The organism is Rhodoplanes azumiensis, from assembly GCF_042682915.1.
Classification (GTDB): domain Bacteria; phylum Pseudomonadota; class Alphaproteobacteria; order Rhizobiales; family Xanthobacteraceae; genus Rhodoplanes; species Rhodoplanes azumiensis.
In genome coordinates this window covers 1-115,343 of record NZ_JBHUIW010000002.1, presented here as the reverse complement: position 1 = coordinate 115,343, position 115,343 = coordinate 1, and the positions used below count along the sequence as shown (strand labels likewise).

The window sequence follows — 115,343 nt, the reverse complement described above, 5'->3', positions numbered from 1 at the left end:
CGCCTGCTCGATCGGCACGCCCGGCTCCTTGGCGACGCTCAAGAGCGCCCGCGTGTAGGGGCTGTTCGACCCCTCCCCGTCCTCGGCCTCGGAGCCCGGTGCGGTCGAGTAGGAGACGATCGAGCCGGCCGGCGCGTCGACGATGGCGAGCCCGCGGCCGACCACTTTGTTGATCTCGGAGAACGGGTTGTTGCGGCAGGCGTCGAGGATGACGATACGGGTGCGGCTCGGCACCGCGGCGAGCGCGTTCATCACGTCGGCGAGCCGCACGGTCTGCAGCGGCACGTCGGCCTCGCGGGCGATCCTCGCGTCGACCGGCACCAGAAAGTTCTCGCCGTCGACCTGGAGGCCGTGGCCCGCGTAGAACACCAGCGAGACGGCGTCCGGGCCCTTGCTCGCCACCTTGGCGGCGAAATCACCGACGGCCTTGCGCATCTCGGCCTGGCCGAGATCGGGCGCCGTCGTCACCTCGAACCCGGCCGAGGAGAGCAGCTCGGCCATCGCCTTGGCGTCGTTCGCCGGGTTGGGAAGCTCGGTGACGGCCTGATAGGCCGAGTTTCCGATCACCAGAGCCAATCTGGGCTCCGCCTGGGCGGCACCGAAGGCGCCGAGCGCCCCGAGTGTCGCGACGATCGTCAGCACACGCCACGCCATGACCGCACCTCCAGGGGTTCACGGTGTCTTGTCGGGGCAACGCGACTTTCGGTTCGAACCGTTCCAGGCAAAATCGACACCCGGGTTGATGGCCGTCAACAAATCCGCACTTTCGTGCCGCACCTGGAGACGGTCCCTCGTCCTGGAGTTCTTCGCGATGTGTCGCCCACGCCGCCGGCCGCTCCTGTTCCGGCGCGATGACCTGTCCGCCCTTTCGCGCGTGCCCGGTGCCACGCAAACCGCCATCCGTCGCGTTTGGCGCCGCGTCACGGGCGTGCTGACGGCCATCTGTGCGACCGTCCTGCTGCTCGGCCCACCGGATGACGCACGCGCCGCCGGGCCGCTGCGGCTCCACACCAATCAGGGCTATAACGAGGAGCTGAGAGCCGCGACACGGCTGCCGGTCGACGACCCGGTCGCCATGTTCGGCAGCGTGTTCGAGGCCCTTCCCGATCGCGTGGCCGTCTACCCGACCGAGAACTACTACTACTTCACCTTCCTGGCCGACGGCGCGCCGTGGAACGGCAACATCCGGCTCGATGCCAGCGACCGCGACAAGGGCAAGCTGCACTTCGCCTATTCGGAGGATCTCGCCGACTGGCGCGAGGAGACCGACGTGATTCACGTCGTGCTCGACCAGACCAACGACGTCACGGTGGAGAAGGTCGAGCGGTTCCTCTACCGCGTGACCTATCGGGGCAAGAGCGTGCTGTTCGCCCTCAACGACCTCTCCGGCGTGACGCCGCCGGACGGCACGCTGGCGCCGGACGAGAAGTTCGTCGGGCCGATCTTCGACGAGTCGGGGCTGCGCTTCTTCCTGGTGTTCAACCCGCGGCTGAAGCTCTTCCACTACGTGCTCGACGAGACCGTGCCGGTGCCGGAGCAGTTCGTGCCGGAGAAGTCCGGCCGCATCGTCGTCGGCAAGCGCACCGGCTACGGCTTCTTCGTCGACGACCGGCGCCCGCGGAAGATTCTGGTCGGCGTCGCCTTCGCCAACTCGCGGGTGAACAACTATTTCGACGGACCGTTCGATCAGCTCCCGGACAACTTCATCACGGACGACAGCTTCCGCGACATGATCCTGCAGGTCGCGCCCGCGCTGAAGGGCAAGATCGACCGCTTCGGCGGCTGGGGCGACGGCGCCCAGCGCTTCATGATCGCGCCCTATTACTACTATCAGAGCCCGAAGGAGCTCGCCGCGTTCGATCGCTGCGCCACCGACAAGCGGGTGCCGGAGGCGAACCATCCCGCCTGCTTCGTCGTCGACGAGGAGAGCCAGCAGCGCTTCGATCCGGTGCCCCGCGCCATCAAGGAGCTGCGCCGCAAGGGCCGGAAGAAGGGGTAACGGGTCGGCTCCGGCTCTCTCATCGAGAGCGCGGCGCCGGCACGCCGTGGTCATCCCGGGCCAGACAACAAAGCCGGCCCGCGAACGGGCCGGCCATCGTCGTCATGATCGTTCCGTCATGATCGTTCCGTCAGCATCGGTCCGTCAGCATCGGTCCGTCAGCGCCGCATGTCGCTCAGCACGGCCCCCAAACGCTGCGACCGCGCCAGTGGCAGCGCGGGCGGCTGCCCCACCGCCAATGGCTGCGGTTGGGGCCGTGGACATAGCCGCGGCTGCCCCAGCGCCAGTGGCTGCGGCGGGCATAGTGCCACTGCGCCTGAATGACCGCTTCCTGGACCTCGGCCGCCGACAGAAGGCCGGCAGCCCCGGTGGCAGGCGCCGCGGAGGCGGGCGCCATTCCGAACAGCCCGATACCGACGGCAGCAGCCGCGGCCAGGATCGTTCCACGCATGTCGATCTCCTCTCCGACCGTCGACGAAACGTCCGGCCGTGCAGGCCGGCGACGGTCCATGACTGGGACAGATTCGGTGTCGACGTCGGCTCCCCGACGCCGTCGATGCCGTCAAGGGTGGCGTACCCAGGTCGCGCCGATCCTCCGTCGCTTGGTCCCGTATGATCCCCGAGGCCCGGCAGCGGGCGCCGCCGATCGGGATAAGACCTTCCAAACACAGCAATATTATGGAGATGCCATTCATCCGGCGTTCATCCGACGGCCGCGGCCTACGGTTCCTCCCCAACGCGGCCGCGGCGATATTGTTCGCGTCCGGCCCGCGGGCTATTCGATCGCCCCATGACCAAGACCCTGATTCCCTCCGATCCGTCGGACGTGCACGACGTCGCGCTGCGCGAGGCCCTGGAGGAGCGCTATCTCGCCTATGCGCTCTCGACCATCATGCACCGTGCGCTCCCCGACGCGCGCGACGGCCTCAAGCCGGTGCATCGGCGCCTGCTCTACGCGATGCGCGAGCTGCGCCTCGATCCCGGCGCGGCGTTCAAGAAATGCGCCCGCGTGGTCGGCGACGTGATCGGCAAGTTCCACCCGCACGGCGACCAGGCCGTCTACGACGCGCTGGTGCGCCTCGCGCAGGACTTCTCGGTCCGCTTCCCGATGGTCGACGGCCAGGGCAATTTCGGCAACATCGACGGCGACAACGCCGCCGCCATGCGATACACCGAGGCGCGCCTCACCGAAGTCGCGCGGCTGATGCTCGACGGCCTCGACGAGGACGCGGTCGACTTCCGCCCGACCTATGACGGCTCCGAGCAGGAGCCCGTGGTGCTGCCCGGCGCGTTCCCCAATCTGCTCGCCAACGGCGCGCAAGGCATCGCGGTCGGCATGGCGACCGCCATCCCGCCCCACAACGCCGCCGAGCTGTGCGACGCCGCCCTGCATCTGATCGAGCATCCCGACGCCAAGCCGAAGGCGCTGATGAAACACGTCCCCGGTCCGGACTTCCCGACCGGCGGCCTGATCATCGACAGCCGCGCGACGATCGCCGAGGCCTACGAGACGGGCCGCGGCTCGTTCCGGGTGCGGGCGCGCTGGCACAAGGAGGACGGCGCGCGCGGCACCTGGCTGATCGTGATCACCGAGATCCCGTGGCTCGTCCAGAAGTCGCGCCTCGTCGAGCGCATCGCCGAGCTGCTGAACGAGAAGAAGCTGCCGCTGGTCGGCGACGTGCGCGACGAGTCGGCCGAGGACATAAGGCTCGTGATCGAGCCCCGCGCGAAAACGGTCGACGCCGAGCTCCTGATGGAGTCGCTGTTCAAGCTGACCGATCTCGAGTCGCGCATCCCGCTCAACATGAACGTGCTGGTCGGCGGCCGCATCCCCAAGGTGATCGGCCTGCACGAGGCGCTGCGCGAGTGGCTCGACCACCGCCGCGACGTGCTGGTGCGACGCTCCAACCACCGGCTCGGCGTCATCGCCCACCGGCTCGAGATTCTGGGCGGCTATCTGGTCGCCTATCTGAACCTCGACAAGGTGATCAAGATCATCCGCACCGAGGACGAGCCCAAGCCCGTCCTGATGAAGACGTTCAAGCTCACCGAGGTGCAGGCGGAAGCGATCCTCAACATGCGGCTGCGCAACCTGCGCAAGCTGGAGGAGATGGAGATCCGCTCCGAGGACAAGGCGCTGCGCGCCGAGCAGCGCGAGCTGCAGGGCCTGGTCGATTCCGAGCCCAAGCAGTGGGCCAAGATCGCCGAGCAGATCCGCGACGTGAGGACCAAGTTCGGCCCCAAGACGCCGCTCGGCAAGCGCCGCACCGGCTTCGCCGAGGCGCCCGCCCACGACGAGGCGGCGATCGAGGAGGCGATGGTGATCCGCGAGCCGATCACCGTCGTGGTCTCGGACAAGGGCTGGATCCGGGCTCTCAAGGGCACCGTGACGGACCTGTCCGGCGTCCAGTTCAAGGCCGACGACAAGCTCAAGTTCGCGTTCCCGGCGGAGACGACCTCGAAGCTTCTGGTGCTCGCCACCAACGGCCGCTTCTACACGCTCGAGGCCGGCAAGCTGCCGGGCGGGCGCGGCCACGGCGAGCCGGTGCGCCTCTACATCGACATGGAGCAGGAGGCCGACCTCGTCGCCGTCTTCCCGTTCGTCGGCGGCCGCAAGTTCCTGGTGGCGAGCCGCGGCGGCCACGGCTTCGTGGTCGCCGAGGACGAGTGCCTCGCCAACACGCGGCGCGGCAAGCAGGTGCTCAATGTCGAGATGCCGGACGAGGCGCGGCTGGTGACGACCGTCACGGGCGATCAGGTCGCGGTGATCGGCGAGAACCGCAAGCTCCTGATCTTCCCGCTCGACCAGGTGCCGGAGATGAACCGCGGCAAGGGCGTGCGGCTGCAGAGGTACAAGGACGGCGGCCTCTCCGACCTGAAGACCTTCACGGGCGCCGAAGGCCTGAGCTGGACCGACTCGGCGGGGCGCGTGTTCACTCAGACGCTCAAGGAGCTCGCCGAGTGGCGCGGCAACCGCGCCGACGCCGGCCGCCTGCCGCCCAAGGGCTTCCCGCGCAGCGGCAAGTTCGAGAACGCGATCTGATCGGACGGTCTCCGGCACGGCCCCTCACCGTCACCCTGAGAGCTTGTGACTCTGTCCGGTTTTCGGCGTTTTCGGCCCGGCTAAGTCGTTGATTCGACACAGGTCGAAAAGTGCAGAAATCGAACCGTTCACAGCCTCCGAGGTGGCTGCGCGAGCGCGGCCCTCGAAGGGCGACGGCATCGATCTCGGGCCTGCCCGAGATCGACACCATCGAAGCCCAAGTCGGCGACGCCGACTCGGGTGGCCGCATCCTTCGAGGCCCGGCGGCGCCGGGCGCCTCAGGATGACGGGTCAGGGCTCAGGGCCATGGGCATGAGCCCGAAGCTCCGTCGGCTCTCGACGGTCGCTCACCTCACGTCGTCATGGCCGGGCTCGCCAGGCCATCCACGCTCTTGATCCTGCACCGTTGCCAGATCGTGGATGCCCGCGACGAGCGCGGGCATGACGACGCGGCAGATCTGAAGGGGGAAGGCTGAAGCTTGGTATAAGCGACGGCGGCGTCGGCCGCTCGCGGCCCGGCGGCGGGGCCCGAAACGCGAAGACCCGCCACGGGGTGCCGTGGCGGGCCAGGAGCCCCTGAGGCAGGACGTCGTGCGGCCGCCTCCGGCGCGTTCGTCACGCGCCAGGGGCGCCGAATGGCCGGTCGCGCGCTACGCCCGGGCGATGCGCCATGCGTTCCGCAGAGCGTCCACGCGCGCGAGCGGGTAGCGGCGATAGATGCCGTAATGCATGACAAAACGTCGAACGAATGCGTTCATGGTGACCCTCTGACGTCTCGATCCCTTCTGCAACGGTCGGGAGCCGGTTTTGTTCCGGCGGCTCTCCTTTTCAGCCATCATATGGCCAAAGACCGCCTCGATTCCAGCGGTACCACAGTCTTGTTAAAATAATTTGACGCTGCGTTGCAGCGTTGCTTGCGCGCTTGCGAGAAAGACTCCGAAGTATTTGCGCCGGACGCGAATTATCTGACGCTCGACAGTCTAGACGGTGGCAGCGCAGCACGTCGGCGCGGCCGGAGGCGCGCTCGCCCGCACCACCGCGGCCAGGAAAGCCGTGCGGGCATCCGGCAGCGGCAGACCGCGCGGCTCGAAAACGTGACGGGCGAGGAAGAAGCCGGTCATCCGGAAGGCGTCGGCGAGACTTTCGGGGGGCGCCGCGTCATGGTCGGCGGCGAGGAACAGGGGCAGCGGCAGCATCCGGTCGTGCCACGGCGCACCGACGGCGCGCGACACCGCTCGGCCCGACTTCGGCGACACATAGGCGAGGTCGTCGGCCGTGCCGGAGACGGCGCAGCGGTCGAGATCGAGGCCGAAGCCGAGCTCGGCGAGGAGCTGCAGCTCGAACCGCACGACCAGCGCGCCGGCGAGCGCCGGCTCGGCGATATGGTCGAGGATCGCCTCCAAGGCGTCGTGGACGAGCGGATGCGGGTCGCGCTCCGGCAAGAGGCGGGTCAGCGCGGCGAGATGGACGATGCCGTAGAGCGCGTGCGGACGGGCCAAGAGCGCGCCGGCGCGCAGCCGCACCCCTTCGACCGAATAGGTGCCGAGATGCTCCTCGAGCCGCGCCCGCCAGATCGCGGCGACCCGGTTGCCGGGCTGCAGCACCGGCTGCAGGCGCGGCCCCGCGCCGCCCCGCACCAGCCCGAGATGGCGCCCGTGGTCGCGCGTCATCAGCTCGACGATGGCGCTCGTCTCGCCGTGCCGCCGCACCCCGAGCACGATGCCTTCCTCGGACCACTGCATGCGAGAGATGTAGACCGGGATTCGGTGGGGTGGAAGCGCTTCGGCCACGCCATCGAAACCGGTCATTCCGGGGCGCGACCCGAAGGTTCGCGAGCCCGGACTCCATACACCCAGCCCGGACGGCTCACGAAAGACCGGGGTTACGGGTTCCGGGCTCGGCGCTTTCGCGCCGCCCCGGACCGACAGAGGCTACCCCTTCGGGAACTCCAGCCCCATCTCGCGATAGCGCTCGGGGTCGTCGGACCAGTTTTCGCGGACCTTCACGAACAGGAACAGGTGGACCTTCTGCTCGAGCAGGCCGGCGAGCTCGGCGCGCGCGTCGGAGCCGATCGACTTGATGGTGTGGCCGCCCTTGCCCAGCACGATCTTCCGCTGGCTTTCGCGCTCGACGAAGATGGTCTGCTCGATGCGCACCGAGCCGTCGGGCTGCTCGGTCCACGAGTCGGTCTCGACGGTCGAACGGTAAGGCAGTTCCTGGTGCAGCTTGAGGAACAGCTTCTCCCGGGTGATCTCGGCCGCGAGGCTGCGCATCGGCGCGTCCGACATCTGGTCCTCCGGATAGAGCCACGGCCCCTCCGGCACCTGTGCCGCGAGCGTCTCGGCGACGCGCGCCACGCCGTCGCCGGTCGTCGCCGAGATCATGAAGGTCGCGGCGAAGGCGACCCGCTCGTTCAGCGCCTGCGCCAGCGCCAGCAGGGCGGGCTTCGCCACCAGGTCGACCTTGTTGAGCACCAGCACCTTGGGCTGGCGAACCTCGCGCAGCTTGTCGACGATGGCGCCGGTCTCGTCGTCGAGGCCGCGCTTGGCGTCGACCACCAGCAGGGCGAGGTCGGCGTCCTGGGCGCCCGACCAGGCGGTCGTCACCATGGCGCGCTCCAGCCGCCGGCGCGGCGCGAAGATGCCGGGCGTGTCGACGAAGATCAGCTGCGAGGCCCCGACGATAGTAATGCCGCGCACCAGCGTGCGGGTCGTCTGCACCTTCGGGCTGACGATCGTCACCTTGCTGCCGACCAGCGCATTCACCAGCGTCGACTTGCCCACATTGGGCGCGCCGATCACGGCGATGAAGCCGCACCGGGTGTTTTCGGGCGCCACGTCGGAGGCGGGTGAAGTGTCGGGGTCGGTCATCGGGGCTCGCGGTGGGAGGTCGGGAAACCGGCTCGGGAAACGGGATCAGGCGTCGGCGGGGGCGTTCGCGACGCCCTCGCGGCCCAGGAAGGCGGCGGCCGCGGCCTGCTCGGCGGCGCGCTTGGAGCGGCCGATGCCTTCGGCCGGCGGCAGGTCGGGCAGTTCGACCAGAACCTTGAACTCGGGGTCGTGGTGGGGGCCGGTGCGTTCGATCTCGCGATAGCTGGGCGTCGGCAGCCCGCGTCCCTGCGCCCACTCCTGCAGAATCGTCTTCGAATCGCGCAGCGGCCGGGTCGGCGTGCGCATCCGCTCGCCCCACAGCGCCTCGATCATGGCGGCGGCGGCCGGGTAGCCGCCGTCGACGAACACGGCGCCGATCACGGCTTCGCAGATGTCGGCAAGGATCGCGGTGTTGCGCCGCCCGCCGCCGTTCGCCTCCGAGACACCGAGCTTGATGGCCGGCCCGAGATCGAGCGTGCGGGCGACGTCGGCGCAGGTCTCGCGGCGGACCAGGTCGGCGAGCCGGCGCGACAGCTCGCCCTCCTCGGCCTTCGGGAAGCCGCGGAACAGCATGTCGGAGACGACGAGGCCGAGGACGTGATCGCCGAGGAACTCGAGGCGCTGATAGCTGCCGGCGCGGCTCTTGCCGGAGAGCGCCGAGATGTGGGTCAGCGCCGTCTCCAGCAGCTTCGGGTCGGAGAACGTGTAGCCGATGCGGGCCTCCAGCTCGCGCCGGCCCGGCTTGGTCCGTGTGCTCATCTCACCAGCGTCAGCAGTCGCCCCCAACGCACCGCGTAAGGCCACGCCCAGACGTGCCAGGCCGGCACGCCGTCGCCGACCGAGAAGAAGATCACCTGGGCCTTGCCGATGATGTTGTCGAGCGGCACGTAGCCGACCTGGCTCAGCACCCGGCTGTCGGTCGAGTTGTCGCGGTTGTCGCCCATCATGAAGAAGTTGCCGGGCGGCACCTCGTAGACCGGGGTGTTGTCGAGGAAGCCGTTGTCCTGCAGGTCGAGCGTCTCGTAGGAGACGCCGTTCGGCAGGGTCTCCTTCCAGCGCCGGACCCGCACGGTGCGGCCGCCCTCCTCGTCGACATAGTCGGAGACGCGCTCGCGCTTCACCGGCTGGCCGTTGATGTGCAGGAGGCCTCCGACCATCTGGATGCGGTCGCCGGGCAGCCCGATCACCCGCTTGATGTAGTCGGTCGAGTCGTCCTTGGGCAGGCGGAAGACGACGACGTCGCCGCGCTGTGGCTCCGAGCCCCAGATGCGGCCGTTGAACAGCGGCAGCGACAGCGGGAAGGAGTAGCGGCTGTAGCCGTAGGAATATTTGGAGACGAACAGGTAGTCGCCGATCAGCAGCGTCGCCATCATCGAGCCGGACGGGATGTTGAACGGCTGGAACAGGAAGGTCCGGATGACGAGCGCGATGATCAGCGCGTGAAAGATGACGCGCGCGGTCTCGAGCAGCCCGCCTTCCTTCTTCTTCTCCTGCGGCTTCTCCTGGCTGTCGTACACGCTCATCGGCCTCTCGTTGTTCGCCTGTCCGGATCACCTGCCCGGATCGCCGGCGCGGTTCGCCTGCACGCGGTGTCGTGCCGAAGCGGCGGGCCGGACCGATCGTCGCCCCGACGATCGGACCGGGACAGAGGTTCGGCGGTGAACCGTCGCGGCGGGCCCGCAGGACACACGCGGGCGAGACCAGCGGACGAGACGGCGACGACGCGATCGGCGCAGCGGCGTCCTGGTTCTAGCGGCTCGGCGAGACCGGCGCAATTGACGCGCGCGGGTCGTCCCCGGCGGACCGTGGTACCGCCGAGATCACCACGAAGGCCTGGGCGAGCGGATACTCGTCGGTCAGCGCGAGATCGATCCTCGCCTCGCAACCGGGCGGCGTCATGGCGGCGAGGCGTTCGGCGGCGGCACCGGTCAGCCGCAGCGTCGGCTTGCCGGAGGGCAGGTTGACCACCCCGAGGTCGCGGAAGAACACACCGCGGCGGAAGCCGGTGCCGAGCGCCTTGGCGCAGGCCTCCTTGGCGGCGAACCGCTTGGCGTAGGTCTCGGCCCGGTTCTTGCGGCGCTCGGCCAGCGCCCGCTCGACCGGGGTGAAGCAGCGTGCGACGAAGCGCTCGCCGTGCCGTTCGAGGGTCTTCTCGATGCGGCGGATGTCGCAGAGGTCGGTGCCGATGCCGATGATCATGCGCGGCGCCTCGGGCTCAGCGCCCGGCCGCCGCGCGCCCGGCCGCCTCGCGACCCCGCTGCATGGCCGCGCGCATGCGCCGGATCGCCGCGTCGAGGCCGTCGAACACCGCCTCGGCCACCAGCCAGTGCCCGATGTTGAGCTCGACCACCTCGGGCAGCGCCGAAATCGCCTCCGCCGTCACCGGGTCGAGGCCGTGCCCGGCATGCACCTCGAGGCCGCGCGCCGTCGCCTCGCGGGCGGCCCGCACGATCCGCTCGAACTCGGCCTGAGCGGCGAGGCGCTCACCGGCCGTCACGGCGTCGCACCAGGTGCCGGTGTGCAGCTCGACGACCGGCGCCCCGGCCGCCACGGCCGCGTCGAGCTGCCGCACATCGGGGGCGACGAACAGCGACACCCGGATCCCGGCGGCGCCGAGCGCGTCCACACGCGGGGTCAGATCGGGAAGCTGGGCGGCAACGTCGAGGCCGCCTTCGGTCGTGCGCTCCTCGCGCCGCTCCGGCACCAGGCAGGCGGCGTGTGGCTTCAGCCGCAGCGCGATCTCCACCATCTCGGACGTCGCCGCCATCTCCATGTTGAGCGGCACGGTCAGATGCGACTTGAGTCGCGCCATGTCGTCGTCGCGAATGTGGCGGCGATCCTCGCGCAGATGCGCCGTGATGCCGTCGGCGCCGGCCGCGACGGCGAGCTCGGCGGCGCGCAGCGGATCGGGATGGCGCCCGCCGCGCGCGTTCCGCAACGTGGCGACATGGTCGACATTGACGCCGAGGCGGATCTTGGGAGCGGTCACGGGCGGGCTCCGAGAGGCACGAGCGAGGCCGCCGGTGTGCCGCAGAACCGGGACGGGTTCAAGGGTGGGCGACGGCTGCGGCCCTCGGAAGGCACGGCGCCCGCTCGTTCTCCCCTCGGACGGGGAGAAGGTGGCTCGCCGCACAGCGGCGAAACGGACGGGGGGCGTATCCCGGGCGCAGAGACTCGCGGCGACGCCCCCTCACCCGGAATTGGCGCCCTGTCGCGCCGACGCCGACCTCTCCCCGCGTGCGGGGAGACGTCCCGGAGCGCGGGAAGAGCTTCAGGACGAGCCTCGTCGCCGGAGAGGTGACGCGTTGCGGCGAGCCCCTACCCCACCACCCGGTCGGCCTTGGCGACCACCGTCTTGGCGCGGAGCTGCGAGATGATCGCGGTGAGGTGCTTGAGGTCGTAGACCTCGAGGTCGATGGTGAGCTGGCTGAAGTCGGGTGCGTTGCGGCTCATCCGCAGGTTGTCGATGTTGCCGTCGTGGTCGGCGATCACCTGGCAGACCTGGGCGAGCGAGCCGGGCTCGTTGACCGACTGGACGAAGACACGGGCCGGGAAGCGCTGCGGCGTCTTCTCGTCGATGTCCCAGCGCACGTCGAGCCAGCGCTCCGGCTGATCCTCGAAGGCGGTGAGGGCCGGCGACTGGATCGGGTAGATGGTGATACCCTCGCCGGGCGTGAGGATGCCGACGATGCGGTCGCCCGGAACGGCGCCGCCCTCCGGCGCGAAGCGCACCGGCAGATCCGAGTTGATGCCGCGGATCGGGATCGCGTCGTCGGTCGCGCCCGGCACCTTGAACTTCACCGACTGCCCGGTCTTCAGACCGAACCAGCTCTTGTCGGGCTTCGGCACCGCGGTCGCCCGCTCCTCCTTGTAGTCGGGATACATGGCGCGCACGACGTCGGACGCCTTGATCTCGCTGCGGCCGACCGCGGCGAACACGTCCTCGATGGTCGCGCGGGCGAGGCGCGGCAGCGCGCCGGCGAGCTTCTCGTTCGAGTATTCGCGCTTCGCCCGCTGGCACATGCGCTCGACGATGCGCTTGCCGAGCTCGGCATACTGGTTGCGCACCGCGACCCGCGTGGCGCGCCGGATCGCGGCCCGCGCCTTGCCGGTGACGACGACCGACTCCCAGGCCGCCGGCAGCGCGTTCGGTCCGCGCGCGGTGAGGATCTCGACCTCGTCGCCGTTGTGCAGCTCGGAGATCAGCGGCGCGATCTTGCCGTTGATCTTGCACCCGACCGCGCGGTTGCCGACATCGGTATGGACCGCATAGGCGAAGTCGATCGGGGTCGCCGAGCGCGGCAGCGCGATCAGCTTGCCCTTGGGGGTGAAGCAGAACACCTGGTCGTGGAACAGCTCGAGCTTGGTGTGCTCGAGGAACTCCTCCGGATTGGATCCGACCGCCAGCAGCTCGATGGTGCGGCGCAGCCACGCATAGGCGTTCGATTCGCGCGTCAGCGTCTCGTTGGGCGTGCCGAGATCGTCCTTGTAGAGCGAATGCGCCGCGATGCCGTATTCGGCGATCTCGTCCATCTCGTGGGTGCGGATCTGCAGCTCGACGCGCTGGTTGCGCGGCCCGATCACGGTCGTGTGGATCGACCGGTAGTCGTTCTGCTTGGGCGTCGAGATGTAGTCCTTGAAGCGGCCCGGCACCACCGGCCAGGTGGTGTGGACGACGCCGAGCGCCTGGTAGCAATCGGCGAGCGAGCCGACGATCGCCCGGAACGCGTAGATGTCGGAGAGCTGCTCGAAGCCGAGCGCCTTGCGCTCCATCTTGCGCCACACCGAATAGGCGTGCTTGCGGCGGCCGAACACCTCGGCCTGGATGCCGCGGGCGGCGAGCTTCACGGTGAGCTGCTGCTCGATTTCCGCGATGAGGTCGCTGTTGCGGGCGGCGAGACGCTCGAGCCGCGCGTCGATCACCTTGAAGGCGTCGGGATGCAGCTCGCGGAATGCCAGATCCTCGAGCTCGCTGCGCATCTCGTGCATGCCCATGCGCCCGGCGAGCGGCGCATAGATGTCGATCGTCTCCTCGGCGATGCGGCCGCGCTTCTCGACCGGCATGTAGACGAGGGTGCGCATGTTGTGCAGGCGGTCGGCGAGCTTGACCAACAGCACCCGCACGTCCTCGGCGATGGCGAGCAGCAGCTTGCGCAGGTTCTCGGCCTGCTTGGCCTCGCGCGAGACCAGCTCGAGCTTCTTCAGCTTGGTCAGCCCCTCGACCAGATGGCCGATGTCGGCGCCGAAGATCTGGTCGATGTCGGTGCGGGTGGCGTCGGTGTCCTCGATGGTGTCGTGCAGCAGCGCCGCCACGATGGTCGCATCGTCGAGCTTGAGGTCGGTGAGGATCGCCGCGACCTCGAGCGGATGCGAGAAATAGGGGTCGCCCGAGGCGCGCCGCTGCTCGCCGTGCGCCTTCATGGCGTAGACATAGGCGCGGTTGAGCAGATCCTCGTTGGTGTTCGGGTTGTACTTGCGGACGCGCTCGACCAGCTCGTACTGCCGCATCATCCGCTTGGCGGGCGGCGGCGGGGGCGCCGGCGTGGTCCCGGGGGGCGCGGCGCCGCGCGGCGCCTGGATCGGCGCCTGCACCTGCATCCGCGGCAAGTTCGTCACCGGGGAACCCACCCTCACCTCCTCGGCCGGCCTCGACCGGCGTTTCGCGCTGTCCGCGTCCGACGTGCCCGACCGCGGCTGAAAGACGGTACCGCGACGGAGCGTGACTCGGCTCCTCGCGAACCGCCGTTCAGGATAACATGGCGCCGAGTTCCTACCGCAACAACAACATGGTGGAGCAAAAGAACCAGATCGCGCGCCGGACCATCGAAAAGCAGAAAACCGGCGGGCCGAGGGCACCGCCGGTCCAACTCGCGATCACGATAACGGATCACCGGCGGGACGGATCACCGATGGAACGGAGCACCGGCGGACCGTGCGCCCGCATGGGCGCCCGGCACCGCCGAGCCCGATCACTCCTCGTCGTCGGCCTCGACCGGCTCGGGCCGCTCCTCGGGCGGGGCCAGGCCCTCGAGTCCCTTGAGCAGCTCCTCCTCGGTCATCCGCTCCAGCACGACCTCGGTGTCGTCGGCATCGACGCCCTCGCCGCCGGCGCCGATCAGCGGGATCGACTCGGGCTCGGGCTCGTCGACCTCGACATACTTCTGGAGCGAGTGGACGAGCTCTTCCTTGAGATCCTCGGGCGAGATCGTCTCTTCGGCGATCTCGCGCAGCGCGACCACCGGGTTCTTGTCGTTGTCACGGTCGACCGTGATCTGGGCGCCGGACGAGATCATGCGGGCCCGGTGGCCGGCCAGCAGAACGAGCTCGAACCGGTTGCTGACCTTGTCGATGCAGTCTTCGACGGTGACGCGTGCCATGCGAGGGCGGACTCCTGGATCGAATTCCTGTGGGGTTTGCTCTCTCGTAATCGTCCCGGTGTCAAAGTGCAACGGTCGACGGGCGGCATTGCAATTTTTTATGAGGTATTTCGATCGTGAATTGACTAGAACAAAGAGCGCAGACCGGATATGTGATTGACTGACACGGATTTTGGATGCAGCCCTTGCTTCTGCGTGGCAAGCACGTGACGACCCATTTCGGTCGCGACCATCCGAACAGTCCGTACACAGAGCGTCGACGCAGCGAGCCCGGATGCGCGGCCATTCACGGCATGCATCCGCTATACTAAGATGCCAAATAACGAGAGACCCATGGCAGTGCCAAGTGAGAAAATCGCTCTGTTCATCGATGGAGCAAATCTCTATGCGACCGCGAAGTCGCTTGGATTTGACATCGACTACAAGCGATTACTGCGCGAGTTCCAGGGCCGAGGTTATCTTCTGCGCGCCTTCTATTACACGGCGGTTGTCGAAGATCAAGAGTACTCGTCGATTCGCCCCCTGATCGACTGGCTGGACTACAACGGATACACGGTGGTGACGAAGGCCACCAAGGAGTTCGTCGACCAGACCGGCCGGCGCAAGGTGAAGGGCAACATGGACATCGAGCTCGCCGTCGATGCCATGGAGATCGCCGGCAACATCGATCACATGGTTTTGTTCTCGGGCGACGGCGATTTCCGCTCGCTGGTCGAGGCCGTGCAGCGCCGCGGCGTTCGCGTCACCGTGGTGTCGACCATCTCGACGCAGCCCCCGATGGTGGCCGACGAGCTGCGCCGCCAAGCCGACGTGTTCCTCGACATCGTCGAGCTGCAGCCGAAGATCGGCCGTGATCCGGGCGAGCGCGCCGAGCGGGCCGCCCGCGAGCCGCGGCACACGCCGCAATTCCTCACCCGCAGCACCACCCCGCGCTCGTCGACGCCGGCCCCGGCGCCGGCCAACGGCGACACCTTCGACGAAGACTGACGGGTCCGGCCCGTGCCCCGACCGTCCGCCGCCGCATCCCGGCGGGCCGAGCCTGCGCTCGGCCCGGGCGAAACGGCGCGCCCGGCGGAGCTGGTGGTTCGCCCGGCGGAGCCGGTGGTTCGCCCGGCGGAGCCGGACCGAGACTGCCCGCGCTGCCCGCGACTGGTCGAATTCCGCGAATCCTGGCGGGCCAAGAAGCCCGACTGGCAGAACGCGCCGGTGCCGTCCTTCGGCGAGCCCTCGGCCCGCCTCCTGATCGTCGGGCTGGCCCCCGGCCTGCACGGCGCCAACCGCACCGGCCGGCCGTTCACCGGCGACTATGCCGGCGACCTCCTCTACCAGACGCTGATCGACTTCGGCTTCGCCCGCGGCACCTACGCGGCGCGACCCGACGACGGCTTGGAGCTCGTCGACGCCCGGATCACCAATGCGGTGCGCTGCGTGCCGCCGGAGAACAAGCCGACCGGGCCGGAGATCACCGCCTGCCGACCGTTCCTGGTCGCGACCATGGCCGAGATGCCGAACCTCGCCGCCATCGTGGCGCTCGGCCGCATCGCCCACGACACGCTGATGGGCACGCTCGGCTGGAAGAAGTCCGCCCACCCGTTCGGGCACGGGGCCGTGCACGCGGGGCCGAACGGCAGCGCCGCCGTCTTCGACAGCTATCACTGCTCCCGCTACAACACGAACACGGGCGTGCTGACGCCGGCGATGTTCCGGGCCGTCTTCGCCAAGGTCCGGGCGCATCTGGACGGACCGCCGCGGCCGCGTTGAACGTCCGCCCGCGGGCTCTCGAACCTTGTTTCAGCCCTTCACGCTGGCGCGCAGCAGGCGGCCCTTCTCGCGATCCCAGTCACGCTTCTTCTCGGTCTCGCGCTTGTCGTGCAGCTTCTTGCCGCGGGCGATCGCCAGCTCGATCTTGGCGCGGCCGCGGTCGTTGAAATACATCCGCAGCGGCACGATGGTCATGCCCTCGCGGTCGATGCCCTGGGCGAGCCTCGCGATCTGCCGCTTGTGGAGCAGCAGCTTCCGCCGCCGCTTCGGCTCGTGGTTGAAGAACGGCCCGGCCTGCAGGTATTCGGGAATGTTGGCGTTGACCAGCCAGATCTCCCCGCCCTTCGCCTCGGCATAGGATTCCGCAATCGTCGCGCGCCCTTGGCGTAACGACTTCACCTCGGATCCGAGCAACGCGATGCCCGCCTCGAAGGTCTCGCCGATCTCGTAGTTGAAGCGCGCCTTGCGGTTGTCCGCGACGATCTTGCGCGCCGGCTCCTTCTTCTCGGCCACGGCCTTACCCTTCAACGGATGTCGACAGTGGTCGTCATGGCCGGGCTCGTCCCGGCCATCCACGCGTGTCGCTGCGGTGACTTATGATCGCGAATGCCCGCGACAAGCGCGGGCGCCGCGAGGCCGCCCCGCCCTAGTTGATCAGCCCGGCATGCACCATGGCGTCACGCACCGCCTGCTTGGTCTTGTCCGAGCACGGCACCATCGGCAGCCGTACCGTGTCGGCGCAACGGCCGAGCACCGAGACGGCGTACTTGACCGGCGACGGGTTGGTCTCGATGAACAGCGCCTGGTGGAGCGGCAGCAGCTTGTCCTGGAGGGTGAGCGCGGTGCCGTAGTCGCCCTTCAGGCAGGCGGCCTGGAACGCGGCGCACAGGCGCGGGGCGACGTTCGAGGTCACCGAGATGCAGCCGTGGCCGCCATGCGCCATGAAGCCGAGCGCGGTGCCGTCCTCGCCGGAGAGCTGGTTGAAGTCCGCGCCGAGCACGGCGCGCTGCTGCGAGACGCGCAGCACGTTGGCGGTCGCGTCCTTCACGCCGGCGATGTTCGGGAGCTCGAACAGGCGCTTCATCGTGTCGACCGACATGTCGATCACGGAGCGGGCCGGGATGTTGTAGATGATGATCGGGATGCCGATCGCGTCGTTGATCGCCTTGAAGTGCTGGTAAAGGCCGTCCTGGGTCGGCTTGTTGTAGTAGGGCGTGACCACGAGGACGCCCGACGCGCCGGCCTTCTCGGCGTGCCGCGACAGCGCCACCGCCTCGGCGGTCGAGTTCGAGCCGGCGCCGGCGATCACCGGCACGCGGCCCTTCGCCTGGTCGATGCACCACTCGACGACGCGGTGATGCTCCTCGTGCGACAGGGTCGGGCTCTCGCCCGTGGTGCCGACCGGCACCAGGCCGTTGGTGCCCTCTTCGATCTGCCAGTCGACCAGCGCCCGGAACGCCGCCTCGTCGACCGCACCGTTCTTGAACGGGGTCACCAGCGCCGTGAAGGATCCTCGGAAATTGCTCTTGGCGGCCATTGGAAATCACTCCTGCGTCGCGGCTTCGCCCCGGATCGGCGCGGCGACGAAGGTTTGGTTTTATCGGGTCGGATCGGCCGACGAAAGCCCTGTTCGCAGGGCGTCGTGGCGAGGTCCGGCCGGTCGCCGGAGCGGAGCGCGATCGCCGCGCGGGTTCATCCTCGCGCCCCGATTGCGCCGAAACATGGCCATGTTCGACCTTGATTAGGGACTTGTTAACGAGAGCGGCCGGAAGGTCGCCGGGGGCGGGTCTGGTGCTGACCAGGGGGGATGGTCCGTGGTCGCTTTTCTTCGTGTCCGGCAACTCCGTATCCGACAGGTGGGGCTCCGACAGACCGTTTCGGCGCTGGCGATCGCCGCGCTGATCGGCGCCGCCGCGATCGGCCTCGCTGCGGCCGCACAGGCCGCGCCGTCCGCCGACAAGACCGCGACCGAGAAGACCGCCGCCAAGCCGGCAGCGGCGAAGCCGACCGACAAGGCCAAGGCCGGCAAGGACGCGAAGACCACCGCCAAATCGGACTCCAAGAAGCCGGACGCCAAGAAACCGGACGCCAAGAAGGCGGACGCCAAGAAGCCGGAGTCGAAGAAGGCGGAAACGAAGAAGGTCGACGCCAAGAGGACCGACGGCAAGGCCGCCGCCAAGAAGCCCGACCCGAAGACATCCGCCGCCAAGACACAAGCGAGCGCCAAGCCCGCGGCGGGCCCGGGCGCCCCGCCCCGCCCGCTCGCGCCACCGAGCCGCTCCGCCTCCGCCGACCCGAGCGCGCCGATGGGGCTCACCGGCACCGGGGCCGTCGACGGCATCGAGACGACCGCGGCGACCGCGTCCCTGACGCCGGTCTCCTACACGCCCGCCCCGAGCGCCGGCGAGGCGCTGGCCTACGCGCCGACCCGCTCGACCTCGAGCAGCGACCTGTCGATCGTCAAGCAGGCGCTCGCCGCCGCGCGGCGCGGCCGCACCAGCGACGCGACCGAGCTGCAGGCGAGCCTGTCCGACCCGCTCGCCCAGAAGCTGGTCGAGTGGATGATCCTGCGCGCCAACGACAACGGCGTCTCGTTTTCCCGCTACGCCCGCTTCGTCGAGGCGAACCCGACCTGGCCGAGCAACGGCATGCTGCGCCGGCGCGCCGAGAACATGCTGTGGGCCGAGAAGGCCGACCCGGCGACCGTCAAGGCCTTCTTCTCCGGCCGCGAGCCGCTGGGCACCCGCGGCAAGCTCGTCTACGCCCGCGCTCTCCTCGCCGACGGGGATCGGGCCAAGGCCGCGGCCTATGTCCGCTCGGTGTGGCGCACCGACTCGTTCGGCCGCGATCTCGAGGAGGAGATCCAGGAGACCTTCCCGGGCATGATCACGCGTGCCGACGACAAGGCGCGCATGGACCGCCGGCTCTACGACGCGGACGACTACGAGATCGCCCTGCGGGCCGCCGCCCGGCTCGGCGGGTCGGAGCCCGCGATCGCCAAGGCGCGCCACGCCGTCAACCAGAAGGCCGGCAACGCCAAGGCGCTGCTCGACGGGCTCGGCGCGAGGAACGACATCGGCCTCGCCTTCAGCCGCATCCAATGGCTGCGCCGCGCCGAGCAGTATCAGGAGGCGGCGCGCATCATGCTGGCGATCCCGCGCCGGCTCGACGATGCGCACGACGCCGACGAGTGGTGGATCGAGCGTCGCCTGCTCGCCCGCAAGCTGATCGAGCTCGGCGACGCCAAGTCGGCCTACCTCGTGTGCCGCGACGCGACGCCGCCCGCGAAGGAGAACTACCAGGTCGAGCACGAGTTCATGGCGGGCTGGATCGCGCTGCGCTTCCTCGACGATCCGGCGACCGCCGCGAAGCACTTCGCCCGCATCCCGGCGACCGGCGTGAAGAACCCGATCTCGCTGTCGCGTGCCGGCTACTGGCTCGGCCGCGCCGCCGAGGCGGCCGGCCGGCGCGCCGAGGCGCGCGCCCATTACGAGCAGGCGGCGCGGTGGAGCACCGCCTATTACGGCCAGCTCGCCCGCGCCCGCCTCGGCCTCGGCGAGATCGTGCTCCGCAGTCCGCCTGCCCTGTCGGCCGACAAGCGCGCCGCGATGGGCCGGCTCGAGGTCGTCCGCGCGGTCGAGATTCTCTACGCCATCGGCGAGCGCGACCTCGTCATCCCGTTCGTCGCCGACCTCGCCGACCGCACGAGCGACGCCGCCGCCCTGACCCTGATCGCCGAGATCGCGGCCAAGAACGACGACGCCCGCGCCGTGCTGCTCACCGGCAAGACCGCCCTCGGCAACGGCCTGCCGCTCGATCACGCCGCCTTCCCGACCATCGGGCTGCCGCGCTATTCGCCGATCGGCCCCGAGGTCGAGCCGGCGATCGTCTACGCGATCGCCCGCCAAGAGAGCGCCTTCAACCCGAAGACCGTGTCGACCGCCAACGCGCTCGGCCTGATGCAGGTGACGCCGGCGGCCGGCCGCTTCATCGCCAAGACGCACGGCGTGCCGTTCGACCAGAAGCGGCTCTTGCACGACAAGGTCTACAACGTGCAGATGGGCGCCGCCGAGCTCGGCGGCAACATCGCCGCCTACAACGGCTCCTACATCCTCGCCTTCGCCGCCTACAACGCCGGCCGCGGCCGGGTGAAGGAGTGGATCGAGCGCTTCGGCGATCCGCGCGATCCCAATGTCGACGCGGTCGACTGGGTCGAGCGCATCCCCTTCTCCGAGACGCGCAACTACGTCCAGCGCATCATGGAGAACGTGCAGGCCTACCGGGTCCGCTTCGGCGGCGGCACCCGGCTGCTGATCGAGGCCGACCTCAAGCGCGGCAGCAGCGTGAACTGAGCGGCGTTCGGGCCGACGCTCTTTTTCCCTTTCCCCTGACGAAGCCTTTGCAGAACTGTCATTCCGGGGCGCGCGCCCCGGATCGGCGCTTCGCGCCGTCCGGGCGCAGGCTCCGGCGCGAACCCGGAATCCAACCGCATATTCAGAGGTCCGGGCCGGATTCCGGGTTCGGCGCTGCGCGCCGCCCCGGAATGACTGGACTACAAAGATCGCCCCACGCGGCGAGCGAACCGAAGCCCCTCCCCTCCTGCCTTGACCGCGCTGCGCCGCACCCGAAAAATCTCGGGGAACCAGGCTGGGGCGACACCATGACCGACGATGGATTTCGGAGCCATTTCGTCACCGCGACGGACGGGCTGACGCTGCATGCGCGCGAATACGGCGATCCCGGCCGTCCCGGGCCGCCGGTCGTCTGCCTGCCGGGACTGACCCGCACGGCGGCCGACTTCCATCCGCTCGCCAGCGCACTCGCGCGCGATCCCCTCCACCCCCGCCGGGTGCTCTCGCTCGACTACCGCGGCCGCGGGCTGTCCGACTACGACCAGAACCCCGACAACTACTCGGTCGCGGTCGAGCTGCGCGACGTGCTGACCGTGATGACGGCCCTGAACGCCACGCCGGCCGTGATCGTCGGCACCTCGCGGGGCGGGCTGATCACCCTGGCGATGGCCGCGGTGAAGCCGGACGCGATCGCCGGCGCGGTGCTCAACGACATCGGCCCGGTGATCGAGATCGCCGGCATCGCCCGCATCAAGACCTATGTGGGCCGCGCCGGCTCGCCGCCCGGATTCGCCGAAGGCGCCGCCGCGCTGAAGGCCAAGTTCGCGGGCGAGTTCCCGGACTGGACCGACGAGGACTGGCTCGCCATGGCGCACCGAACCTGGCGGCAGGAGAACGGCCATCTGGTCCCGACCTACGACCAGGCGATCGCGCGGGCGCTCGCCGCCTTCGACATCTCCAAGCCGCTCCCGGAGCTGTGGCCGCAATTCGATGCGCTGGGAAACGTGCCCGTGATGGTCATCCGCGGCGGCCTCTCGGATCTTTTGTCGGCCGCGACCGTGGAGAAGATGCGCGAGCATCATCCGGGACTGGAGGCGATCGAGGTGCCGCGCCAGGGCCACGCCCCCGATCTCGCGAGCGACGACGTGATCGCCCGCATCGCCGATTTCGTCACCCGCTGCGTCGCGGCGCGGGGCTGACGGTTCTCGCGGACCGCCGCCAAGTCCTCCGACTGTCACGCCCGCGCTCGTCGCAGGCCAGCTTGCTTCACCTCTCCCCAGCGGGGAGAGGTCGGAGGTCGCGCCGAAGGCGCGAACTCCGGGTGAGGGGGTGCCGCCCTCTCGATGAACCAATCGGCGTCGGGCCCCCCTCACCCCAACCCTCTCCCCGCTGGGGAGAGGGAGTCACGCCGCATTCGCCGCTTCGTCACCGTCCCCCGCAACGAAAAACCCCCGGCGGAGACCGCCGGGGGCTTCGACCCGAAGAAGGGTCAGATCGTCAAACGATCGTCGTGATCAAGCGATCACGGAACGATGTCGCGATGCACGCGGAACGTGACCGCCAGAGCATCCTGGTCGCCGAACACGCCCGTGCCGGTGCGGCCGACGAGGTTCTGAGCGCCCACGTTGTTGATCGCGGCGACGTTCGCACCCTCGAACGCGGTGTTCAGGTGCGTGTAGAGAACGTCCACGCCCATGTAGAAGTCGGGCCGGATGTTCCACTGGGTGCGCGAGCCAAGTTGCCAGAACGAGTAGTCCGGATCGCAACCGACCGCCGAGGCGAGACGGACGCCGGAGGCGGCGGTCGTCATGAAGTTGCAAATCGACGCGGCAGCGCCGTCGCTGTAGCGAACGTCGATGTAGGCGCCGTAGACCGAGGTCTTGAGGGCTGGGGTCCAGACGTGCTCGTACGACGCATTGATGCCGAGCACCTTCACCAGATCGACAGCGCCGGTCACGCTGACGATGCCATCGGTAAAGAAGCCGGCGCCGATGCTGTCGCCGCTGATCCGGAGCGGAGAGCCCGCACCCGGCTGGGTCGTCACCGCGTAGCGGGTCGCGCCTTCGGTGTAGTTCACCTGGAACTGGAAGCTGTCGCCGCGCGAAATGAAGTCGGTCTTCACGCGAGCGCCGACGCCGACCGCGAAGCCGAGCTTGTCGTCCGCCTCGCCAGCCGTCGTGAGCGGGGTGGTGATGTTGCCGGCCGTGTAGTTATATGCACCCGACGCATCGTGGATGGCGCCCATGACCTGGAAGGAGCCCCAGGCCTGATCGACGCGGATGTTCGCCACCACGTCGGGCCAACGAACGTTGCCGTAGTCGTTGTTCAGGTTCTGGCCGAGGAGCAGGCCGTTCGTCGTGGTGACCACCGCGGTGCTCACCAGGCTGGTCGCGAAAATGCCGGCGCGGCGCGGGGTTTCGGCCGAGATCGTGGCCGACACGCCGTTGCCGAGCTGCGCCGTATAGGCAGCAAGGTTGGTGCCGGCGTCGCCAGTGTCCGACGACGCGAAGCCGAAGTACGACACGGCCGGGTTCGAGAACAGGTCGTAGAACGACTGCGCCTTACCGAAGGTGAAGCCGGCGAACTGGATGAAGCCGCGGGTCGCGTAGAGCGACGTCGAGCCGTTGTCGTCGGTGAAGCCGAGCAGGTAGTAGGTGCGCAGCGTGCCCCACTCGGTCTGCGTCCGCGTGTCCATGGTCATGACGGCGCGGGTGCGGAGCGTGGCGTCGTCCGGGTTGCGACGGCTCTGCTCGCCCGCGGCGGCGCCGAAGATCGCGCCGGACGAGACGTTCGCGCCGTTGCCGTAGTAGTACTGGCCACGGACGTAACCGCCGATCTTCACGCAGGTGTCGGTGCCCGGGATGTAGTAGAAGCCGGCGCCGTACAGCGAGCAGACCTTCACGTACTCGACCGGCTTCGCCTTGACCGGCAGATCGGCCGCCTGAGCCCCGGCAATCGCCACGAGACCAGCCGCGGAGCCGAGGAGAAGGGTTTTCACCATCTTCATCTGAAACCTCCATTCGTTTGCCTTGGGAGGGTTCCGTCTCCGGCGGGTGGCATGCACCCTGGAAGGTCCCCTTACTCCCGACGATCCACCCAGTATTCCGTGCCGTTCGTGTCACCGATCCGGCCTGGAACCCTAGACGGGGCGACCCCGGGAATGCCCCCCTGCGTCGCGAGGTCAGATTAGCTGAGAGCCCCCTGCAGGCAATAAAGAACCGCCGCCAAACCGGCTCCAAGCCTCTGAATCCGGGGCGGTGTTGCCCAAACGACACGAACACGAGGGTCGCCCGAAGGTGCTGGGCAGCTCAAATTCGTTAATGAAAGCATTCGCTTGGCGAGAGGCGCTGCGGCCGGGGCCGAACCGGCGCTGCACGCCTGCCACGGTGCCTCCCGGACCGCCTCCCGGCCCGTAAAACCGTCGAATCGAGTCGATTTCGGCAGCGGATCGCGGTGGCGGAACCGGGCCGGTGCCGCCCGGACGATGGCACCGCCCGCCGGTGGCGCTACGAAGCCGAATTGTCGCCCACGGAAAAATCTGCCGGTCTTCCACCGGCTTGCCAGCGCCGCCACATCTCCGCGAAGGCCGTCTCGACGCCACGGGTGAAGCGCGCCGTGTCGAACAGCGGCGCTGTCGTGCGATTCTCGGCGAGTCTCGTGCGCAAGGCGGCGAGCCGCGCCGGGTCGCGGGCGAGCGCCGACGCGGCCGCCTCGTAGTCGGCGAGCGAGGAAGTCACCAGCTCGGGAAGGCCGACCGCTTGAAGCAGGCTCGCCGCCATCCTGGAGGCGAACGCTTCGCCGGAGCATGTCAGAACCGGCAGGCCGGCCCAGAGGGAATCGCTCGCCGTCGTCCCGGCATTGAACGGGATCGTGTCCAAGAAGAGATCTGCCGCGGGATAGCGCGCCAGGTAGTCCGCGTATGGCACCCGGCCCGCGAAGACCAATCGGGCCGGATCGACCCCGCGGCGGCCTGCCTCGCGGCGGAGGTTCGATTCGACGCCGGGATGCTCGCCTAGCAGCCAGAGAACGCTGCCCTCGACGCAGGCGAGCAGTCGCATCCAGATGTCGAACACCCCGGGCCCGATCTTGTAGCTGTTATTGAAACAGCAGAACACGAACCCCTCGTCCGGCAGCCCGAGCGCGGCACGGGCCGGCGGCCGATCCACGCCCGGGCGCCGGTCGTCGTTCACCTGGAAGCTTTGCGGGAGCCGAACGATGCTTTCCGCATAATGGCCGCGCTGCTCATCCGGGACGACGATCTCGTCGGCCAGGATGTAATCGATGAGGTCGGTTCCCATGGTTCCGGGAAAGCCGAGATAGTTCACCTGGATCGGCGCCGGACGGCGGGCCAGAACCGGGAATCGGCAGTTCTGTGTGAACCCCATGAGGTCGACCAGGATGTCGACTTCCAGTTGGCGAATTAAATCTGCAACTTCAGCATCGGTCTTCTCGCTGACGTCCAGCACTTGATTCACGGCGGCGTCGATCCGGCGGGCCATCGCCGAGCCGCTGCGCTCTCCCCACACAATCGCGAAAATATCGAAACGCGATCGGTCGTGATGCTCGAACAATCCCGCGGTGAGATAGGCGGCGGGATGGTCGCGTAGGTCGGCAGATAAGTAAGCTATCCTGATGCGTTCGCGCAGTGGCCGCGTCGGCGCCGGCATCGGGCGGACCGCCCCTGCCCCATCGTCGGCGAACATCTCGGCGCATCGGCGCTGATCGGCCGCGGAGGCCGAGAGCGCCAGCAAATTCAACGGCTGCGCCGCTGGCCGCCCGTCCCGGACCGCAGCGATCAACGCCGCGACGTCTTCGTCGAAGTCGGTCCAGTCGCAAATCTGCAGCTTGTTGTGGAGTCGCGCCCCGAGCACGAACTTCAGTTCCGGATCAAACCCCAGAGCCTTCTCGTAGGCCCGGACCGCCTCCGCATGTTCCTTGTTGGCGGACAGAATGCCGCCCCGCAGCACCCAGGCCTCACCGCTTTCCGAGAGCGCCAGGGCGCGGTCACAGGTGGTGGCGGCCTCGCCGAGCCTACCGAGGGCGTACAAAGCCTTGGCGCGATGCAACAACGCCCGAGCAGAAGCCGGATCCCGCATCAAGGCGCCATCATAAGCAATTATCGCACGCTCTTGAAATTGTTGGGTAAGAAATACATCACCTATTCCGATCCAGGCTTCGACCCGGTCGGGGTCGAGAGCCAGCGCCTGATCGTAAGCGGCGAGCGCCTCGGCGAAGCGGCCGAGCGTCGCGAGCGTCGCGCCGCGCCCCTGCAGCGCCTCCGGCAGGCCGGGCCGCACGGCGAGCGCCCGATCGAACGCGGCGAGCGCCGCCTCCGGGCGCTTCAGCGAGACGAGCGTCTTGCCGCAACCGACCCACGGCTCGGGACGCTCGGGCGTCTGGGCGGCAGCGCGCTCGTAGGCGGCCAGTGCCTCGTCGAAGCGGCGCAGCGCGCCGAGGACCGAGGCGCGAATGATCAGCGGATCGATGTTGGTCGGATCGAGCGCGAGCGCGGCGTCGGCATCGGCCAGCGCCTCGTCGTGCCGGCCGAGATCGCGCAGCACGCCGGCCCGGGTGATCAGCGTGTCGGGCACCCGTGGATTCAGGGCGAGCGCTTTTCCGAGCGGCTCCAGCGCCTCGGCCGGCTTGCCGACCTGCTTCAGGATCAGGCCGAAATTGTAGAGCGTGACGTCCGAGCCCGCGGTCTCGCGCGCCGCCCGACGCGCATAGGGTTCCGCTTCGGCCCAGCGCCCGAGCCGCATCAGCAGCACCGTGTAGAGATTGAGGGCGCCCGGGTGGCGGGGTGCCGCCTCCAGGACTTTCCGGAAAGCGCGCTCGGCCTCGCTCGCCCGGCCAGCCTGTAGCGCCTCGACGGCGCGCCGGAACGTGTCGTCGACGGAACGAGCCATGTGAGCGATGCCCTCTGACGCCACGGCCGAGACCTTTTGCCCGGCTCCCACGCGCAGAAATCTCAGCCGAGCCATCGGCGTCAAGCGCCGTCGACCTGTCGCGAGACGACGAGGGCGATAAACACAGCGGAAGATCTGGGCGGGCAAGACTGGCGGAGCCGGAGGGATTCGAACCCTCGATACGGCTTTAAGGCCGTATAACGGTTTAGCAAACCGCCGCCTTCAGCCACTCGGCCACAGCTCCGACGCGGTTGTCGTATGCGGTTCGGTCAGGCCGGTCAAGCCGGCACCCCGGACGCGACCGTCGGACGACCGGCGTGGGTCCGCCCGCTTCGGCAGCGCTCGGCGGCACCGCGTGGCGCCGGGTGGCGAACCGCCCTGCCCTCAGCGGCCGAGCCAGGCACGGGCGGCGCGCTGCGCCGTCGCGATCTCGACCTCGCTCATCATCTCGGCGACCTCGCGGCGCAGCCGGATGGCGTCGCGGTTGCCGTTCAGGGCGGCGAGATTGAACCACTTGTGCGCCGACACGTAGTCGGCCTCCACGCTCGCGCCGGTCGAGTACATCATGCCGAGCTGGAAGAACATGTCGGCGTCCGTGGTGGCCGCACCGAGGGCCGCCGTCTCCAATGCCGCAGTGTCGAACCGTCCCATGTCTGGCCTCCCCAGGCCGTGGCCGTCGTGCCGGCCGTTTGCTTTGATCGCAGCGTCCGGAGCATCCCCGCCCGAACACCCCGATCTTCCGGGAGGCGTCTGAAAGTGCACTTAAAAGGTGCGATGAATCCCCCCTTAACGGCGCCGCGGGGCAACCCCGGAAACACCCGCCCGACAAGGCGAAACCCGCTGATTCTCGGGCACTTTCCGAAATTGCGCGGAATCCCGGTAACCACGCCGCGCAAGGCCGTGTTCACCACGCCGAAAAGCCGCGTGAAATAGGGTTTTGGTAATATGGGTCGCCGACCGGCGATCCGGCCCGGCTCCGGCGCGGCACGGCGCGCGCCGGATCCAGGACGACGTTCAGCGGGCGCGCTGACCGAACAGCAGCGCCTGGACGGCCGGATCCGTCATGTCGACGGCGGTCGCCGCCTCCGCGGCCAGCGCCATGCCGCGCGCCACCGCGGGCCGCGCCAGCAGCGTGTCGAGCCAGCGCTTCACGTGCGGAAAGTCGGCGAGATCCTGGCCCTGGCGCTCGTGGCGGCTCGTCCACCCGATGCAGGCGATGTCGGCGATCGAATAGGCGCCGGCCAGGAACGGCCGGTCGGCGAGCCGCCGGTTCATCACGCCGTAGAGCCGGTTGACCTCGTCGGTGTACCGCTTGATCGCATAAGGCACCTGCTCGCGCGCGTATTGCCGGAAGTGATGCGCCTGGCCGGCCATCGGTCCGAGCCCGCCCATCTGCCACATCAGCCACTGCTCGACCTCGACGCGCTTGCGCTCGTCGGTCGGATAGAGCTTGCCGGTCTTGCGGCCGAGATACTGGAGGATCGCGCCCGACTCGAAGATCGAGATCGGCCTGCCGCCCGGCCCGTCCGGATCGACGATCGCCGGGATGCGGTTGTTGGGCGCGATCGCCAGGAAGGCCGGGTCGAACTGCTCGCCCTTGCCGATGTTGATGGGCCGCACGACGTAAGGCAGCCGGCACTCCTCCAGCATGATGGAGATCTTCCAGCCGTTCGGCGTCGACCAGTAGAACAGCTCGATCGGCGCCGGCTTCACGCCGCCCCGCGCCCCGGCGCGCGCCGTCACGGGGGCGCTGCCCTTCGCGACCGGCTTCGCCGACGAGGACGAACGCTTCGTGGCCGGCGCGGGAGCGGCCTTCGGGGCCGACGACGCCGGCGTGGTCTTGCTGGCCTTCGAAGCACCCTTGCCGGTCGCGCTCTTGCCGGGCGCGCTGTTGGCGGGCGCGCTCTTGGCGGTCGCGGCTTTGCGCGACTTCGCCTTGCCGGCATTCTTCCCGGGGGTTCGGGCCATCACTCTCTCCTGTCGTGGTCCGATCGGATCGTCGGACGAACCGCTCGAACGAGATGTCGTCGGCGGGGTGCCGGCGCAAGGCGCGAAGAAGCGACCGCCGACAGTTCTCGCGATCCGAACCGCGCGACCGCGGGCCTCGTCTCCGATCGAGCAGATCGCGCGACCGGATGGCGCCGCCGTGGAGCCGCTTGTATCCTGACACTCCGTATCCACGGGAGAGGACACCATGAGCAGGTTCGTGACGACGAAAGACTGCTGCTGGACCCGGCGTGGCTGGGCGGCGGTGCTCGCGGCCGGATGGCTCGCGCTCGCCGCGCTGCCGGTCGCCGCCCAGGACGCCAAGCCCACGACCGAAAAGCCCACGACCGACAAGCCCGCCGACACGCCGGCGGCCGCGAAGACGACGGCCGACAAGCCCACCGCCGCGAAAAAGACGAGCGCGCAGCAGCAACGCATGAAGGACTGCGCCGGGAAGTGGAAGGAGGAGAAGGCGGCCAAGAACGTCAAGGGCCGCGAGGCCTACCGGACCTTCATGAGCGGCTGCCTGAAGGGCTGAGCGGCCGACGCGGCGGATCGCGCGCCGGCCCGTTGGTCGGCGCATCGCCGACCCGGGGCATATCGCGCCGTCGATCAGACAAGCCTGGACGTATCCACGCGAGGATCGCCCGCCGCAGGCAGCGTCGCGACGACGGCGCGGCGACGGTCGGATCGAAGACGCGAGATCGAGACGCGGAACGGGACCGGAGGGCCGAGACGGGAACCGGAACAGCAGTGCTGTGCCGCGTCGGATCACCCCCGCGGTCGTGGGCTCCGAGCTTCGGGTGATCCCTTGATCACCCGGCGACGGCCTCGAGGCCTGCGGGCCGTCGCACGATGAGGGGGGCGTCGGCGAGAGGTCCGATGATCGGGCTGCTCCGGCGGCGATCGCCGCTCGCGAGCAGAGCGAGACGCTTGCGTCCACCCGGTGCTCCACCCGCGGTCCGGCCGTCGCGGCCGGTGGAGTGGATGCCGGGCTCGGTCTCGCCGACGCCCTCTTTCGTCGTTCGTGACCGGCGGCGGTCGGAAGGCGCGCTTCGCATCTGAGAAAGCTTCGCTGGAAGCCGACGCCGGATGGAAGCTCGTTCGCGCCGCTGTCGCCGGTCCCCGACGAACGCCACGGCTTGCCCGGAGCGTGTGGCTCCGAGAGGCCGCGGTTTCACTTCTTCTTCGCGGGAGCCTTCTTGGCCGCCGCCGGCTTCTTCGCCGCGGTGGTCGTCTTCTTCGCCGTCGCCGTCTTCTTGGCGGCCGGCTTCGCGGCGGCCTTCGTGGTGGTCTTCTTCGCGGCGGCGGTCGTGGTCTTCTTCGCCGTCGTCGTCTTCTTGGCGGCCGGCTTCGCGGTCGTCGCTTTCTTCGGCATGCTGCCCTCCTAGCCGTGGTGGGATGGCTATCAGAAACGTGCCCACGCGAATCGAGGGCACTACACTTCGATTACTACAGCACAACGGAAAAATCAGCGGCTCCGCTTGGCGTTCCGTGTCGATCGCGACCATCGATACAGGTGTGCGAAGCGTGTCGTCGCCGCTCGCACGGCGTCGCGCATCGTCGCGGGCGATCGCGAAGACGACGGCACGGGTTCCAGCGACGATGAAAGTTGTGCCGATGAAACGGGCGTTTCTCGCACGTCTCCGGAATCCGGCACGACGCCGGCGAAGCGACGTCGCGCGGTCGCGGAGCAGCGGCGGCGCGCCGCGCTAACGCTTCGTTCACGTCGAAAAAAATTCTGCGGATTTCCTCCGCCACGACGTGCCGAGGAGCGCATCGCGTCGTCTCGCGCGCGTCGAATCGAGCAGCGACTGATTCGACGAGGCACCGGAACGCCTGCCGCAGAGGGGGTTCGGACGCCTCTCGCAGGATCGTCGGCGAGCGGTCGAGACCATCGACGCCGAGCTGAGAGCGCGCTCGGTGCTCGGTCGGGCGGCACAGGGAACGACCGCCTGCCGACGCCCGCACGCGGCGACGATGCGGCGAGACGACGACGAAGCGGCGGCGAGGACGAGACGAGAGGAGATGCGGCGGACGGAGAACAGCGGCGACGGGATGCCGGGTGGCCGCCGCATCGCGACGGCCGCGCCGCGGCGGCGGCGCCGCGGCACGGCATCGGCTCGTTCGTTGCGGCTACGCGATGCCGAGCTTGCTCTTCAGGAGCGCGTTGACGGTCTGCGGGTTCGCCTTGCCGCCCGAGGCCTTCATCACCTGGCCGACGAACCAGCCGACCATGGCCGGCTTCTCCTTGGCCTGCGCGGCCTTGTCGGGGTTGCTGGCGATCACCTCGTCGATCGCGGCCGCGATCGCGCCCGTGTCGGTGACCTGCTTCATGCCGCGCGCCTCGACGATCGCCTTCGGGTCGCCGCCCTCGCTCCACACGATCTCGAACAGATCCTTGGCGATCTTGCCCGAGATGGTGCCGTCGGCGATCAGGTCGAGCACGGCGCCGAGCTGCGCGGCCGAGACCGGCGACTCCGCGATGCCGTGGCCTTCCTTGTTGAGGCGGCCGGCGAGCTCGTTGATCACCCAGTTGGCGGCGAGCTTCGGATCGCGCCGCGCGCCACCGCCGGTCTCGACCACGCTTTCGTAGAACGCGGCGGTCTCCCGCTCGGCGACCAGCACGTCGGCGTCGTAGGCCGACAGGCCGTAGTCCGCCATGAAGCGCGCCTTCTTGGCGTCGGGCAGCTCGGGCAGCGCGGCTGCGAGCGCGTCGACATAGGCCTGGTCGAAGACGAGCGGCAGCAGATCGGGGTCGGGGAAATACCGATAGTCGTGCGCCTCCTCCTTGTTGCGCATCGACCGGGTCTCGCCACGACCGGGATCGAACAGCCGGGTCTCCTGCACGACGGTGCCGCCGTCCTCGATGATCTCGATCTGGCGGCGCGCCTCGACCTCGATGGCCTGGCCGATGAAGCGCAGCGAGTTGACGTTCTTGATCTCGCAGCGGGTGCCGAGCGGCTCGCCGGGGCGGCGCACCGAGACGTTGACGTCGGCGCGCAGGCTCCCCTCCTCCATGTTGCCGTCGCAGGTGCCGAGATAGCGCATGATGGTGCGCAGCTTGGCCACGAACGCCTTGGCCTCCTCGGCGGAGCGGATGTCGGGCTTGGAGACGATCTCCATCAGGGCGACGCCGGAGCGGTTCAGGTCGACGAACGACATGGTCGGGTGCTGGTCGTGCAGCGACTTGCCGGCGTCCTGCTCGAGGTGCAGCCGCTCGATGCCGACCCGCACGGTCTCGCCGTCCGGCATGTCGACCACGACGACGCCCTCGCCCACGATCGGCGACTTGTACTGGCTGATCTGGTAGCCCTGCGGCAGATCCGGGTAGAAGTAGTTCTTCCGGTCGAAGACCGAGACGAGGTTGATCTGCGCCGCGAGGCCGAGGCCGGTGCGGATCGCCTGGCGGACGCACTCCTCGTTGATCACCGGCAGCATGCCGGGCATCGCCGCGTCGACCAGCGAGACATGGCTGTTGGGTGCGCCGCCGAAAGCCGCCGAGGCACCGGAGAACAGCTTGGCGTTCGAGGTCACCTGGGCATGGACCTCCATGCCGACGATCACCTCGAAGTCGCCGGTCGCGCCCTTGATCAGCTTCGTCGTCTTCACCGGTGCGTTCATGTCCGCCTCGTCTGTCTGGCCGGAGCGGCCGGGCCGGGATCCCGGCCGGGCGCCGCCCGGTGTCCCCGCGCCCGAGAAGGCGGCGCGGGGTCGATGTCTCTTCCGGTTACAGAGTGTCGGCGCCCCCTTCAAGGCTCGGCGCCGCAACACGGCCGCCGCGAACGCGACCGAGGCATGCCCGCGCATGCGTCGGATGCGATTGTCGCGCCGGGTCGCGCTCGCTATCGTTCGTCCCAACAAGAAAGTTCAACATCGTGGAGGACGTCCGAATGCACCCCCGTCACGCGACCCGTGTGCTCGCCGTCGGCCTGTTGGCCGGCACCGCCGTGCTCGCCGCCCCGGCGATCGCCCAGGCTCCGACAGGGGCACCCGCGGCGTCCCCGGCTGCGTCTTCGGCTCCGGCGGCCGCGGCCCGCACGGCCGACACCATCCTGGTGAACGGCAAGATCGTCACGGTCGACGACCGCTTCACCATCGTGCCGGCGCTGGCGATCGCCGGCGAGCGCATCGTCGCGACCGGCAGCACGGCCGACGTCGAGGCCCTGAAGACGCCGCAGACCCGGGTCATCGACCTCGGCGGCAAGACCGTGATCCCCGGCCTGATCGACAACCACGCCCATTACATGCGGGCGGCCGAGTACTGGGACCGCGAGGTGCGGCTCGACGGGATCACGTCGCGCCAGGAGGCCTTGGCGATGATCGCCGCCAAGGCGAAGGCGTCGCAGCCGGGCGAGCTGGTGCTATCGCTCGGCGGCTGGTCGGAGGAGCAGTTCACCGATCAGCCGGGCGGCTTCACCAAGGCGGAGCTCGACGCGGCGGCGCCGAACAATCCGGTCGTCCTCCAAGTCATCTATTTCCGCATCTACGCCAACTCTCTCGCCCTGAAAGCCCTCGGCGTCACCGCCGAGACACCCGACCCGCGCAACGGCAAGATCGAGAAGGACGCGAACGGACAGCCGACCGGCGTGCTCAACGGCGGCGGCGCCGTCGCCTGGACGCTCGGCCGGCTCGGCGAGGTGGCGAAGGAGCGAAGCGTCGAGAACGCCCGCGCCCTGATGCGCGACCTCAACCGAATGGGCATCACGGCCTACCAGGAGATGGGCGGGCGCGCCTTCAATGCCGGGCACCTCGAGGCGTTCCGCACCGTGTGGGAGCGCAAGCAGATGACGGTGCGGGCCTTCTACAACATCTGGCAGGAGCCGACCTCGGCCGAGGGCGTCGACAAGGCGCTCGCCGTGATCGCCGGCCTGAAGCCGTTCCAGGGCGACGACTGGCTCGACCACACCGGCTACGGCGAGACCGTCTACTTTCCCCTGCACGACAATCTGCTCGCCCGCGGCGCCTCGCCGACGCCGGAGAACATGGCGCAGTGGCGCCGCATCGCCCAGGCGGTCGCCGACAAGGGCATGCACCTCAACGTCCATGCCCAGCTGCGCGGCACCATCGAGGCCTTCCTCACCGAGATCGAGGCCATCAACGCGGTCAAGCCGATCAAGGGGCTGCGCTGGACCATGTCGCACGGCGACCAGCTCGAGCCGCAGGACATCGCCCGCATGAAGCGGCTCGGCATGCACGTCCAGCTGCACAGCCGACCGACCGTCCAGGGCGCGCTGATGCTGAAGGTCCACGGCGACCGCACCTATGCGATGCCGCCGCTGCGCCTCGTCCAGGACAGCGGCATTCCGTGGGGTCTCGGCTCCGACGCCACCGCGGTGACGCCGGTGAACCCGTTCTACACCCTGCACTGGGCCGTGACGGGCGAGATGGTCGGCGGCCGCAAGGTGCTGAAGGAGACGATCACGCGCGAGGAGGCGCTGATCGCCCACACCCGCTCCAACGCCGCCTTCCTGTTCCAGGACGGCAACCTCGGCTCGCTCGCCCCCGGCAAGTACGCCGACCTCGTCGTCCTCGACCGCGACTACCTCACCGTGCCGGCGTCGCAGATCAAGGATCTGAAGCCGGTGATGACCATGGTGGGCGGCAAGGTCGTCCACGAGACGAAGTAGACGGCATTGTCGATGATGTGACCGGCGCGCTCGTCCGGGCCTCTGTCCCGCTCGTCCCCGCGAAGGCGGGGGATCCAGGGGTGATGCGACAAGCCGCCCCTGGATGCCCGTCTGCGCGGGCATGAGCGGAGGATGGGGCTTCGCCTCACGCCTGTCGGCGGGCCTTCTCCCGGCGGGCGGGCGGGACGAGGCCGGCACGTTTCCGGCCGAGCCGCTGCGGCTGCTCGGCCGCAACGCGGAGATCATCCTGCTCGCCTTCGACCTCGCGATCCCGCTCGGCGACCTCTATCGCGAGGTGAAGCCGTAGGGTGGGCAAAGGCGCGCCCGTGGCGCGCCGTGCCCACGCGGTTCGCATCGGCGACATCGGACAACGTGAGCCCGCTTCGCTTCGCCCACCCAACGGCGCGTGACGGCGCCACGCGCCTCACCACCAAGCCTGCGGCGTGAAATGGCCGGCGTCCTGCTCGATGACGCCGGCGAGGGAGAACAGCGTCTCCTCGTCGAACGGGCGGCCGATGAGCTGGAGGCCGAGCGGCAGGCCCTGCGCGTCGAGGCCGGCCGGCACGGCGATGCCGGGCAGGCCCGCCATGTTCACGGTCACGGTGAAGATGTCGTTCAGATACATCTCGACCGGGTCGCCCGAGACCTTCTCGCCGATGCCGAAGGCCGCCGACGGCGTCGCCGGCGTCAGGATCGCCGACACCCCTTGCGCGAAGCAGTCCTCGAAATCCTTCTTGATGAGGGTGCGGACCTGCTGGGCGCGCCGGTAATAGGCGTCGTAGTAGCCGGCGGAGAGGACGTAGGTGCCGATCATGATGCGGCGCCGCACCTCCGGGCCGAAGCCGGCCGCGCGGGTCTTCTCGTACATGTCGACGATGTCGCGTCCCGGCACGCGCACGCCGTAGCGCACGCCGTCGTAGCGGGCGAGGTTCGACGAGGCCTCGGCCGGCGCCACGATGTAATAAGCGGGCAGCGCGTATTTGGTGTGCGGCAGCGACACCTCGACGATTTCGGCCCCGGCCGCCTTCAGCCAGTCGGCGCCCGTGCGCCACAGCGCCTCGATCTCGTCCGGCATGCCGGCGACCCGGTACTCCTTCGGGATGCCGATCTTCATGCCCTTCACCGAGCGGCCGACGGCCGCCTCGTAGTCGGGCACCGGGAGATCGACCGAGGTGGTGTCCTTCGGATCGTGCCCCGCCATCGAGCGCAGCAGGACGGCGCTGTCCTTCACGGTGCGGGCGAACGGACCGGCCTGGTCGAGCGACGAGGCGAAGGCGACGATGCCCCAGCGCGAGCAGCGCCCGTAGGTCGGCTTCACGCCGACGATGCCGGCGAAGGCCGCCGGCTGGCGGATCGAGCCGCCCGTGTCGGTGCCGGTGGCGCCGAGGCAGAGGCTCGCCGCCACGGCCGAGGCGGAGCCGCCCGACGAGCCGCCGGGCACGATCTTGGCGTCGGAGCCGGTGCGCCGCCACGGCGAGATCACCGGCCCGAAATGCGAGGTCTCGTTCGACGAGCCCATGGCGAACTCGTCGTTGTTGAGCTTCCCCAGCATCACGGCGCCGTCGCGCCACAGATGCGACGTCACGGTCGACTCGTAGACCGGCACGAAGTTTTCCAGGATCGCCGCGCAGGCCGTGGTACGCACGTCCTTCGTCGCGAACATGTCCTTGATGCCGAGCGGCAGGCCCTCGAGCGGCCCGGCCTCGCCCTTGGCGAGCCGCTCGTCGGACGCCTTCGCCATGGCAAGCGCCTTGTCGGGCGTCTCCAGGACATAGGCGTTGAGCACGCGGGCCTTCTCGATCGCGTCGAGATGCGCCTTGGTCAGCTCGACCGCGGAGAGCTCGCGGCGCTTGAGCGCGTCACGGGCTTCCGTGAGCGAGAGGGTGTTGGGGTGCGACGACGTCATCCCGCTCACTCCACCACCTTGGGAACCAGGAAGAAGTGGTCCTGGGTCTCCGGCGCGTTCCTGACCACGAGATCGGGGATCTCGCCGTCGGTGACCACGTCCTCGCGCTTCTTCATCACCATGGGAGTGACCGAGGTCATCGGCTCGACGCCTTCGACGTCCACCTCGGAGAGCTGCTCGACGAAGGCCAGGATGGCGTTGAGCTCGCCCTGGAGGTGCTCGACCTCGGCGTCCTCGACGGCGATGCGGGCGAGATGGGCGATGCGACGGACCGTCGCGGCGTCGACCGACATGGAAGCTCCTCGGCAGCCGGAAGCGGTCGTGCGCCCTGAGTCGCGCCCCGCCCGGATTTTCCGAGGTTCTAGCAGACGGTATCGCGGCGGCAACCCGGCCATGCCGGGGCTCTCGGGCCGGGGCGGATCAGGGCGGGAACTTACCGTCCCGGCGCGCCGTTGAGGTAACGAGAGCGGGATGCCCCGCTCGCCGCCGTACCCGCGGCGTCATCGCGCGCCGGGCGCCACCCGGCCGAGACCGCAACCTTCGCACGAACGGGAGCCCCGATGGCCACCTTGATCAGCGTCCTCATCACCTTCGTGGTCATCCTTCTGATCCTCTACCTGATCGGCATGCTGCCGATCGACGGCCGGGCGAAGCAGATCGCCCGGATCGTCGTCATCGTCATCGGCGTCCTGTCGCTGCTGCGCTATCTGGCGATGTTCTGATCGCTCTCCCGGTCGCTCTTCAGGGCGCTCGATCGCGCTCCGCCTCGGCGGCGCGGTCGGTGCGACGCCGGCGCCACGACATGCGGTTCCCTAGCGGCTCTCCAGGGAGCCGACGACCGTCGGCACGATGACGTGCAGGACGAGATCGGCGGTCAGATGCGCGAGCATGGCCGCCACCAATCCGCGCCGCCAGTAGAGCCAGCCGAAGACCACGCCCCCCATGGCATTGAGGCAGACCGTGCGGACGACCACGATCGCGGAGAGTGAACCCGATTGCGCCAGCGCCGGCAGATGACCGATGCCGAAGAGCAGCGCCGAGACGAGAATGGCCGATCGTGCGACCGGTGCCGAACGTGGGGAGCGCCCGAACAGACGGCCGACCGCCCACGCGACCAGCGTCATGACAAATAGTCTCGACAGAATCTCCTCGGTTATCCCGCCGTAAAGGGATGCGAGAAGCCCTTGCCATACGGCCGGCACCGCGACGCCGGGAAGCCCGGTGTACGACGAGAAATGAACGAACGAGGCTTCCGCCACGACGATCGCGCCGGCAACGCCGACCCCGAGGAGGATGGAGAGCCGCGCATAAGGCCGGGTGGGAATCAGTTCGTAGCCGGCCGGCCCGAGAAGCCTGAGGCCGACGAACGTCGCGATCGCCAACGAGACGGCGCTCTGGGCGAGCGACATCGAAGCCAGCCACAGAGGGGACATGGGCGCGTGCTCGGACACCTTGCCGTGCAGCGTGAACGCATAGGGAATGACGGCGGCAGCCCCCACGAGCCCCGCCAGCCAGACGACGAAGAACGCCCTTGCCGAAACTCCGTAGACGGTCTTTTCCGCTTGCATCGTCGCATCCCTGCCGGCGGTGATCGTCTCTCGGTCGATCTGTCGGCTTTCGAAGCCCGTCGTCCCGACCGCCGACGTCGGACGGACAAGGCGGTCCATGCGAGCGGGGCGGAGCCTTGCCGTATTCGCGCCACCGGCGCAGCGCAGATCGACGGCATGGCGAAATCACCACGCGACCGGACCCCGACAGACCTGCTCGGCGTCGAGCTGATGGCCGAGAAAGCCTCGGCGCTCGGCCGGCTCGGGCGCGGGCTGGAGCAGGCGCTGGCGGCGTTACGGGCGCACGACGCGGCGCTCGGTGGCGCAGGCGACGCGCGGCCGAGCCGGGCCGTGCTGGTCGACACCGCCGCCCATGCTTTGTGGATGCTGATGGTGCAGCGCGAAGCCTGCGGCCTGCGCGACCCGCACGCCCTGGTCAGAGACTACGCGGTACCGCCCGAGGTGCAATCTCGCGCCGGCGCCGTGTTGTCGCCACCCGTGCCGGTCCGCCGATCGCGGCGCGGGCCGTTCTGAACGCCCGCGCACTCGCTCGATGAAGACGGGATCAATAGCAGTACTGGCGCTGGACGCGCTGATAGCCGCCCGGCACCGCCTGGTAGCAGCGCCCTTCGTACCAGTAGAAGCCGCCGCGGCGCTGCTCGGCCTGGGCGCCGATGATGGCGCCCGCCGCGCCTCCGATGAGCCCCCCCGCGATGGCGCCGCCGGCCCGGCCGGTCGCCGCGCCGCCGATGATGGCGCCGGCCGCGCCGCCCAGGAGGCCTCCGGTGAGCGCGTCCTGCGCGGCCGCCGGGCCGGACGGCGCGATCGTGAGCGCGACGAGAGCAGCGGCACCGAGGGTCTTGAGCATCACCATTCCTCCTGAGGGTTCCCGTGCTCCGTGGTCTACGGATCTTTGTGGCTTTTTTGGAATCGGCGGGGCGGAACCGCGGCGGTCGGCACCGGGCCGACCTCAGGCGGCCGCGACCACGTCGGCGATGAAGCGCGGCAACGCGAAGGCGGCGCGCTGCACCTCGGGCGTCCAGTAGCGCGTCGCGAACCGCCCGGCCGCGATCCAGCGCCGCTCGAGCTCCGCGGGCGCGGTCTGCCGCAAGGCCGGATCGTCGGTGGCGAAGCCCATCGCCATGTGGCCGCCCACATAGGTCGGGATCGCAGCGATGTAGCAGCTCCCGTCCGCGAACAGGCTGCGGAAGTGGCCGATCGAGGCTTTCAGCTCGTCGGGCTGGAAGAACGGCACGCCGTTTTGGGTCACCAACACGGCGCCCGGCGTCATCACGCGCTTGCAGCCGGCGTAGAATTCGCGCGTGAACAGCACGGCGCCCGGCCCCTGCGGGTCGGTCGAATCGACGATGACGACGTCGAACCGCTCCTCGCTGGTGGCGACGAAGTCCATGCCGTCGGCGATGACGAGACGGAACCGCGGATCGGCGAGCACCGGACCGGTGAACTCGGGAAAGTGCGTTTTCGCGAACTCGACCACCGAGGCGTCGATCTCGACCTGCACCAGCCGCTCGACGCCCTTGTGCTTGAGCACTTCCTCGGCGATGCCGCAGTCGCCGCCGCCGACGATCAGCACCCGCGTCGCCCGGCCGTGCGCCAAGATCGGCACGTGACTCATCATCTCGTGGTAGACGAACTCGTCCCGCGTGGTGACCTGGGTCGCCCCGTCGAGCATCAGCATCTTGCCGAAGGTCTTGTGCTCGAACAGCACGAGATCCTGGTGCGCGGTGCGCTCCTCGAACAGCACCCGCTCGGCCGCATAGGTCATGCGGAAGCCGAGGTCGTCGAACAGGGTCTCGGGGATCCAGGGCTTGTCGGACATGTCGAATGACTCCGCGGCCGCCGCGGCACGGACGGCCTCTCCGTCGTCATGCCCGGCCTCGTGCCGGGCATCCACGTCTCTGCGCCGCGGCACGGCGTGGATGGCCGGGACGAGCCCGGCCATGACGGCTCAGTGCTAGATCCGCGGGCTCCGTGGCTACACGCCCTGCCCGCGCAAGAGCTCGCTCACCGCGACGCGCTTGGCCGCGAAGGCCTCGCGCAGGATCGGCACGCAGGCCTCGGGCGCCGCCTCGCCGCACATGAACACGTCGAGCGCGGCGTAGCCGGCCTCCGGCCAGGTGTGGATCGAGATATGGCTCTCGGCCAGCACGGCGACGCCCGACACGCCGTTCGGCTGGAAGGCGTGCAGATGGATGTGCAGGAGCGTCGCCCCGGCGGCGTCGATGCAGCGCCGCAGCGTGCGCTCGATGTGCTCGATCTCGTCGAGCCGCTCGCCGTCGTAGATGTCGATGATCAGGTGGGCGCCGGCACAACGCACGCCGTGGCGCACGACGAAATGGTCGAGCCGCGCGTCGTTGCCCCGATCCTCGTCGGCCGCCGGAGCGGTCGGGATCTCGTGCTGGGCGACGTCGCGGACCGCGCCTGGACGCTCCAGGCCCGTCCCCGATCGCAAGAGGGCGCTGTGACGCATGTCGTCCTCCCGGGTTCGACGGTGATGATGGGGAATGCTGCCCGCGGACGCCGCAACGGCACCGGGCACGTGACTGCGAACAAACGAAAGCCGCCGATCGGTCGCTCGGACCAAGGTCAGCGGCATGGCGGTGACATAAGCACCCCGCCCGCGGGGATCAAGGGATTTTTCGGCAGGGCGGGGTGGCGGCCGTGCGCCGCCAGGTGATGGCGACATGAACACGCAGTGACGACACGCCCATCTCCACTTCACCTCTCCCCTGCGGGGAGAGGTCGGTTCGCCGACAAGGCGAACCGGGTGAGGGGGTACCGAGGCCAGCCAACCGGCTCCGTAAACCCTCACCCCGGCCGCGAGCGGCGCTCGCGACCGACCCTCTCCCTCAGGGAGAGGGCAAGACAGCGCCTCACTTCTGCGGCAGGTTGAGGCGGATGTGCAGCTCGCGGAGCTGCTTGGGCGTCACCTCGGAGGGCGCCCCCATCAGAAGATCCTCGGCGCGCTGGTTCATCGGGAAGAGGACGACCTCGCGCAGGTTCTCCTCCCCCGCCAACAGCATGACGATACGGTCGACGCCCGGCGCGATGCCGCCGTGCGGGGGCGCGCCGAGGGAGAGCGCGCGCAGCATGCCGCCGAACTTTTGCTCCAGCACGTCCTCGCCGTAGCCGGCGATCGCGAACGCCTTCTTCATCACGTCCGGCCGGTGGTTCCGGATGGCGCCCGACGACAATTCGATGCCGTTGCAGACGATGTCGTACTGGATCGCCTTCATGCCGAGGATCTTCTCGCTGTCGCCCGGCTCGAGCGCCAGGAACTCGTCCACGGGCATGTTCGGCATCGAGAACGGGTTGTGGGAGAAGTCGATCTTCTTCTCCTCCTCGTTCCACTCGTACATCGGGAAGTCGACGATCCAGCAGAGCGCGAACTGGTCCTTGTCGACGAGCCCCAGATCCTCGCCGGCCTTGGTGCGGGCGAGGCCGGCGAACTTGACGAAGTCCTTCGGCTTGCCGGCGACGAAGAACACGGCGTCGCCGACCTTCAGGCCGAGCTGGTCGCGGATCGCGGTGGTGCGCTCGGGCCCGATGTTCTTGGCGAGCGGACCGGCGCCGCCCTCCTCGTTCTCGCGCCAGAAGATGTAGCCGAGGCCGGGCTGGCCCTCGCCCTTGGCCCAGTCGTTCATGCGGTCGCAGAAGGCGCGGTTGCCGCCGGTCGGCGCGGGAATCGCCCACACCTGGGCGGCAGGATCGTTCGCCAGGATGTTGGCGAACACCTTGAAGCCCGACCCGCGAAAATGCTCGGAGACGTCGGCCATCTCGATCGGGTTGCGCAGATCCGGCTTGTCGGAGCCGTACTTCGTCATCGCCTCGGCGAACGGGATCAGCGGGAACTTCGGGGTGACGCGCTTGCCGTTGCCGAACTCCTCGAACACGCCGCGCAGAACCGGCTCGACGGCGTCGAACACGTCCTGCTGGGTGACGAAGCTCATCTCGAGATCGAGCTGGTAGAACTCGCCGGGCGAGCGGTCGGCGCGCGCGTCCTCGTCACGGAAGCAGGGCGCGATCTGGAAGTAGCGATCGAAGCCCGACACCATGATGAGCTGCTTGAACTGCTGCGGCGCCTGCGGCAGCGCGTAGAACTTGCCGGGATGGATGCGCGACGGAACGAGAAAGTCGCGCGCGCCCTCGGGGCTCGACGCCGTGAGGATCGGCGTCTGGAACTCGAAGAAGCCCTGCTCCTTCATGCGCCGGCGCAAACTGTCGATGATCTGCCCGCGCAGCATGATGTTCTTGTGGAGCCGTTCGCGGCGCAGATCGAGGAAGCGATAGCGGAGCCTTATGTCCTCCGGATACTCCTGATCGCCAAACACCGGCATGGGCAGCTCGGCGGCGGGGCCGAGCACCTCGATCTCGCGTGCATAGACCTCGACCTGCCCGGTCGGCAGGTCCGGGTTCTCGGTGCCGGCCGGGCGGTTGCGCACCAGCCCGTCGACCCGGATCACCCATTCGGAGCGCACCTTCTCGGCCGTGGCGAAGCCCGGCGAGTCGGGATCGACCACCACCTGGGTGAGGCCGTAATGGTCGCGCAGGTCGATGAACAGCACGCCGCCGTGGTCGCGAATGCGGTGACACCAGCCCGACAGGCGGGCCGTGGCGCCGACGTCGCCGGCGCGCAGCGCGCCGCAGGTGTGAGTCCGATAGCGATGCATGGCGGTCCATCGAGGCATACGGCCGGCGCGAGGCGCTCGGCCCGGTGAATTCGGGGCGCACAAGCGCACGCGTCGCGCGGGCTTGTCAAGCCGCGGGGACGGCCCGCCCGCCCTCCGAAACCGGCCCTCCGGCGACGCCGTTCGCGCCCCGCGACAGCCTCGCCGGCTTCGGCTATACGGCCGCCATCCCCGGGACGCGAGCATCGAGGCGACCATGGACCTTTCGACCACGGCCGACGCGGCCGTCGCGGCGCTGCTGGCGCACGGCATCGACACGCTCTATGCGGTGCCCGGCGTGCACAACGACCCGTTGTTCGACGCGCTGTTCCGCAACGCCGAGCGCATTCGCACCGTGCATGCGCGTCACGAGCAGGCGGCCGCCTACATGGCGCTGGGCGCCGCGCTCGCGACCGGCCGGCCGCAGACCTTCGCCGTGGTGCCGGGACCGGGCCTCCTCAACGCCGGCGCCGCGATCCTCACCGCCTACTCGATGAACGCGCCGGTGCTCGGGCTGATCGGCCAGATCCCCGAGGCCGAGATCGGCCTTTGCCGCGGGCATCTGCACGAGATTCGCGACCAGAGCGGCATCGTCGCCCGCCTCGCCGACCACACGGCCCGCATCCGCGCGCCCGAGGAGGCCGCGCCCTTCGTCGCCGCCGCGATCCGGGCGATGGCGACCGGGCGGCCAGGGCCGGCGCTGCTCGAATGCGCCATGGACGTGTGGGGCCGCCGCGCCGCCCTGCCCCCGGTGGCGCCGCCCGCGCCGCCGCCGGCGCCCGAGCTCGACGAGGACGCGCTGCGCGCGGCGGCGAAGCTGCTCGGCGCGGCCAAGAACCCGCTGATCATGGTGGGCGGCGGCGCCCACGGCGCGGCCGCGGAGGTCGCGACGCTCTCCGCCATGCTGCAGGCGCCGGTGGGGTCCGGCTTTCGGCGCGGCCGCGGCATCCTCACCAGCCGCGATCCGCTCAGCGTCACGCACCCGCTCGCCCACGACTTGTGGGCCGAGGCCGACGTGGTGCTGGCGGTCGGCACCCGGCTGTTCTTCCCGGTCCGCGACTGGGGCGTCGACGACGACCTGAAGATCGTCCACGTCAACGCCGAGGCGGCCGAGACCACCCGCCACACCGACCCGGCCGTGGCGCTCGTCGGCGACGCGGCGGCGATCCTGCGCCGGCTGATCGACCTCGTGCCGGGCCACAACCGCGCCCGGGCGTCACGCCGCGCCGAGATGGAGGAGCACCAGGCGAAGCTGCGCGAAAAGCTCTCGGTGCTGCAGCCGCAGCTCGCCTTCCTGGAGGCGATCCGCGCGGCGCTGCCGGACGACGGCATCTTCGTCGACGAGGTGACCCAGATCGGCTTCGCGGCCCGGCTCGCCATGCCGGTCTACACGCCGCGCACGTTTCTCTCGCCGGGCTACCAGGACAACCTCGGCTGGGGTTTTGCGACCGCGCTCGGCGCCGCCGACGCCTGCCGCGACCGGGCCGTGCTGTCGATCAACGGCGACGGCGGCTTCATGTACACGGCGAACGAGCTCGCGACCGCGATGCGGCACCGGATCCCGCTGGTCGCCGTGGTGTTCGCCGACGGCGCCTTCGGCAATGTCCGGCGCATCCAGGAGGAGAGCTACGGCAACCGGCTGATCGCCTGCGACCTCGCCAATCCGGACTTCGTCAAGTTCGCCCAATCGTTCGGCGCCGCCGCCGAGCGGGCCCGCACGCCGGAGGAGCTGAACGCGGCACTGAAGCGCAGCTTTGCGCGGCGCGACGTCCCGACCGTGATCGAGGTTCCGGTCGGCCCGATGCCGTCGCCCTGGCCGTTCATCTTCCTGCCGAAGGTGCGCGGGCGGTAGGTCCGAACTCCGTCATTCCGGTGCGCGCCGAAGGCGCGAACCCGGAATCCAGCGGCAAGCACCGAACACTCGGCTGGATTCCGGGTTCGGCGCTGTGCGCCGCCTCGGAATGACCAGCAAATCGATCCGCCGAGGAGATTCGGACGAGAGGCGAGAACGCCTACTCGGCCGGCGGGTGGTTGGTGGTGCGGCGGCGCTTCTTGCGGGCGGCGGCGCCCGGGACGGCCGGGCCGGCCAGAGCCTCGCGCACCTTCCGGGCGAGATCGGCCTTGCGGTACGGCTTGTTCAAGAGCGTCACGTCGGGATCGAGCCGGCCGTGGTGGACGATCGCGTCCTCGGCATAGCCGGACGTGTAGAGCACCTTCACGTCCGGCCGCCGACGCAAGACCTCGGCGGCGAGCTCGCGGCCGTTCATGCCGCCCGGCATGATCACGTCGGTGAACAGGAGCGCGAACTCCTTGCCCTCGTCGAGCAGCTTCAGCGCCTCCGGCCCGCTGCGCGCCGCGAAGGCCGTGTAGCCGAGATCCTCCAGCAGCGTGATCACGTTACGGCGGACGAGATCGTCGTCCTCGACCACCAGGATCGTCTCGTCGCCGCCCGTCATGGTGTCGACTGCGGGCGCATCCTCGTCGCCCTCCTCGCTCTCGACGATGCGCGGCAGATAGAGCTTGATCGAGGTGCCCTGCCCCTCCTCGCTGTAGAGCTTCACGTGACCGCCCGACTGGCGGATGAAGCCGTAGACCATGCTCAGGCCCAGCCCGGTGCCGCGGCCGACGTCCTTGGTGGTGAAGAACGGCTCGAACACCTTGTCGCGGATCGCCTTGGGGATGCCGGAGCCGGTGTCGGAGACGGCGATCATCACGAAGTCGCCGGGCCGCGCGTCCGGATTGGTCTCGGCATAGGTCTCGTCGAGCGTCACGTTGGCGGTCTCGATGGTGAGCTTGCCGCCGTCCGGCATGGCGTCGCGCGAGTTCACCGCCAGGTTGATCACCGCGGTGGAGAGCTGCGAGGCATCGACCATGGCGGGCCACAACCCGTCGGCGAGCGAGGTCGCGAGCTCGATGTGCTCGCCGAGCGTCGGTCGCAACAGACGCGCCGTGTCGGACATCAGGCCGTTGATGTCGGTCGGTCGCGGATCGAGCGGCTGCCGGCGCGCGAAGGCGAGGAGCTGGCGGGTGAGATCGGCGCCGCGCCGCGCCGCCTGGTCGATGATCCGCGCGATGGTGGCGAGATGCGGCCGGTCGGCGACGCCCTTGGCGAGGATTTCGATCGTGCAGGTGATGGCGGTGAGGATGTTGTTGAAGTCGTGCGCGACGCCGCCGGTCAGCTGGCCGATGGCGTCCATCTTCTGGCCCTGGCGGAGCTGCCGCTCGATGTGCTTCGACTTCGACAGGTCGTGATAGAGCAGCACGGCGCCGCGCACCGCCCCGTCGCCGTCCAGGATCGGCCGCGCCGTCAGCGACAGCGCGAGATCGCGCCCGGTCGCCACCTCGCGCAGCACCAGCTCGGTGGCGTCGATCGGCTCGCCGCGCAGCACCCGGCGCAGCGGCCGCTCGTCGTGCGGCACCTCGGTCGTGCCGTCCGGCTGGAAGATCGCGTAAGAGCGCTCCCAGTCGTCGAGCGACTGCGACCCGTCGATGCCGAGCAGCGTCTTGCAGGCCGGGTTGAGGTGCAGGAAGTTGCGGTTCTCGTCGGTGACCAGGAAGGCGTCCGGAATCGACGCGATGGTCTTCTCGAACAGCTCGGCGCTGCGCTGCGCCGCGACCGTCTTCTCGAACAGCTCGGAGACGTCACGATAGACGATGACGGCGGCCTCGTGCCGCCCGGCGTCGTTGCGGATCGAGCGGCCGCTCGCCACGATGTGGAGTTCCCGCTCGCCGGTGGTGCGCCGGCAGATCATCTCGAGGTCGTCGAAGCTCTCGCCCCGGCGGGCGCGCGAGATCGGCGTCTCCTCGGCCGGATACGGCGTCGTGCCGTCGGGCCGGAAGCGGCGATAGACCGTCTGCCAGGCCGGCGAGCCGATGTCGTCACGATCGCCGAACATCGCCCGGCACGCCTTGTTGGCGAACAGCGTGCGCCCGTCCGCGTCGATCATCAGGACGGCTTCCGCCATCGTGTCGATCATGGTGCGCAGGAGGTCGCCGTAGCGGCGCGCCTCGGCCTCGCTCTCCCGGCGGGCCCGCTCGGCGAGCTGCCGGTCGGTGATGTCGAGCGCGGTGGCGATCCGGTAGCGCACGCTGCCGTCGGCGTTGCGCACGCTGGTGATGTCGAGCTGCACCGGCAGCGTCGCGCCGTCGCGGTGCAGAAAGACCGTGTCGAAGATCACCCGGCCGGTGCGGTCGCCCTCGGCCAGCAGGGCGGCGATGCGGGCGCGCTCCTCGTCCGGATAGCCGTCGAGCACGTGCGACCCGCAGACCTCGGCGACGTCGAGCCCCACCATCGCGGCGCGCGCCTTGTTGGCGAAGGCGATCGTGTTGGTCGACGCATCCGTCACCGTGATGCCGAAGGCGGCGTTCTCGAACGTGTCGGCCCAGCGCCGCAGCTCGGCCTCGCGCACCATCGTGTCGGTGACGTCCTCGGTGAACAGCACGATGCCGCCGATGGCGCCCCCCGGCTCGTGCCACGGGCGGATCTCCCAGCGGATCCAGACCGGTGGACGACCCGGCACCTCGTAACGATCGGCATCGCAGCGCTCGGTGGCGCCGCCGAGGCAGCGCGCATGCGCCTCGCGCCAGCGCCGCGGGACGGTCGCGAACACGTCGTCGTGGTAACGGCCGACCAGCGCCTCGCCGGTGATGCCATGGATCTCCTGGAAACGGCGGCTCGCGGCGAGGCAGCGCATCTCGCGATCGAACATGGCGATGCCGACCGGCGCCGCCTCGAGGCAGGAGCGCAGCAGCGCGTCGCGCGCGTCGGCCGGCGCGTCGGCCGGCAGGCCATCGAGCGGGGTGGCGCCCATCGCACGCTGTGGCGGGGCGGGATGGTGTGGGCCGAAGGACTTCATCGGACTTGTATTATCGTGGACATCCGGAAAGACGCGAGCTTGTCGCCACCGGGCGCGGCTTTATCGTGTCGGACTGTATACTCTCCGCCGTGTACCATAGATCCGGCACCCGCTGCACGACCGGTATGACCCAGCGAGACTCTCTCGCCATGGCACACATCCTGGTGGTCGACGACGACGAGCTTCTCCGGGTCGTGCTCGGTCGCGCCCTGGAAGAGGCCGGACACACCGTTTCGGCGGCCGCGAGCGGACGCGCCGCGCTGGTGAGCCTCGAGGCCGCACGCTACGATCTCGTGATCTGCGACGTGTTCATGCCCGAGATGGACGGCTTCGAGACGCTGCGCGCCGTCAAGGAGCGCGCGCCCGATCTGCCCGTGGTGGCGATCTCGGCGGAACGGCGGTCGTGGCCCGGCGTGCCGTCGCCGGACTTCCTGGAGATGGCGGTCGCGCTCGGCGCCACGGCCGGGTTGCGCAAGCCCTTGGACCTCAAGGCGCTCAAGGCGCTGGTCGCGCGCTGCCTCCGCTCCGGCGAGACGACCGCACCGGATCCGCCCGAGGCGAGCTGAGGCGACCGCGCCGCGAATGCCTCGCAGTCGCGGCCACGGCCCGGAAAAGACCGTACTTCCAAATACTTCCAGGCGATGCTAGCGGTTCCGGCGAACCCCGATTTCCACGCCGGACACATCGCCGAGGATCCCATGCGCGAGACGATCGAACGATACGGGCTGGTCGCGACCGCCTCGACCGGCCTCGTCGTCGGCCTCGCGGCGTGGGCGGCCGGCGCGCCCGGCGTCGCCCACTGGTCGTGGTTCGCCGGGACGCTGCCCGTGGTGATCGCGCTGGCGGTCTCGATCGTGCGGGCGCTCGCCGCCGGCCGCATGGGCGTCGACGCGGTCGCCTTCGTGTCGATGAGCGCCGCGCTCGTCTTCGGCGAGCCGCTCGCCGGCGTGGTCGTCGCCATCATGTACACGGGCGGCAACGTGCTGGAGGACATCGCGGTCGCGCGCGCCGAGCGCGATCTGCGCGCCCTGGTCGACCGGGCGCCGCGGCTCGCCCATCGCCGCGCCGGCGACGTCGTCGCGGACATCCCGATCGATTCGGTGGCGATCGGCGACGTCCTCGTGGTGCGGGCCGGCGAGGTGGTGCCGGTCGACGGCACCGTGACCGGCACGGCCGCGGCGATCGACGAATCGGCGCTCACCGGCGAGGCGCTCCCTGTGACTCGCCGGGCCGGCGAGGAGATCCGCAGCGGCACCGTCAATGTCGGCGAGACCTTCGAGATGCGCGCCCGGGCGACCGCCGGCGAGAGCACCTATGCCGGGATCGTCCGTCTCGTCACGGCGGCGCAGACCGCCAAGGCGCCGTTCATCCGCATCGCCGACCGCTACGCCCTCCTGCTCCTGCCGGCGACGCTGGCGCTCGCCGGCCTCGCCTGGGCGCTGTCCGGCGACCCGATCCGGGCGCTCGCCGTGCTGGTCGCCTCGACCCCCTGCCCGCTCATCTTGGCCGCCCCCGTCGCCTTCATCGCCGGCGTGTCGCAGGCGGCCCGCCACGGCGTGCTCGTGAAGGGTGGCGGCGCCCTGGAGGCGCTCGCCGCTACCACCACGGTGATGTTCGACAAGACCGGCACGCTGACGGTGGGCGGTGCTCGGCTGGTGGCGATCGAGACCGCGCCGGGCGAGAGCGCCGCCGAGGTGCTGCGGCTCGCAGCCTCGCTCGAGCAGGCCTCGCACCACGTCGTCGCCGGCGCCATCGTGGCCGCCGCGGCGGCCCAGGATCTCGCGCTGGCGATGCCGACCGAGGTGCGCGAGGCGATGGGCTCCGGCCTCGAAGGCCGGGTCGGCGGCCGCGCCGTCTGCGTCGGCTCGCAGGCGATGGCGTTCGGCCCCGCGCGGCTGCCCGACTGGGCGACGCGGGCGCTGCGCCGCGCCTCCTGGCGCTCGGCGCTCGCCGTCTTCGTCACCGTCGACGGCAAACCCGCCGGCGCGCTTCTGCTCGCCGACGAGCTGCGCAAGGAGACGCCGCGCGCCATCCAGCTCCTGCGCGGCGCCGGCATCCGCCGCATCATGATGGTGACGGGCGACCGCGCCGACGCGGCCGAGACGATCGGGGCGGCGCTCGACCTCGACGCCGTGCTGGCCGACCGCTCGCCCTCCGACAAGGTCGACGCGGTCGCCACCGAGCAGCGCCTCGCCCCCACCCTGATGGTCGGCGACGGCATCAACGACGCCCCGGCGCTCGCGGCCGCCGGCGTCGGCATCGCCATGGGCGCGCGTGGCGCCTCGGCCTCGTCGGAGGCGGCCGACGTGGTGATCCTGGTCGACCGGCTCGACCGCGTCGCCCAGGCCGTGACGGTGGCGCGCCGGGCCCGGCGAATCGCCGTCCAGAGCATCGTGGTCGGCATGGCGCTGTCCGCCGTCGCCATGGTGGCGGCCGCGTTCGGCTATCTGACGCCGGTCGCCGGCGCCCTCACCCAGGAGGCGATCGACGTCGCCGTGATCCTCAACGCCCTGCGGGCGCTCGGCCCCGGCCGCGGCGCCGCCCGCCGGCTGCGCACCCTGTCCTCGACGGCGGCCCAGGATCTGCGCGAGGACCACGCCCGGCTGGAGCGCAGCCTCGACGCGCTGCGCGGCATCGCCGACGCGCTCGACGACGCCGGCCCCGAGGAGGCGGTGCGGCTGGTCCGCGAGGCCGACCGGCTGGTCGCCCACGAGGTGGTGGCGCACGAGCGCGACGACGAGACCGAGGTCTACCCGTCCCTCACCCGCTATCTCGCCGACAGCCACGGTCTCTCGGCGATGAGCCGGGCACATCGCGAGATCCAGCACCTCGCCCGCCTGCTCGGCCGGCTCGCCGCCGACCTCGCCCCCGAGGACGTCGACCGCTACCTGGTGCGCGACGCCCAGCGGGTGATCGAATCGATCGAGGCCCTGGTGCGCATCCACAATGCCCAAGAAGAGGACATCTACGAGCATGCCGTCGCGGCCTGAGCCGTGCCGGCGCTCCCGTGGTGGATAACCCGCCGGGAGGACCGGGTCGGGATACCGCCGGCGAAGGAAAATCCTTGATTTTCCGACGGGTCGGCCGGTCCCGGCTCGACCTGCGCGCCGCGGCGCGCTAGGATTCGTAAAAATGGCCTTCAGCCCATGACCCTTCTGTTTCATCGCCTATTCGGCGGCCGCGGCCTCTGCGTCAGACGCAGTCCTGTCCGACGTCGTCCTGTCCGACGCAGCGCTGGCAGAAGCCGCCCCGTTCGATGCTGATCGAGGATCCGTTGCGTACGCGAACCGTCCGGGCCGTCGGCGAGCCCGTCGATCTTCCGGCCCTGGAGCCGATCACCACCACCGAGGCGCTCGCCGCCGTCTGCGACCGCATGGCGACGCACCCGTTCGTGACGGTCGACACCGAGTTCCTGCGCGAGAGCACCTACTACCCGCTGCTGTGCGTCGCCCAGATGGCGAGCCGCGACGAGGCCGTGGTGATCGACACGCTCGCCGAGGGCATCGACCTCTCCCCGTTCTGGGCCCTCATGGCCGACGACAAGGTTCTCAAGGTCTTCCACGCCGCCCGCCAGGACATCGAGATCGTCTGGCACATGGCGTCGCTGATCCCGACTCCGATCTTCGACACCCAGGTCGCCGCCATGGTGCTGGGCTACGGCGACGCGATCTCCTACGACCAGCTCGTGCAGCGCATCACCGGCGACAATCTCGACAAGTCGCACCGCTTCACCGACTGGTCGCGCCGGCCGCTGACGCCCGCCCAGACCTACTACGCCGTGTCGGACGTCACCCATCTGCGCGACGTCTATCTGGCGCTGTCGGACGATCTCGCCAAGCGCGGCCGCACCAACTGGGTCGACGAGGAGATGGAGATCCTCACCTCGCCGTCGACCTACCGGTCCGATCCGGAGACCGCATGGGAACGGCTGAAGAGCCGGGTGCGAAAACCCAAGGAGCTCGCCGTCCTGATCGAGGTCGCGGCGTGGCGCGAGCGCGAGGCGCAGGCCCGCGACGTGCCGCGCGGCCGCGTGCTCAAGGACGACGTCATCGGCGAGATCGCCCTGCAGGCGCCGACGACGGCCGAGCGGCTCGCCTCGCTGCGCTCGCTGCCCAAGGGCTTCGAGCGCTCGCGCTGGGGCCAGGACATTCTCGAAGCGATCAAGGCCGGCGTCGCGCGCGATCCCAAGACACTGCCGCCGATCGAGCGCCACCGGCCGATGGCGAACGGCAGCGCCACGGTGGAACTCCTGAAGGTGCTGTTGCGCATGACGGCCGAGCGCCACGGCGTCGCCGCCAAGGTGATCGCGACGGTGGACGATCTCGAGCACATCGCGGCCGACGACGAGGCCGACGTGCGGGCGCTCAAGGGCTGGCGGCGCGAGTTGTTCGGCGAGAAGGCGCTCGCGCTCAAGCACGGCCGCCTGTCGCTCGCGGTCGAGCGTGGCCGGGTGGTGGCGATCGAGCGCGAGTGAAGCCGGCTGCGCCGGGCGACCCATCCTCTCCGACGAGCCGACGACCTTGTGCGCATGGCGCAAGTGCGGTGAATCTCGTGCGCAACCGCCCAGCTTTCGTCAGCATCGTGAAGGCGATCCGCTTAGTCGGTTGGAGCTAGGCGACGACATCCGGTCATCGCCGACGGTCACAAATCGTTCAACATCGACCGATCGTCCCCGGAAATGCTTCCGACCTGCCGGAATCCCTCGAACTGCTTCAACGTTTAGTAAGATTGGACCGGCATCGTCGTCGCCACTTTGTATGCAAGCCCCAAGGAGCCGAGATGCGTTCGCTGTTCTTCCGGAAGTCGCCTGCCGCGACCCTGGCCGCCCTCGACCGGTCCCAGGCCGTCATCGAGTTCCAGATGGACGGCACCATCGTCACGGCGAACAAGAACTTCCTCGACGCGATGGGCTATTCGCTCGACGAGATCCGCGGCAAGCATCACCGCATGTTCGTCGATCCGCAGCATGCCGAAAGCCCGGCCTATCGGGAGTTCTGGGACAAGCTCAATCGCGGCGAGTTCGAGCGGGCGCAGTTCAAGCGGCTCGGCAAGGGCGGCAAGGAGGTGTGGATCGAGGCCTCCTACAATCCGGTGCTGAACGCCCGCGGCAAGCCGTTCAAGGTGGTGAAGTTCGCCACCGACATCACGGCGCAGAAGCTCGCCAACGCCGATCTGCTCGGCAAGGTAAACGCGATCGGCCGCTCGCAGGCCGTGATCGAGTTCGACCTCGACGGCACCATCATCACGGCGAACGAGAACTTCCTCGCCGTGCTCGGCTACACGCTCGCCGAGATCCAGGGCAAAAAGCACAGCATGTTCGTCGCCCCCGCCGAGCGGGAGAGCCCCGACTACAAGCGGTTCTGGGAGGCGCTCAACCGCGGCGAGTTCCAGGCCCGCCAGTATCGCCGCATCGGCAAGGGCGGCAAGGAGGTCTGGATCGAGGCCTCCTACAACCCGATCTTCGACATGAACGGCCGCGTCTACAAGGTGGTGAAGTTCGCCACCGACCTGTCGAAGCGCAAGGCCGAGAACGCCGCGCTCGCCGACACGTTCGAGCAGACCGTCAAGTCCCTGGTCGGCACCGTCGCCGCCTCGGCCGGCGAGATGCAGCACGAGGCGCAGTCGCTCGCCGCCGCGGCCGAGCAGACCACCAACCAGTCGACCACCATGGCGGTGGCGTCGGAGGAGCTCTCCGCCTCGGCCGGCGAAATCGCGCGCCAGCTCACCGAGGCGACCCGGATGATCGACTTCGCCGTGGCCGAGGCGCAGAAGTCCGACAAGCTGGTGACCGAGCTGGTCCAGGCCGCCGACAAGGTCGGCGAGGTGACCAAGATGATCGCCCAGATCGCCGCGCAGACCAACCTGCTGGCGCTCAACGCGACCATCGAGGCGGCGCGCGCCGGCGAGGCCGGCAAGGGCTTCAGCGTCGTCGCCTCCGAGGTGAAGACACTGGCCAGCCAGACCGGCAAGGCGACCGAGGAGATCGAGAACCAGATCCGCGGCATCCAGGACTCGACCAAGACCACGGCGGCGACCATCCAGGAGTTCGCCCGGGTGATTTCGCGCATCAGCGAGGTGAACACCTCGATCTCCGGCGCGGTCGAGGAGCAGTCGGCCGCGACCCGCGAGGTGTCGGCCAACATCTCGGGAGTCAAGCAGGCGGCCGAGGAGACCGGCCGCTCGTCGACGCACGTTCTTGGCGGCTCGCGGTCGCTGCAGGAGCGCGCCGGCGAACTCGCCACGCGGGTCGACGACTTCCTGGTGCGCGTGCGGGCGATGTGAGGACCGACGCGCGGAAGGCGCGCGTGGCGTCGCCGCGTGCAGCCTAGACGATCAGCGCCTCACGGCCGATCAGGCGGGCGAGCTGGCGCAGGCGGTTGGCGACGCGCTCGCCGCCGAGCGCCGCATAAGCCTCGCCGAGCACGAGCTGGAGCTGGCCGCGGCGCACCACCAGGGGCACCGCGGGCAGCAGGTTCGGCATCGCCGCGGACAGGAGATAGCCGACCCGCATGGCGCCGCCGAGAATGCGGGCGCGGTCGATCATGCGCGTGGTGACGAGCTCGCGCACCGTCGACGGCAACTCGCCCTCGAACAGGCCGACATGGCGGAAGTAGACGGCGAGCGCCACGAAGTTCCGGCCCGGATGGTCGACGCCGAGCAGATTGGCGTGCGAGATGACGTCGAGCGACTGCTGGCCGCGATAGTCGGGATGCGCCCGCCAGGCGATGTCGCCGAGCAGGCAGGCGACGTGACGCAGCCGCTTCTCGTCGGCCGTCTCCTCGATGCCGGTCGAGGCCATGAAGCGGTCCGTCCAGTCGATCAGCTCGAGCCCGTGCGCGGGCGAGCGCGACCGCAGCACGTTGAGCTCCATGGCGGCGGCGATCAACGGGTCGCGCTTGCGCTCGCGCTCCGGCAGCGCCGAGAACAACAGGCCCTCGCGCACGCCGGCCGCCGAGACGACGATCTCGCGCGGCTTGGCGGCCCGGATGATGTGCTCCAGCACCACGGCGGCGTAGCCGAGCAGCGGCCGGCGGAACTCGTTGACCGACTCGATCTGCGACAGCGTGTCGGCGTTGACGCGCCGCACCAGCCGGGCGAACTCCAGCGCCTCGCGGGCCGGGATCACGTAGTTCTGCATCACGTGCAGCGGATAGCCGGTCTGGCGCATGTGCAGGCGGGTGAGCGCGCGCCAGGTGCCGCCGACCGCGTAGAAGGCGCGCCCCTGCCCGGCCTTGAGGAACTTCACGCCACGCAGCGCGTCGGCGACGATCTTGTCGGCCTTCTTGAGCGAGCGGGCCGAGAGATCCTGCAGGGCGAGACCACCGAGGGGCAGCGAGGCGCCGCCGGAGAGCCGGGTGCCCTTCACGTCGACGAGCTCCAGCGAGCCGCCGCCGAGATCGCCGACGATGCCGTCCGGCTGATGGATTCCGGAGACGACGCCGAGCGCCGAGAGCGTCGCCTCGCGCTTGCCCGAGAGCACGTCGATCTCGACGCCGCAGATCGCCTTCGCCTCGCGGACGAACTGCGGACCGTTTTTCGCCTCGCGGCAGGCGGCCGTGGCGATCACCCACAGCCGCTCGACGCCCATCACGTCGCACAGCATGCGGAAGCGCTGCAGCGCGGCCAGCGCGCGCGCCACCGCGTCGGGCGCCAGGAGACCGGTCGTGAGCACCTCGCGGCCGAGCCCGGCCAGCACCTTCTCGTTGAAGATCGGCGTCGGGTTGCGGCAGAGGCCTTCGTAGGCGACGAGACGAATCGAGTTGGAGCCGATGTCGATGACGGCGACGGGCGGCCCGACGTCGAGCCGGCCCTGGGGAACGGCGGGCGCCGCCTTGGTGCGCTTAAGCACGGTCTCCCCGCCGGGTGAAGCTGCGCGGCGAGGAGTCCTTCACGGACTTGCCGCGGCCAGACAGACTCGGATTTGTCATAAAATATTTATGTGCGTTGAAGGGCTCTTCGCCGGTCGCCGCCTTGATACGCGTCGAGCTGCCGTCCGGCAAGAGCGTCCAGCTCTGCTCGTTGTCCTTCAGGTTGGCCATCATGATCTGATCGAGCACCTGCTCGTGCACGGTGGCATTGAGAATCGGGCACAGCACCTCGACGCGACGGTCGAGATTGCGCGGCATCATGTCGGCCGACGAGATGTAGACATGCGCCTTCGGGTTCGGCAGCGCCGCGCCGTTGCCGAAGCAGTAGATGCGGCCGTGCTCGAGGAAGCGGCCGATGATCGACTTCACCTTGATGTTGTCGGAGAGGCCTTCGATGCCGGGCCGCAGACAGCAGATGCCGCGCACCACGAGGTCGATCTTCACGCCGGCCTGCGACGCCTCGTAGAGCGCGTCGATGATACCCGGATCGACCAGCGAGTTCATCTTCATCCAGATGGCGGCCGGCTTGCCGGCGCGGGCGTTCTCGGTTTCCTCGCCGATGTGGCGCAGCATGCGCTCGCGCAGATCGAGCGGCGACACGGCGAGACGTTCGAGCCCGGCCGGCTCGGCGTAGCCGGTGATGAAGTTGAACACCCGGGCGACGTCGCGAGCGACCGCCGGGTCGGCCGTGAAGTACGAGAGGTCCGTGTAGATGCGCGCGGTCTGGGGATGATAGTTGCCGGTGCCGGTGTGCACGTAGGACACCGGCTGGCCGTTCTCGCGACGGATCACCAGCGACAGCTTGGCGTGGGTCTTCAGCTCGATGAAGCCGTACACCACCTGGGCGCCGGCGCGTTCGAGGTCGCGCGCCCAGCGGATGTTCGCCTCCTCGTCGAAGCGTGCCTTCAGCTCGACCACGGCGGTCACCGACTTTCCGGCCTCCGCCGCCTCGGCGAGCGCCCGGACGATCGGTGAGTCCTTCGAGGTGCGGTAGAGGGTCTGCTTGATCGCCACGACGTCGGGATCGCGCGCCGCCTGCTCGAGGAACTGCACGACGACGTCGAACGACTCGTAGGGGTGGTGGACGATCAGATCCTTCTGCCGGATCGCCGCGAAGCAGTCGCCGGCGTGGTCGCGGATGCGCTCGGGAAAGCGCGGATTGTAGGGCACGAATTCGAGGTCGGGTCGGTCGAGCGAGGTGAGCTGCGACCACTCCGACAGCGCGAGCACGCCGTCGATGCGGAACACCTCGTCGTCGGCGACGGCCAGCGCGCGCTGGACGAAGCGCTGCAGCTCGGGCGGCATCGCGGCGTCGAGCTCGAGCCGGATCACCGAGCCGCGGCGCCGACGCTTCAGCGCCGTCTCGTAGAGGAGGACCAGATCCTCGGCCTCCTCCTCGATCTCCACCTCGGAGTCGCGCAGCACCCGGAAGCCCGCCTGCCCCTTGAGCGCATAGCCCGGGAACAGCCGCGGGATGAACAGCGCGATGGCGTGCTCCAGGGTGATCAGCCGGATCGCGCCCTCCTCGCCACCGGACAGGCGAATGAAGCGCTCGATCTTCGGCGGCACGCGGATCAGCGCGTTCATGGCCCGCCCGTCGCGGCTGCGCGACAGCTGCAGCGCGAGCGAGAAGCCGAAATTCGGGATGAACGGGAACGGATGCGCCGGGTCGATGGCGAGCGGCGTGAGCACCGGGAAGATGTGGGTGAGGAAGTGATCCTCCAGCCAGGCCCGTTCACCCTTGTGGAGGTCCGCGGCCTCGACGAACACGATCCTCTGGGCGGCGAGCTCGGTCTTCAGCGCCCGCCACAACCGTTGCTGCTCCTCGCCGAGCGCCTGGACGCTCTCGTTGATCCGCGCGAGCTGCTCGCTGGGCGTCAGCCCGTCCGGGCTCTTGGTGGCGATGCCCTCGCGCACCTGGCCCTTGAGGCCGGCGACCCGGACCATGAAGAACTCGTCCAGATTGTTGGCCGAGATCGACAGGAAGCGCACCCGCTCCAGCAGCGGATGGTTGGGATTGGCCGACTCCTCCAGCACGCGGCGGTTGAACTGGAGCCAGGAGAGCTCGCGATTGATGTAGCGGGTCGGGTCGTGCGGCCGCTTGCGCTTCGTCGGCTTCGGCGCGACCGGCGCGATTCCCGACACGGCGGCTGCGGCGATCGTCGGATCGATGTCTTGCTGGTCGACCATGCTGTCCTGGACCATCCCGTGTTGGACCATCCTGTGTTGGACCATCCCGTCCCGGCCGCGCTCTCGAACGCGCTCGACCGGCCGTCGAGCGGCATCCGACTCTCCCGACCCGAGTCTCGACTATGGGCGTGCGCGGCCGGCAAGGCCAGCCCGGCCCGTGGTGGCATCCGGTAGCATGGTGACGCAGACGACCCGCCCTCAGCCGACTCCCGGACCGTCCGCCCGGTCCGCGCCGCCGGAGCCGTCCGGACGGCTCGCGCCCTCGCTCTCCGCGTCCGCCCCGGCGCCTTCGGCGCGTCCCAGAACCTCGACGGCGAGCGCTCGCGTCACCGGCCGCTTGCGGCGCAGCCCTTCCTGATCAAGGGCCGCGACCACGGCCCGGGCGGTCGCGAGCGAGCGCTCGATGCGCCGCTCCACATAGGTGAGCAGCCCCTCGTCGACGGCGAGCTGGCGGTCGGCGAACAGCTTCACGAGCACGGCGCGCAGCAGCGCCGCGTCGGGCGCCGCGATCTGGACCACCGGCATGGCGCGCAGGCGCGAATGCAGGTCGGGCAGGCGCAGCGTCCATCCGGCCGGCGGGGTCGCGACGGTGAGAAGCAGGAAGGCGCCCTGGGCCCGAGCGAGGTTGAGGAGATGGAACAGCGCCACCGCGTCGACGGCGGGCGTGACGTCCTCGATCACCAGGGCGCCGGCGGAGAGCGCGTCGGGCACCCCGGCCTCGGTCAGGGCGGCGGCGGGCAGCAGGCGAGCGCCGGCCCGCTCGGCCCAGATCGCCGCGAGATGGCTCTTGCCGGCCCCGGCGGGACCGGCCAGCACCAGGCCCCGGGCCGGCCAGTCGGGCCAGCGATCGACGAGGGCGAGCGCGGCGGCGTTCGACGGGCTCTCCAGGAAGTCGTCGCGGGAGAAGCTCTCGGGATGCTCCAGGCCGAGCGCGAGCTGCCCCGGATCGGTGGGGCGCAGCGCCATCAGCCGGGCTCGCTCTCGGCCGCCAGATGGCGGACCCATTCGCGCGTGTAGAAGCCGATCGACAACAGCGTCGTCGCGGCGACCAGATACATGATGATCGACTGCACCGGCTCGGCGTCGAAGCCGAAGCCCAGCGCGCCGAGCACCAGCGAGGCGAAGACGATCTGCACCACCGTGTTGACCTTGGAGATCCACAGGGGCCGCACCTTGATCGGCTTGCCGAGCAACAGCGTCAGCGTCACGGCGCCGACGATGAGGATGTCGCGCGACACCACCAGGATGACCAGCCACAACGGGATGCGGCCGAACCAGCCGAGCCCGACGAAGATCGCCACGATCAGCATCTTGTCGGCGAGCGGATCGAGATGAGCGCCGAAGTCGGTCGTCATGCCGAACCGCTTGGCCACGAAGCCGTCGACCGCGTCGGAGACGCCGGCGGCGACGAACAGCAGAAAGGCCAGCCGCATCTCGCCGGCCGCGATCGCCCACACCAGCACCGGCACCATGAGGATGCGGACGATGGTCACGATATTCGGGAGATTGTTAACGACGCTCGGAAAATTCACGCTCGACCCCGGCTGACTTCGACCCGGCTCCGGTCCGGCACGCAGACGACCTCGATTATTCCTTTGGCGAACTTGAATTTCTTATTGTGATCGGCGGCGTTGCGCCAGACCCGATTCCGCCGTACCACCCCGCATCTTCGACGCACCGGACCTGCGAGGCCGTAACCCATGAGCGAGACCAGCCGACCGGGCCTGACCTATGCCGACGCCGGCGTCGACATCGACGCCGGCAACCGGCTGGTCGACCTCATCAAGCCGCTCGTGCGGGCGACCCGCCGGGCGGGCGCCGACGCCGAGATCGGCGGCTTCGGGGCGGTCTTCGACCTCAAGCCGGTCGGGTTCAAGGATCCGGTCCTGGTCGCCGCGACCGACGGGGTCGGCACCAAGCTGAAGATCGCGGTGGAGACCGGCCGGCACGCCACCATCGGCATCGACCTCGTCGCCATGTCGGTCAACGACCTCGTCGTCCAGGGCGCCGAGCCCCTCTTCTTTCTGGATTATTTCGCCTGCGGCCGGCTCGACCCGGAGCGTGCGGCGGCGATCGTCGGCGGCATCGCCGAGGGCTGCCGGCAGGCCGGCTGCGCCCTGATCGGCGGCGAGACGGCCGAGATGCCGGGCGTCTACCAGGGCGACGACTACGACCTCGCCGGCTTCGCGGTCGGTGCCGCCGAGCGCGACGGCCTCCTGCCGCGGCCGGTCGCCGCCGGCGACGTGGTGCTCGGCCTCGCCTCCTCGGGCGTGCACTCGAACGGCTACTCGCTCGTGCGCCGGATCGTCGCGCACTCCGGCCTCGCCTGGGACGCTCCCGCCCCGTTCGACCCGGCCCGCTCGCTCGGCGAGGCGCTGCTCGCGCCGACCCGGATCTATGTCGCAGGGTGTCTGGCCGCGATGCGCGAGACCCGCGCCGTCAAGGCGTTCGCCCACATCACGGGCGGCGGCTTCCCGGACAACATCCCGCGCGTGCTCGGCAAGGGCCAGGGCGTGCGGATCGACCTCGACGCCGTGCCGGTGCCGCCGGTGTTCGGCTGGCTCGCGAAAACCGGCGGGGTCGAGATGCTGGAAATGCTGCGCACCTTCAACTGCGGCGTCGGCATGGTCGCCGTCACGGCGCCCGAGGAGGCCGACGCGGTCGCCGCGGCCCTCGCCCGTGCCGGCGAGAGCGTGTCGCGCATCGGCACCGTGGTCGACGCCGCGCCGAACGCGCCGCGGGTGACCTATACGGGCCGCCTGGCGCTCGACGCCTGATCGAGGGACCGCGGACGATGACGAGCGACGGCACCCCGGGCGAGCGCGCCCGCGAGGATCGCGTCAGAGTGGCGATCCTGATCTCGGGCCGCGGCTCCAACATGGCGGCGCTGATCGAGGCTGCCGCCGACCCGGCCTTTCCGGCCGAGATCGCGCTCGTCGTCTCCAACCGCCCGGACGCCGCCGGGCTTTTGCGCGCGGCGCAAGCGGGCATTCCGACCGCGGTCGTCGACCACAAGCCGTTCGGCAAGGATCGCGAGGCGTTCGACCGGACGATGGACACGGTGCTGCGCGCGCACGGCATCGAGATCGTCTGCCTCGCCGGCTTCATGCGGCTGCTGACGCCATGGTTCGTCGGCCGCTGGGAGGGGCGAATGATCAACGTCCACCCGGCCCTGCTGCCCTCGTTCAAGGGGCTCGACACCCATGCGCGGGCGCTGGCGGCCGGCGTGCGGCTGCACGGCGCCACCGTGCATCTCGTCGTCCCGGAGATGGATTCGGGGCCGATCATCGTGCAGGGAGCCGTCCCGGTCGGCGACGACGACACCGAGGCGAGCCTCGCCGCCCGCGTGCTCGCGGTCGAGCACCGCATCTATCCGCTGGCGCTGCGCTGGCTCGCCGAGGGCCGGATCACCGTGGACGCCGGCCGCTGCCGCATCGCGGGCGCGGCGGCGCCCGACGGGGTGACGATCGCGCCGTCGATGTGAGCCGCGGCGTCACAGGGCCGCCACAGCCGGCCGCATCATGGCGTTCGGCAAGAATCCCCGAGGAGCCCCATGATCACGCTGTACGGCTTCGGCCCCGCCTTCGGGCTGCCCGACCCGAGCCCGTTCGTCACCAAGGCCGAGACGCTCCTGAAGATGGCCGCCGTGCCCTACCGGGCCGTACCGGGCAACCTGCGCAAGGCGCCCAAGGGCAAGCTGCCCTACATCGACGACGACGGCGCCGTGATCGCCGACTCGACGCTGATCCGCTGGCATCTCGAGACGAAGTACGGCCTCGCTCTCGACAAGGATCTGACCGACGCGCAGCGGGCCGTCGCCTGGGCGTTCGAGAAGATGATCGAGGAGCATCTGTACTGGGCTTTCGTCCATGCCCGCTGGATCGACGACGCCAATTTCGACCGCGGGCCGCGGCAATTCTTCGGCGCCGTGCCGGCCCCGATGCGCGGCCTCGTCATCGCCATGGTCCGCCGCGGCGTCAGGCGCGACCTCCACGCGCAGGGCCTGTCGCGCCATTCGCCCGAGGACATGCTGCGGCTCGCCACCCGCTCGATCGACGCGGTCGCCGATTATCTCGGCGACAAGCCGTTCTTCATGGGCGACCAGCCGACCGTCGTCGACGCAACCGTGTTCCCGTTCATGGCCGGCGCGCTGTGCCGCCAGTTCATCACGCCGCTGCGCGTCGCGGCGGAGCGCCGCCCCAATCTCGCAGCCTACGTGGCCCGCATGGCGGTGCGCTATTTCCCGGACTATCCGGAGCTGACCGGCGGCGCGACTGGCTGAATGTCGCCGGAGCGTCATCCCGGGCTCGCGCCTTGCGGCGCGCCCCGGGGACGACGGGCGCATCCCCCAGGTCCGCCCTACTGGCTGACGATCCGGTGCGCCCTGATCACTTCGGCCCACACCGCGGTCTCGCGGCGAATGCGCGCGGCGAAGACGTCCGGCCCCTCGATCGTCACGGTGAGCCCCTGGGACGCGAGCTTGTCCTGCACGGCCGGCGACTGCAGCACCTCGGCCGTCACCGCCGCGAGCGCGTCGCGGGTCTCGGCCGGGACCGCCTTGGGGGCGAGCATGCCGTACCACGAGGTCACATCGATGCCGGCGATGCCGGCCTCGGCGAGCGTCGGCACCTCGGGCACCAGCGGGCTGCGGCGCGCGGTCGTCATCGCCAGCGGCACGACGCTCTTCGCCTGAATGGCCGGCAGCGCCGCCGTCAGATTGGTCGCGACGAGCCCGATGTGATTGCCGATCACGTCGGTGAGCGCCTGCGACGAGCCACGATACGGCACATGGGCGAGCGCGACGCCGGCCGTGTCGTTGAACAACTCCATGGCGAGATGGAGCTGGCTGCCGACGCCCGGCGAGCCGTAGCTGATCCGCTCCGTCTTCGCCTTGGCGATCAGATCGGCGATCGACGACACGCCGAGTCCGGGCGCGGCGACGATGATGTTCGGCGCGCTGGCGAGCAGCGTGACGGGCGCGAAGTCGCGCTCGACGCTGAACGGCAGGTTCGGCATCAGGGTCGGATTGATGGTCAGGTTGCCGGCCGGGATCAGCAGCAGCGTCGCCCCGTCGGGCGCCGCCTTGCGCACCATGTCGATGCCGATATTGCCGGCCCCGCCGGTGCGGTTCTCGACCAGGGCGGCGTGGCCCGAGCGTGCCTGGTACGCCTCGGCGAGCAGCCGGCCGAGCACGTCCACCGGGCCGCCGGGGCTGAACGGCACCACCAGGGTCATGGGCCGTTGCGGAAAGCCGGGCGGCACGCCCGTCGCTCGCGCGGGCGGGGCGGTGAGGGGCAGCGCCGCGGCGCCGGCCAGGGTGGCGAGAAGACCGCGGCGGGTCGGACGAAAGGCGCTCACGGGGGTCATTCGGGGGTCTCCGGTCGGGCGCTGCCCACCCTGGCGGGCTACGCAGTCCGACGGAGATGATAGGCAAGCGACATGCCATGCGCATCAGGCCGGGGCAGCCCCGGCGGCCGCCCGCAGGCATAAAAAAACCCCCGGTGAGAACCGGGGGCTACGGGACGCACCCGCAAGCCGGACGAAGCCGGCCGGGCCGCTTACGCGACCTTGAGGTTCTCCGCGGAGGTCTTGCCGCGGTTGGTGACGAGCTCGTACTCGATCACCTGACCTTCATTCAGGGTGCTGAGGCCGGCCCGCTCGACAGCCGAGATATGGACGAACACGTCCTTATCGCCGGTCGACGGCCGGATGAACCCATAGCCCTTCGTGGGGTTGAACCATTTGACGGTGCCTTTTTGCATCGTCGGTCTCCTGATCAAAGTCTGACGTCGCGATGGACGCGAATGCCGACGAGGGATCGCCGGCCTCCACGTAACAACCTGGATTTTTGGGGAGATCCGAATCGTTGACGTCATTTGACGCTGCGCGGCCGGAGCGGCCAAAAACCGATTGCCATGACCAGATAACGACAGATCCGAAGCCGACGCAAGTTTAAAGCGACATAGCCCGATGGGGATGTACTTCGATAATGCATGTGTAGTCCGCCCTTTACGCAGAGCCAGACCTTGTTGCACCGCATCAAGGTCTGGTCGGTCTGCGCCCGGCGATCGAAATCCCAGCGTCAAGCGTACTTTACGGCGGGGCCGAGGCGCCCGCGCGCCCCCGTAGAAATACCCCCCGATCGGCACGGCTACAGGATGTCGCAGGGGCGCGGTAGGATGATTTGCCCCCGAGGAACAATCCTCGTAAAATGAAAAGACCTTGCGCCATAGTCTTCGCGTCTGTCCGGGGCCGTACTTTGCTTTCACCGCCCCGCCGAGCAGCGGGCGACCTCCGGAGACGCCGCGCCATGGCCGGGTCGCGGAGACTCCGATGGCTCCTGTGAAGACGGCACCGGGCTGGCGCGAGCCGGTCCTCGGGTTGCCGCGTTCGGCCCTGCCGCTCGCCGCGCTGTCGGCGGCCGTCACGGGCCCGCTCGCCCTGTTCGCTTGGGTTCTGCCGGCCGGCATCGTGATGTCGGCCTTCGCGCTGCGCGCCGTCGGGATGGCCGGCACACTGGCGGTCGCCGATCGCGTCACCGGGCCGCCGCGGCGGACCGACCGGCCGACGCTGCGCGACATCGCCGGCGCCGTCGCGCTCGTCGCCGCGACCGCGACCGTGCTGGCCGACATCGACGGCACGGCCCGCTGGCTCGGGCTCCGGGCCGGCTCGCCCAGGCAATAGATCCTGGGCGTTCTTCGGGCGAACGCGACGGCGCTCGCCCAGCGTCCCTGCCGCACGGCCGAGCGAGTGCCGCCGTGACCGACCCGATCCTCACCGTCCCCGGCGTTCTCCGGTGCCCGGCCTCCGGTCGGTCGCCGCGTCCGGGCTTTCGAAAGCTGCTGCAATGAACAAGCCCTATCCGGCCCCCGTGGCGCCCCTCCCCGCGTCCGACCGGGACGGCCCACCCCCGTCCGCCGGCACCGCGGCCGGCCCGGCCCCTGCAGGCGCCACGGCCGCGAGCCCCGCGCCGCTGCCGCCGCATCGCCTGCCGGTCGCCGCCGTGGTCGCGGCCCTCGGCTCCGACGCCGCGCACGGATTGCGGCAGCCCGAGGCGGAGCGCCGGCTCGCCGCGCACGGTCAGAACCGCCTGAAGAGCGCGCCCGAGACCCCGTGGTGGCGCCGCCTCGCCGAGCAGTTCCAGGATTTCCTGGTGATCATCCTGCTGGTGGCGACCGTCATTTCGGGCGTCGAGTGGCTGCTCCAGGAGCCGCGCGAATCCGCCCTGCCCTACGAAGCGATCGTCATCATGGCGATCGTGCTGCTCAACGCCCTGCTCGGCTTCGTCCAGGAGGCGCGGGCGGAGCGGTCGGTGCGCGCCCTGATGGCGCTCGCGGCGCCCGAATCGACCGTGGTGCGCGACGGCGAGCGCCAGCGCATCCCGGCGCACGACATCGTCCCGGGCGACGTGCTGCTCGTCGAGGCGGGCGACCGCATCCCGGCCGACGCGCGGGTGATCGAGGACGCCAACCTGCGCACCGACGAGGCGGCGCTGACCGGCGAGAGCGTGCCGGTGGTCAAGGACGCCGCCGCGATCGACCACGAGGTCGGCCTCGGCGACCGCCGGAACATGCTCTATGCCGGGACCACGGCGACCTACGGGCGCGGCCGCGCCGTCGTGGTCGCGACCGGCATGGGCACCGAGGTCGGCAAGATCGCCGAGCTCATCGAGGGTGCCGAGAAGCAGGCGACGCCCCTGCAGAAGGAGCTCGACCGCACCGGCAAGCGGCTCTCGATCATCATGCTGGTGATCTGCGGCATCGTCTTCGCGACCGGCCTCTTGAAGAACCCGGTCACCGATCTCGACGCGGTCCTCGGCCTGTTCCTGTTCGCCGTGGCGCTCGCCGTCGCGGCGATTCCGGAGGCGCTGCCGGCGATCGTCACGGTCGGGCTCAGCCTCGGCGTGCGCCGGATGGCGCAGAGCAACGCCATCGTCCGCAAGCTGCCGGCCGTCGAGACGCTCGGGGCCGCGACCGTGATCTGCAGCGACAAGACCGGCACGCTGACCCGTAACGAGATGACGGTGCGCACCGTGCTGACCGCAGGCACCGTGGTCGACGTCTCCGGCAGCGGCTACGTGCCGGAGGGCGAGTTCACCATCGCGGGTGCGACGCTGTCCGGACGGCCCGCGCTCGAGGAGGCGGTGGTGCGGACGCTCCGAGCCGCCGCTCTCGTCAACGACGCGACGCTGACGATGCGCGACGGCCGTTGGCGCGTGCAGGGCGACCCGACCGAGGGCGCCCTGGTGGTCGCCGCCCGCAAGGCGGGGCTGACCGAGGCGACGCTTGCGACGTTCCCGCGCATCGCCGAGATTCCGTTCACGTCGGAGCGCAAGCGCCACGCCACCCTGCACGCCGATCCGGCCCGGCCCGGGATCCTCACCTTGTGCGTGAAGGGCGCGCCCGAGGTGCTGCTGCCGCGCTGCCGCGAGATGTTCGACGGCATCGACCTCGTCCCGCTCGACGACGCCGGCCGCGCCGCCGTGACGGCGCAGAACGACGCGCTCGCCGCACAGGCGCTGCGCACCCTCGCTGTCGCCACAAGGACGCTGCGGGCCGAGACGCTGGGGCTCGATCCGACCACGGTCCTCGCCGCCGCGGGCGGCGACATCGAGCTGCCCGAGGACATCGAGGACGACCTCGTCCTGCTCGGCCTCGTCGGCATGATCGACCCGCCGCGGGCCGAGGCCAAGGAGGCGGTCGCGACCGCCAAGCGCGCCCATATCCGCACCGTGATGATCACCGGCGATCATCCGGCGACCGCCGAGGCGATCGCCCGCGAGCTCGCGATCGTCGAGCCCGGCACCCGGGTCGTCACCGGGGCCGCGCTGCGGCGGACGAGCGACGCCGAGCTCGACCGCATCGTCGACGACGTGCGGGTGTTCGCCCGCGTCGATCCCGACCACAAGCTGCGCATCGTCGAGGCGCTGCAACGGCGCGGTCACATCGTCGCGATGACGGGCGACGGCATCAACGACGCGCCGGCGCTGAAGACCGCCAATATCGGCGTCGCCATGGGGATCACCGGCACGGACGTCTCCAAGGAGGCCGCCGACATGGTCCTCACCGACGACAACTTCGCCAGCATCGTCAAGGCGATCGAGGAGGGGCGCGGGATCTTCGACAACATCCGCAAGTATCTCGTCTATCTGCTGTCGTCGAACGCCGGCGAGCTGCTCACCATGTTCGCGGGCGTGATGTTCGCCGGCCTGCTCGGGCTCGCCTCGGCGAACCACGGCCTGTTCCTGCCGCTGCTCGCGGCGCAGCTCCTGTGGATCAACCTGATCACCGACGGCCCGCCCGCGCTGGCGCTCGGCATCGATCCCAAGGACGCCGACGTGATGAACCGCAAGCCGCGGGCGCGCGGCGCCGGCGTGATCGGCACGGCCGACTGGGTGCGGATCGGCGCCGTCGGCCTCGTGATGATGGTCGGCACGCTCGCCGTGCTCGACGCCTACTATCCGGGGGGCATGATCACGCTGTTCGCCACGGAGGCCGCGCCCAACCCCGCCGACGAGGCCTATGCCCGCACCATGGCGTTCACGACGCTGATGATGTTCCAGCTCTTCAACGTCTTCAACGCCCGCTCGGGCCATCGCAGCGCCTTCGTCGGGCTGTTCGCCAATCCGTGGCTGATCGCCGCCGTGGCGTTCTCGCTCGCCGCCCAGATCCTGGTGGTCTACGCGCCCTTCATGCAGGCCGCCTTCCACACTGTCGGCCTCGGGCTCGGCGACTGGGGCGTGGCGACGGCGGTCGGCGCGACGCTCCTCGTCGTGATGGAGATCGTCAAGGCGGGCGTGCGCCTGCGCGGCGTCGCGGAGGCGTGAGGCACTCTCGCTTCGACGCGCCCCGCAGGAAGGCTTCGCAGAGTTCGTCGTTCCGCGGCACGCCGCAGGCGCGAACCCGGAATCCAACGGCGAGCGCGGCATTCCGGGCTGGATTCCGGGTTCGGCGCTGTGCGCCGCCCCGGAACGACCGAGGCGAGCATAGCCCACCGCCCGGGGAGAGGGACGCGCGCCGCACTCGGCCAATCGTCAGAGGATGCCGACACCGCCCTCCGAACCCGCCGACCGACAAAAAACGGCCCCGGTCGTCCGGGGCCGTTTCGTCGTCGAGGGCGCAACGAACGCGCCGCGATCACGCCTCGTGCTCGGCCACCTTCGCGGCCGCGCGGGCCTGCTTGGAGCGCCGCCACAGGCCGCCGACCACCAGCACCAGCACGGCGCAGACCGCGGCCGCGGCGAGCTCGACCTGATGGGCGCCCTCCGCCCCGAAGCGGGCGACCAGCAGCGGCTCGACGGCCGGATCGGTCGCCAGCACCTCGCCCGTGATCCAGCCGAGCAGCGCCGCGCCGGCCCAGATCAGGATCGGGAAGCGGTCGAGCAGGCCCATGATCAGCGCCGCGCCGGCGATGATCAGCGGCACCGACACGGCGAGACCGAAGACCAGTAGCAAGAGGCTGCCGCCGGCCGCCGCCGCGATGGCGATGACGTTGTCGAGACTCATCACGATGTCGGCGATGGCGACCATGCGCACCGCGCGCCACAGATGGTCGGCCGCCTCGACCTCGCCGTGCGACTCGTCCGGCACCAGGAGCTTGCAGGCGATGTAGAACAGCGCCAGGCCTCCGGCGATCTTCAGGTAGGGCATCGTCATCAGCGAGGCGATGACGACCGTGAACAGGATGCGCAGGCCGACCGCGACGCCGGCGCCCAGGATCATGCCCCAGAAGCGCTGCTTCGGCGGCAGGCTGCGGCACGCCATGGCGATCACCACGGCGTTGTCGCCCGACAGCAGGATGTTGATCCAGATGATCTTTCCCACCGCCACCCAGAACGACGGCATGGCCATCTCGGCCATCCCGCTGTGCAGGACGGCGCTCCAATAGGCCGGGTTGAGGTAGTCAGCCGCGATCATGGTCAGCCCCGCTGGCGGTCGGCGGCAGCGCCGACCCGCATCCGTAATCTACACACAAGAGCCGGTCGCAACCATGCCGTGATCCCGCGACCGGCCGGCCGCGAGACCGTCAGCCGACGATCTCGTTCCCGGCGAAGAACTGTGCGATCTCGATCGCCGCCGTCTCGGGCGCGTCGGAACCGTGCACCGAGTTCTCGCCGATCGACTTGGCGTGGACCTTGCGGATGGTGCCTTCGGCCGCCTTGGACGGGTCGGTGGCGCCCATGACCTCGCGATAGCGGGCGATGGCGTTCTCGCCTTCGAGCACCTGCACCACCACCGGACCCGAGATCATGAAGTCGACCAGCTCGCCGAAGAACGGCCGGGCGCTGTGGACGGCGTAGAAGGTCTGTGCCTGCTCGCGGGTGATGCGGACGCGCTTCTGGGCGACGATCCGGAGCCCGGCCTGCTCGATCATGGCATTGATCGCGCCCGTGATATTGCGGGCGACGGCATCCGGCTTGATGATGGAAAAGGTGCGCTCGACGGCCATATGAACTCCCCTGCACCGCCCCTCGCGTGGGCGGCTCATACCCGTGTGGCAAAGCCGCGGCAACGGCCTGCGGCGCAGAGCAGCTATAAAGCGGGAGCCTGCCGAGAGGAACACCCCGGAGCCCAGAAAATTGTGCCCTCGTACCGCTGAAATCCGGTTCTACCAGTGGGTGCCGAAACACCGTGAGGAACGCCTCGCGGTCGTTCGGCGACGGTCCGAGGAGGTCGTGCGATGCGTGTCCTGTTTGCGTTCGTTCTGGGCTTCGCGGTCGCGGTGGGCGGCGCCTATCTGCGCGACAGCACGGTGACGGCGAGCGAGCGCCGCTTCGTCAACTGGGATGTCGTGAAGGAATCGACCGACGCGGCCACGGTGCAACTTCGCGAGCAGTGGAGCCGCCTCACCGGACGCTGAGGGACGCCGGCGGCGGCCGACGGAGCGACCTTCGCCGACGCCCGACCGGCCGACCGGCTACAGAGGCGGCCGTTACAGGGCGGTCGCTCGAGGTCGGTGGGCTCCCACCGGGCAGGGTCGTCGGCGCCGACGACGTCCATGTGCGCCTGGATGTCGTTGTGCAGCATGGCGGACTCCTCGATGATGGGCCGGATCGACCGGCCCCCGCGACGGCGGTTCCGGCCGACGCCCGATCGGCGGTGAGGAGTTTGCTATGCGCGCAGTCTGGTACGAGCGGAACGGCCCCGCCCGCGAGGTGCTGACCGTCGGCGAGATGCCGACCCCGGAGCCCGGCCCCGGCGAGGTGCGGGTCCGCCTCGCCACCTCGGGCGTCAACCCGTCCGACGTGAAAGCGCGCGAGGGCCGCACCCGCAAGATCGCCTTTCCGCGCGTGATCCCGCACAGCGACGGCGCCGGCGTGATCGACGCGGTCGGTGCCGGCGTGCCGGCGACCCGCATCGGCGAGCGGGTGTGGACCTGGAATGCGCAGTGGAAGCGCGCCTTCGGCACCTGCGCCGAGTTCGTCGCGCTGCCGAGCGCGACGGCCGTCCGCCTGCCCGACGACGTGGGCTTCGAGGCCGGCGCCTGCCTGGGCATCCCGGTGATGACGGCGGCTCACGTGATCGCGACCGCGCAGGCGGATGCCGCCGCGACGCTGCTGATCAGCGGTGGCGCCGGCGCGGTGTCGCATTACGCCATCCAGCTCGCCAAGATGCGCGGCGCCGTGGTGATCACGACGGTCAGCTCGCCCGAGAAGGCGGCCCTCGCCCGTGCGGCCGGGGCCGACCACGTGATCGACTATCGACGCGAGGATGTCGGCGCGCGGGTGAAGGAGCTGACCGAGGGGGCCGGCGTCGACGCCGTGATCGAGCTCGACATCGCCGCCAATGCGGCGCTGCTGCCGGGCGTCCTGCGGCCGCGCGGCAAGGTCGTCGTCTACGGCACCGGCGCCATGGACGGGCCGGTGCCGCTCTACTTCTTCCTGGCGAACCAGATCACGCTGCAGTTCGTGTTCGTCTACGAGCTGACCGCGCAGGAGCGCGCGACCGCGCTCGCCATCATCGCCGAGGCGCTGGCCGCGGGGCGGCTCGTCCACAACATCGCGGCGACGATGCCGCTCGCCGCCGCCGTCGATGCGCACGAGGCGGTCGAGAGCGGCCGAGTCGCCGGGAACGTGGTGCTGACGATCTGAGGACGGGCGTTCGACGCGCCCCACGTGGCGCCGCCGGCGCCGCGTGGAGCGCGTTCAGCGGCTCACTGGCCGTACTTCTCGAGCACCTTGCGGCACGGGACGCTGAGCTTCTGGCGCTGCGCCTGGAAGCAGCTCAGCACCGCCATGTCGTCGCCCAGATAGGGCTTGCACAGCGTGGTCGCGTCGCGGTGGCAGGCCTTCTGGTCGTCGTCCGTCCCGCGGGTCGGAATCGGCAGCGGGAACGACGGCTTCTGCGCCAGCGCGGCCGACGAGGCCAGGACGGCGGGAGCGACGACGAGAACGGCGAGCAAACGAAGCATTGGACCTCCTGTGCGCCGAGACATCGGCCACCGCGAATCAGCATCCGCGGCTTTTATATCATTCGGAACGTCGGACCGGATTCACGCACCGGGCGATGCCCGGCCGCTTTTCCCCCGCCGTCGCCACAGGCCGCGGCAATGCGGCTTTCCTGTGAACACCGCCGCGACCGGGCCCGCGAACGTCGGTGACCGCGGCGACGACCGCGGACGAAAGACGGCGTACAGCCCTGATCGCGATTCGCCAGTCTGCCGGAACCGCCGTCACGCCGTGGCTGCTTCGCGCGGTCATCGCACGAAATGATAGATCCCGTTCAGCCCGATCAGGCCGACCACGATCAGATAGAAGGCGACGACGTAATTGAGCAGGCGCGGCATGATCAGGATGAGGATGCCGGCGACGAGGGCGACGAGCGGCGAGATGTGGGCGGCCGTGATGGTCATCGAGGTGCTCCCGGAGAATGGCGTGCGGGCGGACGGCCCACCCGGACGATGATCGGCCCGAACGGTTCGGTGCCCGAACGGTTCGGGCCGGCACGAGGCGGCACCCGAACAACGCGGTGCCGCCGAGCCTGTTCATTCGATTCGGCTCAAATTGAGACCCGGCGGCTCGACGACCGCGACGTTTGCCGGTAGGAGGGGGCGCGGACGTTTCCTCGCGAGGGCGCGATGCCGACCGACTGCCTGTTCCGTGACGACTCCTATTTGCGCGACTGCGACGCCACCGTGGTCGGCGTGACGCCCGAGGGCGGCATCGTGCTCGACCGCACCGTGTTCTACGCCGCCTCCGGCGGCCAACCGGGCGACCACGGCACGCTGACCACCGCCGACGGAACCGTGATCCCGATCGAGACGGCCGTCTACACCGACGCACTCAAGACCGAGATCGCCCATCTGCCGCCGAAGGGCGCCGCCGCGCCGCCGCCCGCGATCGGCACGCCCGTGAACGCGGCGATCGACTGGGCGCTGCGCCACGGGCGCATGCGCATCCACACGGCGCTGCATCTCCTCTCCGCCGTGCTGCCCTATGCGGTGACGGGCGGCTCGATCGGCGACGCCGACGGCAGGCTCGACTTCGACATCCCGGACGCCGGCCTCGACAAGGATGCGATCACGGAAAAGCTCGCCGGCATGATCGCCATCGACGCGGCGGTGACGAGCCGCTGGATCACCGACGCCGAGCTCGAGGCCAATCCGAGCCTCGTGAAGACCATGTCGGTGAAGCCGCCGATCGGCACCGGCCGGGTGCGGCTGATCGAGATCGAGGGGCTGGACCTGCAGCCCTGCGGCGGGACGCATGTGGCGCGCACCGGCGAGATCGGCGCCGTGCGGGTCACCCAGATCGAGAAGAAGGGCAAGATCAACCGCCGCGTCCGCATCGCGTTCGCCTGAGCACCCCGACGTCGCGTCCGCGCGCTTCCCCGTTCCGTTCCCGCCTCCCGGCGTCCCCTACAGGATCCACCATGACCGCCCGTCCGTCGCCCTTCGTCTCGACCGAATGGCTCGCCGAAAAGCGCGGCCGAGAAGGCCTCGTCGTGCTCGACGCCTCCTATTATCTGCCGACCCAGAACCGCGACCCCGAAGCCGAGTATCGGGCCGCGCACATCCCGGGCGCGCTGCGCTTCGACATCAACGCCGTCGCCGACCAGACGACCACCCTGCCCCACATGCTGCCGACGGCGGAAGACTTCGCCGCCGCGGTCGGCGCCATGGGCATCGCCGAGACCGACACGATCGTCGTCTATGACGGGCTCGGCCTGTTCTCGGCCCCGCGCGTCTGGTGGACGTTTCGGCTGTTCGGCGCCCGGAACGTGTTCGTGCTCGAAGGCGGTTTCCCGCGCTGGATCGCCGAAGGCCGGCCGGTCGAGAGCGGGACGCCGACCCGGGCGCCGACGACGTTCCGGGTGACGGCGCCGGCCGACCTCGTCGCCGACGTCGCCCGCGTGCAGAAGACCATCGCCGAGGGCTCGGCCCAGGTGGTCGACGCGCGCGCCGCCGAGCGCTTCACCGGCGAAGCTCCCGAGCCGCGCGCCGGCCTGCCGTCCGGTCACATCCCGGGCTCCTACAACGTGCCGCACGCGGCGCTGGTCGAGAACGGCGTCCTCAAGCCCGCGGCGGAGCTGCGGGCCGCCTTCGCGGCCGGCGGCGTCGACCTCGACAAGCCGGTGCTGACCACCTGCGGCTCGGGCGTCTCGGCGGCGGTGCTGTGGATCGCCCTCCACACCCTCGGCCGCGACCCGGTAGCCCTCTACGACGGCTCGTGGACCGAATGGGCCGGGCGTGGCGATCTGCCGATCGCGACCGGGAAACGCTGACACGCGAGACGGCCGCGACCGTCGCCGCTTCAGCGTTCCCTCCCCCCTTGTGGGGGAGGGACAGGGAGGGGGGTGAGCCACGGTCTCCGAATTCGTGGCTCACCCCCCTCTCCACCTCTCCCCCACAGCAAGTCGGGCTTGCCCGACTTGCTCACCTCAATGCGCAAACCGGGCGAGCCCGGTTTGCATGGGGGAGAGAGCAGGACGGCGCATGCGGCAACTCGGCAGATCACTCGCTCAGCCCCAGCCCAAGCGCCATCTACCCCAGTATCTGCCCCAGGAACGTCTTCGTCCGCTCGTGCTGCGGATGGGAGAAGAACTCCTCCGGCGTGTTGATCTCGACGATCTGACCGGCGTCCATGAAGACGACGCGGTCGGCGACCTGGCGGGCGAAGCCCATCTCGTGGGTGACGCAGAGCATGGTCATGCCGGTCTCGGCGAGCGACACCATGGTGTCGAGCACCTCCTTGACCATCTCGGGATCGAGCGCCGAGGTCGGCTCGTCGAACATCATGATCTTCGGACTCATGCACAGCGCGCGGGCGATGGCGACGCGCTGCTGCTGGCCGCCCGAGAGCTGCGCCGGATACTTGTTGGCCTGCTCGGGGATGCGCACGCGGGCGAGATAACGCATCGCGATCTCCTCGGCCTCCTTGCGCGGCATCTTGCGCACATGGATCGGCGCGAGCGTGCAGTTCTGCAGGACGGTGAGGTGCGGGAACAGGTTGAACTGCTGGAACACCATTCCCACCTCGCGGCGCACCTCGTCGATGCGCTTGAGGTCGTCGGTGACGCTCACCCCGTCGACCACGATCGAGCCGCGCTGGAACGGCTCCAGCGCATTGACGCAGCGGATCATCGTCGACTTGCCGGAGCCCGACGGCCCGCAGATGACGATGCGCTCGCCGCGCGTCACCTCCAGGTTCACGTCGGAGAGCACCTGGAACTCGCCGAACCACTTGTACACGCCGGAGATCTTCACGGCCACGTCGCCCGGCACGCCGCTCGCGGCGGCGGTCGGCACGTCGGCGCGGGTTTCGGTGGTCACGCCCATGGCGACAATCCCTCTCAGCGCCGGTCGCCGGCGGCGAGGCGCCGCTCGATCCCGGTCGCGTAGCGCGACATGAAGTGGCAGGCGACGAAGTAGCAGACCGCCGCGAAGGCGTAGCCCGTCGTGCTGGTCACCGGCGTCGCCCAGGCCGGATCGACGCGGGCGATCTCGATGGTGCGCAGGAAGTCGAAGATACCGACGAAGAACACCAGCGTCGTGTCCTTGAACAGCGCGATGTAGTTGTTGACGATGTTGGGGATCGTCACGCGCAGCGCCTGCGGCAGCACGACCAGCGCCAGCATGCGCCAGTAGCCCAAGCCCAGCGCCCGCGCCGCCTCGTACTGGCCCTTGGGAATCGAGGCGAGGCCGGCCCGCACCACCTCGGCCATGTAGGCGGAGGCGAAGATCGCGATGCCGACGAGCGCACGGAGGAGTTTGTCGGGCGACCAGGCGGGCGGCACGAACAGCGGCAGCATCACGCTCGCCATGAACAGCACCGTGATCAGCGGCACGCCGCGGACGAGCTCGATGAAGCCGATCGAGAAGAGCCGCACCGCCGGCATGGTCGAGCGTCGCCCGAGCGCCAGCAGGATGCCGATCGGCAGCGACACGACGATGCCGACCGAGGCGACGACCAGCGTCACCAGGAGGCCGCCCCACAGCGCCGTGTCGACCACCGAGAGGCCGAGCGCCGGCCAGCCGCGCAGCAGGATGAACGAGACGGTCGGCAGCGCCAGGAAGAAGAAGGCGGCGCCGAGGTCGCGACGCGGCGCGTCGAGCCACAGCAGCCAGATGGTGCCGAAGGCGAGCAGCGCGAAGAACACGTCGACGCGCCAGCGCTCGGCGAGCGGATACGGGCCGTAGATGAAGAACGAGAACCAGGTGCGCACGAAGGCCCAGCAGGCGCCCGGATCGGGATTGCCGGCCGACGGCAGGCAGGCGTCGCGGCCCGACCCGCTCCACACGGCGTCGATCAGCAGGAAGTCGACCAACGGCGGGATCGTCCACCACGCCGCGGCGACCACCAGGAGCGTGAGCAGCCCGCTCAGCGGCGTCGCGAACAGGTTCTTGCGGACCCAGTGGAGCGGTCCGGACGGCAGCGGCGGCCGCACCACATGCGCCGCCGGCGCGGTGCGGACATAGGCGACACTGGACTTCGGCCCGGCGGCGAGGTCGCTCATGGGCACCCCGCCGACGAGATCACGGCATTTCGACTCGTCCTCTGGAGCAGCCCCGAGCACCGGCACCCTCTCCCTTGGGGAGAGGGTCGGGCGCGAGCGAAGCTCGCGACCGGGGTGAGGGGCGTATGCGCCGATAATCGACCTCGGCCCCCCCTCACCCGACGCGCTTCGCGCGTCGACCTCTCCCCGCTGGGGAGAGGTGAAGAGAAGACGGCGGCGAAGTGGATCATCATGCCTCACCGCTCCGCCGGGGTGATCCGGGCGTTGTACCAGTTCATCAGCGCCGAGGTGGCGAGGCTGATGGAGAGGTACACGGCCATGGTGATGACGACGACCTCGACGGCCTGGCCGGTGTTGTTGAGCACCGTGCCGGTGAAGATCTGGACGAGATCCGGGTAGCCGATGGCGACCGCGAGCGAGGAGTTCTTGGTGAGGTTGAGATACTGGTTGGTGAGCGGCGGCACGATCACGCGCATCGCCTGCGGCACGATCACGAGCCGCAGGGCCGCGCCGCGGCGCAGGCCGAGCGCGCTCGCCGCCTCGGTCTGGCCCTTCGGCACCGCCATCAGGCCGGCCCGCACCGCCTCGGCGATGAAGGCGGCCGTGTAGATCGCAAGCCCGGCCAGCAGCGCGACGAACTCGGGCAGCACCTCGAGCCCGCCGCGGATGTTGAAGCGCCCCATCTCCGGATACGAGACGACGACCGACACGCCGACCGCGGCCGCCGTCACAGCAGGCGGCACCAGCACGAGGAGCGCCGAGACGGCGGCGCGCCGTCCGCCCCGCCCGAACGCCCCCATCCGCTCGTGCAGCGCCCCGAAGCCGATCGCCAGCACGACGCCGACCACCAGCGCGACGGCGACCGCGCCGCCACCGGCGATCTGCGGGTCGGGAAGAAACAGGCCCCGATTGTTGAGATAGCTGCCGCCCGGCAGCGCGATGCTGGCGCGGATGTCCGGCAGCGCCTTGAGGACGGCGTTGTACCAGAACAGGAGCTGCAGCAGCAGCGGGATGTTGCGGATCAGCTCGACATAGCCGCCGCACAGCTTGGCGACGAGCCAGTTCTGCGACAGCCGGCCGATGCCGATCAGGAAGCCCAGCACGGTCGCCAGCACGATGCCGAGCCCGGCGACCAGCAGGGTGTTGAGGAGGCCGACCCAGAAGGCGCGGCCGTAGTTGGAGGCGTGCGCCGAGTAGGAGATCAGCGTCTGCGAGATGTCGAAGCCGGCCGTGACGTTCCAGAAGCCGAAGCCGGTGGCGATCTGGGCACGGGCGAGATTCTCCGAGACGTTGGCGACCGCCGCCCAGGCGAGCGCGGCGACCACGAGGCACAGCGCCACCTGATAGACGATGCCGCGCACCCGAGGTCGCCGCCACAGCGGCACCTCGGGGAAGCTCGCCGTCGGCACGGGGGCACCGGCCCGCTCGCTCATGGCGCGGTCCCCCGCGCGGCCGGGATCAGCGCACCGGGGGTGCGTATTGGAGACCGCCCTTGGTCCACAGCGCGTTCTGGCCGCGCGTGATCTTGAGCGGCGAGCCCTGGCCGATGGTGCGGTCGAACACCTCGCCGTAATTGCCGACGCCCTTCACGATGCGCACGGCCCAATCCTTGGTCAGGCCGAGCGCCTCGCCGAAATTGCCTTCGGTGCCCAGGAGACGCTTGATCTCCGGATTGTCGGACTTCACCTGCTCGTCGACATTGGCCTTGGTGATGCCGAACTCCTCGGCGTTGAGCATGGCGAACAACGTCCACCGCACGATGTCGAACCACTGGTCGTCGCCGTGCCGCACGAAGGCCGAGAACGGCTCCTTGGAGATGATCTCGGGCAGGACGACATGGTCCTCCGGCTTGGCGAGCTTCAGGCGCACGCTGTAGAGCTGCGAGGCGTCGGTCGTGTAGGCGTCGCAGCGGCGGCTGTCGTAGGCCTTCAGCGCCTCGTCGAGCGTCGCGAAGGCGATCGGCTTCGACGACGCCATCTTGTTGGCGCGGAAGTAGTCGGACAGGTTCAGCTCGGTGGTGGTGCCCTGTTGCACGCACACCGAGGCGCCGTTGAGCTCGAGCGCCGAATTGATCTTGAGATCCTTGCGGACGATGAAGCCCTGGCCGTCGAAGTAGTTGATGCCGGTGGCGTTGAGGCCGAGCTGGGTGTCGCGCGACAGCGTCCAGGTGGTGTTGCGGATCAGCACGTCGACGTCACCGGACTGCAGCGCCGTGAAGCGGTCCTTGGCAGTGAGCGCGACGAACTTCACCTTCTGCGGGTCGTTGAAGATCGCCGCCGCGAGGGCGCGGCACAGCTCCACGTCGAAGCCGGTCCAGATGCCCTGCGCGTCCGGCATGCCGAACCCGGGCAGCTGCCCGTTGGCGCCGCAGTTGAGCGCGCCGCGCGCCTTGATGGTGTCGAGAGTCGCCGCCTCCGCAGGCGCGCCCGTCGTCAGGGCTGCGCACGCGGCGAGCAGAGCGACGAAAACCCGTTTCATGATCGCCTCATTGACAGTGCGTGGAGTCCGGTGCAAGGGCACGGCCGGTCGAAGCGATCGGTCGCGGCGAACGGTCGTGAGGTCCGTCGCGGCGTCCGCGCAGCGATCGGTCGCCGGGACCGGTCGAAACGTCCGAGCGGATGCTCCGAGCGCCAGTGATGCATGTCTCGTGCCGTGATAAGGACTGCAGCACGCATGGATCGCACCGGAGCGCATTCCGGACCGGCATATCAGAACGAATGCCGAGCCCGGTCAAGTGCTCGCCTGCCGCACGCCACGGCCGCCCGATACGCTCCACGCGGCACGGCCGGAACGTCCCTGAAGTTCTTTGAACGCCTAGTCCCAGGATCCCCGCCATGAAGTCCCCCGACGATCGCGACGGCGCCGCCCCCGGCCCCGACACCGGGCATCCCGACACCCGGCATCCGGACACCGACCACGGCGCGAGCGCCCGCACCGACCGCACCCGCCTGGTCGTCGGCGGCCGGCATCCGCACGAGCACTACGGCTTCGTCAACACCCCGGTGTTCCACGGCTCGACCGTGCTCTACCCGACCGCCGAGGACTATCTGGCGCGCCGCTCGCGCTACAAATACGCTCGCCGCGGCACCCCGACCTCGGAGGCGCTCGAGGCCGCGCTCGCCGCCATCGAGGGGCCGGCCTGCGCCGGCGTCTGCCTGCTGCCGTCCGGGCTCGCGGCGATCTCGGCGGCGCTGCTCGCGGTGCTCGACGCCGGCGACCACGTGCTGGTGTCGGATTCGGCCTACGACCCGACCCGCACGGTCTGCGACACGCTGCTGGTGCGCTGGGGCATCTCGACCACCTATTACGACCCGACGATCGGTGCCGGCATCGGCGCGCTGATGCAGCCGAACACCAAGGCCGTGTTCGTCGAAGCGCCGGGCTCGCTGTCGTTCGAGATCCAGGACATCCCGGCGATCGCCGAGGTGGCGCACGCCCGCGGCGCCGTCGTGCTGATGGACAACACCTGGGCGACGCCGCTCTACTTTCGGGCACTCGACCGTGGCGTCGACCTCGCGATCCAGTCCGGCACCAAGTATATCGGCGGCCACTCCGACATCATGTTCGGCTGCGTCGCCGCCAATGCCCGCACCGACAAGGCGCTGCGCGACACCGTCTTCACGATGGGCCTGTGCGTCGGCCCCGACGACATGAACCTCGCTCAGCGCGGCCTGCGCACGCTCGCCGTGCGGCTCGCCGCCCACGAGACGGCGGCCCTGAAGGTCGCACAGTGGTTCGAGACGCGGCCCGAGGTGCTGCGCGTGCTGCACCCCGCCCTGCCCTCGCATCCCGGCCACGCGATCTTCAAGCGCGACTTCACCGGATCGAGCGGCCTGTTCTCGGTGGTGTTCCGACCGACGTCGCAGGGCGCGGTCAACGCCTTCCTGAACGCGCTGACGTTGTTCGGCATCGGCGCCTCGTGGGGCGGCTACGAGAGCCTCGCGATCCCGTTCGACTGCACCAAGATCCGCACCGCGACGACCTGGCAGCCGGGCGGCCCGACCGTCCGCTTCCACATCGGCCTCGAGGACACCGACGACCTGATCGCCGACCTCGAGCGCGGTTTTGCGGCGATGACCGCAGTGGGGTGACGGCGGCGGAATTCAGCCCGTAGGATGGGTGGAGCCGCGGGCGATTCCCATCCGTCACGAGGGTGCGAGGAGGTGATGGGTATCGCCTGCGGCTCCACCCAGCCGACGAGTCACCCCATCCCCTTGCCCTGCACCTCCCGTCCGGCTTTTCGCTCGCGCAGAACGAATTGCAGGTTGCGCAGATACACGAAGACGCCGAAGCCCTGGCCGGCGATGAACACCGGGTCACGGCGGTAGAGCGCATAGGCGAGCAGCAGCACGCCGCCGGAGATGGAGAACCACCAGAACGCCATCGGCACGACGCTCTTGCCGGCCTTCTCGGAGGCGAGCCACTGCACGACGAAGCGCATGGTGAACAGGCCCTGGGCGACGATGCCGAGGAACACCCACCAGTCGATCCGCGCGACGAAGACGTCGTAGAGATAGCCGCCGACGGCGTGCGACAGATCGATCAGCATCACCGCTCTCCCGTGATCTTCGGATCGGTGTCCCGCATCTCGGTGACCTGCGGCACCTGCCTGCGGCGGCGGATCAGCCACCACACGCCGGCGAGATCGAGGATGCCGATCCACAGCCGGTCGAAGAACCCGTACTTGGAGGTGCCGTGCCGGCGCGGCCGGTCCTTGACGTCGACATAGGCGATGGTCCAGCCGTCGCGCCGCACCAGCGCCGGCAGGAAGCGGTGCAGCCCGTCGAAATAGGGCAGCGCCATGAACACCTCGCGACGGAACGCCTTGAGGCCGCAGCCGGTGTCGCGGGTGCCGTCCTTGAGCACGCTCGCGCGCACCGCATTGGCGACGCGCGACTGCAGGCGCTTGAAGCCGGTGTCCTTGCGGCCGACCCGCTGGCCGGCGACGAGGCCGACATGGGCGTCCTTGCGCAGCCGGTCGAGCATCGCCGGAATGAAACTCGGGTCGTTCTGGCCGTCGCCGTCCAGGGTGGCGACGAGCGGGGCGCGGGCCGCCCCGACGCCGGTGCGCACCGCCGCCGACTGACCGCACGAGGTGGCGTGCCGCACATGGCGCAGCCACGGCCGCTCGGCGCGCAGCCGGTCGAGCACCGCGCCGGTGTCGTCGGTCGAGCCGTCGTTCACGTAGATCACCTCGAAGGGGCCCTCGGAGGCGAGGCTCGTCGCGATCTCGGCGAGGAGCGGTGCGACGTTCTCGGCCTCGTTGCGCACCGGCACCACCACGGCCACGGCCGGTCCCGATCCAGTCTGGGTCATCGACGAAACAGCTCCTGAAGGTGTCGGCGGCGCCCGGCCCTCACCGCTCCGTCGCGGTGGCGAGCGCTCGCAGGACACGGGGCAACGAAGGTCCGGGCCGCGCCCGGACGGTGCCGTCCGGCGCGGCCGAGAAGCCGAGCCGGCGCGACGCGAACCATTCGCGCACCAGCACGGCCCCGAAGGCGCCGAACGCGGCGCCGGCGATCACGTCGCTCGGAAAATGCGCCGAGACGATCACCCGGCTGAGCGCGATGAGGAGCGCATAGATCCACAGCACCGGCCGCAGCGCCGGCCATACGGCTCCGATGGCGACCAGCGCCGCGAAGGCCGTGACGGTGTGGCCGGACGGCAGGCTCGCCCACTCGGCGCGCCACGACAGCGGCTGATAGGCGAAGGGGCCGAGCTCGGACGGACGCACCCGGCCGATCCAGCGCTTGACGATGGTCGCGACGAGCCCCGGCAGCCCGACCGCGACGAACACGAAGCCGAGCCGCACCACGACGGCGGCCAGCACGGCGCGCGACACGTGGTCGAGACCGGGCCGCATCAGGGCCGCGATCCACACGACGACGCCGGCGATCGGGATCAGGATCCACCCCGAGCGGCCGAAATCGGTGATGTCCTCGAACAGGTTGATCACCCAGCGCGGCATCGCCTTCACCTGCGGCGCCAGGGGATCGACGAGAATCATGGCGGCGACGATGACGCCGAGCGCCACCAGGGCCTGGTTGCGATGCGCCAGCATCAGGGCCTTGAAGCCCGGGGTGCGCGACGGCGTCCTCGGCGCCACGAACAGGACGGCGAGCCAGGCCGCGAGGTTGCGACCGAGCCGCATCGCCACGCTCGGCCCGCGCCGAGCTCCGGCCCCCACCTCCACTCCGCCGGCCGCCGTCACGGGTCGACCCCGACGAAGATCTGGATCGAGACCGCCCGGCCGCTCGAATAGTTGACCCCCTCGACGCGGACCCCCTGCCCGTAGCGCAGCCCGATGGCGTCGGCGCGCTGCACGAAGGCGCGCTCGTGCCCCTTCTCGACGAAGGCGTAGCGGCAGCGGCCGCCGCGGGCGAGGAAATCGGCGGCGCCGGCGCCGGAGACGTGGCGCAGATCGGTGCCGACCAGGAAGACGAGGCTCGGCTCGTGATAGCCGGCCGTGGCGGCCTGCACCTCCGCGCAGCGCCCGAAGGCGACGAAGCGGGCGATCTGGAGCGACGGGAACAGCGCCCCGATGGTCGGAAACGTCGCCGAGAAGGCCGCCGTGAACAGCACGATCATGGCGACCACCATGCGCATCAGCGACACCGCGACGCCGTCCGCCTCGAACAGCCACCAGGCGAACAACGCGGCCGTGAGCGCGACCGCCGACAGGCCCCAGGTCATCGGCCCGAAGCGCTGGCCGATCCAGATGTTGATGACGATCAGCCCGACCGCCACCACGGCGGTGAGGATGAACCACCACATCGGCGCGCGGCGCAGCCAGATGTTGCGCGACAGCGCCTGATGGTCGATCGCCATGGCGAGCAGGATGGCGACCGCGGGATAGACCGGCAGGACGTAGTGCGGCAGCTTGGTCATCGCCGCCTCGAACACCAGCCAGGTCGGGATCAGCCAGGCGAGCAGATAGCGCACCTCCGGCACGCTGCGGCTCTTCCACACCGCACCGAACGCCATCGGCACCAGGATCGAGGCCGGGAAGAAGGTGCCCCAGAACAGGAGCAGGTAGTAGCCGGGCGGCGCGCCGTGCGCCTCCTGGCCGCTGCCGACTTTCGAGAGAAGATCGCGACCGAGCGATTCCTCGAAGAAGCCCATGCCGCTCTTGAGCACGATGGCGACGAACCAGGGCAGCACCAGGAGCAGCATCCAGGCGAGCCCGGCGAGCGGCTTCAGGCGCAGCACGAAGCGGGCCGAGCGGTCGGTGATCGCCAGCGCCGCGACCGTGAGGCCGACCACCATGACGATCAGCGGCCCCTTGATCAGGAAGCCGGCCGCCATGGCGGTCCAGAAGATCGCCGGCAATGCGAGCGGGTGGCCCGGATCGGGGCGCCCGCCCCGCTCGATCAGATAGGCGCGCGCCATCGCCCCCATGGCGGCGACGACGGTGGCGAACAGCACCGCGTCGGTCTTGGCGAGGCGGGCCTCGACGCCGAGCAGGATGCAGCTCGCCAGCATCAGCCCGGCCAGCACGGCGCCGCGCCGCGACACGAAGGCGAGCGCCGTCCAGTAGGTGAGCAGCACGGCCCCGATCGCACCCAGGATCGACGGGACGCGATAGAGCCACATGCGGGTGCGTGCCTCCGGCACCCCGGCCGCCTCGGCCGCGCCGACCACGGCCGCCTGAAGCCAGTAGATGCCGACCGGCTTCTTGTAACGGCTCTCCTCCTGGAAGCGGATGTCGACCAGGTCGCCGGTCTCCAGCATCTGCTTGGTCGCCTGGGCGAAGCGCGCCTCGTCGCGATCGATCGGCGGCAGCTGGAAGACGCCGGGCAGGAAGGCGAGCAGCGACACCGCGACCAGGAGGATCGCGGCGTTGCGGTGCCGATCCGCGGCCCACGCCAGCAGCGCCTCGAGACGCGCGGCGGTCTTGCGGCTGGCGGCGGTTCCGAAGCTCTTGGCCGTTCCGAAGCTCTTGGCGGACATTCCCGAGCCCTGCTGAAGTCGCGCGGACAATAGAGAAAAGGGACCGGCCGGGAAAGCGCCCGCCGGGTGCCCGGGCGGGCGGTGTCGCGCCGCGGCAACAGTTTTGATTTCCCTTTTGATTCAGCCTCTTGCAGGTCAGTGACCGGTGTCGCCGTCGATTCGGGTCGCCGCTTCGGGTGTCGCTTCTGCGCACGGCGCCGTTGCGAGGCCGAGGCCCGGCCGGCCCTCGGCACGACGTCTGTCGCGGACCGGCATGAAGTCACACTTTTCATTGATTTTATTGTACATTTCCGGCCTGTCGAAACGCGACGACGGCGGTGAACGGGAGGTCTCGCGGGCGTTTTTCCGCTTCGGAACAGCGACCGGGCCGAGCCGCCGTCGACATGTCGAGGCCGCACGCGATCGCGGCCGGCCCGCGCAGAGGATCATCGCCGACATCCGGGCCGCCTCGTGCGGCGGAGGCCCGGCCCCTGGTCACACCGTTCAAACGAGCGTCACACAAGCGCGGAATACTGCCAGGGCACAGCGCTTCAAGTGTCTGGCGTAACGCGCTTTTTCACACAGGATCCGCAATGTCGAAAGTTGCCGCCGAGGCCGACGAGGCCGTCGCCCCCTCCGTCACGACCGCCGAGGAGACCGCGCCGCCCGCCGTGCATTGGGACGACAGCAAGATGGCGACCCATTTCGCCAATGTGGTCAACATCCAGAGCACGCTCGAGCAGGTCGACCTCTTCTTCGGCACCAACAAGACGTGGAACGCCGCCGGCGGCCGCCAGGTGAAGGTCGAGCTGACCGACCGGGTGATCCTCGGCCCGCATGCCGCCAAGCGCCTGTGGGTGGCCCTCGGCGGCGTCCTGAAGGAGTACGAGGCGCGCTACGGCACGCTGCGCATCGACGGCCGGTGAGCGGCCGCCGGTCCGGTCGAAGGGCGGCGGGCACCACCGGCGCCCACCGCGGTGCCGGACCATGCGTCCATGGGTCCGGCGCGACGACGGCGGCCCTCTCGGTCGTCCACGCCACCATCCCGCTCCGGTTCTCCGGATCGTCATGACCGTATTGCGCGAGAGCACGGCCCGCGAGAGCACGGCGCGCGGCGGTCCCGCCGAGGACGCCGGCGCCGTGCCGCTTCTCGAAGCGGCCCTGTGGAAGCGGCTCGCCGAGACGGACGAGATCGCGTCCTTCTGTGCCGCCTGGATCGCCTTGCAGGCCGGCATGGTGGAGGGCGCCGTCCGCGGCGCCGTGCTCGGCAGCGACCCGGCCGGACCCGTCACGCGGGTTCTCGCCACTTGGCCGGACGGCGCCGCGGTCGACGATCTCGGTCCGGTCGCGACGCTCGCCCTTCAGCAGGGCCGTGGCGTCGTCCGAAAAGGCGGCGCCCCCGACGACGACGCCCGCTGCCGCCTCGCTTTCCCCATTCTGGTCGACGACCACGCCGTGGCCGCCGCCGTGCTGGCGCTGCGCTCGGATGCGGCGCCCGAGTTGCGCACCGCCATGCGCCAGCTCCAGTGGGGTGTCGCCTGGCTGCGCGAGCGCCTCCGGCGCGACGCCCGCCGCGGCGACGACGTCGCGAGCCGGGCCGGCCGGCTGCTGGTCGATCTGTTCGCCGCCGCGCTCGAGGCGGAGACGGCCGAGGCCGCCGGGCGCGCGGTCGTGACCGGCCTCGCCCATGCGTTCGACTGCGAGCGGGTGAGCCTCGGGTTCCTGCGGCGCGGACGCGTGCGGGTCGCGGTCATCTCGCACAGCGCCCAATTCGGCCGCGACATGACCCTGGTCCGGCTGATCGGCGACGCCATGGACGAGGCGGTCGACCAACGCGCCGTCGTGCTCCACCCGGCGCCGCCCGACGACCCGGTGGTGACGCGGGCCGCCGCCGCGCTGGCTGCGTCCGAAGGCGGCGGCCGGGGGGATGGCCAGGTGTTGACGATTCCCATGATGGTCGGCGAGGCCCAGGCCGGCGCCGTGGTGCTGGAGCGGCGCGAGGGGACGCCCTTCACCCGCGCCGAGGTCGAGACGCTCGACGCCGTCGTCGCGGCGCTGGCGCCCTTGCTCGATGCGCGCCGCCGCGACGACCGCTGGCTGATCGCCAAGATCGCCGATTCGCTCGGCACCCAGATGGTTCGGCTGCTCGGCCCCGGCTGGTGGGGCCGCAAGCTCACGCTCCTCGCCGCCGGGCTGCTCGGCGTCGCCGGCTACGCGGCCACCGACACGTACCGCATCACGGCCGACGCCGTGGTCGAAGGCCAGGTGCAGCGCGCCGTGACGGCGCCGTTCAACGGCTTCGTCAAGGAGGCGCCGGTGCGGGCCGGCGACCAGGTGACCGCCGGTCAGCTCCTGGCGCGGCTCGACGACCGCGATCTGGTGCTGGAGCGGCTGCGCTGGGTGACGGAGCGGCAGCGCAAGATCCTGGAGAACGAGCGCGCGCTCGGCGATCGCAACCGCGCCGAGGTGAAGATCACGGCGATGCAGATCGAGCAGGCCGAGGCGCAGATCGGCCTCGTCGACGAGCACCTCGCCCGTGCGGCCCTGACCGCCCCCTTCGCCGGCCTCGTCGTGTCGGGCGACCTGACACAGGCGATCGGCGCCACCGTGCAGCGCGGCCAGGTGCTGTTCGAGGTGGCGCCGCTCGACGCCTACCGGGTGATGCTCGAGGTCGACGAGACGCAGATCGCCGACGTGACGGTCGGCCAGCCGGGACGCCTCGTCGTCACGGCGATGCCGGCCGACACCATCCCGATCGCGGTCGTCAAGATCACCCCGGTGTCGAAGGCGCATGACGGCCGCAACTACTTCCGGGTCGAGGCGAAGGTCGACGGCGGCGGCGCGTCGCTGCGGCCCGGCATGCGCGGCGTCGCCAAGCTCGACGTCGCGGCGCGTCGCGTCGTGTGGATCTGGAGCCGCGCCTTCGTCGACTGGCTGCGCCTCTTCGTGTGGCGCTGGACCGGCTGACCGGCCATGACCTCGCTCTACAGCGCCTCCTGGTATCGCGTCGCCGAGATCAAGCCGCGGCTGCGCCGGCACGTGGCACTGCACCGCCAGCGCTTCCGCGGCGCGCTCTGGTACGTCGTCCAGGATCGCCAGACCGGGCGCTTCCACCGGCTCTCGCCGGCCGCCTATCACGCCGTCTGCCTGATGGACGGCCGCCGCAGCGTCGACACCATCTGGCGGATGGTCGGCGACCGCCTCGGCGACGATCAGCCGACCCAGGACGAGATGCTGAGGCTGCTCACGCTGCTGCACGGCGCCGACCTCCTGGTGAGCGAGATCCCGCCCGATCTCGACGAGATCGCCGCGCGCTCCTCGCGCCAGAGCCGCCGTGTGCTTCTCTCGAAGATGCGCAACCCGTTGGCGATCCGCCTGCCGCTGCTCGATCCCGACCGGCTGTTGACCGCGACCCTGCCGCTGGTGCGGCCGCTGTTCACGGTCTGGGGGCTCCTCGCCTGGATCGTGCTGGTCGGCGGCGGGGTCGCGCTCGCGGCCATGCACTGGTCGGCCCTGACCGACGACGTGATCGACCGCGCCGTCACGGCCCAGAACGCCGCGCTGCTGCTGATCACCTATCCGCTCGTCAAGGCCGTGCACGAGCTCGGCCACGCCTACGCCACCAAGGTCTGGGGCGGCGAGGTCCACGAGGCCGGCGTGATGCTGCTCGTGCTGGTGCCGATGCCCTATGTCGACGCCTCGGCCTCGGCCGCGTTCCGGGCGCCGTGGCAGCGCATCGTGGTCGGCGGCGCCGGCATCCTGGTCGAGATGGCGCTCGCCGCGATGGCGTTGCTCGTGTGGCTGCAGGCGGAGCCCGGCGCGCTGCGCGCCGTCGCCTACGACGTGATGCTGATCGGCGGCGTCTCGACCGTGTTCTTCAACGGCAACCCGCTCTTGCGCTTCGACGGCTATTACGTGCTGTCCGACCTGATCGGCATTCCCAATCTCGCCACCCGGGCGAACCAGTACGTCCTGCATCTCGTCGGGCGCTTCGGCTTCGGACTCGCCGACCCCGAGCGGGCCGAGCCGGACCGCGGCACGCGCGCCTGGCTGGTCGGCTACGCGGTCGCGTCGTTTCTCTATCGGACCGCGATGACGCTGACGATCGCCCTGTTCGTCGCGACCAAGCTGTTCGCGCTCGGCGTGGCGTTGGCGATCGTGACCGTCGTCGCCGCCTTCGTCTGGCCGATCGTCAAGGGGATCGGCTTCCTGATCGGCGATCCGCGCCTGCGCGGTCGGCGCCGCCGCGCCGTTCTGGTCGCCGGTGCGGCCGTGGCGCTGGTCCTCGCCGCCGTCCTCGCCCTGCCCCTGCCCTATGCCACCACGGCCGAGGGCGTCGTGTGGATCGGCGAGAACGCGACCGTGCGGGCCCGCACCGACGGGCTGGTGCGCACCGTCGCGGCCGACGGCGACGGCGCGGTCGCCGCCGGCACCACCATCGTCGCCCTGGAAGACCCGGCGCTCGCCGCCGGCCGCACCGTGCTGGACCGCCAGCGCGACGAGGTGCGGCTGCGGCTCGAGGCCGTTCGCCTGAACGACGTCGTCGCCGCCAATCTGCTGCGCGAGCAGATGCGCCATGTCGAGGGTCAGCTCGAGGACACGACCCGACGAATCGCCGATCTCGCGCTGATCGCCGACAAGGACGGCCGCTTCCTGGTGCCCGAGGCCGCCGACCTGCCCGGCCGCTTCGTCCGCCGCGGCGAGGTGATCGGCTATCTGGTCGGGCGCGGCGACGCGATCGTGCGCGCCGTCGTCGGCCAGGCCGACGTCGATCTGGTGCGCCGCCGCACCGCCCGGGTCGACGTCCGCCTCGCCGAACGGCCGGACGTCACGATCCCGGCCCGCATCCTGCGCGAGGTGCCGACCGCGCTCGCCGAGCTGCCGCATCCGGCGCTCGGCACGGTCGGCGGCGGCGCCGTCGTGCTCGACCCCGCCTCGACCGACAAGCCGAAGCCGCTCGAGACGCTGTTCCACTTCGACCTCGCACCGCCGGCCGACGCCTTGCCCGAGCGGCTCGGCGGGCGGGTCTTCGTCCGCTTCGACCATGGCACCGAACCGGTCGCGTTCCGCCTCGCCCGCGTGGTGCGGCAGGTGTTCCTGAGGCAGTTCGGTGTCTGACGCGGCGCTCCGTTTCGTCGACGCGCCGGACCGGCCCGCGACGGGGCGGCGCCTGCCCGCCCTCCAGCCCTATCCGGAGCGGCGGCTGCCGCGCCCCGACCGGCTGACGCGTGCCGTCGAGGCGGTGCGCTCGGTGATCGTGCCGCGGCTCGCCGGGATGCGGACGCGGCGCCTGCGGGCGGTCGTCGCGCCGGCCGCGGCGCAGGCCGAGCGGCTGCGCATGCTGGGCGACGACGCCCTCCGCCACGAGGCCCTCGCGCTGCGCCACCGGCTGCGCGCCACCATGGTGCCGGACAGGCCCCCCGACACGGCGCTGACGGCGCTCGCCTTCGCACTCGTCCGCGAGGCGTCGGGCCGAATCCTCGGGATGCGCCATCACGACGTCCAGCTGGTCGGCGCCTTCGCGATGGTGTCCGGCATGATCGCCGAGATGGACACGGGCGAGGGCAAGACCCTGACGGCGACGCTCGCCGCCGTCACCATGGCGCTCGCCGGCTGGCCCGTCCATGTCGTCACCGTCAACGACTACCTGGCGAAGCGGGATGCCGAGACCATGATGCCGCTCTATGGCTTCTTCGGGCTCGACGTGGGCGTCGTCGTGCAAGGGTTGGCGCCGGAGGCGCGGCGCACCGCCTATGCGTGTGCCGTCACCTACTGCACCAACAAGGAGCTCGCCTTCGACTATCTGAAGGACCGTCTGGCGCTCGGCCAGGCGCGCGGTGCGCTGCGGCTCAAGCTCGGCCCGCTCGGCGGCGACGACCGCGCCGGCAAGCTGCTGCTGCGCGGCCTCCACTTCGCGATCGTCGACGAGGCCGACAGCGTGTTCGTCGACGAGGCGCGCACGCCCCTGATCCTGTCGCGCCAGGCCAGCTCGGCGGCCGAGGCCCGGCTCTACGAGCAGGCGATCGCGCTCGCCCGCGATCTCGCCGAAGGACACGACTTCGTGCGCCATGCGGCCGAGCGCCGGCTCGAGCTGACCGCGGCGGGCCGCGCGCGCGTCGCCGCGATCGCGCGCGGTCTCGGCGGCGACTGGCGCGGCCGCGCCAACCGCGAGGGGCTCGCGCTGCAGGCGCTCACGGCGCTCCTGACGATCGACCGTGACGAGCACTACATCGTGCGCGACGGCAAGGTGCAGATGGTCGACGAGTACACGGGCCGCATCATGCCGGACCGGTTCTGGACCGACGGCCTGCACCAGATGATCGAGATCAAGGAGGGCTGCGCGATCTCGGGCCGGCGCGTCACCCTCGCCCGCATGACCTATCAGCGTTTCTTCCGACGCTATCGGCGGCTCTCCGGCATGACCGGCACGGGCCGCGAGATCGCCGGCGAGCTGTGGCGCGTCTACGGCCTGCCGGTGGCCCGCATCCCGACCCACAAGCCGTCGCGCCGCGTCGTGTTGCCCGACACGGTGCTGATCACGGCGGAGGAGCGCTGGGCGGCGATCGCGCAGGAGTGCCGGCGCCTCGTCGCGCGCGGCGTACCGGTGCTGATCGGCACCCGCTCGGTCGCCGCCTCCGAGGTGATGAGCCGCCATCTCGCCACGGCCGGCATCGACCACGTGGTGCTGAGCGCCGCCCAGGACGCCGCCGAGGCCGAGATCGTCGCGCAGGCCGGCCAGCCGGGGCGGGTGACGGTGGCGACCAACATCGCGGGTCGCGGCACCGACATCAAGATCGCCGAGAGCGTGAAGGCCGCCGGCGGCCTGCACGTGATCATGTCGGAGCGCCACGACGCGCGCCGCATCGACCGCCAGCTCGCCGGACGCTGCGCCCGCCAGGGCGAGGCCGGCCTGTTCCGCGCCATCCTGTCGCTCGACGACGCGATCCTGGCCGGGTCGCATCTGCGGTGGGTGCGCGCCCTCGCCCGCCTCGGCGGTCCGGCGGCGCGCCGGATCGCCTTGCGTCACGCCCAAAAACGCGCCGAGCGGCTGCATGCCCGCATGCGGCGCGACCTGCTGCGCAACGACGAGAGTCTCGACCATGCCCTCGCCTTCTCCGGCAAGTCGGAATGAGCGTCTCGCCGGCACCGGCGCCGGCGCTCTCGCCCGCGCGGTCGCCGTGACCGTCTTGGCCACCGCCGTGCCGATCGCGGCCGGACCGGCCGGCGCCGCCGAGATCGTCGCCGACTGTGTCGTCGACCCGTCCGAGACCGTGAAGGTCGGCAGCCCGGTCGCGGGAATCCTGGCCGAGGTGCTGGTCAAGCGCGGCGACGTGGTGGCGCGCGGCGAGGAGATCGCCCGGCTCGAGTCGAGCGTGGAGGCGATGTCCGTCAGGCTCGCCCGCGCCAAGGCGGAGAGCACGGCCCGCATCGACGCGCAGCGCCAGCGCCTCACCCTCGCCAAGGCCCGGCAGGAGCGCGCGGCCGAGCTGCTGAGCCGCAAGATCGTCGCCCAGGACAAGTTCGAGGAGCTGTCCGCCGACGCCGCCATCGCGGCCCAGGAGCTGGTGCGCGAGGAGCAGGAGCAGGGCATGGCGCGGCTCGAGCTCGAGCGCGCCGAGGTGGCCCTGCGCCAGCGCAGCATCACCAGCCCGATCGCCGGCGTCGTCACCGAGAAGAAGCTGTCGGGCGGCGAGTACATCCACCAGGAGGGCTCGATCGTCACCATCGCGAGGCTCGACCCGCTGTTCGTCGAGGCCTTCCTGCCGGTCGCGACCTACGGTGCCGTGACGGTCGGAGCGACCGCCACCGTCACGCTCGACCGGCCGACCGGCGGCGCCTACGCCGCCACCGTCAGCGTCGTCGACCGCGTGTTCGATCCGTCGAGCGGCACCTACGGGGTGCGGATGACGCTGCCCAACCCCGGCAACCACCTGCCCGCCGGCCAGCGCTGCCGGGTCGCCTTCACGCCGGACGGGGCCGAGACGGCAGCCGCCGGCGCGAAATAGCGCCTCACTCCGCCGCGACGCCGTACCAGGCGGCCGCGTCGTCGTCGAGCACCAGCCAGTCCTCCGGCAGGGCCTCGTCGGCGGCCGACGAGACGGGTGCCGCCGCGCCGACCGACACCGGACCCACCGACCGCTGACCCACCGACCGCTGATCGGCCGACAGCCGACCGGCCGACGCCCGCCCGGCCGATGCCGCCCCGGCCGGCCGCGCAGCCGCGGGCGACACATCGAGCGCCGTCGTCCCGGTCTTCCCGGCCTGCGGCGGCAGCGCCACCGCGCCGAACGCGCCGCCGCGGGTCACCGATCGCGCCGTGAGGACCGTGGCGGCCTCGTTGCGCCGCCCGAGCGCCGCGACGCCGGCGAAGGCGAGCACCGCGGCGCCGGCCATGCCCACCGCCTCGCCCGGGACGGCCGTGGCATGGCGGGTCGGGGCCGGCCGATCGCCGCGTCGCTCCGGGGCCGCCGGGTCCGACGCCTTCGGGCGGATTCGGCCGGCCTCGGCCGGGATCTCGGTCGTGACGGTGCTGGCCGGATCCGTCGCGTCGGTGACGACGACGCGCACCGGCACGGCGACGCGGCCGCCCTCGCCCGACGGCCGCACCGCGACCAGCCGGCGGTCGTCGTCGATCGTCGCCGCCGTGATGGTGCCGTCCGACCACTCGACGGTCGCGACGTGCCGGTCGCGCATGCCGGGATCGACCAGCCGACCGGTCAGCACGACGCGCTCGCCGTCGGCGCCGTTCTCCACCGACCAGCCGAGGTCGTCGAGCCGCGGCGCGACATTGCGCACGGTGACGTCGAACTTGATCGAGCGGGTCGTGCCGTCGCGGCCCGTCGCCGTGATCGACAGCCGGCGCGTGCCGGTGCCGCTGTCGTCCTCGTAGGTATGCGCGAGCGCCCCGATCGCCTCCGGCCCCTTCAGCGTCTCGACCGTGCCGTCGCCCCAGTCGACCGTCACCTCGGCGGCGCCAGCGAGCAGCTTGGCGGCCGCGTCGGGCAGCCGCAGCGTGCCGCCCTCGTCGACCGACAGGCGACCGCCCTCGCCGCGCCCGAGCGCGCCGGTGACGTCGGACTTCACTGAGCCGCCGGAGAGCACGAGCGTGTCGCCGAAGCCGTTGGGCGCGATGCCGCCGCCCACCGGAGCGACCGCGCCGGCCGGCAGGGCCGCGAGCGGGTCGGAGCCGCCCGCGACGGCCGGCAGCGTGAGCAGGTCGGGCGCCAGCGCCACGATCGAGGTCGTGGCCGCGACATGGCCGAGATCGTCGTCCGCCACGGTCACGACGATCGTGTAGGTTCGGAACACGCCGGGCGGCAGCGTGTAGACGTGGGACGCCGTGAAGCTGTAGGTGCGATCGAGCTGGACGACCGAGGTGGTGTCGTCGCCCCAGTCGATCGTCACGGTATGGGTGTCGCGCGTGCCGACGTCGACGAAGGAGCCGGTGACGACCGCCGCCTCCGCGGTGCTGATGACGCCCTTCTCCACGGCGACGACGAGCGCGTCCGGCGCGACGTTCGCGACCTCTACGGCGACGCTCCGGATCGCCGAGAGATCGCCGTCGTCGTCACGCGCCGCGACCGTGATCGTGTAGGTGTCGCGAGCCGTGCCGGACGGCGCGTCGTCGAGATAACGATGGCGCGCCACATAAGCGCCGGTGACGGGATTGACGCGCGCCACCGAGGTGGTGCCGTCGCCCCAGTCGATTTCCACCGTGTGGGTGTCGAGGGTGCCGATGTCGGTCACCCGGCCCGTGATCGTGATCACGTCGTTCTCGTCGATCGCGGCCTTGTCGATGGCCAGGTCGACCACCACGGGCGCGACGTTCTCGATCGTCAGCGTCGCCCGCGTGGTCGAGGTCTGGTCGGCACCGTCGTCGACCTGCTCCGTGACCGTGACCAGGATCTTGTAATCGTCCTGATGGGTCGCGGTCGGGTCGTCGTCGAGATAGCGGTGGCTGGCCACGAACCGACGCAGCCGCGGATCGGCGGCGTCGACCGTGACGACCGCGGCCGAGCTGGTGCCGTCGCCCCACGCGATCGTGACGGTATGGGTGTCGGCGAGGCCCGGATCCGTGAAGGTGCCTTCGACCGTCACCACGCCGTTCTCGTCGATGGTCACGGTCGAGGGCGCGTAGCCTTTGCCGTCGGTGGGCTGCCGGGCCGGCACGCCGTCGAGAATCAGGCCCCCGGCCTCCGGCCCGACATTCCGCACCGTGAGGCCGGCCGTCGCCGTGTCGGCGTCGCCGCGCTCGTCGGTCAGCCGCGCCGTGATCGTGTATCGATCGACCATGGTGTTGGGCGCCGTCGTGTCCTCGTAGACGTGGCTCGCCGTGAAGGTGCGGGTGCGCGCATCGACGGTCGCCCACGACGTGGTGCCGTCGCCCCAGTCGATCTCGACCATGTGGGTGTCGAGCGTGCCGGGATCCGTGAAGCGGCCCGTGACCGTCACGGCGCCGCCCTCGTCGATGGTGTCCGCCACGGCGGCGAAGCCGGTGATGGTCGGCGACACGTTGGTCACCATGACCGTAGTCGCGGCCGTGGCCTCGCCCCTGTCGTCGTCCGACAGGACCGCCGAGATCGTGTAGGTGCCGTCCTGCAGATAGCGATGCGAGGCGTCGAAGCGGGTGGTGCCGGCCGCGAAGGCGACCGTTTCGGTCGTGCCGTCGCCCCAATCGACGACGAGCGTGAAGGTGTCGCGCATGCCGGGATCGCCGATCAGGCCGCTCAGGACCGAGATGCCGTTCTCGTCCACGGCCGTGGCGGCGAGCTCGGTCAGGGTCGGCGCGACATTGGCGACCGTGACGGTCGGGCCGTCCTTCTCATAGGCGCCGTCGCCGTCGAAGGCCATGACCGTGATCGCGAAGACGCCGTCGTCGGCGTAGACATGCGTCGCCGCGGTGGCCGGGTCTGTCGCGCCGTACCAGCCGCTCGTGCCGTCGCCCCAGTCGACATACCAAGTGTCGACCTTGTCGTTCCCCGGATCGGTCGACGACAGCGTCAGCGTGTAGGTCGCCCCCTCGTTGGTCGTCGTCGCGCCGACGACCGTCAGGGTCGGAGCGACCTCGCGCACCGTGATGGTCGTGTAGGCCTCGGCCGTGGCGCCGTCCTTGTCCATCACCACGGCCCGCACCGTCACGAGCCCGGCCTGCTTCAGCGAAGCGGCCGGAAGGGCGGCGGTGGCGGATGCACCGAACGCCGTATCGAGCGTGCCGTCGTTGTCGAAGTCGAAGGCGTAGGTGAGCGCGGCGGCATCGGTGGCCGACGGGTCGGTGGCGCCGATCACCGTGACGGTGGCGCTGCCGCCCTCGTCGACGGCACCCGGCCCGTCGAGCCCCACGACGCTCGGCGCCGCGTTTTCCAGGACGAGCGACGTGGTCGCCTGAATCACCACGACCGACCCGTAGGCGACCCGGACCGCGATGCTGCGGGTCGCGTCGCCGTCGTCGATTCCCAAGGCCTGGAGCTGCGCCCAGGTGACGGTCGCGGAGAGGCCCGTCGCGTCGTCGAAGGCACCGTCGCCGTCGATGTCCCAGGCGATCGCGGTCGGGGTGCCGACGACGGCCACGCTCACGGTCAAGCCCTCGCCTTCGCGGATCGTGTAGGGACCGTCGATGGCGATCTGGGCGGCGTCCACGTTCACCGCGATGGCGTGATACGGCGACCACGCCGCGGTCGCCCGCGTGTTGTCCTCGTCGACGGCGCCGACCCGCACCCGGTAGAGGCCCGGATTGGCGTAGACATGCGCGGCGAGCGCCGCGTTTGCGCCGAGCACCTCGAGCGGCGAGCCGTCCCCCCAGTCGACCAGCCACTCGCGGACGCGGTCGTTCGGCGACGGATCCGTCGCCCCGAACGTGATGGTGGCGACCTCGCCGACCAGCACCGTGGTGGTGCCGCCGACCGTGACGGTCGGCAGGGTGTTGTCGATCGTCAGGATCGCCGAGCCGCGGCCTTCCAGGCCGCCGCCGTTGGTCGCCGACACGCTGATCCTGTAACTGCCGTCGTCGCCGAGCCCGAAGCCGACGAGCTGCGTCCAGGTCAATTCCAACCGATAGGTCCGGACCGCGCCGGCGGTGGCGACCAGGGTGCCGACCGCCTCGCCGTAGAAGCCGTCGCCGTCGATGTCGAAGACGACCTCGCCGTCGAGCGTGCCGCCCGCCCCGTTCGGCTGGATGTCGACCAGGATGGTGACGCCGTCGCCTTCGCGGATCGTCGCGATCGAGCGGATCGTGACATACGGGCCGGTCTGGATGCCGACGCCCTCGAAGGTGTCGTAGGTCACGATCCCGCGGCCGTTCGCCTTGATGGTGCCGGCGCGCTGGTCGGTGATGCCGGGCGTGTAGCCGACCGTGCCCGGATCGAAGATCAGGGTGTCGCCCGACACCCCGTCGGGCGGGTTCGGGTTCTCGCCGTGCGCCTTGACGGTGGCGTCGTCCGGGATGCCTGCACCGGAGATCACCACGGTGTCGGGATCGTCGATCGTGTAGCGGCCGTCGTCGCCCCAGATTTCGGTCGTCGACGCGGCGCCGACACTGAACACCTTGATCAGGTCGCGGCCGGCGTCGCCGTAGACGACGGTCGTCGCGTCGGTGCCGGTGGTCTCGACCGCGATGGTGTCGTCGCCGGCCCCGCCCCGCAGCGTGATCGTCTCGCCGGCCGTCGTCGCGCGCAGCGACAGCGTGTCGTCACCACCGCCGAGATCGATCAGCGTGTCGGTCCCGTAGGCGACAATCACCACCGAGTCGTCGCCTTGGCCGGTGCTCACCGTGGTGCTGCGCACGATCGAGGGCGGTGGCGCGACGATCGTGACGATGTCGTTGCCGCCCAGCGTCGCGAGCGTCAGCGCCTCCATGCCGCTGAACTGCGTCGTGAAGGCGATGGGCGCCGCCTGCGGCGAGAGGTCGAGCGAGAAGGTTGCGAGCGCCCCGGTCGCGCCATAGGCACCCTTGCCGCCGACATGGATCGCGACCGTGGCGTCGCCCGCGGTCCATGGTCCGAACGCGATGGCGGCCGGACCGCCGAGTCCGGTGACGCCGCCGACATTGTCGCGCACCGTCTGCACATAGGTGAGCGTGCCGGCGGTCGGGTCGCGCAGGAAGACGACCAGGGCATTCCCCGATTGCGCCGCCACGACGACGTAGCGACCGTCCGGCGTCACCGCGACGTCGGACGGGCCGCCCATGCCGCGCACGCCGTCGACGCCGTTGCGCATCGTCTGCACGACGGTGAGCGGCGTGCCGCTGCCCGACACGGCGAGCACGGCGAGCGTGTCGCCGACGCTGCCGCTGACGTAGAGCGTCGTTCCGTCGGGACTGAGCGCGAGATCGGCAGCGCCGTCGAGCCCCAGGCTCGCGCCCGTGAGGGTCTGGACCGTGGTGCCGGTCGTCGTGTCGATCACCCGCAGCGTGTCGGTGGTCGGATCGGTGACGAACAACAGGTTTCCGGAGACGAGCGTCTCGCCGCGGCCGGCCCCCGCATAGGTCGCCTCCTGATGGAGCGCGCCGCCGGAGCCGAGCGTGAAGCTGCGCACGCCGCTGCTGCCCGACGCGACCACGGTGCCCGTGGCCGCGTTCCAGCTCAGCTCCTGATAGTAGTCGCCACCGCTCGCGACGACTCCGACATAGGTCAGGTTGCCGGTCGCCGCGTCGCGTGCGAAGGCCGTGATCGCGTGGCTCGCCGGGCTCGATACCAGAACATAATTGCCGGCGACCACCACGGCGCTCGGCGCGTCGAGGCCACCGACGCCGTCGGTACCGTCGACGAAGAGCTGGCGCTGCGAGCCGTCGGCCGTGTTGATCACGACGAGCGCATCCTGACCGGTCGCGACCGCGTAGGCCTGCTTGCCGTCCGCGCTCGTGGCGACCGCGTCGAGGGTGGCGAGCGCGCTCGAGGTCGGGGCGGTCGCGCGCTGGGCGTAGAGATAGCCGACGCCGCCGTCGACGAGCGTGAAGGTCCGGGTCTGGATGCCGGCCCCGCCGGCGATCGTGACCGTGCCGGCGCTCTCGGGGATCAGCGTCGCCCACACCTGGCCGGCCGGCAGGCTCGCCAGCACGGTGTCGGCGCCGATGCCGTCGGTCTTCAGGCCGGTCAGCCCGGCACCGCCGACGCCGAGCTGGATGCCGGACAGGTTGATGCCGGTGAGATTGACCACGACCAGCATGTCGTAGCCGCTGTAGGAGTCGGTGCTGCCGTCGCCCAGATAGGCGTCCGCGTCGAAACGCAGCACCGCGATCAGCGCGTCGCCGTCGGCCGCAGTGAACGCGATGCTGTCGGTGCTGTCGAAATCGATGTTGCCCTTGGTCGCGCCGGCGATGATGCCGTAGATGTCGGCGCCGCCGGCGAGCCCGGCGATGTTCGCCGTCCAGGTGCCGCCGACATAGACGTTCGCCTCGCCGACCCCGGTGCTGCTCCCCGAAAAGCTCGTCTGGGTCGCGTTCGTCACGGAGCCGCTGTAGGAGATCGTCGTGTTGCTGCCCATCAGGAAGCGGCCGGTGCCGCCGTCGCCGGCGGCACCGGCGCCCTGGCCGCCGCTCGTCACCACGGTCGCGTTGCCGGCGTTCAGGTCGGTCGCGAACAGCTTGATGGTGCCGCCGGCGCCGCCGCCGCCGTCCCCGCCGTCCCCGCCGTCCCCGCCGGCGCCGCCGACCCCGCCGGAGCCGCCGTTGTAGTTGTCGTCGAGCCCGTCGCCGCCCGACCCGCCGTTGTCGTAGCCGGCATGGCCAGAGCTGCCCGCGGTGCCGGTCGAGCCGTTGCCGCCGATCGACAGGAACTCGGTGAGCTTCGACGCGTCGTCGGTCGACGCGATGGTGATACGGCCCGACGCGACGATCTCCATGGCGCCGCCACCGCCGCCGCCGGCGCCGCCGGTACCGCCGCGGCCACCGCCACCGCCGGCGCCGCCACCCTCGCCGCCGCCGCCGCCGGCCCAATGCTCGTAGATGCCGAGGAACCCGCTGTTCCAGTCGCGGCCGGAGCCGCCGCCGCCACCGCCGCCGCCGCCGCCCGCCCCACCGCCGCCGCCGCCGCCGCCGGCGCCGCCGCCGGATCCGGCCGAGATCGTCGTGCCGCTGCCCGTGTTGGTGCCGCCGGCGCCGTCCCTGCCGTCGTCGCCGTCGTCACCGTCCTCGCCGGCCGTACCGTTCTGGCCGTTCCCGTAAGGGTAGACGAGCTGCCCGCCGACGTAGTTTCCGCCGCCCCAGCCGCCGTCACCGCCGTCGCCGCCGGCACCGCCGTCGCCGCCGGCGCCGCCGGCACCGCCCGGGCCACTGTTGAGGCCGGTGCCGCCGGTGCCGCCGGTGCCCCCGTCCTGGCCCGCGTTACCGTCGCCGCCGTCACCGCCCGGGCCACCGCCACGGCTGCGGTCCTCGGCCGCTCCGCCGCCGCCACCACCACCACCGCCGCCCGCCCCGTAGGCCACGCCGGTGCCGAAGCCGCCGCTGCCGCCCGAGCCGCCATTGACGTCGTCGGTGCCGGGCGGGCCGCCCATCGCCTGACCGTTGGAGTAGTTACCGGACGGATAGAGCGACGAGGAGCCGTTGTAGAGGCTGCCGTTGTAGCCGCCCTGCGCCCAGGTGCCGCCGGACCCGCCGGAGCCGCTCCCGCCCGTGCCGCCGCCGGCGCCGCCGCCCGCATAGGCCGTCGCCCCGTCGGCGCTGAGATCGAACGTCACGTTGGTGCCGATGACGACGTCGTCCAGCACGGTCAGCGACAGTCCGTTGCCACCGATCGCCTTCACGGTGATGTCGTTCAAGATCACCACGTCGCCCGCGAACGTGAAGGTGGCGATCTGGTTGGCGATCGAGACGGTGAGACCGAGCGCGGCCATCTGAGCGAACGAGCTGCCGCTGGTGATGGTGCCGTCGGCGGTATCGTCGCCGTCGTTCAGCTCGACCGCGATGGTGCCCCTCGCGAGCTTCCCGGTCGCCGTGTCGAAGACGATGTCGCCGGTGAAGGTGAAGATCGGCACGTTGGCCGTGGTCGTGGTGCCGGCGGCCAGGATCGTGTCCTTCGCGACGATGTCGTCGACCAGCACGCCGGTCGGCAACGTGAAGGTCACCGTGGACAGCGCCGAGAAGCGCGCGTCGAGCGCGACATACTGGAAGCCGCTGTTCGCCGCGAGCGTCACCTCCTGGGTGACGACCTTGCCCGTGATCGTGGTGCCGTTGACGTAGACGATCGCCGGCGTGCCGCCCGTGTTGGCGAGCTCGAGCGAGTAGAGCGAGAAGCCGTTGTTGGTCGCCGTGCCGTCCAGGTTGGACGAGCGCAGCGTCACCAGGGCCGTCGCGCTGCTGGTGCCGACCGCCGGGCTGGTCGCGTCGTCGCGCACCAGGCTGCCGCCGGTGACCGTCAGCGAGAAGCCGTCCTCGACGAAATGCCCCGTCGGCCCGACCGTGGCGGGTACCGTGTCGAAGCTGATCGAGTCCTCGTAGTAGCGGAACGTGGCGCTCGACGTCTGGGTGGCGACCACCAGCCCGGAGCGCAGCTCGATGGTGTCGTGGTCGAGCGAGGCGGTGACGTCGGCCGGCGTGTCGGCCGCCACCGTGAGCGTGTCGCCGCCGCTGCGACCGCCGAGAATGCGCGTGAGATCGGCCCCCTCGGTGGTGACCACCGCGACGGTGCCGTGCGCCGCCGTCGTCGCCTTCAGGACGACGCCGTTCAGCACCCAGTCGACCGCGTTGGCGCCGGCCGCGTTGTCGACCTCGAGGATCTCGACCGACTTCTGGATGGCGCCGAAGCTCGCATCCGGATCGCCCGGCAGCACGATCTTCAGCGTGTCCACGCCGATCTCGCCGTCGACGATGACGGCCGCGGTGCCGACCGTCTCGGCCAGGAACAGGTCGTCGCCGGCGCCGCCGAAGAGGCCGAGCACCACCGTGTCGGTGTCGAGATCGATGGTCACCTTGTCGTTGCCGGAGCCGAACTTCAGGTCGACCCGGTCGACCGCCTCGAACGTCACGGCCGCGGCGGTGAGGTCGCTCACCGTGCCGCCGTCGCCGCCGCCGCCGACCAGCCCGCCGACCTTCACGTCGAAGGCCGTGGTCGCGGCCGAGCGGTCGACCACCAGGCGATCGACCACCCCGTCGCCGGTGCCGTCGCCCACCACCGTGACGGCCGCGTGCGCCTGCGTCACGGTCGCCGTGTCGGCGCCGCCGCCGAGCACCAGGGTGGTCGCGTGCGACACGTCCATGATCAGGATCGTGTCGGCGCCGTCGCCCGCCTCGACCCGCACCTGCGTCGCGGTGTCGACGACTGTGAGCCGGTCGTCCTCGCCGCTCAGCCGCACCACCACGTCGGCGATGCCGTCGAACTCGACCCGGCCCGCCATCGTCGTCTCGGTGACGAGCCCGGCGCCGGTCGCGGTCGTGGCGAGCGTCATGTCGGTCCGCACCGCCGCCGCGACGACCAGCGAGTCGGAGCCGTCGCCGGCGATGGTCAGCACGGACCTGATCTGGGCCAGCGTGCCGCCGACCGTGATCGCGTCGGCGCCGCCGCCGGCGTCGATCGTGGTGGCGACCGAGAGCCCGGCCACCGTGATCGCGTCGACGCCGCTGCCGGTCCGCACCGTCAGCCGCTCGACGTCGCCGTACATGATGCCGGCCGCCTCGTTCGGCGCGGCGGCGTCGTCGCCGCCCATGCCGAGGCCGAAGATCTGGTTGGCGTTGCCGCCGCCCAGCAGGACCACATCGGCGTCGGTATCGCTGCTGTCGTCGACCAGGATCGTGTCGGTGCCGGCGCCGCCCGTGACCACGACGAGACCGTCGATCGCGTCGACGGTGCCGTCGCTGCCGCGGAACGTCACGCGGTCGTCACCCGCCCCGGTGAGCAGCTCGGTGCGGATCGGGCCGAGCGTCGCCGCGACCGTCACGGCATCGGCGAAGCCGCCGAGGGCCAGCCGCGCCGTCTCGATGTCGTAGCGGATCGTGCCGGCGACGCCCGACAGCGTGATCTCGCCGGTCGTCACGTCGACTCCGGCGACCGTCTCCGTGTGGGTCGTGACCAGCACGTCGCGGCCGCGGCCCGAGCCGGTGTCGTCGAGCACCAGGAGGTCGGCGGCATCGCCGCCCAGCACCGTCACGACGCCCTGGATGCCGGCGAGCGAGCCGCTGGTGGCGCCGCCCGGCGTCGCCGTGCTGCCGATCAGGATGGTGTCGGTGCCGGCGCCGCCGTCGATCACGACGGAGGTGCCGAGCACGACCTGGCGGAGCGCGACGGCGTCCGCGTCGGCGCCGCCCAGGATCGAGACCGCGGGCGCGACCAACCGGCCGCTGAGCTGGAGGGTGCTGCCGATGCCCGGGTCTGCGTCCTCGTGGTCGACCCGGATCGCCACCGCGACGGCGGCCGACACGGTGGCGGCGGCGTCGAGAACGAGATCGTCGCCCACCCGCAGATCGACCGATCCGGCCAGCGCCTGCACCAGCGCGCCCGCCCCGAGCAGCATGTCGTCGGCGAGGCTCGTGGTGTCGCGCGTCTGCAGGACGATGTCGCCCTCGAGCGAGCGCACCGTGCCGAGCCCGACCCCGCCGAGGACGTCGGTGACGACGATGCCGGTCGCGGCGCTCGCCGAGAGCGAGCCGGCCACCGCGGCAGCGTCGACCGTCAGCGCCGTGCCGGCGACCCCGATGGTGCCGCCGTTCGCGGCCAGCACGACGGTCGGCGCCGCGACCGCGGCGTCACCGCCCGGCGCGGCGTCGAGGATCGAGCCGGAGGCGGTGAGGCTCGCCGTGCCGATGGTCGTGACGATCCGGCCGATCTCGAGATCGCCGGTCTCGGAGAGCCCTATTCCCGTTCCGGCGCGCGCGTTGACCAGCGTCGTCTCGGTGCGCAGCGGCGTGCCGGCGAGGCCGATCACCCCGCCTGCGATCAGGTCGAGCGTCGTGCTGACCACGCGCGCGGCCGAGCCGCTACGCGCCAGGACGTCGCCGCCGTCGGCCTCGATCAACGTGGTGCCGTAACGGTTGTCGATCAGGCCGGTGAGGACGATGTCGGCCGCGCTCGATGGATTGGTGGCGACGATCTCGATCCGGGTCGCGCCGACGTCCACCGTCTTCCCGTAGAGGAAGCGGCTCGTCTCCAGCACGTTCACGACGATGTTGCCGGTGACGTTGGCGTTCTCCGACACCGGGTCGATGGCACCGATCACCAGCGTCATGGTCGAGGCGTTGGTGACGACGACCTCGTCGAAGCCGGTGACGAACGTGAAGCTCGCCGAGCCGGCGATCGAGTTCTCGGCCGGCGTCGTGCCGTAGCCGGCCGGGCTCGGGTCGAGGGACGACGTGGTGATCGAGAAGGTCGCGCTGCCGACCGCGTTCGACGAGTAGATGATGTCCGGGACGATGATCTCGGTCGGCGTGATGGTGACCGGGCCGATGCCCTGCTGCTTCACGATGGTGCCCGACGCGTCGATCTCCAGGATCGGATCGGCGGGCCCGTAGAGATAGACGTCCGAGTTGAACACGATCGTGCGCGGGAACGCGAAGGTCTCGTTCTCGGTCTCGTCGCCGGTGTCGATGGCGGCACCCGACGAGTTGGCGTGGGCGTCGCCACCGTGCTCGTCGGTCGCGATCGTCACGGCGAGCGCACGGGTGCGGATCACCGAGCCCGCCTCGGTGAGGATGCCGGCGGCGACCTGATAGTCGATCGTCGCGGTCGAGTCGGTGTCGCCGCCGATGCCGTCGGTGTCGGCGTCGGCGTCGGCCTTGGCGTGCAGATCAGGCAGGCTCGCGGTCAGGTTCACGGCGGCATCGCCGTCGAGCACCGCGCCCGCCCCGATGCTCACGCCGACGTCGAGCAGGCGCTTGCCGGAGGGCGGCTCGACTCTCGCCTCGGCGTCGGAGTCGGCGCCGGCCGCGTCCGCGTCGGCATCCGCGTCGGCGTCGAGATCGAGCTTGGTCGCGATCGCCGCGACCGTGAGGGTGCCGTCGGCCGACAGCGTCGCGCCGGCCGCGACCGTGGTCTTGACGATGGCCGCGTGGATCAGCGTGGCGGTCGCCTCGGTGTCGGCGCCGAGCCCTTGCGCGAGCGCGTCGGCGTTGGAGTCCACGGTGCTCGAGGTGCGGGCCCGCACGGTCAGATTGGTGCCGGCGGCGAGCCGCGCGGCCGCGCCCACCGTCGCCGTGGTGCGGTCGGCCACGTCGGCCGTGGTGGCGGCCCGAGTGACGGCCACGATGGCGCCGCCGCCGCCGTCCGCGGCGGCGTTCACGATGTCGGTGGTGGTCGCTTCGACGGTCAGGCTGGTCCCGGCCGTGATGAGCGCCTGCTCGCCGATCACCACGTCGTTCGCGGCGTCGAGCGTCGCCGTGGCGGCGCCGACGATGACGGTGACGCCGCCGTAATTGCCGGCCCGGCCGTCCGCCCCGGCCGTGACGGTCGAGGTCGAGGTCACCGACACGGCCTGGTCGGCGATCAGCACCGCCTCGTCGCCGATCTCGGCGAGGGTCTCGGGCGTCGCCTCGACCGAGACGTCGAGGCCTTGGCCGCTGAGAATACCGCCGCCGGCGGCGACGCCCGACACCCGGGCCGTGATCGCGGTCTCGGCCGCGACCGTGATGGCGCGCGCCTGCACGCGGGCCTTCTCGTCGATGATCGCCGTGGTCTTCGGCGACACCACGGCGTTGACGATGACGACACCGACCGCGATGCCGCCGATGGCGGCGCCGTCGACGTCGATGGTGCCGGTGTCGACCGTGCCGGTCGCCGTCACCGAGACGGCGCCGCTGGCATGGGCGTTCACACCGGTCCCGATGCGGGCCGTGGTGACGCCGCCGATCCGCACGTCGGCGACGCCGGCGGCGACCCCGAGAATGCCGCCCCCGATGGCGATGCCGAACGGCGCGGCGGGCGCGTAGGGCGTGATCTCGATCGTGCGGTCCGCGGCGACCGTCAAGCTGCCGATCGGCGCCGCGAGCGTGCCGAGGGCCGTGTGGTCGCCGACCAGCGCCAGCGCCGATCCGCCGATGTCGGAGAACACGATCGCGGCGCCGAGCCCGGCGACACCCGACACCGAGGCGACGGCGTTCATGATGGCATGGTCGATCGCCGCGTCGGCGTCGACCGACACCGACGAGAAGCCCGACACCACGGTGCCGGTCGCCGCCGAGCCCGCCTCGGCCACGGCCGTGTCGTCGAAGCTGTTGCCGGGCGCGGCGCCGAGCAGCGCCACCGCCGAGGACGTGTCGGTCACGTAAGCGACGGCGCCGCCGAGCGACACGAAGCCCGAGACGGCGCCGCCGAAGCCGAGCACCGCGATGTCGTTGTGGAGCGTCGCGCCGACCGCGAGCGTGCTGCCCGCGCCGTTGCCCGTGACGGTGACGCCGGGGCCGACATAGGCCGTGGTGTCGGCGTCGATCGACACGATGCCGACGCCGACACCGACGGCGACGCCGCCGCCGGCGCCGCCGCCCGCGCGGGCGTCGAAGGTCAGCGTCTGCTGCGTCCGGACCAGGACGTCCTCGGCGACGATCACGGCGCCGGTGCCGATGCCGGCCGTGGTGCCGCTGGCGAGCACGCCGCGCGCCGACAGGCTGCCGTCCACGCTGCCGGCGGCCGAGTTCCGCGTCGACGCCGAGCGGGCGATGTCGGCGAGGTCGGCGCTGCCGGCGCTCAGCCGCTGGCCGCTCGCGGACCCGCCGGAGCCGAGATCGATCACGGTCGGCGTCGCGGCGGTCGCGTCCTCGTAGGTCGCGGCGAGCCGCACCTTCGTCGGATCGGTGCCGTCGACGACCACGAAATAGGCCTTGCCGTCCTCGAGCCCGCCGATCGGCGTGCCGCCACCGGCGCTGTAGACGACCCGGTCGCCGGTGACGAGGCCGGCATCGACACCGAGATCGATCGTGTCGGCGGCCGTGTTCACGGCGCCCGGCCCGAACGCCGGCACGCTCGCGCCGGACCGGCCGTCGCTCGTCTGCATGTCGGCCAGCATGGTGCCGATCGTCTCCTCGACGAAGGAGACGACGGTCTTGCCGCCGTCGCCGGTCAGCGCCGAGGAGGACTGGCCGCCGCCCGAATAGTCGTCGCTGAAGTCGCCGCCGATCGAGTAGACCACGACGCCACCGCCGATGCCGGCAATGCCGGCGCCGACCGCGATGGCGTTGGAATCGACCGTCCAGCGCGACAGTGCGACGACGTCGACGTCGTCCTTCGCCTTGACGGTCGCGGCACCGACCAGGGCCTGGGTGTCGTTGCGGATGACGCCGACGTCGAAGCTGCCGCCGATGCCGGCGGCACCGCCGCCGAGCGCGCCGGCGATCGAGAGCACGTCGACCGTGTTGGTCGCGGCCACCGTGACGGACTGGGCGCCGTTCGCCGCCGGCGTATCGGCGTTCACGGCGACGCCGTCGCCGATCGTCGCGACCGTGTCGCTGTCGATCAGCTCGACCGAGACGGCACCGGCGATGCCGGCATAGAGGCCGCCACCGGCACTCGCCGACACCGAGATCACGTGCTCGCTCGACGACGCCAGCACGGCGACGCCGCGGATCGCGTGGACCGCGATCCCGGCGCCGGCGAGGTCGCCGGTCGGCACGCCCGTGATCGTGGCGCCCGCCGAGGCGTTCGCGTCGACGACGGCGCCGCCCGAGATGGTGGCGAGCGTGTCCTTCTCGATCGACGTGACGTTGACGGCGCCCGCCCCGCCGCCGCCGCCGAGCCCGATGCCGACCGCGCCGGAGATCAGATAGGCCGTGGTGTCGTCGGTGGCCGAGACCAGCACGTTGCCGCCGGCCGTCACCCGCACATGGCCGTCGATCCGGGCGGCCGTCTCGGTGTCGACGACGACGACCGCGGCCGAGCCGCCGATCGCCACCGTGCCACTGCCGGCGAGACCGGCCGCGACCGAGAGGATACGGGCCTGCGCCTGCGCCTCGACCGCCACGTCGCCGCGTGCCGTGACGGCCGTGTAGCCGCCGCTCGCCGGCCCCTCGATCAGCGCCACCGTCATGCCGAGCAGGGTCGGCGCGGCGACGGCCGGCGCCGCCGCGAAGGTGCCGGAGCCGGCGAGGCCACCGCCGATGGCGAGCCCGTCGTAGCTGCGGGTGGCCACCACGGCGACGTTCTGGGCGCTGCCGGCCCCGGTGTTGTCGGCGTTCACGGTGGCGCCCGCCTCGATCGCCGCGCGGGTATCGATCGTGTGGACGCCGACCGTGCCGGCGAGCGCCCCCGAGCCGGTGCCCGAGATGGCGACACCGACGCCTGCCGTGGTGATGTCGTCGATGCTCACCGCGGCGACGACGAGGCCGCGTTGCACCGCGATCGTCGCGACACGGTCGTTTCCGGCCGCGACGGTCGGGTCGTCGAACGAATCGTTGTCGATCGTCGGGACGCCGGTCGAGGCGAGCGACTGGACGAGCTGGCGGGCGGTGGCGGGCACACCAGTCGTGGTGAGGTCGACGGCGCGGCCGGCGAGCGCGTCGTCGCGCGTCGCGGCGAGCCGGAAGGTGTCGTCGGAGACCCGGATCACGAAGTAGCTGCGTCCCGAGACGAGGCCGCCGAGGCCGATCGACTCGGCCGTGTAGACGATCTCCTCGCCGGTCGTGAAGCCGTGCCCGACCGCCCCGATCGTGTCGGTCGAGGCGTTCACGGCGGAGGTCGCGAAACTGGCCGAGGTGCCCTCGTCCTCGGCATCGATGGCGCGCAGCAGATGGGCGCTGCCGCTCGCCACCGTCCCGAACGTCACGGCGGTTCCGGCGCGGGCATTCGTCGCGCTGGTGGCGAGCTTCACGTGGTCGGCGTCGATCCTGATCACGTAATAGGTCCGGCCGCTGACCAGGCCGGAGATCGGCGTATCCGACGTGTAGAGCACGGCGTCGCCGGTGAGCAGGCCGTGATCGTCGAGCCGGACGGTGGAGCCGGAGACGTCGCTGCTCGCGAAGGCGAGCGGCGCCGCGAGGCCGCCCGTCAGTGCCGCGACGCCCGCCTTGCCGTCGGCCGCCAGCGCCGTCACCGCCGCGCCGGCGCCGACATAGGCCTCGGTCGTCTTGGTGATCACCTCGACGGCGGCGGCGATGCCGACCGCGCCGGTGCCCGCACCCGACACGTTGCCGGACACCTGGTCGACCACCGTCTCGTCGAGCGCCTGGACGACGACGTTGCCGTCCGACCGCACCGTCGCGTTGCTGCCGACATAGGCCCGGGTCGTCAGATCCAGCACCGAGACGCCCGCCGTCAGCGTGCCGGTGCCGGTGCCGGCGAAGGCGCCCGACGCCGACACCGACACCAGCGACGTGTCGCCGTAGGCGCGGACCAGCACGTTGTCGTCGCCACGCACCCGCGCGCCCGCACCCACATAGGCCTCGGTGCGCCGAACCACCACGCCGGCGTCGACGCCGACCCCGATGCCGACGCTCGACGCGCCCGCGATCGTGCCGGCGACGCCGACCAGCGACGTCGTGCCCATGGCGAGGAGGCTCACGTCGTCGAGCGACGTGACCCCTGCGGTCGCGGGCGCGCCAGCCGCGGGGGCCTCGACATAGGCCTTCACGGTGTCGTCGATCACCGTCACGGTGACGGCGCCGGCGCCGGCACCGCCGCTGGTCGAGACCGACCCGCCGGCCGCCACGATGACGATCGCGGCGTCGGAGAGCGCCTCGACCGAGACGCCGTTGCGGCCGTCGCCGTGAATGTCCGTGAAGCCGATGCCGGCGCCATTCGCCTGCACTGTGGCCGCGCCGTCGATATAGGCTTCGGTCGTGTTGACGATGGTGACGTCGGTCGCCGAGACGCCGACCGCCACCGCGCTCGAGCCGGCGACCGAGCCGGCGATCGCCACGATCGACGAGGTGTTGGTCGCCAGAAGACGCACGTCGTCGTCGGACTTCACCGTCGAGCGCCCGTCGATCGCGGCCGTCACCGTGTCGGTGATCACGTTGATCGACAGCGAGCCGGCGCCCGCCCCCGCCTTGCCGCCACCGAGCCCGAGCGTCGCCGTCTGGATCACGGCGGTCTCGGTCGCCGTGACCGTGACGTCGCCGGCGACGTCGACCGTGGAGGTGTCGATCAGCGCCGTGACATCGTTCGCCACGTAGTTGGCGCCGATCGCGGCGCCGACGCCGGTGCCGGAGGTCGAGATCGCGACCCCGCCCGTGAAGGTGCGGATGGTCGCCTCGTCTTCGGCGACGAGCGACACCGCGCCCGCCGACGTCGCGCTCGCCCGCTTCTCGATGGTCGAGCGGTCGACGATCGCCTCGATCGTGTTCAGCACGCCGTTGACCGAGACGCTGGCGCCGACCGCGACGTTCTTCGACCCCGCCGCACCGACCGCGGCGGCCGCGATCTTGCCGGTCGGGATCACGTCGGTATCGGTCGACTCCGCCGTCAGAGACACTCCGCCGCCGCCGATGCGCACCACCGAGGCGCCGATCTCGGCCCGCACGTCGACGGCGATCTGGTTCCAGCCGAGCGCGACGCCGAAGCCCTGGCCCTGGGTGCCGATGCCGAGCGCGCCGGCGATCGCCTGAATCACCGAGTCGTCCTTGGCGATCAGCGACACGCGGTTCGCCTCGACGGTCGAGGACTCGATGGTGGCGGCGATCGCGCCGCCGTTGTCGCGGGTGAACAGCAACTCGTCGGTGGAGAGGATGTTGACGGCGATCGTGAAGGCCGCGCCTGTGCCGCTCGACCCGGTCGAGATGCCGGCCGAGATCGCCAGCGCCCGGATCGCCTGGTCGTTGACGGCTTCGATGGTCAGGCCGCCCGCCAACGTGGCATTGGCGCTCTTCACGCCTGCCCGCGTGTCGGCGGCGAGCTGATTGAAGCCGATCGAGGCGCCGACGCCGGTCTTGCCGGCCGTGTAGCTGGCGCCACCGCCGATGGCGATGATCTCGGCCTCGTTCCTGGCGCGCACGAGCATGTCGGACGCCAGCACGACGGCGCCCTGCACCAGCGCGACCGTGGTGTCGACCAGCCGGTTCACCGACACCGAGCCGGCGAAGGCGTTGGCCGAGCCCGTGTTGGTGTTGGCGCTGATCGCCGCCGTGAACGCCGCGACGGTGCCGCCGCGCGTCGCTGCGACGTCGACGGCTCCGGTCACGTCGACCAGCAGGGTGGCGCCCGCCGTCGTCGCGCCGAGGATGTAGGCCCGCGTGTCGGCCGTGATCTGGTTCAGCGCGAAGGCGCCGCCGACCACGTTTCCACCGCCGTTCTGGGTGCCGTTGGCGGTGGCGATCGCGACGCCGCCCGTGATGCCGACGATCACCTGGTCGTTGGTCGCCTCGATGTCCAGCGAGGCGGCCGCGATGCTGCCGTGCGCGTCGACGAACGCCTTCGCGGTGTCGCGGATCACGTTGACGCCGGCGCTGCCGGCGATGCCGATGCCGCTCTTTCCGTTGGCCGCCTCGCCGAACAGGTTGGGTAGGCTGACGCCGTCGAGCGGATCGTCCTCCGACTCGCCGATCGGGTTCTGCTTGGAGGAGATCGCCGTCGCGGTGCCGACCACGTCGACCCGCACGCCGCCGATCGTCGCATCGACCGTGACGGCGCCGACCTCGAGGTCGATCGCGCCCGCCGCCGTCACCGACGAGGTCGGGTCGTTGCCCACATAGGCATAGACGTTCCGCTCGACGTCGTTGACGATCACCGAGAGACCGAGGCCGCTGGACCCGGAGCCGCCCAGCACCATGGAGCCCGCGACCGACACGAAGGTGCCGCCGATCCCGGCCGACACGTCGACGAAGCCGCCCGTGACGGTCGCGCCGCCCGCCGCCGTGGAGACGATGCCGGCCTCGACGTCGCTGCGCTGGCGCAGCGCGACGGCGCTGCCCGAGAAGGCGAACTCGCCGCCGTCGTCGGTGCTGCCACCCGATTGCGCGATGGCGATGCGCAGGATGTCCTCGTTCGCCGCGACGATGAGGCCACCGGCCGACCCAGTCCCGATCGTCACGTCGCCCTCGATGCGGGCGACCGTCGTGTTGTCGAGCGAGTCGACCAGGATCGAGCCGCCGAGCGCCTTGGAGCCGGAGCGATCGAACAGGTCGATCACGTCGGCCCGCGTGATCTTCTTCTCGACCTGCAGCTTGGCGAGCGGGCTGTCGCTCAGCGACCACTTGCCGATGCCGGCCATCTCGACCAGCTCCATCTCGGTCCTCGCCGTCACCGAGACGCTCTGGGTGGGCGGCGGCGACCAGCCGGCGCCGATCGGCGCCTGGTTGATCCGCGCGCCGGACAGCACCAGCGCCTTCGCCGTGTTGGTGTAGACGGTGACGCCGAACGAGCCGGACAGGCCCGCCGCCTTGCTCTCGCTCGCCTTGGCGCCCGACACCACCCAGGTGTTCATCAGCTTGGTCGAGACACCGAGCGTACCGTCGAGCAGCGTGCCGATGGCGCTCGCGCCGCGGGCCTGGATGTCGGCCCAGACGCCGAGCACCAGATCGGCCGGCTCGGTGAGGAACGGGTAGGTCAGCGTGGCGTCGACCGAGACGGTGCCGTAGGCGTCGAGCGTCGTGTGGCCGTACACGATCGCCTGCACGTCGTTGCCGTAGACGCCGACGCCGATCGCCATCGCCACGGCGGCGCCGCTCGAGCCCTTCGGCTTCGAGACATTGGCCTGGGCGAGAAGCTGGGTCTTCTGCGTGACGGTCGCGTCGACCGTGATGTCGCCCTTCGTGGTGAGCACGGTACGGTCGGTGGCGATCGCGTCGGCGCCGACCTCGGCCCGCACCGTGTGCCCGACGACGTTGACGGCGACGCCGCCGGCCGAGCTGAGCTTGTCGTTCTTGATCGAGGAGGTGACCTCCTTGCCGTTCTGGTCGACCGCCGTGGTCTTGCCGGTCGCCGCGGAGGCATCCTTGAAGAACAACGCGAGGCCGACGTCCGCCTTGGTGAGGATGTCGGCGCCGAGCTTGTATTTCGACCAGTTGAACTTGCCGCCCACCTCCGGCTTGGCGATCGACTTCGTGGTCGTGGTCAGGTCCGCCGTGACGGCGATTCCCTGCGTCGTCTTGGTCCCGCCGAGCGTGTGGTAATTGCCGGCGCCGACCGAGGTGAGGTTCACGGCCTTGGTGGTCGCCACCTCGGCCGGGTCGGACACCAGGCGGATGTGGTTCGCATCGACCACCACGACGTAGTAGGTGCCGCCGTTGACCAGCCCGCCGATCTCGCGGTCGGCGACCGTCACGGTCAGCACCAGGCCGTCCGGCTGGGTGACGGTCCGCACCGTCGCCGTGTCCGCCGTGGCGTAGATGATCGTGTCCCCGTCGGAGAGACCGTGGCCGGCGAGCGCGATCGTGTCGGCGGCCGAATCGACCGCCGTGCTCGGCGCGAAGGACAAGGTGCGCGAGACGAACACCAGGGCGTGCGCCATCGCCTGCGTCGTCGCGCCGAGATCGATCAGCGCGCCAGTCGTCGCGTGGCGCAGCTGGATCGTGTTCGCGTCGACGACATGCACCGTGTACTCGGTCGCCGTGACCAGGCCGGCGATCACGTCGGTCGCCTCCTCGCCGAGCGTCGAGTAGGTGACGGTCATGCCCTCGGTGAGGCCGTGGCGCTCGATAACGAGGGTGTCGCTCGCCGCCTCGACGCGGGCCAGCACGAGATCGATCGACTGCGTGCCGCGCGTGAAGGTGTGGCGGCCGAGGGCCGCGCCCTGCGCGAGCTGGACCAGCGCCCCGGTCGAGTCCTTCAGCTGGAACAAGGAGTCGTCGACCGTGACCACCGTGTAGATGCCGCCGTCGACCAGTCCCGTGATCACGGCGTTGCCGTTGGCCGCGTAGGTGACGGTGTCGCCGGTCGCGAAGCCGTGGCCGGAGAGCCGAATGGTGTCGGCGGCGGCGCTGATCGCGTTGAGGTCGACGACGATCGAATCGATCACCTCGACCGTGTGGGTCGAGCTCGGATCGGTGCCGGCGGCGTCGAGGTCGAGCACCGGGGAGACCGAGAGCTGGATATGATCCTCGTCGACGACGATCACGTAGTAGGTCCGGCCGCTGACCAGGCCGCCGATCGCGGTGCCGGCCGTCGTCACGGTCGGCATGCCGTCCGCCGTGAAGCCGCTGCCGTTCAGGGCCGTGTAGACGACCTCCTGGCCGCCTACGAGCCCGTGGTCGGCCAGGTAGATGGTGTCGGTCGCGACGTCGACCACCGAGGCCGCGCCGCCGTCGAAGGCGGCGTCGGCGCCGGTCGCCGCGGCGCCGCCGGCCGAGATCACGCCGTCGACCCGCGACACCACCGAGGAGAAGTCGAAGGCGAGGCTCGAGGCGACGCCGGCGAGGCCGTCGATGAAGCTCACCGTGCTGGAGTCGGCGGTCTGCGAGGTCTTGCCGGTCGCCGCCGCCTTGACGCTCCCGGTGGTCGCCGTGATGGTCGCGCCGCGGCCGATGTCGACCACGGCGTCGAGCTTGGTGTAGGCGATCGCGAAGGCGAGCGTCGTCGCGTTGGCGTTGGCCGGCGTGCTCAGATTGTTGGAGGCGCGCGACGTCACCTTGGCGGTGACGCCGCCGCTCGCCGTGATGTCGACGTTGTTCTTGGCCGTGATCGTGGTGTTTCCGTCGACGATCACCTCGGCCGCGCTCTCCGCCCAGCCGAACCCGATGGCGAGCTCGAAGCCGGCCGTGCTCTTGACCGCGAGCGCGTTGACGAGCGCCTCGACCTTGGTGGTGGCCGAGACGGTGACCGAGCCGGAGCCGACGATCGTCGCGTCGCGGACGTGCACCTTCGCGTCGGCCTCGCGCATCACGACGGAGAGATCGACGCCCGTGAACGAGCTGATCAACACCCCCGGAATCTGGTTGAGGAGCCCGGCGAGATTGCCGACGAAGCCCTGCAGGTAGGACGGCACCTCGTCGGTGCCGGAGATGTTCACGTCGGTCGCCTTGGCCGTGATCTTGACGTCGCCGCCCTTGATGGTGGCGCCGTTGATCTCGATCACGGCGCTCTTCGACGAGAAGTCGAGCGGCCAGCTCGCCAGGCGATAGACCACGTCGGTGGCCGCGATGGTGATCTTGCCGGCCTTGTGGCCGCTGCCCGCCTCGGCGAGGAGCTGCGCGTTCGGACCCAGCGAGACGGCGCGGCCCCCGTAGGTGGTGTCGCCCTCCTTGAAGCCGAGCAGGATCGCGCCGGCGTCGGCACCCGCCTTCTGGGTCGAGACGATCGCCGAGTCGGCGGCATTGACCAGCTTCACCGTGACGGTGCCGACGCCGGCGACCGTGAACGTGACCACGTTGCCGGTCGCGTAGCCGGTGCCGGCCGCGGTGATGCGGGCCGTGACGTCGCCGTCGTCGTCGACCGTCAGCTCCGCCGCCATGCCGGTGCCGGCGCCGCCGCTGCCGACGACCGCCGTGTAGGTGCTGCCGGCCGTCCAGCTGCCGGTGCTGCCGGTCTGCTCGGCGACCGTGCCGATCAGGATCGTGTCGGCGTCGAGCTGCAGGTCGTTGCCGTTCAGGGTGAGGTCGCAAGCGACCTTGATGACGCTTTCGCCGGTCGCGCTCGAGAGCGGGTCGTAACCGTCGGCGAAGAGGTTCACGACGAGATCGGCGTCGAAGCCCGGCGCCAGCGACACGATCGTGATGACGTCGCGGCCGCTGCTGCCCAGGATGGTCAGCGACCCGGTCGGCGCCACGAAATACTGGTCCTCGAAGCCGCCGTCGATGCTGTCGAGCACCATCAGGCCGGTGACGGTGTCGTAGCGCAGCTCGGCCGTATGGCCGGTGAGCGTGCCGGCACTCAGCGTGTCGAGATCGAACGTCAGGGTCGAGGCCGTGCCCGCGATGGTGACGGGCTCGAGCCCGGCATAGGCGAGCATGACGCCGTCGTAGAGGTAGAACCCGGAATCGGGCCCCGTCGCGGTGGCGAGGAGGCTGTCGACCTCGCCGAGGTCGAGCACCAGCGAGTCGTAGCCGCCGACGCCGCCGTCCACGCCGCCCGCGAGACGCCCGCTCCGCGTCACCGTGAACACGTCCTCGTTGCCGGCCGCGCCGACCAGCGACTCGAACCCGAAGAACGCGACCGAGCCGACCGTGCCGGCGCCGTCCCCGTCGATCAGCCAGGCGACGTCGGTCGTCGATCCGTGCAGCGTGTCGGTGCCGATGCCGCCGCCGAGCGTCTCGATGCCGGAGAACCGGACCGTGAGACCCTCCCCGGCGCCGTCGGCGCCGATCGCGGTGCCGCCGCCGGTGCCGTCGAGCGTCCAGTCGGTGGCGCGACCGCCGGCGAGCGCCAGCGTGTCGGCGCCGCCGCCGCCCGTGATCGAAAGCGCCGGCGCACCCGAAACGGCGAACGAGTCGGTATCGATCGTGATGACGTCGTCGCCGGTGCCGCCCGCGACGACGAGGCCGGAGATGCCGTCGAGCGCGACGGAGGCGAGCACGGCGGTCGGATCGGCGGCGTCGACCACCTCGACCCGGCGCTGCGCCACCGTCTCGGTCTCGACCGTGCGCACCTCCTCGACCAGCCGGACCAGGACGTCGTGCTGCTGCCGCCCGGGATCGACGGTGGCGAGATCGATCGCCAGCACGTCGGCATTGAGCATCAGGCGCGGCTCGAGCGGGTCGAAGACCAGGCGCGGCGCGCCCTGGGGCGCCACCGCCAGTCCCGCCACCGATGCCTTCAGCCTGCTCAATCTGTCGGCCCAGCGACGCGCACGAGACGACGGCGGCGCGGCGCAGCGAAACGCAGTCTGGGTCGACATGATGCTCCGTGCCCCTCGTCGAGACGGATCGGGAGTGTCCGTTAAGGCCGGAGTAATATCAATTAACAAATAATGAAATTTATGGAAAATGAGCTATATGACATATACTTGAATATTAGATGACTTTTTTATGAAATACTCGCGGGCCGCCAGGACAGTTCGTTACATCGGCGGCGTGACCGACCTCCACCGCAAGCGAAACCACCGTCGTGCCGGTCTGGACACGGCGCGCCCGGTCGGATCGGCAGGCGAAAGGTCGACGGGCCGCAGCCGCTCGCGACGCCTGGTCCGAAGCTGCGCGCGCCCCCCCTCGCAGGCACCGTGGCCGGGGCCGTCGTGCCCCGAGCCGGCTCGATCCAGACGGCTGCCGACGAACGGCACGGCGACCGGCGCAGGGTCCGCCGAGCGGCCGCGTTTCCGAGCCGGTCCGTCGATGAGATGAACCGGGCGCCACAAACGACGCCCGGCTGTGATCGCCGCTGCGGGCCCCGCGGATGGTCGCCGGCATTTAGAACTTCCGCTGTCCCGGTCCATCGACGGGCGGTCGAGAGCTATTACAGTTGTTACAGTTGTCCAGGCGCTGGTGTGCTCCGACCACCGCGACGCTCGCCCCCTCGCCCGGCTCGTCGGGCTTCTCACCCACCGCCTCGCGAGTCGGCCTCCGAGTCCCCGGCTCGGATTGTGGCGTCATTTGGGGCACATTCCATCGATACACAACGACACAACCATTCGGAACGACAAGCGCAAAAGGTTGCGTTCTTCGGCACCGAGCGAGCGCAATACCCGTCCGACCTCGAACGAGCGACCGGCAGATCTAGAGCGGTTTTCGGTGTGGCTGAATCGCCGGGGGATTCCCTGGGCGGGTGAGCT

76 protein-coding genes and 1 tRNA gene (1 of these 77 running past the window's edge) are annotated in these 115,343 nt (G+C 70.5%); 31 read left to right on the top strand and 46 right to left on the bottom strand.

Annotated features, from left to right (window positions below):
• On the bottom strand, positions 1–654 hold the beginning of the coding sequence (locus ACFSOX_RS02310) for a caspase family protein (RefSeq protein ID WP_378476171.1). It extends 864 nt beyond the left edge of the window; only the first 654 of its 1,518 coding nucleotides appear in the window; the start codon lies at positions 652–654; its stop codon lies off the left edge, out of view.
• A 274-nt stretch (positions 655–928) separates the two neighbouring features.
• Between ACFSOX_RS02310 and ACFSOX_RS02305 the strand changes: the two genes are divergently transcribed.
• Positions 929–1,999, top strand: coding sequence for a hypothetical protein (locus ACFSOX_RS02305; RefSeq protein ID WP_378476170.1), 1,071 nt, complete (start codon positions 929–931; stop codon positions 1,997–1,999).
• A gap of 175 nt (positions 2,000–2,174) precedes the next feature.
• Here ACFSOX_RS02305 and ACFSOX_RS02300 read toward each other — a convergent pair whose 3' ends face one another.
• A complete protein-coding gene (locus tag ACFSOX_RS02300; protein WP_378476169.1) occupies positions 2,175–2,450 on the bottom strand; it encodes a hypothetical protein in 276 nt (91 codons plus the stop codon).
• A 339-nt stretch (positions 2,451–2,789) separates the two neighbouring features.
• Between ACFSOX_RS02300 and parC the strand changes: the two genes are divergently transcribed.
• Positions 2,790–5,042, top strand: a complete 2,253-nt coding sequence (gene parC, locus ACFSOX_RS02295) for a DNA topoisomerase IV subunit A (RefSeq protein WP_378476168.1) — start codon at positions 2,790–2,792, stop codon at positions 5,040–5,042.
• 980 nt (positions 5,043–6,022) lie between these two features.
• Here the strand turns inward: parC and recO are convergent.
• The 8 genes from recO to rpoZ form a co-directional block, all read right to left on the bottom strand.
• The gene (gene recO / locus ACFSOX_RS02290) at positions 6,023–6,784 is read right to left on the bottom strand and encodes a DNA repair protein RecO (protein ID WP_378476167.1); all 762 of its coding nucleotides are present in this window, start codon (positions 6,782–6,784) and stop codon (positions 6,023–6,025) included.
• A gap of 189 nt (positions 6,785–6,973) precedes the next feature.
• On the bottom strand, positions 6,974–7,912 hold the full coding sequence (era, locus tag ACFSOX_RS02285; protein ID WP_378476166.1) for a GTPase Era: 939 nt from the start codon (positions 7,910–7,912) through the stop codon (positions 6,974–6,976).
• Between the two features lie 45 nt (positions 7,913–7,957).
• Complete coding sequence (rnc, locus tag ACFSOX_RS02280; RefSeq protein ID WP_378476165.1) at positions 7,958–8,671, bottom strand: ribonuclease III; 714 nt, start codon at positions 8,669–8,671, stop codon at positions 7,958–7,960.
• Complete coding sequence (gene lepB / locus ACFSOX_RS02275) at positions 8,668–9,435, bottom strand: signal peptidase I (protein ID WP_378476164.1); 768 nt, start codon at positions 9,433–9,435, stop codon at positions 8,668–8,670. Before lepB ends, rnc begins: the two co-directional genes overlap by 4 nt.
• A 226-nt stretch (positions 9,436–9,661) precedes the next feature.
• Positions 9,662–10,111, bottom strand: a complete 450-nt coding sequence (gene acpS / locus ACFSOX_RS02270; RefSeq protein WP_378476163.1) for a holo-ACP synthase — start codon at positions 10,109–10,111, stop codon at positions 9,662–9,664.
• 16 nt (positions 10,112–10,127) lie between these two features.
• The gene (locus ACFSOX_RS02265; protein WP_378476162.1) at positions 10,128–10,901 is read right to left on the bottom strand and encodes a pyridoxine 5'-phosphate synthase; all 774 of its coding nucleotides are present in this window, start codon (positions 10,899–10,901) and stop codon (positions 10,128–10,130) included.
• A gap of 329 nt (positions 10,902–11,230) precedes the next feature.
• On the bottom strand, positions 11,231–13,510 hold the full coding sequence (locus ACFSOX_RS02260; RefSeq protein ID WP_378476423.1) for a RelA/SpoT family protein: 2,280 nt from the start codon (positions 13,508–13,510) through the stop codon (positions 11,231–11,233).
• A 371-nt stretch (positions 13,511–13,881) separates the two neighbouring features.
• Positions 13,882–14,289: a DNA-directed RNA polymerase subunit omega gene (gene rpoZ, locus ACFSOX_RS02255; protein ID WP_378476161.1), complete on the bottom strand. Its 408-nt coding sequence runs from the start codon at positions 14,287–14,289 to the stop codon at positions 13,882–13,884.
• Positions 14,290–14,622: 333 nt separating this feature from the next.
• Here rpoZ and ACFSOX_RS02250 point away from each other — a divergent pair, with 333 nt between their 5' ends.
• Positions 14,623–15,276, top strand: a complete 654-nt coding sequence (locus ACFSOX_RS02250) for a LabA-like NYN domain-containing protein (RefSeq protein ID WP_378476160.1) — start codon at positions 14,623–14,625, stop codon at positions 15,274–15,276.
• A gap of 114 nt (positions 15,277–15,390) precedes the next feature.
• A complete protein-coding gene (locus tag ACFSOX_RS02245) occupies positions 15,391–16,050 on the top strand; it encodes a uracil-DNA glycosylase (RefSeq protein WP_378476159.1) in 660 nt (219 codons plus the stop codon).
• A 30-nt stretch (positions 16,051–16,080) separates the two neighbouring features.
• On the opposite strand, the gene smpB is transcribed toward ACFSOX_RS02245, so the two are convergent.
• Positions 16,081–16,563, bottom strand: coding sequence for an SsrA-binding protein SmpB (smpB, locus tag ACFSOX_RS02240; RefSeq protein ID WP_378476158.1), 483 nt, complete (start codon positions 16,561–16,563; stop codon positions 16,081–16,083).
• Between the two features lie 133 nt (positions 16,564–16,696).
• A complete protein-coding gene (dapA, locus tag ACFSOX_RS02235) occupies positions 16,697–17,587 on the bottom strand; it encodes a 4-hydroxy-tetrahydrodipicolinate synthase (RefSeq protein ID WP_378476157.1) in 891 nt (296 codons plus the stop codon).
• A gap of 319 nt (positions 17,588–17,906) precedes the next feature.
• Here dapA and ACFSOX_RS02230 point away from each other — a divergent pair, with 319 nt between their 5' ends.
• The gene (locus tag ACFSOX_RS02230) at positions 17,907–20,402 is read left to right on the top strand and encodes a transglycosylase SLT domain-containing protein (protein WP_378476156.1); all 2,496 of its coding nucleotides are present in this window, start codon (positions 17,907–17,909) and stop codon (positions 20,400–20,402) included.
• Positions 20,403–20,710: 308 nt separating this feature from the next.
• Positions 20,711–21,601: an alpha/beta fold hydrolase gene (locus ACFSOX_RS02225; protein ID WP_378476155.1), complete on the top strand. Its 891-nt coding sequence runs from the start codon at positions 20,711–20,713 to the stop codon at positions 21,599–21,601.
• 323 nt (positions 21,602–21,924) lie between these two features.
• Here ACFSOX_RS02225 and ACFSOX_RS02220 read toward each other — a convergent pair whose 3' ends face one another.
• From ACFSOX_RS02220 to ACFSOX_RS02200, 5 genes are all read right to left on the bottom strand, one after another.
• Entirely contained in the window at positions 21,925–23,409 is a 1,485-nt protein-coding gene (locus ACFSOX_RS02220; RefSeq protein WP_378476154.1) for a porin, read from the bottom strand.
• A gap of 499 nt (positions 23,410–23,908) precedes the next feature.
• Positions 23,909–26,308 carry a tetratricopeptide repeat protein gene (locus ACFSOX_RS02215; protein ID WP_378476153.1) on the bottom strand — a complete coding sequence of 800 codons (2,400 nt, stop codon included), beginning with the start codon at positions 26,306–26,308 and terminating at the stop codon, positions 23,909–23,911.
• 150 nt (positions 26,309–26,458) lie between these two features.
• Positions 26,459–26,552 (bottom strand) — tRNA-Ser (locus ACFSOX_RS02210).
• Between the two features lie 140 nt (positions 26,553–26,692).
• Positions 26,693–26,959, bottom strand: a complete 267-nt coding sequence (locus ACFSOX_RS02205; protein ID WP_378476152.1) for an SEL1-like repeat protein — start codon at positions 26,957–26,959, stop codon at positions 26,693–26,695.
• 363 nt (positions 26,960–27,322) lie between these two features.
• Positions 27,323–28,021 carry a glutathione S-transferase family protein gene (locus tag ACFSOX_RS02200; protein WP_378476422.1) on the bottom strand — a complete coding sequence of 233 codons (699 nt, stop codon included), beginning with the start codon at positions 28,019–28,021 and terminating at the stop codon, positions 27,323–27,325.
• 481 nt (positions 28,022–28,502) lie between these two features.
• Here ACFSOX_RS02200 and ACFSOX_RS02195 point away from each other — a divergent pair, with 481 nt between their 5' ends.
• Positions 28,503–28,832: a PsiF family protein gene (locus ACFSOX_RS02195; protein ID WP_378476151.1), complete on the top strand. Its 330-nt coding sequence runs from the start codon at positions 28,503–28,505 to the stop codon at positions 28,830–28,832.
• A gap of 639 nt (positions 28,833–29,471) precedes the next feature.
• Here the strand turns inward: ACFSOX_RS02195 and ACFSOX_RS02190 are convergent.
• Both ACFSOX_RS02190 and gatB read right to left on the bottom strand, forming a co-directional pair.
• Complete coding sequence (locus tag ACFSOX_RS02190) at positions 29,472–29,672, bottom strand: hypothetical protein (RefSeq protein ID WP_378476150.1); 201 nt, start codon at positions 29,670–29,672, stop codon at positions 29,472–29,474.
• A gap of 758 nt (positions 29,673–30,430) precedes the next feature.
• The gene (gene gatB / locus ACFSOX_RS02185) at positions 30,431–31,918 is read right to left on the bottom strand and encodes an Asp-tRNA(Asn)/Glu-tRNA(Gln) amidotransferase subunit GatB (RefSeq protein ID WP_378476149.1); all 1,488 of its coding nucleotides are present in this window, start codon (positions 31,916–31,918) and stop codon (positions 30,431–30,433) included.
• Between the two features lie 269 nt (positions 31,919–32,187).
• On the opposite strand from gatB, the gene ACFSOX_RS02180 reads away from it, so the two are divergent.
• Both ACFSOX_RS02180 and ACFSOX_RS02175 read left to right on the top strand, forming a co-directional pair.
• Positions 32,188–33,924 carry an amidohydrolase gene (locus ACFSOX_RS02180; RefSeq protein WP_378476148.1) on the top strand — a complete coding sequence of 579 codons (1,737 nt, stop codon included), beginning with the start codon at positions 32,188–32,190 and terminating at the stop codon, positions 33,922–33,924.
• Between the two features lie 121 nt (positions 33,925–34,045).
• Positions 34,046–34,231: a hypothetical protein gene (locus ACFSOX_RS02175; protein WP_378476147.1), complete on the top strand. Its 186-nt coding sequence runs from the start codon at positions 34,046–34,048 to the stop codon at positions 34,229–34,231.
• 117 nt (positions 34,232–34,348) lie between these two features.
• Here ACFSOX_RS02175 and gatA read toward each other — a convergent pair whose 3' ends face one another.
• Positions 34,349–35,830 (bottom strand): Asp-tRNA(Asn)/Glu-tRNA(Gln) amidotransferase subunit GatA, encoded by a 1,482-nt coding sequence (gatA, locus tag ACFSOX_RS02170; RefSeq protein WP_378476146.1) that lies wholly within the window; start codon positions 35,828–35,830, stop codon positions 34,349–34,351.
• 5 nt (positions 35,831–35,835) lie between these two features.
• On the bottom strand, positions 35,836–36,123 hold the full coding sequence (gene gatC, locus ACFSOX_RS02165) for an Asp-tRNA(Asn)/Glu-tRNA(Gln) amidotransferase subunit GatC (RefSeq protein ID WP_378476145.1): 288 nt from the start codon (positions 36,121–36,123) through the stop codon (positions 35,836–35,838).
• Positions 36,124–36,390: 267 nt separating this feature from the next.
• On the opposite strand from gatC, the gene ACFSOX_RS02160 reads away from it, so the two are divergent.
• Positions 36,391–36,552 (top strand): Thivi_2564 family membrane protein, encoded by a 162-nt coding sequence (locus ACFSOX_RS02160; RefSeq protein ID WP_378476144.1) that lies wholly within the window; start codon positions 36,391–36,393, stop codon positions 36,550–36,552.
• Between the two features lie 90 nt (positions 36,553–36,642).
• On the opposite strand, the gene ACFSOX_RS02155 is transcribed toward ACFSOX_RS02160, so the two are convergent.
• Positions 36,643–37,497: a CPBP family intramembrane glutamic endopeptidase gene (locus ACFSOX_RS02155; protein ID WP_378476143.1), complete on the bottom strand. Its 855-nt coding sequence runs from the start codon at positions 37,495–37,497 to the stop codon at positions 36,643–36,645.
• A 57-nt stretch (positions 37,498–37,554) separates the two neighbouring features.
• On the opposite strand from ACFSOX_RS02155, the gene ACFSOX_RS02150 reads away from it, so the two are divergent.
• A complete protein-coding gene (locus ACFSOX_RS02150; RefSeq protein ID WP_378476142.1) occupies positions 37,555–37,911 on the top strand; it encodes a DUF6665 family protein in 357 nt (118 codons plus the stop codon).
• A gap of 31 nt (positions 37,912–37,942) precedes the next feature.
• Here ACFSOX_RS02150 and ACFSOX_RS02145 read toward each other — a convergent pair whose 3' ends face one another.
• The 4 genes from ACFSOX_RS02145 to aspS all read right to left on the bottom strand — a co-directional run bounded on the left by ACFSOX_RS02145 (position 37,943) and on the right by aspS (position 42,068).
• Positions 37,943–38,245, bottom strand: a complete 303-nt coding sequence (locus ACFSOX_RS02145; RefSeq protein WP_378476141.1) for a glycine zipper domain-containing protein — start codon at positions 38,243–38,245, stop codon at positions 37,943–37,945.
• A 102-nt stretch (positions 38,246–38,347) separates the two neighbouring features.
• Positions 38,348–39,217, bottom strand: coding sequence for a polyamine aminopropyltransferase (gene speE / locus ACFSOX_RS02140; RefSeq protein ID WP_378476140.1), 870 nt, complete (start codon positions 39,215–39,217; stop codon positions 38,348–38,350).
• Positions 39,218–39,373: 156 nt separating this feature from the next.
• The gene (gene speD / locus ACFSOX_RS02135; protein WP_378476139.1) at positions 39,374–39,868 is read right to left on the bottom strand and encodes an adenosylmethionine decarboxylase; all 495 of its coding nucleotides are present in this window, start codon (positions 39,866–39,868) and stop codon (positions 39,374–39,376) included.
• Between the two features lie 403 nt (positions 39,869–40,271).
• On the bottom strand, positions 40,272–42,068 hold the full coding sequence (gene aspS, locus ACFSOX_RS02130) for an aspartate--tRNA ligase (RefSeq protein WP_378476138.1): 1,797 nt from the start codon (positions 42,066–42,068) through the stop codon (positions 40,272–40,274).
• 214 nt (positions 42,069–42,282) lie between these two features.
• Here aspS and ACFSOX_RS02125 point away from each other — a divergent pair, with 214 nt between their 5' ends.
• The gene (locus ACFSOX_RS02125; protein ID WP_378476137.1) at positions 42,283–43,917 is read left to right on the top strand and encodes a thiamine pyrophosphate-dependent enzyme; all 1,635 of its coding nucleotides are present in this window, start codon (positions 42,283–42,285) and stop codon (positions 43,915–43,917) included.
• A 160-nt stretch (positions 43,918–44,077) separates the two neighbouring features.
• Here ACFSOX_RS02125 and ACFSOX_RS02120 read toward each other — a convergent pair whose 3' ends face one another.
• Positions 44,078–46,921 carry a PAS domain-containing hybrid sensor histidine kinase/response regulator gene (locus ACFSOX_RS02120; RefSeq protein ID WP_378476136.1) on the bottom strand — a complete coding sequence of 948 codons (2,844 nt, stop codon included), beginning with the start codon at positions 46,919–46,921 and terminating at the stop codon, positions 44,078–44,080.
• Positions 46,922–47,070: 149 nt separating this feature from the next.
• Between ACFSOX_RS02120 and ACFSOX_RS02115 the strand changes: the two genes are divergently transcribed.
• From ACFSOX_RS02115 to ACFSOX_RS02100, 4 genes are all read left to right on the top strand, one after another.
• Entirely contained in the window at positions 47,071–47,487 is a 417-nt protein-coding gene (locus ACFSOX_RS02115) for a response regulator (RefSeq protein WP_378476135.1), read from the top strand.
• 132 nt (positions 47,488–47,619) lie between these two features.
• Positions 47,620–49,911 (top strand): heavy metal translocating P-type ATPase, encoded by a 2,292-nt coding sequence (locus ACFSOX_RS02110; RefSeq protein WP_378476134.1) that lies wholly within the window; start codon positions 47,620–47,622, stop codon positions 49,909–49,911.
• 335 nt (positions 49,912–50,246) lie between these two features.
• Positions 50,247–51,395 carry a ribonuclease D gene (gene rnd / locus ACFSOX_RS02105; RefSeq protein WP_378476421.1) on the top strand — a complete coding sequence of 383 codons (1,149 nt, stop codon included), beginning with the start codon at positions 50,247–50,249 and terminating at the stop codon, positions 51,393–51,395.
• A 305-nt stretch (positions 51,396–51,700) separates the two neighbouring features.
• Entirely contained in the window at positions 51,701–53,203 is a 1,503-nt protein-coding gene (locus ACFSOX_RS02100) for a methyl-accepting chemotaxis protein (protein ID WP_378476133.1), read from the top strand.
• A 43-nt stretch (positions 53,204–53,246) separates the two neighbouring features.
• Here the strand turns inward: ACFSOX_RS02100 and ppx are convergent, their stop codons facing one another.
• The 4 genes from ppx to ACFSOX_RS02080 form a co-directional block, all read right to left on the bottom strand.
• Positions 53,247–54,770, bottom strand: a complete 1,524-nt coding sequence (ppx, locus tag ACFSOX_RS02095) for an exopolyphosphatase (protein WP_378476132.1) — start codon at positions 54,768–54,770, stop codon at positions 53,247–53,249.
• Complete coding sequence (locus ACFSOX_RS02090; RefSeq protein WP_378476131.1) at positions 54,763–56,994, bottom strand: RNA degradosome polyphosphate kinase; 2,232 nt, start codon at positions 56,992–56,994, stop codon at positions 54,763–54,765. Before ACFSOX_RS02090 ends, ppx begins: the two co-directional genes overlap by 8 nt.
• A 183-nt stretch (positions 56,995–57,177) precedes the next feature.
• On the bottom strand, positions 57,178–57,945 hold the full coding sequence (locus tag ACFSOX_RS02085; protein WP_378476130.1) for a P-loop NTPase family protein: 768 nt from the start codon (positions 57,943–57,945) through the stop codon (positions 57,178–57,180).
• Complete coding sequence (locus ACFSOX_RS02080) at positions 57,945–58,511, bottom strand: CDP-alcohol phosphatidyltransferase family protein (protein ID WP_378476129.1); 567 nt, start codon at positions 58,509–58,511, stop codon at positions 57,945–57,947. The genes ACFSOX_RS02085 and ACFSOX_RS02080 overlap by 1 nt, the downstream gene beginning before the upstream one ends.
• A 168-nt stretch (positions 58,512–58,679) precedes the next feature.
• Between ACFSOX_RS02080 and purM the strand changes: the two genes are divergently transcribed.
• The 3 genes from purM (at position 58,680) to ACFSOX_RS02065 (ending at position 61,261) form a co-directional block, all read left to right on the top strand.
• Positions 58,680–59,756 (top strand): phosphoribosylformylglycinamidine cyclo-ligase, encoded by a 1,077-nt coding sequence (purM, locus tag ACFSOX_RS02075; RefSeq protein ID WP_378476128.1) that lies wholly within the window; start codon positions 58,680–58,682, stop codon positions 59,754–59,756.
• 17 nt (positions 59,757–59,773) lie between these two features.
• Positions 59,774–60,463, top strand: a complete 690-nt coding sequence (gene purN, locus ACFSOX_RS02070) for a phosphoribosylglycinamide formyltransferase (RefSeq protein ID WP_378476127.1) — start codon at positions 59,774–59,776, stop codon at positions 60,461–60,463.
• 69 nt (positions 60,464–60,532) lie between these two features.
• Positions 60,533–61,261 carry a glutathione S-transferase family protein gene (locus ACFSOX_RS02065; protein WP_378476126.1) on the top strand — a complete coding sequence of 243 codons (729 nt, stop codon included), beginning with the start codon at positions 60,533–60,535 and terminating at the stop codon, positions 61,259–61,261.
• A 77-nt stretch (positions 61,262–61,338) separates the two neighbouring features.
• Here ACFSOX_RS02065 and ACFSOX_RS02060 read toward each other — a convergent pair whose 3' ends face one another.
• Both ACFSOX_RS02060 and ACFSOX_RS02055 read right to left on the bottom strand, forming a co-directional pair.
• The gene (locus ACFSOX_RS02060) at positions 61,339–62,346 is read right to left on the bottom strand and encodes a tripartite tricarboxylate transporter substrate binding protein (protein WP_378476125.1); all 1,008 of its coding nucleotides are present in this window, start codon (positions 62,344–62,346) and stop codon (positions 61,339–61,341) included.
• Positions 62,347–62,537: 191 nt separating this feature from the next.
• Positions 62,538–62,741 (bottom strand): cold-shock protein, encoded by a 204-nt coding sequence (locus tag ACFSOX_RS02055; protein WP_111360442.1) that lies wholly within the window; start codon positions 62,739–62,741, stop codon positions 62,538–62,540.
• A gap of 571 nt (positions 62,742–63,312) precedes the next feature.
• On the opposite strand from ACFSOX_RS02055, the gene ACFSOX_RS02050 reads away from it, so the two are divergent.
• Positions 63,313–63,663, top strand: a complete 351-nt coding sequence (locus ACFSOX_RS02050; protein WP_378476124.1) for a hypothetical protein — start codon at positions 63,313–63,315, stop codon at positions 63,661–63,663.
• Positions 63,664–63,826: 163 nt separating this feature from the next.
• Positions 63,827–66,805: a cation-translocating P-type ATPase gene (locus ACFSOX_RS02045; RefSeq protein WP_378476123.1), complete on the top strand. Its 2,979-nt coding sequence runs from the start codon at positions 63,827–63,829 to the stop codon at positions 66,803–66,805.
• Positions 66,806–67,115: 310 nt separating this feature from the next.
• Here the strand turns inward: ACFSOX_RS02045 and ACFSOX_RS02040 are convergent, their stop codons facing one another.
• Both ACFSOX_RS02040 and ndk read right to left on the bottom strand, forming a co-directional pair.
• Positions 67,116–67,895 carry a TerC family protein gene (locus tag ACFSOX_RS02040; RefSeq protein WP_378476122.1) on the bottom strand — a complete coding sequence of 260 codons (780 nt, stop codon included), beginning with the start codon at positions 67,893–67,895 and terminating at the stop codon, positions 67,116–67,118.
• A 109-nt stretch (positions 67,896–68,004) separates the two neighbouring features.
• Complete coding sequence (gene ndk / locus ACFSOX_RS02035) at positions 68,005–68,427, bottom strand: nucleoside-diphosphate kinase (RefSeq protein ID WP_378476121.1); 423 nt, start codon at positions 68,425–68,427, stop codon at positions 68,005–68,007.
• Between the two features lie 231 nt (positions 68,428–68,658).
• Between ndk and ACFSOX_RS02030 the strand changes: the two genes are divergently transcribed.
• Positions 68,659–68,838 (top strand): hypothetical protein, encoded by a 180-nt coding sequence (locus ACFSOX_RS02030; protein ID WP_378476120.1) that lies wholly within the window; start codon positions 68,659–68,661, stop codon positions 68,836–68,838.
• Positions 68,839–69,091: 253 nt separating this feature from the next.
• Positions 69,092–70,069 carry an NADPH:quinone reductase gene (locus ACFSOX_RS02025; protein WP_378476119.1) on the top strand — a complete coding sequence of 326 codons (978 nt, stop codon included), beginning with the start codon at positions 69,092–69,094 and terminating at the stop codon, positions 70,067–70,069.
• Between the two features lie 62 nt (positions 70,070–70,131).
• On the opposite strand, the gene ACFSOX_RS02020 is transcribed toward ACFSOX_RS02025, so the two are convergent.
• Positions 70,132–70,389, bottom strand: a complete 258-nt coding sequence (locus ACFSOX_RS02020) for a hypothetical protein (protein WP_378476118.1) — start codon at positions 70,387–70,389, stop codon at positions 70,132–70,134.
• Positions 70,390–70,674: 285 nt separating this feature from the next.
• The gene (locus tag ACFSOX_RS02015; protein WP_378476117.1) at positions 70,675–70,830 is read right to left on the bottom strand and encodes a DUF3096 domain-containing protein; all 156 of its coding nucleotides are present in this window, start codon (positions 70,828–70,830) and stop codon (positions 70,675–70,677) included.
• 225 nt (positions 70,831–71,055) lie between these two features.
• Here ACFSOX_RS02015 and ACFSOX_RS02010 point away from each other — a divergent pair, with 225 nt between their 5' ends.
• Both ACFSOX_RS02010 and sseA read left to right on the top strand, forming a co-directional pair.
• Positions 71,056–71,778, top strand: a complete 723-nt coding sequence (locus tag ACFSOX_RS02010) for an alanyl-tRNA editing protein (protein WP_378476116.1) — start codon at positions 71,056–71,058, stop codon at positions 71,776–71,778.
• A 71-nt stretch (positions 71,779–71,849) separates the two neighbouring features.
• Positions 71,850–72,701, top strand: a complete 852-nt coding sequence (gene sseA, locus ACFSOX_RS02005; RefSeq protein ID WP_378476115.1) for a 3-mercaptopyruvate sulfurtransferase — start codon at positions 71,850–71,852, stop codon at positions 72,699–72,701.
• 259 nt (positions 72,702–72,960) lie between these two features.
• Here sseA and ACFSOX_RS02000 read toward each other — a convergent pair whose 3' ends face one another.
• The 4 genes from ACFSOX_RS02000 to ACFSOX_RS01985 all read right to left on the bottom strand — a co-directional run bounded on the left by ACFSOX_RS02000 (position 72,961) and on the right by ACFSOX_RS01985 (position 77,411).
• Positions 72,961–73,749, bottom strand: a complete 789-nt coding sequence (locus tag ACFSOX_RS02000; RefSeq protein ID WP_378476420.1) for an amino acid ABC transporter ATP-binding protein — start codon at positions 73,747–73,749, stop codon at positions 72,961–72,963.
• Positions 73,750–73,769: 20 nt separating this feature from the next.
• Complete coding sequence (locus ACFSOX_RS01995) at positions 73,770–74,933, bottom strand: amino acid ABC transporter permease (protein WP_378476114.1); 1,164 nt, start codon at positions 74,931–74,933, stop codon at positions 73,770–73,772.
• 236 nt (positions 74,934–75,169) lie between these two features.
• Positions 75,170–76,366, bottom strand: a complete 1,197-nt coding sequence (locus ACFSOX_RS01990) for an amino acid ABC transporter permease (RefSeq protein ID WP_378476113.1) — start codon at positions 76,364–76,366, stop codon at positions 75,170–75,172.
• Positions 76,367–76,391: 25 nt separating this feature from the next.
• Positions 76,392–77,411 carry an amino acid ABC transporter substrate-binding protein gene (locus ACFSOX_RS01985; RefSeq protein ID WP_378476112.1) on the bottom strand — a complete coding sequence of 340 codons (1,020 nt, stop codon included), beginning with the start codon at positions 77,409–77,411 and terminating at the stop codon, positions 76,392–76,394.
• A 356-nt stretch (positions 77,412–77,767) separates the two neighbouring features.
• On the opposite strand from ACFSOX_RS01985, the gene metC reads away from it, so the two are divergent.
• On the top strand, positions 77,768–79,024 hold the full coding sequence (metC, locus tag ACFSOX_RS01980; RefSeq protein ID WP_378476111.1) for a cystathionine beta-lyase: 1,257 nt from the start codon (positions 77,768–77,770) through the stop codon (positions 79,022–79,024).
• A gap of 110 nt (positions 79,025–79,134) precedes the next feature.
• Here the strand turns inward: metC and ACFSOX_RS01975 are convergent, their stop codons facing one another.
• Genes ACFSOX_RS01975 through ACFSOX_RS01960 form a run of 4 tightly spaced genes read right to left on the bottom strand, consistent with a single transcriptional unit; the run spans position 79,135 to position 82,883 of the window.
• Positions 79,135–79,482, bottom strand: a complete 348-nt coding sequence (locus ACFSOX_RS01975; protein WP_378476110.1) for a lipid-A-disaccharide synthase N-terminal domain-containing protein — start codon at positions 79,480–79,482, stop codon at positions 79,135–79,137.
• The gene (locus ACFSOX_RS01970) at positions 79,482–80,249 is read right to left on the bottom strand and encodes a glycosyltransferase family 2 protein (RefSeq protein WP_378476109.1); all 768 of its coding nucleotides are present in this window, start codon (positions 80,247–80,249) and stop codon (positions 79,482–79,484) included. Before ACFSOX_RS01970 ends, ACFSOX_RS01975 begins: the two co-directional genes overlap by 1 nt.
• A 40-nt stretch (positions 80,250–80,289) precedes the next feature.
• Positions 80,290–81,084: a phosphatase PAP2 family protein gene (locus tag ACFSOX_RS01965; RefSeq protein ID WP_378476108.1), complete on the bottom strand. Its 795-nt coding sequence runs from the start codon at positions 81,082–81,084 to the stop codon at positions 80,290–80,292.
• A gap of 56 nt (positions 81,085–81,140) precedes the next feature.
• On the bottom strand, positions 81,141–82,883 hold the full coding sequence (locus tag ACFSOX_RS01960) for an ArnT family glycosyltransferase (protein WP_378476107.1): 1,743 nt from the start codon (positions 82,881–82,883) through the stop codon (positions 81,141–81,143).
• Positions 82,884–83,455: 572 nt separating this feature from the next.
• Between ACFSOX_RS01960 and ACFSOX_RS01955 the strand changes: the two genes are divergently transcribed.
• The 5 genes from ACFSOX_RS01955 (at position 83,456) to ACFSOX_RS01935 (ending at position 90,868) form a co-directional block, all read left to right on the top strand.
• The gene (locus ACFSOX_RS01955) at positions 83,456–83,788 is read left to right on the top strand and encodes a DUF3467 domain-containing protein (protein ID WP_378476106.1); all 333 of its coding nucleotides are present in this window, start codon (positions 83,456–83,458) and stop codon (positions 83,786–83,788) included.
• A 142-nt stretch (positions 83,789–83,930) separates the two neighbouring features.
• Positions 83,931–85,829 carry an efflux RND transporter periplasmic adaptor subunit gene (locus ACFSOX_RS01950; protein ID WP_378476105.1) on the top strand — a complete coding sequence of 633 codons (1,899 nt, stop codon included), beginning with the start codon at positions 83,931–83,933 and terminating at the stop codon, positions 85,827–85,829.
• A gap of 6 nt (positions 85,830–85,835) precedes the next feature.
• Positions 85,836–87,980: a peptidase M50 gene (locus ACFSOX_RS01945; RefSeq protein ID WP_378476104.1), complete on the top strand. Its 2,145-nt coding sequence runs from the start codon at positions 85,836–85,838 to the stop codon at positions 87,978–87,980.
• Complete coding sequence (locus ACFSOX_RS01940; protein ID WP_378476103.1) at positions 87,973–89,994, top strand: preprotein translocase subunit SecA; 2,022 nt, start codon at positions 87,973–87,975, stop codon at positions 89,992–89,994. The genes ACFSOX_RS01945 and ACFSOX_RS01940 overlap by 8 nt, the downstream gene beginning before the upstream one ends.
• On the top strand, positions 89,963–90,868 hold the full coding sequence (locus ACFSOX_RS01935) for an efflux RND transporter periplasmic adaptor subunit (protein ID WP_378476102.1): 906 nt from the start codon (positions 89,963–89,965) through the stop codon (positions 90,866–90,868). Before ACFSOX_RS01940 ends, ACFSOX_RS01935 begins: the two co-directional genes overlap by 32 nt.
• A 4-nt stretch (positions 90,869–90,872) precedes the next feature.
• Here the strand turns inward: ACFSOX_RS01935 and ACFSOX_RS01930 are convergent, their stop codons facing one another.
• Positions 90,873–114,383, bottom strand: coding sequence for a beta-propeller fold lactonase family protein (locus ACFSOX_RS01930; RefSeq protein ID WP_378476101.1), 23,511 nt, complete (start codon positions 114,381–114,383; stop codon positions 90,873–90,875).
• Between the last annotated feature and the right edge of the window lie 960 nt (positions 114,384–115,343).

Bases quoted from the DNA above. Each gene is read 5' to 3' on its own strand.
- ACFSOX_RS02260 (WP_378476423.1), bottom strand. From the start codon at position 13,510: ATGCAGGTGCAGGCGCCGATCCAGGCGCCGCGCGGCGCCGCGCCCCCC.
- ACFSOX_RS02110 (WP_378476134.1), top strand. From the start codon at position 47,620: ATGCGCGAGACGATCGAACGATACGGGCTGGTCGCGACCGCCTCGACC.
- ACFSOX_RS02150 (WP_378476142.1), top strand. From the start codon at position 37,555: ATGGCGAAATCACCACGCGACCGGACCCCGACAGACCTGCTCGGCGTC.
- ACFSOX_RS01990 (WP_378476113.1), bottom strand. From the start codon at position 76,366: ATGAGCGAGCGGGCCGGTGCCCCCGTGCCGACGGCGAGCTTCCCCGAG.
- purN (WP_378476127.1), top strand. From the start codon at position 59,774: ATGACGAGCGACGGCACCCCGGGCGAGCGCGCCCGCGAGGATCGCGTC.
- ACFSOX_RS02155 (WP_378476143.1), bottom strand. From the start codon at position 37,497: ATGGACCGCCTTGTCCGTCCGACGTCGGCGGTCGGGACGACGGGCTTC.
- ACFSOX_RS01970 (WP_378476109.1), bottom strand. From the start codon at position 80,249: ATGACCCAGACTGGATCGGGACCGGCCGTGGCCGTGGTGGTGCCGGTG.
- metC (WP_378476111.1), top strand. From the start codon at position 77,768: ATGAAGTCCCCCGACGATCGCGACGGCGCCGCCCCCGGCCCCGACACC.
- ACFSOX_RS02300 (WP_378476169.1), bottom strand. From the start codon at position 2,450: ATGCGTGGAACGATCCTGGCCGCGGCTGCTGCCGTCGGTATCGGGCTG.
- ACFSOX_RS02190 (WP_378476150.1), bottom strand. From the start codon at position 29,672: ATGCCGAAGAAAGCGACGACCGCGAAGCCGGCCGCCAAGAAGACGACG.
- gatA (WP_378476146.1), bottom strand. From the start codon at position 35,830: ATGACGTCGTCGCACCCCAACACCCTCTCGCTCACGGAAGCCCGTGAC.
- ACFSOX_RS01950 (WP_378476105.1), top strand. From the start codon at position 83,931: ATGACCGTATTGCGCGAGAGCACGGCCCGCGAGAGCACGGCGCGCGGC.
- ACFSOX_RS02065 (WP_378476126.1), top strand. From the start codon at position 60,533: ATGATCACGCTGTACGGCTTCGGCCCCGCCTTCGGGCTGCCCGACCCG.
- ACFSOX_RS02145 (WP_378476141.1), bottom strand. From the start codon at position 38,245: ATGCTCAAGACCCTCGGTGCCGCTGCTCTCGTCGCGCTCACGATCGCG.
- ndk (WP_378476121.1), bottom strand. From the start codon at position 68,427: ATGGCCGTCGAGCGCACCTTTTCCATCATCAAGCCGGATGCCGTCGCC.
- gatB (WP_378476149.1), bottom strand. From the start codon at position 31,918: ATGAACGCACCGGTGAAGACGACGAAGCTGATCAAGGGCGCGACCGGC.
- era (WP_378476166.1), bottom strand. From the start codon at position 7,912: ATGACCGACCCCGACACTTCACCCGCCTCCGACGTGGCGCCCGAAAAC.
- ACFSOX_RS02060 (WP_378476125.1), bottom strand. From the start codon at position 62,346: ATGACCCCCGTGAGCGCCTTTCGTCCGACCCGCCGCGGTCTTCTCGCC.
- ACFSOX_RS02195 (WP_378476151.1), top strand. From the start codon at position 28,503: ATGAGCAGGTTCGTGACGACGAAAGACTGCTGCTGGACCCGGCGTGGC.
- ACFSOX_RS01955 (WP_378476106.1), top strand. From the start codon at position 83,456: ATGTCGAAAGTTGCCGCCGAGGCCGACGAGGCCGTCGCCCCCTCCGTC.
- ACFSOX_RS02100 (WP_378476133.1), top strand. From the start codon at position 51,701: ATGCGTTCGCTGTTCTTCCGGAAGTCGCCTGCCGCGACCCTGGCCGCC.
- speD (WP_378476139.1), bottom strand. From the start codon at position 39,868: ATGCGTCACAGCGCCCTCTTGCGATCGGGGACGGGCCTGGAGCGTCCA.
- parC (WP_378476168.1), top strand. From the start codon at position 2,790: ATGACCAAGACCCTGATTCCCTCCGATCCGTCGGACGTGCACGACGTC.
- ACFSOX_RS01935 (WP_378476102.1), top strand. From the start codon at position 89,963: ATGCCCTCGCCTTCTCCGGCAAGTCGGAATGAGCGTCTCGCCGGCACC.
- ACFSOX_RS02160 (WP_378476144.1), top strand. From the start codon at position 36,391: ATGGCCACCTTGATCAGCGTCCTCATCACCTTCGTGGTCATCCTTCTG.
- ACFSOX_RS02025 (WP_378476119.1), top strand. From the start codon at position 69,092: ATGCGCGCAGTCTGGTACGAGCGGAACGGCCCCGCCCGCGAGGTGCTG.
- ACFSOX_RS02055 (WP_111360442.1), bottom strand. From the start codon at position 62,741: ATGCAAAAAGGCACCGTCAAATGGTTCAACCCCACGAAGGGCTATGGG.
- ACFSOX_RS02205 (WP_378476152.1), bottom strand. From the start codon at position 26,959: ATGGGACGGTTCGACACTGCGGCATTGGAGACGGCGGCCCTCGGTGCG.
- ACFSOX_RS01960 (WP_378476107.1), bottom strand. From the start codon at position 82,883: ATGTCCGCCAAGAGCTTCGGAACGGCCAAGAGCTTCGGAACCGCCGCC.
- sseA (WP_378476115.1), top strand. From the start codon at position 71,850: ATGACCGCCCGTCCGTCGCCCTTCGTCTCGACCGAATGGCTCGCCGAA.
- ACFSOX_RS01945 (WP_378476104.1), top strand. From the start codon at position 85,836: ATGACCTCGCTCTACAGCGCCTCCTGGTATCGCGTCGCCGAGATCAAG.
- ACFSOX_RS02220 (WP_378476154.1), bottom strand. From the start codon at position 23,409: ATGAAGATGGTGAAAACCCTTCTCCTCGGCTCCGCGGCTGGTCTCGTG.
- rpoZ (WP_378476161.1), bottom strand. From the start codon at position 14,289: ATGGCACGCGTCACCGTCGAAGACTGCATCGACAAGGTCAGCAACCGG.
- ACFSOX_RS02225 (WP_378476155.1), top strand. From the start codon at position 20,711: ATGACCGACGATGGATTTCGGAGCCATTTCGTCACCGCGACGGACGGG.
- ACFSOX_RS01985 (WP_378476112.1), bottom strand. From the start codon at position 77,411: ATGAAACGGGTTTTCGTCGCTCTGCTCGCCGCGTGCGCAGCCCTGACG.
- ACFSOX_RS02115 (WP_378476135.1), top strand. From the start codon at position 47,071: ATGGCACACATCCTGGTGGTCGACGACGACGAGCTTCTCCGGGTCGTG.
- speE (WP_378476140.1), bottom strand. From the start codon at position 39,217: ATGTCCGACAAGCCCTGGATCCCCGAGACCCTGTTCGACGACCTCGGC.
- ACFSOX_RS02015 (WP_378476117.1), bottom strand. From the start codon at position 70,830: ATGACCATCACGGCCGCCCACATCTCGCCGCTCGTCGCCCTCGTCGCC.
- ACFSOX_RS01975 (WP_378476110.1), bottom strand. From the start codon at position 79,482: ATGCTGATCGATCTGTCGCACGCCGTCGGCGGCTATCTCTACGACGTC.
- ACFSOX_RS02215 (WP_378476153.1), bottom strand. From the start codon at position 26,308: ATGGCTCGTTCCGTCGACGACACGTTCCGGCGCGCCGTCGAGGCGCTA.
- ACFSOX_RS02250 (WP_378476160.1), top strand. From the start codon at position 14,623: ATGGCAGTGCCAAGTGAGAAAATCGCTCTGTTCATCGATGGAGCAAAT.
- ACFSOX_RS02040 (WP_378476122.1), bottom strand. From the start codon at position 67,895: ATGATCGCGGCTGACTACCTCAACCCGGCCTATTGGAGCGCCGTCCTG.
- ACFSOX_RS02030 (WP_378476120.1), top strand. From the start codon at position 68,659: ATGCGTGTCCTGTTTGCGTTCGTTCTGGGCTTCGCGGTCGCGGTGGGC.
- rnc (WP_378476165.1), bottom strand. From the start codon at position 8,671: ATGAGCACACGGACCAAGCCGGGCCGGCGCGAGCTGGAGGCCCGCATC.
- ACFSOX_RS02180 (WP_378476148.1), top strand. From the start codon at position 32,188: ATGCACCCCCGTCACGCGACCCGTGTGCTCGCCGTCGGCCTGTTGGCC.
- ACFSOX_RS02120 (WP_378476136.1), bottom strand. From the start codon at position 46,921: ATGAAGTCCTTCGGCCCACACCATCCCGCCCCGCCACAGCGTGCGATG.
- ACFSOX_RS02020 (WP_378476118.1), bottom strand. From the start codon at position 70,389: ATGCTTCGTTTGCTCGCCGTTCTCGTCGTCGCTCCCGCCGTCCTGGCC.
- dapA (WP_378476157.1), bottom strand. From the start codon at position 17,587: ATGGCCGCCAAGAGCAATTTCCGAGGATCCTTCACGGCGCTGGTGACC.
- purM (WP_378476128.1), top strand. From the start codon at position 58,680: ATGAGCGAGACCAGCCGACCGGGCCTGACCTATGCCGACGCCGGCGTC.
- ACFSOX_RS02125 (WP_378476137.1), top strand. From the start codon at position 42,283: ATGGACCTTTCGACCACGGCCGACGCGGCCGTCGCGGCGCTGCTGGCG.
- gatC (WP_378476145.1), bottom strand. From the start codon at position 36,123: ATGTCGGTCGACGCCGCGACGGTCCGTCGCATCGCCCATCTCGCCCGC.
- acpS (WP_378476163.1), bottom strand. From the start codon at position 10,111: ATGATCATCGGCATCGGCACCGACCTCTGCGACATCCGCCGCATCGAG.
- lepB (WP_378476164.1), bottom strand. From the start codon at position 9,435: ATGAGCGTGTACGACAGCCAGGAGAAGCCGCAGGAGAAGAAGAAGGAA.
- ACFSOX_RS02085 (WP_378476130.1), bottom strand. From the start codon at position 57,945: ATGGCGCTGCGCCCCACCGATCCGGGGCAGCTCGCGCTCGGCCTGGAG.
- ACFSOX_RS02010 (WP_378476116.1), top strand. From the start codon at position 71,056: ATGCCGACCGACTGCCTGTTCCGTGACGACTCCTATTTGCGCGACTGC.
- ACFSOX_RS02050 (WP_378476124.1), top strand. From the start codon at position 63,313: ATGGCTCCTGTGAAGACGGCACCGGGCTGGCGCGAGCCGGTCCTCGGG.
- ACFSOX_RS01965 (WP_378476108.1), bottom strand. From the start codon at position 81,084: ATGCGGCTCGGTCGCAACCTCGCGGCCTGGCTCGCCGTCCTGTTCGTG.
- ACFSOX_RS01995 (WP_378476114.1), bottom strand. From the start codon at position 74,933: ATGAGCGACCTCGCCGCCGGGCCGAAGTCCAGTGTCGCCTATGTCCGC.
- ACFSOX_RS02090 (WP_378476131.1), bottom strand. From the start codon at position 56,994: ATGGTCCAGGACAGCATGGTCGACCAGCAAGACATCGATCCGACGATC.
- recO (WP_378476167.1), bottom strand. From the start codon at position 6,784: ATGCAGTGGTCCGAGGAAGGCATCGTGCTCGGGGTGCGGCGGCACGGC.
- ACFSOX_RS02045 (WP_378476123.1), top strand. From the start codon at position 63,827: ATGAACAAGCCCTATCCGGCCCCCGTGGCGCCCCTCCCCGCGTCCGAC.
- ACFSOX_RS02175 (WP_378476147.1), top strand. From the start codon at position 34,046: ATGAGCGGAGGATGGGGCTTCGCCTCACGCCTGTCGGCGGGCCTTCTC.
- aspS (WP_378476138.1), bottom strand. From the start codon at position 42,068: ATGCATCGCTATCGGACTCACACCTGCGGCGCGCTGCGCGCCGGCGAC.